General features: G+C 75.5%; 86 protein-coding genes and 1 pseudogene. 59 read left to right on the top strand and 28 right to left on the bottom strand.

Features of this window, described 5'->3' with window-relative positions:
- Positions 1-158 precede the first annotated feature (158 nt).
- On the top strand, positions 159-1,277 hold the full coding sequence (locus KDL28_RS34465) for a glycosyltransferase (RefSeq protein WP_252445436.1): 1,119 nt from the start codon (positions 159-161) through the stop codon (positions 1,275-1,277).
- Positions 1,274-2,740: a phytoene desaturase family protein gene (locus KDL28_RS34460; protein WP_252445434.1), complete on the top strand. Its 1,467-nt coding sequence runs from the start codon at positions 1,274-1,276 to the stop codon at positions 2,738-2,740. The genes KDL28_RS34465 and KDL28_RS34460 overlap by 4 nt, the downstream gene beginning before the upstream one ends.
- Here the strand turns inward: KDL28_RS34460 and KDL28_RS34455 are convergent.
- Both KDL28_RS34455 and KDL28_RS34450 read right to left on the bottom strand, forming a co-directional pair.
- A complete protein-coding gene (locus KDL28_RS34455) occupies positions 2,647-3,405 on the bottom strand; it encodes a CDP-alcohol phosphatidyltransferase family protein (RefSeq protein ID WP_252445433.1) in 759 nt (252 codons plus the stop codon). The two genes, KDL28_RS34460 and KDL28_RS34455, sit on opposite strands and share 94 nt — an antisense overlap.
- 50 nt (positions 3,406-3,455) lie before the next feature.
- A complete protein-coding gene (locus KDL28_RS34450; RefSeq protein WP_252445431.1) occupies positions 3,456-3,965 on the bottom strand; it encodes an Lrp/AsnC family transcriptional regulator in 510 nt (169 codons plus the stop codon).
- A gap of 90 nt (positions 3,966-4,055) precedes the next feature.
- Here KDL28_RS34450 and KDL28_RS34445 point away from each other — a divergent pair, with 90 nt between their 5' ends.
- Positions 4,056-5,258, top strand: coding sequence for an MFS transporter (locus tag KDL28_RS34445; protein WP_252445430.1), 1,203 nt, complete (start codon positions 4,056-4,058; stop codon positions 5,256-5,258).
- A 39-nt stretch (positions 5,259-5,297) separates the two neighbouring features.
- Here KDL28_RS34445 and KDL28_RS34440 read toward each other — a convergent pair whose 3' ends face one another.
- The gene (locus tag KDL28_RS34440) at positions 5,298-5,762 is read right to left on the bottom strand and encodes a PTS sugar transporter subunit IIA (RefSeq protein ID WP_252445428.1); all 465 of its coding nucleotides are present in this window, start codon (positions 5,760-5,762) and stop codon (positions 5,298-5,300) included.
- Positions 5,759-5,989 carry a PTS sugar transporter subunit IIB gene (locus KDL28_RS34435; RefSeq protein ID WP_252445426.1) on the bottom strand — a complete coding sequence of 77 codons (231 nt, stop codon included), beginning with the start codon at positions 5,987-5,989 and terminating at the stop codon, positions 5,759-5,761. Before KDL28_RS34435 ends, KDL28_RS34440 begins: the two co-directional genes overlap by 4 nt.
- 236 nt (positions 5,990-6,225) lie before the next feature.
- On the opposite strand from KDL28_RS34435, the gene KDL28_RS34430 reads away from it, so the two are divergent.
- From KDL28_RS34430 to KDL28_RS34405, 6 genes are all read left to right on the top strand, one after another.
- Entirely contained in the window at positions 6,226-7,599 is a 1,374-nt protein-coding gene (locus tag KDL28_RS34430; protein WP_252445424.1) for a PTS transporter subunit EIIC, read from the top strand.
- Between the two features lie 48 nt (positions 7,600-7,647).
- The gene (locus KDL28_RS34425) at positions 7,648-7,905 is read left to right on the top strand and encodes an HPr family phosphocarrier protein (RefSeq protein ID WP_252445422.1); all 258 of its coding nucleotides are present in this window, start codon (positions 7,648-7,650) and stop codon (positions 7,903-7,905) included.
- Entirely contained in the window at positions 7,902-9,605 is a 1,704-nt protein-coding gene (locus KDL28_RS34420) for a putative PEP-binding protein (RefSeq protein WP_252445420.1), read from the top strand. The genes KDL28_RS34425 and KDL28_RS34420 overlap by 4 nt, the downstream gene beginning before the upstream one ends.
- On the top strand, positions 9,602-10,786 hold the full coding sequence (locus KDL28_RS34415; RefSeq protein ID WP_252445418.1) for an N-acetylglucosamine-6-phosphate deacetylase: 1,185 nt from the start codon (positions 9,602-9,604) through the stop codon (positions 10,784-10,786). The genes KDL28_RS34420 and KDL28_RS34415 overlap by 4 nt, the downstream gene beginning before the upstream one ends.
- A 1-nt stretch (position 10,787) precedes the next feature.
- The gene (locus tag KDL28_RS34410) at positions 10,788-11,561 is read left to right on the top strand and encodes a glucosamine-6-phosphate deaminase (RefSeq protein ID WP_252445416.1); all 774 of its coding nucleotides are present in this window, start codon (positions 10,788-10,790) and stop codon (positions 11,559-11,561) included.
- Positions 11,562-11,663: 102 nt separating this feature from the next.
- The gene (locus tag KDL28_RS34405; RefSeq protein ID WP_252445414.1) at positions 11,664-12,407 is read left to right on the top strand and encodes a GntR family transcriptional regulator; all 744 of its coding nucleotides are present in this window, start codon (positions 11,664-11,666) and stop codon (positions 12,405-12,407) included.
- Positions 12,408-12,462: 55 nt separating this feature from the next.
- Here KDL28_RS34405 and KDL28_RS34400 read toward each other — a convergent pair whose 3' ends face one another.
- Both KDL28_RS34400 and KDL28_RS34395 read right to left on the bottom strand, forming a co-directional pair.
- On the bottom strand, positions 12,463-13,488 hold the full coding sequence (locus KDL28_RS34400; protein ID WP_252445412.1) for a LacI family DNA-binding transcriptional regulator: 1,026 nt from the start codon (positions 13,486-13,488) through the stop codon (positions 12,463-12,465).
- A 149-nt stretch (positions 13,489-13,637) separates the two neighbouring features.
- Entirely contained in the window at positions 13,638-15,134 is a 1,497-nt protein-coding gene (locus KDL28_RS34395) for a glycoside hydrolase family 16 protein (protein WP_252445410.1), read from the bottom strand.
- A gap of 242 nt (positions 15,135-15,376) precedes the next feature.
- On the opposite strand from KDL28_RS34395, the gene KDL28_RS34390 reads away from it, so the two are divergent.
- From KDL28_RS34390 to KDL28_RS34350, 9 genes are all read left to right on the top strand, one after another.
- The gene (locus tag KDL28_RS34390) at positions 15,377-17,734 is read left to right on the top strand and encodes a hypothetical protein (RefSeq protein WP_252445408.1); all 2,358 of its coding nucleotides are present in this window, start codon (positions 15,377-15,379) and stop codon (positions 17,732-17,734) included.
- Entirely contained in the window at positions 17,731-18,927 is a 1,197-nt protein-coding gene (locus tag KDL28_RS34385; protein WP_252445406.1) for a hypothetical protein, read from the top strand. Before KDL28_RS34390 ends, KDL28_RS34385 begins: the two co-directional genes overlap by 4 nt.
- A gap of 42 nt (positions 18,928-18,969) precedes the next feature.
- Complete coding sequence (locus tag KDL28_RS34380) at positions 18,970-19,848, top strand: hypothetical protein (RefSeq protein WP_252445404.1); 879 nt, start codon at positions 18,970-18,972, stop codon at positions 19,846-19,848.
- A gap of 20 nt (positions 19,849-19,868) precedes the next feature.
- The gene (locus KDL28_RS34375) at positions 19,869-20,339 is read left to right on the top strand and encodes a hypothetical protein (RefSeq protein ID WP_252445402.1); all 471 of its coding nucleotides are present in this window, start codon (positions 19,869-19,871) and stop codon (positions 20,337-20,339) included.
- Between the two features lie 79 nt (positions 20,340-20,418).
- Entirely contained in the window at positions 20,419-21,132 is a 714-nt protein-coding gene (locus KDL28_RS41835; protein ID WP_252445400.1) for a YsnF/AvaK domain-containing protein, read from the top strand.
- A gap of 4 nt (positions 21,133-21,136) precedes the next feature.
- Positions 21,137-21,640, top strand: a complete 504-nt coding sequence (locus KDL28_RS34365; protein ID WP_252445399.1) for an MSMEG_6728 family protein — start codon at positions 21,137-21,139, stop codon at positions 21,638-21,640.
- Positions 21,637-22,017: a nuclear transport factor 2 family protein gene (locus KDL28_RS34360; protein ID WP_252445397.1), complete on the top strand. Its 381-nt coding sequence runs from the start codon at positions 21,637-21,639 to the stop codon at positions 22,015-22,017. The genes KDL28_RS34365 and KDL28_RS34360 overlap by 4 nt, the downstream gene beginning before the upstream one ends.
- Before the next feature lie 134 nt (positions 22,018-22,151).
- Positions 22,152-23,444 carry a D-arabinono-1,4-lactone oxidase gene (locus KDL28_RS34355; protein ID WP_252445395.1) on the top strand — a complete coding sequence of 431 codons (1,293 nt, stop codon included), beginning with the start codon at positions 22,152-22,154 and terminating at the stop codon, positions 23,442-23,444.
- Positions 23,441-24,469, top strand: coding sequence for an alanine racemase (locus tag KDL28_RS34350; RefSeq protein ID WP_252445393.1), 1,029 nt, complete (start codon positions 23,441-23,443; stop codon positions 24,467-24,469). The genes KDL28_RS34355 and KDL28_RS34350 overlap by 4 nt, the downstream gene beginning before the upstream one ends.
- A 112-nt stretch (positions 24,470-24,581) precedes the next feature.
- Here the strand turns inward: KDL28_RS34350 and KDL28_RS34345 are convergent, their stop codons facing one another.
- Positions 24,582-25,343 (bottom strand): SDR family oxidoreductase, encoded by a 762-nt coding sequence (locus tag KDL28_RS34345; RefSeq protein WP_252445391.1) that lies wholly within the window; start codon positions 25,341-25,343, stop codon positions 24,582-24,584.
- A gap of 301 nt (positions 25,344-25,644) precedes the next feature.
- On the opposite strand from KDL28_RS34345, the gene KDL28_RS34340 reads away from it, so the two are divergent.
- Positions 25,645-26,301, top strand: coding sequence for a TetR family transcriptional regulator (locus KDL28_RS34340; RefSeq protein ID WP_252445389.1), 657 nt, complete (start codon positions 25,645-25,647; stop codon positions 26,299-26,301).
- Complete coding sequence (locus tag KDL28_RS34335; protein WP_252445388.1) at positions 26,298-28,238, top strand: acyl-CoA dehydrogenase family protein; 1,941 nt, start codon at positions 26,298-26,300, stop codon at positions 28,236-28,238. Before KDL28_RS34340 ends, KDL28_RS34335 begins: the two co-directional genes overlap by 4 nt.
- A 39-nt stretch (positions 28,239-28,277) precedes the next feature.
- Here the strand turns inward: KDL28_RS34335 and KDL28_RS34330 are convergent, their stop codons facing one another.
- The 3 genes from KDL28_RS34330 to KDL28_RS34320 form a co-directional block, all read right to left on the bottom strand.
- Positions 28,278-28,640, bottom strand: coding sequence for a nuclear transport factor 2 family protein (locus tag KDL28_RS34330; protein ID WP_252445386.1), 363 nt, complete (start codon positions 28,638-28,640; stop codon positions 28,278-28,280).
- A 42-nt stretch (positions 28,641-28,682) separates the two neighbouring features.
- Entirely contained in the window at positions 28,683-29,390 is a 708-nt protein-coding gene (locus KDL28_RS34325) for a TetR/AcrR family transcriptional regulator (RefSeq protein ID WP_252445385.1), read from the bottom strand.
- A gap of 83 nt (positions 29,391-29,473) precedes the next feature.
- Positions 29,474-29,953: a MarR family winged helix-turn-helix transcriptional regulator gene (locus KDL28_RS34320; protein WP_252445383.1), complete on the bottom strand. Its 480-nt coding sequence runs from the start codon at positions 29,951-29,953 to the stop codon at positions 29,474-29,476.
- A gap of 71 nt (positions 29,954-30,024) precedes the next feature.
- On the opposite strand from KDL28_RS34320, the gene KDL28_RS34315 reads away from it, so the two are divergent.
- The 3 genes from KDL28_RS34315 to KDL28_RS34305 are packed head-to-tail and all read left to right on the top strand — an operon-like array spanning position 30,025 to position 31,603.
- Positions 30,025-30,168: a hypothetical protein gene (locus tag KDL28_RS34315; protein ID WP_252445381.1), complete on the top strand. Its 144-nt coding sequence runs from the start codon at positions 30,025-30,027 to the stop codon at positions 30,166-30,168.
- Positions 30,165-30,335, top strand: a complete 171-nt coding sequence (locus tag KDL28_RS34310; protein WP_252445379.1) for a hypothetical protein — start codon at positions 30,165-30,167, stop codon at positions 30,333-30,335. The genes KDL28_RS34315 and KDL28_RS34310 overlap by 4 nt, the downstream gene beginning before the upstream one ends.
- Positions 30,332-31,603 (top strand): FAD-dependent oxidoreductase, encoded by a 1,272-nt coding sequence (locus tag KDL28_RS34305; RefSeq protein ID WP_252445377.1) that lies wholly within the window; start codon positions 30,332-30,334, stop codon positions 31,601-31,603. Before KDL28_RS34310 ends, KDL28_RS34305 begins: the two co-directional genes overlap by 4 nt.
- Here KDL28_RS34305 and KDL28_RS34300 read toward each other — a convergent pair.
- The 4 genes from KDL28_RS34300 to KDL28_RS34285 all read right to left on the bottom strand — a co-directional run bounded on the left by KDL28_RS34300 (position 31,600) and on the right by KDL28_RS34285 (position 35,687).
- A complete protein-coding gene (locus KDL28_RS34300; protein ID WP_252445376.1) occupies positions 31,600-33,153 on the bottom strand; it encodes a putative bifunctional diguanylate cyclase/phosphodiesterase in 1,554 nt (517 codons plus the stop codon). The genes KDL28_RS34305 and KDL28_RS34300 overlap by 4 nt on opposite strands.
- Positions 33,134-33,517 carry a DUF7793 family protein gene (locus tag KDL28_RS34295; RefSeq protein WP_252445374.1) on the bottom strand — a complete coding sequence of 128 codons (384 nt, stop codon included), beginning with the start codon at positions 33,515-33,517 and terminating at the stop codon, positions 33,134-33,136. Before KDL28_RS34295 ends, KDL28_RS34300 begins: the two co-directional genes overlap by 20 nt.
- 132 nt (positions 33,518-33,649) lie before the next feature.
- Entirely contained in the window at positions 33,650-34,873 is a 1,224-nt protein-coding gene (locus KDL28_RS34290) for a lycopene cyclase family protein (protein ID WP_252445372.1), read from the bottom strand.
- Between the two features lie 34 nt (positions 34,874-34,907).
- On the bottom strand, positions 34,908-35,687 hold the full coding sequence (locus KDL28_RS34285; protein WP_252445370.1) for an SDR family oxidoreductase: 780 nt from the start codon (positions 35,685-35,687) through the stop codon (positions 34,908-34,910).
- A gap of 127 nt (positions 35,688-35,814) precedes the next feature.
- Between KDL28_RS34285 and KDL28_RS34280 the strand changes: the two genes are divergently transcribed.
- The 3 genes from KDL28_RS34280 to KDL28_RS34270 all read left to right on the top strand — a co-directional run bounded on the left by KDL28_RS34280 (position 35,815) and on the right by KDL28_RS34270 (position 40,293).
- On the top strand, positions 35,815-37,446 hold the full coding sequence (locus KDL28_RS34280) for an ABC-F family ATP-binding cassette domain-containing protein (RefSeq protein ID WP_252445368.1): 1,632 nt from the start codon (positions 35,815-35,817) through the stop codon (positions 37,444-37,446).
- A gap of 318 nt (positions 37,447-37,764) precedes the next feature.
- On the top strand, positions 37,765-37,974 hold the full coding sequence (locus KDL28_RS34275; RefSeq protein ID WP_028932228.1) for a helix-turn-helix domain-containing protein: 210 nt from the start codon (positions 37,765-37,767) through the stop codon (positions 37,972-37,974).
- Positions 37,975-38,400: 426 nt separating this feature from the next.
- Positions 38,401-40,293 (top strand): ABC transporter ATP-binding protein, encoded by a 1,893-nt coding sequence (locus tag KDL28_RS34270; protein WP_252445367.1) that lies wholly within the window; start codon positions 38,401-38,403, stop codon positions 40,291-40,293.
- Positions 40,294-40,302: 9 nt separating this feature from the next.
- Here the strand turns inward: KDL28_RS34270 and KDL28_RS34265 are convergent, their stop codons facing one another.
- A complete protein-coding gene (locus tag KDL28_RS34265; protein ID WP_252445365.1) occupies positions 40,303-40,926 on the bottom strand; it encodes a TetR/AcrR family transcriptional regulator in 624 nt (207 codons plus the stop codon).
- A 98-nt stretch (positions 40,927-41,024) separates the two neighbouring features.
- On the opposite strand from KDL28_RS34265, the gene egtA reads away from it, so the two are divergent.
- The 9 genes from egtA to KDL28_RS34220 all read left to right on the top strand — a co-directional run bounded on the left by egtA (position 41,025) and on the right by KDL28_RS34220 (position 50,200).
- Positions 41,025-42,329, top strand: coding sequence for an ergothioneine biosynthesis glutamate--cysteine ligase EgtA (egtA, locus tag KDL28_RS34260; protein ID WP_252445364.1), 1,305 nt, complete (start codon positions 41,025-41,027; stop codon positions 42,327-42,329).
- A 43-nt stretch (positions 42,330-42,372) separates the two neighbouring features.
- A complete protein-coding gene (gene egtB / locus KDL28_RS34255; RefSeq protein WP_372497160.1) occupies positions 42,373-43,728 on the top strand; it encodes an ergothioneine biosynthesis protein EgtB in 1,356 nt (451 codons plus the stop codon).
- Between the two features lie 3 nt (positions 43,729-43,731).
- Positions 43,732-44,523 carry an ergothioneine biosynthesis protein EgtC gene (gene egtC / locus KDL28_RS34250; RefSeq protein ID WP_252445362.1) on the top strand — a complete coding sequence of 264 codons (792 nt, stop codon included), beginning with the start codon at positions 43,732-43,734 and terminating at the stop codon, positions 44,521-44,523.
- The gene (gene egtD / locus KDL28_RS34245) at positions 44,520-45,524 is read left to right on the top strand and encodes an L-histidine N(alpha)-methyltransferase (RefSeq protein ID WP_252445361.1); all 1,005 of its coding nucleotides are present in this window, start codon (positions 44,520-44,522) and stop codon (positions 45,522-45,524) included. The genes egtC and egtD overlap by 4 nt, the downstream gene beginning before the upstream one ends.
- Positions 45,525-45,575: 51 nt before the next feature.
- Positions 45,576-46,091 carry a nitroreductase family protein gene (locus KDL28_RS34240; protein ID WP_252445359.1) on the top strand — a complete coding sequence of 172 codons (516 nt, stop codon included), beginning with the start codon at positions 45,576-45,578 and terminating at the stop codon, positions 46,089-46,091.
- Positions 46,078-46,542 carry a cupin domain-containing protein gene (locus KDL28_RS34235; protein ID WP_252445358.1) on the top strand — a complete coding sequence of 155 codons (465 nt, stop codon included), beginning with the start codon at positions 46,078-46,080 and terminating at the stop codon, positions 46,540-46,542. The genes KDL28_RS34240 and KDL28_RS34235 overlap by 14 nt, the downstream gene beginning before the upstream one ends.
- A 316-nt stretch (positions 46,543-46,858) precedes the next feature.
- Positions 46,859-48,250 carry an ABC transporter substrate-binding protein gene (locus KDL28_RS34230; RefSeq protein ID WP_252445356.1) on the top strand — a complete coding sequence of 464 codons (1,392 nt, stop codon included), beginning with the start codon at positions 46,859-46,861 and terminating at the stop codon, positions 48,248-48,250.
- Positions 48,247-49,278, top strand: a complete 1,032-nt coding sequence (locus tag KDL28_RS34225) for a carbohydrate ABC transporter permease (protein ID WP_252445354.1) — start codon at positions 48,247-48,249, stop codon at positions 49,276-49,278. The genes KDL28_RS34230 and KDL28_RS34225 overlap by 4 nt, the downstream gene beginning before the upstream one ends.
- 1 nt (position 49,279) lies before the next feature.
- Positions 49,280-50,200: a carbohydrate ABC transporter permease gene (locus KDL28_RS34220; protein ID WP_252445352.1), complete on the top strand. Its 921-nt coding sequence runs from the start codon at positions 49,280-49,282 to the stop codon at positions 50,198-50,200.
- 33 nt (positions 50,201-50,233) lie between these two features.
- Here the strand turns inward: KDL28_RS34220 and KDL28_RS34215 are convergent, their stop codons facing one another.
- Positions 50,234-50,977 carry a sulfite exporter TauE/SafE family protein gene (locus KDL28_RS34215; protein WP_252445350.1) on the bottom strand — a complete coding sequence of 248 codons (744 nt, stop codon included), beginning with the start codon at positions 50,975-50,977 and terminating at the stop codon, positions 50,234-50,236.
- Positions 50,978-51,137: 160 nt separating this feature from the next.
- Positions 51,138-51,740 (bottom strand): TetR/AcrR family transcriptional regulator, encoded by a 603-nt coding sequence (locus tag KDL28_RS34210; RefSeq protein ID WP_252445348.1) that lies wholly within the window; start codon positions 51,738-51,740, stop codon positions 51,138-51,140.
- A gap of 70 nt (positions 51,741-51,810) precedes the next feature.
- Here KDL28_RS34210 and KDL28_RS34205 point away from each other — a divergent pair, with 70 nt between their 5' ends.
- The 4 genes from KDL28_RS34205 to KDL28_RS34190 all read left to right on the top strand — a co-directional run bounded on the left by KDL28_RS34205 (position 51,811) and on the right by KDL28_RS34190 (position 55,192).
- Positions 51,811-52,647: a class I SAM-dependent methyltransferase gene (locus KDL28_RS34205; protein WP_252445346.1), complete on the top strand. Its 837-nt coding sequence runs from the start codon at positions 51,811-51,813 to the stop codon at positions 52,645-52,647.
- A gap of 52 nt (positions 52,648-52,699) precedes the next feature.
- Positions 52,700-53,092, top strand: coding sequence for a DUF2237 family protein (locus KDL28_RS34200; protein WP_252445344.1), 393 nt, complete (start codon positions 52,700-52,702; stop codon positions 53,090-53,092).
- 214 nt (positions 53,093-53,306) lie between these two features.
- Positions 53,307-53,984 (top strand): hypothetical protein, encoded by a 678-nt coding sequence (locus tag KDL28_RS34195; RefSeq protein ID WP_252445342.1) that lies wholly within the window; start codon positions 53,307-53,309, stop codon positions 53,982-53,984.
- A 50-nt stretch (positions 53,985-54,034) separates the two neighbouring features.
- On the top strand, positions 54,035-55,192 hold the full coding sequence (locus tag KDL28_RS34190) for a TIR domain-containing protein (RefSeq protein ID WP_252445340.1): 1,158 nt from the start codon (positions 54,035-54,037) through the stop codon (positions 55,190-55,192).
- Between the two features lie 66 nt (positions 55,193-55,258).
- Here the strand turns inward: KDL28_RS34190 and KDL28_RS34185 are convergent, their stop codons facing one another.
- Together KDL28_RS34185 and KDL28_RS34180 are read right to left on the bottom strand one after the other, a co-directional pair.
- The gene (locus KDL28_RS34185) at positions 55,259-58,129 is read right to left on the bottom strand and encodes an aconitate hydratase (protein WP_252445338.1); all 2,871 of its coding nucleotides are present in this window, start codon (positions 58,127-58,129) and stop codon (positions 55,259-55,261) included.
- Positions 58,130-58,374: 245 nt separating this feature from the next.
- Positions 58,375-59,808, bottom strand: a complete 1,434-nt coding sequence (locus KDL28_RS34180; RefSeq protein ID WP_252445337.1) for a flagellar basal body protein FliL — start codon at positions 59,806-59,808, stop codon at positions 58,375-58,377.
- A gap of 319 nt (positions 59,809-60,127) precedes the next feature.
- Here KDL28_RS34180 and KDL28_RS34175 point away from each other — a divergent pair, with 319 nt between their 5' ends.
- The 7 genes from KDL28_RS34175 to KDL28_RS34145 all read left to right on the top strand — a co-directional run bounded on the left by KDL28_RS34175 (position 60,128) and on the right by KDL28_RS34145 (position 67,296).
- Positions 60,128-61,414 carry an NlpC/P60 family protein gene (locus KDL28_RS34175; protein ID WP_252445335.1) on the top strand — a complete coding sequence of 429 codons (1,287 nt, stop codon included), beginning with the start codon at positions 60,128-60,130 and terminating at the stop codon, positions 61,412-61,414.
- Between the two features lie 202 nt (positions 61,415-61,616).
- Positions 61,617-62,672 (top strand): AAA family ATPase, encoded by a 1,056-nt coding sequence (locus KDL28_RS34170; protein ID WP_372497158.1) that lies wholly within the window; start codon positions 61,617-61,619, stop codon positions 62,670-62,672.
- Positions 62,669-63,643 (top strand): DUF58 domain-containing protein, encoded by a 975-nt coding sequence (locus tag KDL28_RS34165; protein WP_372497157.1) that lies wholly within the window; start codon positions 62,669-62,671, stop codon positions 63,641-63,643. The genes KDL28_RS34170 and KDL28_RS34165 overlap by 4 nt, the downstream gene beginning before the upstream one ends.
- 2 nt (positions 63,644-63,645) lie before the next feature.
- Positions 63,646-64,632, top strand: coding sequence for a VWA domain-containing protein (locus KDL28_RS34160; RefSeq protein WP_252445333.1), 987 nt, complete (start codon positions 63,646-63,648; stop codon positions 64,630-64,632).
- 74 nt (positions 64,633-64,706) lie between these two features.
- Complete coding sequence (gene fabG, locus KDL28_RS34155) at positions 64,707-65,417, top strand: 3-oxoacyl-ACP reductase FabG (RefSeq protein ID WP_252445331.1); 711 nt, start codon at positions 64,707-64,709, stop codon at positions 65,415-65,417.
- 57 nt (positions 65,418-65,474) lie between these two features.
- The gene (gene fabI, locus KDL28_RS34150) at positions 65,475-66,251 is read left to right on the top strand and encodes an enoyl-ACP reductase FabI (protein WP_252445329.1); all 777 of its coding nucleotides are present in this window, start codon (positions 65,475-65,477) and stop codon (positions 66,249-66,251) included.
- A 7-nt stretch (positions 66,252-66,258) separates the two neighbouring features.
- On the top strand, positions 66,259-67,296 hold the full coding sequence (locus KDL28_RS34145) for a ferrochelatase (RefSeq protein WP_252445327.1): 1,038 nt from the start codon (positions 66,259-66,261) through the stop codon (positions 67,294-67,296).
- A gap of 5 nt (positions 67,297-67,301) precedes the next feature.
- On the opposite strand, the gene KDL28_RS34140 is transcribed toward KDL28_RS34145, so the two are convergent.
- Positions 67,302-68,495 carry a tyrosine-type recombinase/integrase gene (locus KDL28_RS34140; protein WP_252445325.1) on the bottom strand — a complete coding sequence of 398 codons (1,194 nt, stop codon included), beginning with the start codon at positions 68,493-68,495 and terminating at the stop codon, positions 67,302-67,304.
- Positions 68,496-68,696: 201 nt separating this feature from the next.
- Here KDL28_RS34140 and KDL28_RS34135 point away from each other — a divergent pair, with 201 nt between their 5' ends.
- Positions 68,697-68,957 carry an isoamylase early set domain-containing protein gene (locus tag KDL28_RS34135; RefSeq protein WP_372497155.1) on the top strand — a complete coding sequence of 87 codons (261 nt, stop codon included), beginning with the start codon at positions 68,697-68,699 and terminating at the stop codon, positions 68,955-68,957.
- Between the two features lie 17 nt (positions 68,958-68,974).
- Here KDL28_RS34135 and KDL28_RS34130 read toward each other — a convergent pair whose 3' ends face one another.
- The 5 genes from KDL28_RS34130 to KDL28_RS34115 all read right to left on the bottom strand — a co-directional run bounded on the left by KDL28_RS34130 (position 68,975) and on the right by KDL28_RS34115 (position 72,282).
- On the bottom strand, positions 68,975-70,048 hold the full coding sequence (locus KDL28_RS34130; protein ID WP_252445321.1) for an Atu2307/SP_0267 family LLM class monooxygenase: 1,074 nt from the start codon (positions 70,046-70,048) through the stop codon (positions 68,975-68,977).
- Between the two features lie 32 nt (positions 70,049-70,080).
- Positions 70,081-70,410 carry a tetratricopeptide repeat protein gene (locus tag KDL28_RS34125; RefSeq protein ID WP_252445320.1) on the bottom strand — a complete coding sequence of 110 codons (330 nt, stop codon included), beginning with the start codon at positions 70,408-70,410 and terminating at the stop codon, positions 70,081-70,083.
- 110 nt (positions 70,411-70,520) lie between these two features.
- Complete coding sequence (locus tag KDL28_RS42305; RefSeq protein WP_372497161.1) at positions 70,521-70,706, bottom strand: SbtR family transcriptional regulator; 186 nt, start codon at positions 70,704-70,706, stop codon at positions 70,521-70,523.
- Positions 70,707-71,177: 471 nt separating this feature from the next.
- On the bottom strand, positions 71,178-71,636 hold the full coding sequence (locus KDL28_RS34120) for a hypothetical protein (RefSeq protein ID WP_252445318.1): 459 nt from the start codon (positions 71,634-71,636) through the stop codon (positions 71,178-71,180).
- A gap of 28 nt (positions 71,637-71,664) precedes the next feature.
- Entirely contained in the window at positions 71,665-72,282 is a 618-nt protein-coding gene (locus KDL28_RS34115; protein WP_252445316.1) for a TetR/AcrR family transcriptional regulator, read from the bottom strand.
- A gap of 400 nt (positions 72,283-72,682) precedes the next feature.
- Between KDL28_RS34115 and KDL28_RS34110 the strand changes: the two genes are divergently transcribed.
- Positions 72,683-73,756, top strand: a complete 1,074-nt coding sequence (locus KDL28_RS34110; protein ID WP_252445314.1) for a coiled-coil domain-containing protein — start codon at positions 72,683-72,685, stop codon at positions 73,754-73,756.
- 57 nt (positions 73,757-73,813) lie between these two features.
- Complete coding sequence (locus tag KDL28_RS34105) at positions 73,814-74,551, top strand: GOLPH3/VPS74 family protein (protein WP_252445312.1); 738 nt, start codon at positions 73,814-73,816, stop codon at positions 74,549-74,551.
- A gap of 16 nt (positions 74,552-74,567) precedes the next feature.
- Here the strand turns inward: KDL28_RS34105 and KDL28_RS34100 are convergent, their stop codons facing one another.
- A complete protein-coding gene (locus tag KDL28_RS34100) occupies positions 74,568-75,365 on the bottom strand; it encodes an Rv1486c family protein (protein ID WP_252445310.1) in 798 nt (265 codons plus the stop codon).
- Positions 75,366-75,551: 186 nt separating this feature from the next.
- Between KDL28_RS34100 and KDL28_RS34095 the strand changes: the two genes are divergently transcribed.
- The 3 genes from KDL28_RS34095 to KDL28_RS34085 all read left to right on the top strand — a co-directional run bounded on the left by KDL28_RS34095 (position 75,552) and on the right by KDL28_RS34085 (position 78,177).
- The gene (locus tag KDL28_RS34095) at positions 75,552-76,370 is read left to right on the top strand and encodes a DUF3097 domain-containing protein (RefSeq protein ID WP_252445308.1); all 819 of its coding nucleotides are present in this window, start codon (positions 75,552-75,554) and stop codon (positions 76,368-76,370) included.
- 34 nt (positions 76,371-76,404) lie between these two features.
- Positions 76,405-76,839, top strand: coding sequence for an NfeD family protein (locus tag KDL28_RS34090; protein ID WP_252445306.1), 435 nt, complete (start codon positions 76,405-76,407; stop codon positions 76,837-76,839).
- Positions 76,840-76,923: 84 nt separating this feature from the next.
- A complete protein-coding gene (locus KDL28_RS34085; protein WP_252445304.1) occupies positions 76,924-78,177 on the top strand; it encodes an SPFH domain-containing protein in 1,254 nt (417 codons plus the stop codon).
- 15 nt (positions 78,178-78,192) lie between these two features.
- On the opposite strand, the gene KDL28_RS34080 is transcribed toward KDL28_RS34085, so the two are convergent.
- Positions 78,193-79,143, bottom strand: a complete 951-nt coding sequence (locus KDL28_RS34080; protein WP_252445303.1) for a 5'-3' exonuclease — start codon at positions 79,141-79,143, stop codon at positions 78,193-78,195.
- 67 nt (positions 79,144-79,210) lie between these two features.
- Between KDL28_RS34080 and KDL28_RS34075 the strand changes: the two genes are divergently transcribed.
- Entirely contained in the window at positions 79,211-80,356 is a 1,146-nt protein-coding gene (locus KDL28_RS34075) for a M24 family metallopeptidase (protein WP_252445301.1), read from the top strand.
- A 30-nt stretch (positions 80,357-80,386) separates the two neighbouring features.
- Here KDL28_RS34075 and KDL28_RS34070 read toward each other — a convergent pair whose 3' ends face one another.
- Entirely contained in the window at positions 80,387-81,445 is a 1,059-nt protein-coding gene (locus KDL28_RS34070; protein WP_252445299.1) for a GDSL-type esterase/lipase family protein, read from the bottom strand.
- Between the two features lie 353 nt (positions 81,446-81,798).
- Between KDL28_RS34070 and KDL28_RS34065 the strand changes: the two genes are divergently transcribed.
- The 6 genes and pseudogenes from KDL28_RS34065 (at position 81,799) to KDL28_RS34040 (ending at position 87,696) form a co-directional block, all read left to right on the top strand.
- The gene (locus tag KDL28_RS34065; protein ID WP_252445297.1) at positions 81,799-82,002 is read left to right on the top strand and encodes a PspC domain-containing protein; all 204 of its coding nucleotides are present in this window, start codon (positions 81,799-81,801) and stop codon (positions 82,000-82,002) included.
- A gap of 155 nt (positions 82,003-82,157) precedes the next feature.
- Positions 82,158-83,564: an amidohydrolase gene (locus tag KDL28_RS34060; RefSeq protein ID WP_308216103.1), complete on the top strand. Its 1,407-nt coding sequence runs from the start codon at positions 82,158-82,160 to the stop codon at positions 83,562-83,564.
- A gap of 173 nt (positions 83,565-83,737) precedes the next feature.
- On the top strand, positions 83,738-84,574 hold the full coding sequence (locus tag KDL28_RS34055) for a PIG-L deacetylase family protein (protein WP_252445295.1): 837 nt from the start codon (positions 83,738-83,740) through the stop codon (positions 84,572-84,574).
- Positions 84,575-84,642: 68 nt separating this feature from the next.
- On the top strand, positions 84,643-86,310 hold the full coding sequence (lnt, locus tag KDL28_RS34050; protein WP_252445293.1) for an apolipoprotein N-acyltransferase: 1,668 nt from the start codon (positions 84,643-84,645) through the stop codon (positions 86,308-86,310).
- Positions 86,303-87,019, top strand: a pseudogene (locus tag KDL28_RS34045) (polyprenol monophosphomannose synthase); the annotation flags it as partial. The gene lnt and the pseudogene KDL28_RS34045, both read left to right, overlap by 8 nt.
- Positions 87,020-87,183: 164 nt before the next feature.
- A complete protein-coding gene (locus KDL28_RS34040) occupies positions 87,184-87,696 on the top strand; it encodes a phosphoribosyltransferase (protein WP_252445291.1) in 513 nt (170 codons plus the stop codon).
- The last annotated feature ends 31 nt before the right edge of the window (positions 87,697-87,727 follow it).

Here is an 87,727-nt window from a genome sequence, read left to right as displayed (position 1 = left end):
CGCAGTGCCCACCGCAGTGCCCACCGCAGTGCCCACCGCAGTGCCCACCGCAGTGCCCACCGCAGTGCCCACCGCAGTGCCCACCGCAGTGCCCACCGCGGGCGCCGCCCGGGCCGTCGACGCGCGTCGGCGGCCCGCCGGCCCTAGGGTCGTCACCGATGTCCGCACGCTCCCCGCGGGCCGGCGCCGCGGCGGTGCGGGCCGGTGCCCTGCTCGCCCTGGCCGGCACCGCCCACCAGCTGGTCAACCAGCGCGCCCTGCGGGTGCCGCCCGCCCAGCCGCCGCCGGTGGCCGGACCGGTGTCGGTGCTGGTCCCGGCGCGCGACGAGGCCGCCCGCATCGCCCCGACCATCCACTCGCTGCTCGCCCAGACCGGGGTCGGCGAGCTGGAGGTGCTGGTGCTGGACGACGGCTCCACCGACGGCACCGCCGACGTCGTGCGGGCGGTGGCGGCGGGCGACCCGCGGCTGCGGGTGCTCGTCGGCAACCCGCCGCCGCCGGGCGCGCTCGGCAAGCCGCACGCCTGCGCCCAGCTGGCCGCCGCCGCCCGCGGCCGCGTGCTGGTGTTCGTCGACGCCGACGTCGTGCTGGCCCCGCACGCCGTCGCCGCGGCGATCGTCGTGCTGCGCGGGGCCGGGCTCGACCTGCTCTGCCCGTGGCCGCGCCAGCTCGCCGACGGCCCCGGCCCGCGGCTCGTGCAGCCGCTGCTGGCCTGGTCGTGGTTGGTGACGCTGCCGCTGCGCGTGGCCGAGCGCTCCCCTCGCCCGTCGATGGTGGCCGCGAACGGCCAGTTCCTGGTGGTCGACGCGGCCGCGCTCGCCGCCGCGGGCGGTCCGATGGCCGCCGCGGGCGCCGTGCTGGACGACATCGCGCTGGCCCGGGCGGTGAAGCGGGCCGGGGGCCGGGTCGGGGTGGCCGACGGCACCGCGCTGGCGACCTGCCGGATGTACGAGGGGTGGGCCGACCTCAGCGCCGGGTACCGCAAGTCGCTGTGGTCGGCGTTCGGGCCGCCGGCGTCGTCGGTGGCGGTGGCCGGGCTGCTGGCGCTGACCTACGTCGTGCCGGCGGTCGCCGCGGCCCGCGGCTCCCGCGCCGGGCTCGTCGGCTACGCGGCGGCGGTCGCCGGCCGGGCGATGGCCGCCCGCCGGGCCCGGGTGCCCGCCTGGCCCGACGCGCTGGCCCACCCGGTCTCGGTGGCGGCGCTGCTGTGGCTGTGGGCGCGCTCCTGGATCGGCCACCGGCGGGGCACCCTGACCTGGAAGGGCAGGCGGCTGTGAGGGTGGTCGTGGTCGGCGCGGGCGTCGGCGGGCTCGCCGCGGCGGCCCGGCTCGCGGCGCTGGGCCACGACGTCGCCGTGCACGAGCGGGCCGCCACCCACGGCGGCAAGCTGGGGCGGTACCGCCGCGACGGGTTCGCCTTCGACACCGGCCCCTCGCTGCTCACCCTGCCGCACGTCTTCGACGACCTGTTCGCCGCCACCGGCGGGCCCGCCGACCTGGTGCTCGACCCCGTCGACCCGGCCTGCCGCTACCGCTTCGCCGACGGGACCGTCCTCGACCTGCCGCACGACCCGGCGGCGGTGCCCGCCGCGCTCGACGCCGCGCTCGGGCCCGGGGCGGGCGCGGCCTGGTCGGCGCTGCACGCCCGTTCGGGACGGCTGTGGCAGCTGGTCGGCGAGCCCGTGCTGCGCCGCCCGCTGACCGCGCCCGACCTGCTGCGCTTCTCCCGGCGCCTGGGCGACCTGCGGACCGTCGCGCCGTGGCGCACCCTGCGCGGGCTCGGCACCGCGATGCTGCCCGACCCCCGGCTGCGCGCCTGGCTCGACCGCTACGCCACCTACTCCGGCTCCGACCCGCGGCGCACGCCGTCGGTGCTGTCGGTCACGGCGTACGTCGAGCAGCACTTCGGGGCCTGGTACGTGCGCGGGGGCCTGCGCGGGCTGGCCGACGCGCTGCTGGGGCGCTGCCGCGAGCTGGGGGTGGCCGTGCACCTGGGCTCGGAGGTCCTCGGCATCGAGGTCCGCGACGGGCGGGTGGCCGGGGTGCGGCTGGGCGACGGGCCGGTACCGGCCGACGTCGTCGTGAGCGACGCCGACGCGGCCGTGCTCTACGAGCGGCTGCTGCCCGCGGGCGTGGCCGGGCGGGCCCGCCGCTCGCTGCGCCGCGCACCCCGGTCGTTGGCCGGGTTCGTGCTGCTGCTGGCCCTGCAGGGCCGCGAACCGGGACCGGCGCACCGGGTGTTCTTCCCCGCCGACTACGACGCCGAGTTCGACGCCGTGCTGGGCGGGCGCCCGACGCCGGTGGCCGACCCGACGGTCTACGTGCACGCCCCCGACGACCCGGCCCTGCGCCCCGACGACCGCGGGGAGGGCTGGTTCGTGCTGGTGAACGCCCCACCGCACGACCCGGTCCGCGGCGTCGACTGGGATGCGCCGGGCCTGGCCGAGCGCTACGCCGACCGGGTCCTGGCCGTGCTGGCCGCCCGCGGCTGCGACGTCCGCGACCGGGTGCGCTGGCGGGAGGTGCGCACGCCGGCCGACCTGGAGCGCGACACCGCCTCGCCGGGCGGCTCGATCTACGGCACGGCCTCGCACGGCGCCGCGGCGGCGCTGCTGCGCCCGGCGAACCGCTCCCCGGTGCCGGGGCTCTACCTGGTGGGCGGCTCGGCGCACCCCGGCGGGGGGTTGCCGCTGGTGGCGCTGTCGGCCGAGATCGTGTCCGGGCTGGTCGGCCCGGCCTGACCCGGGAACGCCGCCGGCACGTGGCGCACCACGCCGACCGCGAGGTGCACCAGCCCCACCGCTCCCACCACCACCCAGGCGACCGCGCAGACGGTGGCCCAGTCCCACCCGGTCAGCGGGGTGCCCGCGGGCAGCGCGCCGGCGCCGAGCGCGGCCACCGCGACCAGGATGATCCGGGTCGGGCGCTCGGCCACGGTCACCGCGCCCGCCCCGGGCATCCCCGCCGCCTGCGCGCGGGCCCGGACGTACTCGTGCAGCAGCACCAGGGCGGCCGCGGCCGCGCACCACGGCGGCGGGGCGCCGAGCACCGCGAGGACGGCGGCGAGCAGCAGGTCGCCGACCCGGTCGGCGGTCGCGTCGAGCACCGCACCGAGCGGCCGCGCGCGACCGGAGCGCAGCGCGACCGCGCCGTCCAGACCGTCCAGCACACCGGCGAGCACCACCAGCAGCACGCTCAGCAGCGCCCAGCGCCCGCCCGCCACCGCGGCGGCGAGCGCGCCGGCGGTGCTGAGCAGGCCGGCGGCGGTCAGCGCGTCGGGCGGGATCCGGGCCACCGGGCCGACCGCCGCCAACCGCTGCACCCCGCGCAGCCACACCCTCGCCGGGCCGGACACCTCGACCCCGCCGTGCAGGTCGGACCAGCCGCGCACACCGCCGGGCTCCACCGGGGCAGCCTGGCACCCGCCCGGGCGGGGCGCGCGGCGGGTGCGCCGCCTCACCGCGACCCGCCCCAGCCGGCCGACGGCGTGATCGGCCTGGACTCGGCCACCGGCTCCACGGGCCTGCCGTCGTACTGGGTGGACAGCACGATGTGGGTGCGCATCTCGCCGTGCTCGCCGAGCCGCTCGACCAGGCCCTCCAGGTGGCGCAGCGACGCGGCCCTGGCCTTGAGCAGCGTGCAGTGCTCCCCGGACAGCTTGTGGATCTCCACGAGCTCCGGGAACTCCTCGGCGGTGGTCGTGCGCAGCAGGCAGCGGCCCAGCGAGCAGCGCATCTGGACGAACGCCAGCAGCGGCTGCCCGGCCCGGGCCGGGTCGACCCGCGCCGCGTAGCCGGTGATCACCCCGGACTGCTCCAACCGCCGGACGCGCTCGGCCACCGCGGGCGGAGAGAGGTGGATGCGGCGGGCCAGCTCCTTGAACGACAGCCTGCCGTCGGCCTGCAGCTCGCCGAGCAGCCGCCAGTCGGTCGCGTCGAGCACCGGATCCGGACGAACGGTTGACATGGCGATTCGCCTTTCGGGCGTCAACTCCCTGACGAGAAGACCCTGTCACAGACCCTTCGGCGAGGCGAGCCGCCTTCCTAGCGTGGTGGCATGCCCAGCACCGGCCCCTCGCGGCCCGCACCGACCCGCCCGATCCGCCGCGCGCTGTGGGGCGCCGGGGCCCTCGGCGGCCTCGCGCAGTCGCTGGCCGGAGCGGCCAGCGGCCTGCTCGCCCCGGCCGCGGGCTGGCCCGACGCCGTGGCGGGCCTGCCGATGACCGCGCAGGTCACCGGGGCCGCCGCGGCGGGGCTGGCGCTCTCGCGGCTGACCGCCCGCCACGGCAGGCGGGCCGGGCTCGCGACCGGCGCCGCGGGGGGCGCGCTGGGCTGCGCGGTCATCGCGGTCGCACCGGGCGTGCTGGTGGTCGTGCTGGTCGGCAACGCGCTCATCGGCGCGGGGGCGACGGCGGTGAGCCTGGGCCGGTACGCCGCGGCGGACCTCGTCGCGGAGCGCGCCCGGCCGGCGGCGATGGCCGCGGTCCTGCTGGCCGTCACCGTCGGCGCGGTGACCGGACCCAACCTGCTCGGGCCGGCCGCGCTGCTGGCCGCCGCGGCGGGGACCGGGTGGGCGACGGGGTCGTTCGCGATGGCGGCGGCGGCGTTCGCGGCGGCCGCGGCCGTGCTGCTCGGGGGTCTGCGCGGGCTGCCGCGACCGGTCGCGGCGGAGCCCGGGGCGCGTCCGGAGCGCGCGCTGCCCGTCGGCGCGGCCGGGATCGCCACCCTCGCGCTGGCGAACCTGGTGATGGTCGCGGTGATGACGATGACCCCCCTGCACCTGCACCACGGCGGGGCCGGGCTGTGGGCGATCGGTGCGGTGGTCAGCGCCCACATCGCCGCCATGTACGCGCCTGCGCCGCTCAGCGCCCGGCTCACCGCGCGGGCGGGCCCGCGCCGGGCCGCGGCGCTCGCGACCGCCGTGCTGGTCGCGGCGTGCGCGGTCGCGGCGGGCGGGCAGGCCCCGCTCGTGGTCGGTGCGGCGATGGTGCTGCTGGGCGCGGGCTGGAACCTCGCGCTGGTCGCGGGCAGCGCCCTGCTCACCGCGGGCGTGCCGGTCGCCGGGCGGCCGCGGCGCGAGGGGCTGGGCGAGGCCGCGATGGGGGTCGCCGCCGCGACCGGTGGCGCGGCGTCGGGCCCGCTGCTGGCCGGCGGCGGCTACCCGGTGCTGGCCGCGGCAGGCGCGGCCGCGGCCCTGCTGGTGCTGCCGGTGCTGGCCCGGTCGCCCCGACCCACCCGGGCGCCCGCGGTCCGGCCGTGAACGGCCTCCGGGCCGGAGGCCCCGGGCCGAGTACCGGTGTCAGCCCTCCCAGGCGTAGAGCGGCTCGCCCGCGTCGACGTCCTGGCCGGTGCGCAGGCCGGGGACGCTGTCCGGGGCCGAGTCGAGCACCACGACCGGCGTCACCGCCGACAGCCCGCGCCCGCGCACCGCCGTCGGGTCGAAGGTGACGACCGGGTCGCCCGCGGCCACCACCGCGCCCTCGTCGACGTGGCGCTCGAAGCCCTCGCCGGCCAGCTTCACCGTGTCGATCCCGACGTGCACCAGCACGGCGGCGCCCGACTCGTGCTGGACGATGAAGGCGTGCGGGTGGGCCTTGACCACCGTGCCCGCGACCGGCGCGCACACCGCGGTGCGCCCGGCGCCCGCGGCGGGCTCGACGGCGGCGCCCGCCCCGACCAGCTGCTCGGCGAACACCGGGTCGGGCACGTCGGCCAGCCCGACCAGCGTGCCCGCCAGCGGCGCCAGCACCTGCACCGGGCTCACAACAGGTCCTGCACGTCGTCGGCCAGGGTGTCGGCCTCCGGCCCGACGACGACCTGCACGATCGTGCCGGCCATCACCACGCCGTGCGCGCCGCTGGCGCGCAGCGCGCGCTCGTCGACCAGGGACGGGTCGCGGACCTCGGTCCGCAGCCGGGTGATGCACCCCTCGACCTCGACGATGTTGTCCGCCCCGCCGAGCCCGCTGACGATCTCCTCCGCGCTGGCCATGTGGCCCCTCCTCGCATCCGTGCCGCTGACCCGGCGTCCGCGGTCGCGCCAGCCTGCCCGACGGCCCGCGGCGGTGACGCGCGGGCTCGGGAGCCGGATTTGACCCGGACTTCACAACTCGTGGTTGACGTATCGCCGTCGGCGGTCCACTCTCTCCGCCAACTGGTAATTACCGGACCGTACCGGTGCGCCGGTAACGAGACAACACACGAACTCACGAGTGAGCAGGGGTCGCCATGAGCACGAGCGTCGCCGCACCCGCGCCGCCGAAGGGCCGCTTCGGCCTGGCCGGACTGCAACGGCTGGGCCGCAGCCTGATGCTGCCGATCGCCGCGCTACCCGCGGCGGGCCTGCTGCTGCGCCTGGGGCAGGACGACCTGCTCGGTGCGGTACCCGGCCTGGAGAACGTCGCCTCGGTGATCGGCGCGGCGGGCGGGGCGCTGTTCGACAACCTGCCGCTGATCTTCGCGGTCGGCATCGCGATCGGCTGGGCCAAGCGCTCCGACGGCTCCACCGCGCTGGCCGCCGTCGTCGGCTACCTCGTGCTCGACGGGGTGTTCACGGCGATGAGCCCGCTGGTGCTCGACGGCGTCGTGGACTCGAAGGGCGAACCCGCCGAGATCAACTTCGGGGTGCTCGGCGGCATCGTGATCGGCCTGCTCGCCGCGGTGCTCTGGCAGCGGTTCTACCGCACGAAGCTGCCGACCTACCTGGCCTTCTTCGGCGGCAGGCGGTGCGTGCCGATCATCGTGGCCCTGGTCGCGATGGTGGTCGGCGTGCTGATGGCGCTGATCTACCCGGTGTTCAACAACGGGCTCACCGCGCTCGGCGAGGCCGTCGACGCCAACACCGTGATCGGCGGCGGCATCTTCGGCGTGGCCAACCGGCTGCTCATCCCGCTGGGCCTGCACCACATCCTGAACTCGGTCGTCTGGTTCATCGTCGGCGACTACAACGGCGTGCACGGCGACCTCAACCGGTTCTTCGCGGGCGACCCCACCGCGGGCACCTTCATGACCGGCTTCTTCCCGATCATGATGTTCGCCCTGCCCGCCGCGGCCATCGCGATCTGGCACGAGGCCAAGCCCGCCCAGCGCAAGGTCGTCGGCGGCATCATGCTGTCCACCGCCCTGACCGCGTTCGTCACCGGTATCACCGAGCCGCTGGAGTTCTCGTTCCTGTTCGTGGCCTGGCCGCTGTACGTGGTGCACGCGCTGCTCACCGGCTCCTCGCTGGCGATCAGCAACGCGCTGGGCATCCACGACGGGTTCACCTTCTCCGCGGGCGCCATCGACTACGTGCTCAACTTCGGCCAGGCCACCCAGCCGCTGCTGCTCCTCGTGCTGGGCGCGATCTACGCGGTCATCTACTACGTGCTGTTCCGGTTCGTCATCCGCCGCTGGAACCTGCGCACCCCGGGCCGCGAGGACGAGCCGGTCGAGGACGACGCCGTGACCGCCGCGGCCGCCCCGAAGCCCGCCACCGCCACCCAGACGGCCACCGCCATGTCCACCGACACGGGCGCGGACACCAGGACCGCCGAGTCCGCGGGCGAGGGCTCCGCCGAGCCGGGCCACCGTCGGCCCACCGACCCGCCGACCACCGGCTGACCCCCGGCCCGACCCGTCCCGACCCCCGCACCGAAAGCGAGCGCCACCGTGCCCAGCCGTACCGTCGTCGTCGCCTCCGAGGTCGGGCTGCACGCCCGCCCCGCGGCCACCTTCACCCGCGCCGCCGCGGCCAGCGGCATCCCCGTGCGGCTGCAGGTCGCCGGCGGTGAGCCGGTGGACGCGGCCAGCATGCTGGCCGTGATGACGCTGGGCGTCGGGCACGGCCAGGAGGTCGTGCTCAGCGCGGAGGGCGAGCGCAGCGAGGAGGTCCTCGACTCGCTGGCCGCCCTGCTGGGGAAGCCGTGACGAGCACGGTCTCGCCCGCCGGGGTGCTGACCGGGCGCGGGGTCAGCCCCGGCGTGGTCAGCGCCCCGGTGGTGCGGCTCGGGCCGCCCGTGTCGACCTCACCGGACGACCCGGTGGGCGCCGACCCGGCGGTCGAGCGCGAGCGGGTCGCCGCGGCGCTGGCCGAGGTGGCCGACGACCTGGCCGGGCGGGCCGAGCGGGCCGGCGGCGTGGCCGCGGACGTGCTGTTCGCGACCTCGGCCATGGCCGCCGACCCGGCGCTGCTGGGCGCGGCGGGCGCCGAGCTCGACCGCGGCGCGCCCACCGGCCACGCGGTCACCCTGGCGGTGCGCGGGTTCTGCGAGCGGCTGCGCGCGCACGGGGGCTACCTCGCCGAGCGCGCCGCCGACCTGCGCGACGTCGGCGAGCGGGTGGTGGCGGTGCTGTCGGGGCAGCCGATGCCCGGCGTCCCGGCGCCCGGGCACCCGGTGGTGCTGGTGGCCACCGACCTGTCCCCGGCCGACACCGCCGGTCTGGCCGGCGGCGACGTGGTCGGCCTGCTGACCGAGCAGGGCGGCCCGACCAGCCACACCGCGATCCTGGCCCGCGCGCTCGGGCTGCCCGCCGTCGTCGGTTGCGCCGGCGCCGGCGCCCTCGCGCCCGGCACCCCCGTCCGGCTCGACGGGACCACCGGCACCGTCGAGATCGACCCGCCCGAGCCCGGAGACCGGGGTCATGAGGTCGACGACGGCGCGGGACAGAGCTCCCCGTCGCTGGAGCCGGGGCCGGGGCGCACCGCGGACGGGCACCCGGTGCCCCTGCTGACCAACGTGGGCAGCGGCCCCGACGCGCTGGCCGCGGCGGCCACCGACAGCGAGGGCGTCGGCCTGCTGCGCACCGAGCTGCTCTTCCTCGACCGCGCCGTGCGTCCCTCGGTGGACGAGCAGGCCCGCATCTACGCCGCCGTGCTGGCCGCGTTCGGCGAGCGGCCGGTCGTGGTCCGCACCCTGGACGCCGGCTCGGACAAGCCGCTGGCCTTCCTCCCGCTGGGCCCGGAGGACAACCCCGCGCTGGGGGTGCGCGGGCTGCGCACGTCGGGGGCCAACCCGGGGGTGCTCGACGAGCAGCTCGCCGCGCTGGCCATGGCCGCGGCCGGCACGGGGCGCACCCCGAGCGTGATGGCCCCCATGGTCAGCACCGCGCAGGAGGCGGCCGCGTTCGCCGAGGCCGCGCACCGCCACGGCCTGACCCGGGTCGGGGTGATGGTCGAGGTGCCCTCGGCCGCGCTGCGCGCCGCCGAGCTGTTCGAGGTGGTCGACTTCGTCAGCATCGGCACCAACGACCTCGGCCAGTACGTGATGGCCGCCGACCGCGCCTGCGGGCCGCTGGGCCACCTGCTCGACCCGTGGCAGCCCGCGCTGCTCGACCTCGTCGCGATGGTCGGCGCGGCCGGGGCCGCGGCGGGCAAGCCGGTCGGGGTGTGCGGCGAGGCCGCGGCCGACCCGCTGCTGGCCACCGTGCTGGTCGGGCTGGGGGCGACGAGCCTGTCCACCGCGGCGGGCGCGCGGGCGCACGTCCGCGCGGCACTGGCCGCGGTCGGCATGCCGGTGTGTCGCGAGCGCGCCGCGGCGGCACGGTCCGCGCGCGGCCCCGATGAGGCCAGGGCGGCCGCGGCGGCGGTCGGGCCGGACGCCGTCGGGCGGCGGGAGGGAGCCGGATGACAGCGGGGCAGCACCTGCTGCGCGGGACGCTGGTCAGCGCGGGCCGGCTGATCGACGACGGGCTGGTCGCCGTGCGCGGCGACCGGATCGAGTTCGCCGGTCCCACGGCCGGGTGGAGCGGGCCGCGGCCGCCGGAGCCGGCGGGCACGCTGCTGCCCGGGCTGGTCGACGTGCACTGCCACGGGGGCGCCGGGCACGGCTTCCCCGACTCCGACCGCGCCGGGGTGCGCGCCGCCGCGGAGCACCACCTCCGCCACGGCACCACCTCGCTGGTGGGCAGCCTGGTCTCGGCGCGGGCCGAGGTCCTGCGGGAGCGGGTGCGGCTGCTCGCGCCGCTGGTCGTGGCGGGCGAGCTGGCCGGGATCCACCTGGAGGGCCCGTTCCTGTCCGCGGCGCGCTGCGGCGCCCAGGACCCCCGGATGATCGTCCCGGGCGACCCGGACCTGCTGCGCGAGCTCATCGAGGCGGGCGGCGGGACCGTCCGGTCGATGACCCTGGCCCCGGAGACCGCGCGCTACGCCGAGCTGGTCAAGACCATGGCCGAGCACGACGTGCTGCCCAGTCTGGGCCACACCGACGCCGGGGCGGGGCTCACCCGCGAGGCGATCGGCGAGGTCGGCGGCGGGCCGCTGAGCGCCACCCACCTGTTCAACGGCATGCCCCCGATGCACCACCGCGCGCCCGGCCCGGTGGCCGCCTGCCTGGCCGCCGCGGCCCGCGGGGAGATGGTGCTGGAGCTGGTCGCCGACGGCGTGCACCTGGACGACGAGACCGTGGCGGCGGTGTTCGACCTGGTCGGGCCGCGGCGGATCGCGCTGGTCACCGACGCGATGGCGGCCGCGGGGCAGGCCGACGGACGCTACCGGCTGGGCTCGCTGCTCACCGACGTCGTGCAGGGCGTCGCCCGGCTGGCCGGCGACCCGCCCGGCGCCATCGCCGGGGGCACCTCCCGGCTCATCGACGTGGTGCGCCGCGTGGTCCGCCACAGCGGTGTCGGGCTGGCCGACGCCGTCACCGCGGCCAGCGCCACCCCGGCCCGGCTGCTCGGGCTGGCCGACGTGGGCGACCTGGTCGCCGGCCGCCGCGCCGACCTGGTGCTCACCGACGACGACCTGACGCCCGTGGCCGTGATGCGGGCCGGCCACTGGGTGCACTCCGAGCCCGGACGGGAGGCGGTCTGACGTGCGCGTGCTCATCCTGGACGACGCGCGGGAGCGCGGGAGCGCGGTGGCCGACATCGTGGCGAAGGCGATCGGCGACGGCGGCGGGCGCACGGTGCTCGGGCTGGCCACCGGCTCCTCGCCGCTGCCTGCCTACCGCGAGCTCATCCGCCGCCACCGCGTCGAGGGCCTGTCCTTCGCGCGGGTCAGCGCCTACCTGCTCGACGAGTACATCGGTCTGCCCGACGGCCACCCGCAGGCCTACCGCGAGGTGATCCGCCGCGAGTTCACCGGGCAGCTCGACATCGACCCCGCCGCCGTGCACGGCCCCGACGGCGTGCACCCCGAGCCGGCCAAGGCCGCCGTCGACTACGAGCGCGCCCTGCGCACCGGTGGCCCGGTCGCCGTGCAGCTGCTCGGGATCGGCAGCAACGGCCACCTCGGGTTCAACGAGCCCGGCTCGTCGCTGCGCTCCACGACGCGGGTCGTCGCGCTCACCGAGCGGACCCGCCAGGACAACGCCCGTTTCTTCCGGTCGCTGGCCGCCGTGCCGCGGCGGGTGATCACCCAGGGGCTGGGCACCATCGGCCGGGCCGAGCACCTGGTGCTGATGGCGGCCGGGGCGGGCAAGGCCGCGGCGGTGGCGGCGGCGCTGGAGGGCCCGCTCTCGGCGTCCTGCCCGGGCTCGGTGCTGCAGTGGCACCCGCGGGTCACCGTCGTGCTGGACGAGGCCGCCGCGGCCGAGCTGCGCCACGGCGACCACTACCGCTACGCCGCGGCCTGCGACCTGGGCTGACGACACGGCCATTCGGCGGTGCGGGTCGCGGCCGGATGGGAAGATGGCCGGGACGGCGCGGGAGGGGCAGCGCGACCGGGGGGCATCGGGAGGGGACCAAGGGTGGCGCAGAATCGGCACATCGTCGACGGGATGGTGCCCAAGCACGAGCAGCTGCGCACCATCCTGATCGACCTGGCCCGCTCGCTGACCCCGGGCGACGTGCTGCCCAGCGAGCGCCAGCTCTGCCTGGACCACGGGGTCAGCCGGATCACGGTGCGCCGGACCATCGGCCAGCTGGAGGCCGAGGGCCTGCTCGTGCGGGTGCGCGGCAAGGGCACGTTCGTCGCCGCGCGCACCGCCCGCTCCCGGCTGCACCTGGCCTCGTTCACCGACGAGATGCGCCGGATGGGGATGGAGCCCTCGACCGTGGTGCTGAGCGCGGAGCGGGAGGTCCCGCCCCCGCGCACGGCGGCCGCGCTCGGCCTGGACGAGCGCGCCGAGGCCTACCACCTGCGCCGGCTGCGGCTGGCCGACAAGCTGCAGATCTCGGTGGACGAGGGCTGGTACCCGGCGGAGCTGTTCCCCGGGCTGGACAAGCTCGACCTGACGCAGTCGGTCTACCGGGCGATGGCCGACCAGTACGGGCACACGATCGATCGGGCCGAGCAGACCGTCGGCTCGGCCGAGGCCAGCGCGGAGATGGCCACGCTGCTCGGCCTGGCCCCGCGCCGCCCGGTGCTGGTCGCCGACCGGATCTCCTACAGCGGCGACGTGGCCGTGGAGCACGCGCTGACGACCTACCGCGGCGATCGCTACGAGCTGCAGATGTCGCTGGTGGCCTCGCCGGACCAGCGCGGCTGGTGACCGCTCGGCTCGCGCCGCGCGTCCTCGGCGGTGGTCGCGAGCGGGTGCCGGTAAATCAGCTGGAGTCGCGGCGCACCAGCTCGACCGGCAGCAGCACCGGGTCGCCGGGGGCGGCGCCGCCGATCTGGCGCAGCAGCAGCTCGGTCATCGTGTCGGCCTGCTCGCTGACCGGCTGGTGCACGCTGCTCAGCGCCGGCTCGGTCAGCGAGGCCAGCTCGACGTCGTCGTAGCCGACCACGGCGACGTCCTCTGGCACCCGCCGGCCCGCGGCGCGCAGCACCCGCAGCGCGCCCACCGCCATCAGGTCGTTGGCCGCGAACACGGCGTCCAGGTCGGGGGCGCGCTCGAGCAGCTCGGTCATCGCCCGCTCGCCCGACACCCGGGTGAAGTCGCCGAAGGCGATCGGGCCGATGGGCAGCCCGGCGTGGGCCAGCCCGCGGTGGTACCCGGTGAGCCGGTCGGCGGCCGCGGTCATGTCGGGCGGCCCGGCGATGGAGGCGATCCGCCGCCGCCCGGTGCCCACCAGGTGCTCGGCGGCCAGGCGCCCGCCGCCCACGTTGTCGCAGTCGACGTAGGCCAGGCCCGGCACCGGGCGCTCCGGGCGGCCGCCGACCACGGTCGGCACCCGCGCCTCGACGAGGATCCGCGGCAGGGGGTCGTCGGCGTGCATGGACGCCAGCAGCACGCCGTCGACGTGGCCGCCGCGGACGTAGTCGGCCAGGGTGCCGTGCTCGGGGTCGTCGCGGGCGTTGACCAGCACCAGCTGCACGCCGGTTCCGACCAGTGAGCGGCTGGTGGCGATGATCATGGCGGCCAGGTAGGGGTCGGCGAGCACCGTGGCGTCGGCCTCGCGCAGCACGAGGGCGACCGAGTCGGTGCGCCGCTTGGCCAGGCTGCGCGCCGTGCGGTTGGGGACGTAGCCGAGCCGGGTGATGGTGGCGTCGACCAGCTCGCGGACGTCGGCGGAGACCTTCGCGGAGTTGTTGACCACCCGGGAGACGGTGGCCCGCGACACCCCGGCCGCGGCGGCCACGGTGTCCAGGGTCGGCGACCGGAACGCGGCGCGCTCGTCGGTGCTCATGGCCCTACCCTGCCGGTCGGGAACGCCGGGGCGGTAGTCGGTCGCTGCGGCGAACGGGTGAGATGATCAATGGAAGCGCTTACACACCGGACGGGCGGGCCCGCGCCCCGCGGACCCGCCCCTCCGGGTGCGCTGCGTAGTCGGCCGGGTCAGCGGCCGAAGGTGAACCAGTTGAGGTTGACGAAGTCGGCGGGCTGCCCGCTGGTGAACGTCAGGTACACGTCGTGCACGCCCGTCACGTTCGCGATGTCGGCCGGGACCGTCCGCCACGACTGCCAGCCGCCGGTGCCGGCGATGGCGAAGCTGCCGATCGGGGCGGCGATCCGGCTGTCCAGCCGGACCTCGACCAGGCCGCTCACCCCGCCGCCCGCCCCGGAGGCCACCCGGGCGAGGAACTGCCGCGCGGGCGTGGCGCCGAAGTCGATCCCGGAGTAGCGCGCCCAGTCGCCGTTGCCCAGCGCGGCCAGGTTGGACCCGCCGCCGGTGTCGGTGGTGGCCTCGGTCGTCGTGCCGCCCTGCTCGGTGAACGCCTCGGCCTGCAGCGTGCCGTAGGCGTCCGTGCCGGTGCCCGGATCGGGGTCGGGGTCGGGTTCGGGGTCGGGGTCGGGTTCACCCCCGGAGCCCGCTGCGGTCCACACGGCCACGTAGTCGACGACCATCGGCACGCCGGGGGTGGTGGCCGCGGTGGGCGTCGAGCCGGCCAGCGCGTTCGGGAACGCGCCGCCCATGGCCAGGTTGAGCAGCAGGAAGTAGCCGTGGCCGGTCATGTTCGACCAGGTCGTGGCGTCCAGCTGGGACTGCGACACGCTGTGGTACTGCTGCCCGTCGACGTACCAGCGCAGCTGGTTGGGGCTGACCGAGGTGTCCCACTCGAAGCGGTAGGTGTGGAAGCCTGCCTGGCAGGGGCTGCCCGGGCAGGCCCGGCTGGCGCCGATGCCGGTGCTCTCGTTGCAGGCGCCGCCGGGGTTGGTGCCGCAGTGCAGCACGCCCCACACGGAGTTCACGCCGTTGACGTTCTCCATGATGTCGAACTCGCCGATGGCCGGCCAGTTCTGGTAGTCGCCCCGGTACGGCGCGCCGAGCGCCCAGAACGCCGGCCAGTACCCGAGCGCGGCGTCGCCGGTGACGTCCGGCATCCGGATGCGGCTCTCCATGGCCACGATGCCGCCGGCGGGCGGGCGGAAGTCGGTGCGCCGGGTCTCGATGCGCGCGGAGGTCCAGGCGCCGCCGGAGTCGCGCAGCGGGGTGATCCGCAGGTTGCCCGCGCCGTCCTGGGAGAGGTTGGCCGGGTCGGCGGTGTAGCGCTGGATCTCCCCGGTGCCCCAGTTCGCGGGCCCGCCCGGGTAGCTCGTGCCGGTGTCGATGATCCAGTCGGTCGACGAGGGCAGCGACCCGGCGCCACCGGTGAAGTCGTCGCCGAAGGCCAGCGTCCAGCCGGCCGGTGTGGCGGGGATGGCGGTCGGCGCCCACGGCGCCGCCGGCGCTGTGGGCGGTGTCGACGCTGTGGGCGCTGCCGCGGCCGTGGGGGCGAGCGCGACGGCGACCAGCAGCGCGGCGCCGGCCGCGGCGAGCGCGACGGGTAACCGCGGTCGTCGGGTCGGCGCTGCGGCGCCGGGCTCGGCGGTGGGACGGGAAGTGGGGGGCACGGGACCTCCTTGTCACCCTGTGTGTGGAGCGTCTCAATGAGAGCGCTTTCATCGGATCCTGCGCTACCGCCGTCCGCCCTAACGTCGTTCTGCCGCCGGCGCGCCGGCGGGGGTGCGGTAACGGTTCGGCACCGGTGACCCGCCGCCGGGGCCCTCGGTTGCGACCGCCGGTCGGGCACCGCGACGATGGACGCACCGGGTTCACCCGTGTGCCCCGGGTCGGATCGAGGAGGTCCTGCTGAGTGCCTGACGCCCCTACCGCACTGGAACCCGTCCCGCCGGACGGCGATCTCCCCGCGCGGATCAGCGCCATCCTGGACCGCCGGCACGCGCTGGTGGCCCCGGTGCGCGCCGAGCTGGAGTGGTGGCAGCGGGTCGACGCCCAGCTGACCGCGCTCGCCGCGGCCGTCGCCGTGCTGCGCGACCACCCGTCCACCTCCGCCGAGCTGCGCGCCGAGCTGGCCGCGTTCGGCCTGGACGGGCGGGTCGACGACGCCCGCAGCGGCGTCGCCGAGGCCACCCGGCTGCTGCGGGTGCTCAGCGCCCGGTTCGCCCGCGGCACGATCACCGTCGGGGTGAGCGGCAAGGCCCGGGTCGGCAAGAGCACCCTGCTGCAGTCGATCTCCGGGTTGGACGACGAGCAGATCCCGACCGGCAAGGGGCTGCCGGTCACCGCCGTGCGCAGCCGCATCCGGCACAGCGAGACCGCCGAGCGCGCCACGCTGAGCCTGCACACGTTCGAGACCTTCGCCGCCGACGTGCTCGCCCCGCACCACGCCCAGCTGGGCCTGCCGGGGCTGCCCACGTCGCTGGAGGAGTTCGCGCGGTGGCGCTACCCCGCGCCGTCGGCGCCGGGGGAGCAGTCCGGCGACCCCGCCGCGCCGCCCAGCCACGCCACGCTGCTCAAGCGGCTGCGCGACATGCAGGCCGCGCTGCCCTCGTACGCGGGCGACCTCGTCGGCGGCGAGCGCGAGCTGCACCTCGACGAGCTGCGCCCCTACGTCGCCTACCCGACCAACGCCGAGCTCGGCGACGCGTCCGGGGTGTCGCGGCGCTACCTGGCGGTGCGCGACCTGCGGATCGAGACGCGGTTCCCGCACAACCGGGTGCAGCGCCTTGCCGTGGTCGACCTGCCCGGCCTCGGCGAGGTCGCCGTCGGCGCCGACGCCCACCACGTCGAGGGCCTGCAGAACGAGGTCGACGTCGTGCTGCTGGTCAAGCGGGCGATGGGCGACGAGGCGTACTGGGGCGAGGCCGACGCCCGCGCACTGGACCTGCTCGACATCGCCCGCGGGTTCGTGGCCAAGCGCGACTTCGTCGTGCTCGTGCTCAACCAGGGCGGCGTCGAGGAGGCCATGGCCACCACGCTGCGCGACGACGTCACGCGCGAGGTCAACATGGGCGAGCCCGACCGGTTCTTCCAGGTCGTGGAGACCGACGCCGCCGACCCCGCCGACGTGCACCGGCGGGTGCTGGCCCCGGTGCTCGACCACCTCGCCGCCCGGCTGCCGGCGATGGACGCCGAGGTCCTGGCGGCCACCCGGGCCCAGACCCAGGCCGTCGTCGACCGGATCGACGTGCTGGTCGGCGACCTGAGCCGGGCGCTGGCCACGGTCCGCGCGGCCACCGGCAGCGCCGCGGAGGACCTCGACCGCCGGGCCCGCCGGCTGCGCCAGGACGTCGCCGCCGGCCTGCAGGAGCTGGTGGCGCGGCTGCGCGAGCAGGCCCGCGACGCCGCGGAGGACCCGGAGTACGTGGCCACCGTCGAACGGGCCTACCTCGCGACCCGCGAGTGGATCACCGGTGGGCTCGGTGTCGGCGAGGAGGCCTGGCGCGACGAGGGCCTGCGCCGGATGCGGGTCGACAGCTTCAGCGGCGGCTACGCCGGCGAGGAGCTCAACCGGGTCCGCGTGGAGATCAGCGACAGCTTCGAGCGGATCGACGGGTTCTTCACCGAGCGCGTCGAGAAGCTGTGGACCGACGTCGCCCGGGTGCTCGGGACGGAGCTGGGCACCCTGCTCGGCGACCCGGAGACCGACGTCGGAGAGGGCGGCACCGGCACCGGGCACGACGCGCTGGACCGGTTCGCCGACCTGCTCGACGCCGCGCAGCCACCGTGCCCGCGGCTGCGCCGGGCGGTGCGCACCCTGCGCGGCATCCGCCTGGACTACCGCTCCCAGCTGCACCCGCGGGTGCGCTCCGAGCTCGACGGGCTGGCCCTGGAGCTGCCCGACCCGCAGACCGGCCAGCTGCGCACCCAGATCACGGTGGCGGCCACCGCGGCCGGCGCCGAGGAGCTGTACCGGTTCGTGCTGCGGATGGCCGAGCAGGCCGCCTACCTGACCCAGAAGGCGCTGCTGCGCGAGGCGGTCACGCCGGCGCTGGTGCTGCACGCCGCGGCCGAGCAGTTCGAGGACACCGTCATCCGCTCCGGGGAGTCCGAGGTGGAGTTCCGCCGGCTCGCCGACGCCTACAAGAACGACATCTGGCCGGGGGTGTACCGGGAGATGGACGCCGCCAACGCCCGGTTCACCGCGGTGACCCGGGCGCGCGACCTGCTGGTCGCGACTCTGGGCGCGCGCAAGGAGGACATGCCGTGATCCCGACGAACCAGGCGCCCGCCGCCGCCGCGAGCGCCGCCGCGGCAGGCGAGGACGGCAGGCTGGTCTACCGGATCGGGATGGTCGGGCCCTCCCGGGTCGGCAAGACGTCCCTGATCACCGCCCTGCTGCACGACGGCCAACGGCTGCTGGAGGGCACCCCGATCTCGATGAAGGCGGTCGGCACCGCCACCCAGAAGCGGCTGAGCCAGCACCGCCGCGAACTGGACGGCTCGCTGCTGGCCGGCGAGTTCGACGCCGGCGCGCTGGGCGGCTCGCAGGACCAGTTCACCTTCCACCTCCTGCTCGACACCGGCATCCCGGGCACCGGCATCGAGCTGCAGCTGCTGGACTACCCGGGCGGCTGGCTCGACCCGCACACCCGCCCGGCGGGCGTGGACGCCCAGTGGGAGGAGTGCGAGCGCTTCCTGGAGCAGTGCTCGGTGCTGGTCGTGCCGGTCGACGCCGCGGTGCTGATGGAGGCCACGACGGCGAGCCACCTGCGGGCCGTGCCGACCGTGCTGGGCACCCCGCAGGTCACCGACGTCGTGCGCAGCTGGCTGAAGCGGCGCAACGAGCGGCCCGACGAGCCCGCCCTGCTGCTGCTGTGCCCGGTCAAGTGCGAGTCCTACTTCGACGACAACGGCGGGCGCCGCGACCAGTCCGCGACGCTGCTGCAGTGGGTGCGCAAGGTGTACCGCCAGGTCATCGAGCTGGTCCCGAACGAGGCGCCCGACGTGCGCAGCATGCGCGTGGTCTACGCGCCGGTGGACACGATCGGCTGCGTGGAGATCCTGCGGGCCGACTGGCTGCCCGAGCCCGACGAGCCCGGCGCGCTGACCTTCGTCGCGCACTACGGGGTGCGCCCGCCGGGGGAGCGCTCGGTCAAGGGCACCGAGGACATCATGATCGCGCTGTGCCGCCAGCTGGTGTCGGGCCGGCAGAAGGTCGAGGAGCGCGAGGCCGGGCTGCGCCGCGAGCAGGCCGACACCGCGCAGACCTTCGCCGAGCGCGACGAGGGCTTCTTCCGCAACATCTGGTACCTGGTCAGCGGGGAGCGCAGGCTGCGGGCCGACGCCGCGCGCAGCAGCCGCGAGGAGGCCATCCAGGCCGCCGAGCGGGCCAGGGCGCTGACCGGGATCGTCGAGTCGCTGGCCCGGCGCGCGCACAGCGACCGGGTCCACCAGTGGTGACAGGAGGGCGGTGAGCCCGGTGACGGCAGTGGTGACGGCGCCGTGGTGACCGCCGTCCACGTCCAGACGCGGGGCCGACAGCGCCACCGCGACTACGACTTCCTCGGCGCGGGCCCCGCGCGTCCGTGGTGGCGCGCCTACGCCGGGCACACCGCGTTCGAGCGGCCCACGGTGCTGGTCGAGTCCGACGGCGCCGGCTACCGGGCCTACCTCAGCGGCATCCCGTCGGCCCGCCGCGACGCGGTCGGCACGGTGATCCGCTACACGCTGGTCGTCGATGAGAGCGGCGGTGGGGCGCCCGCGGTGGAGCCGGCGGGCGTGGTCGCGCTCGTGCGGTGCTGGGTCGCCGAGCAGGGCGGCGCCTCCCGCTCCCGGCCCGTCCCCGGCGGGTTGTCGCGGGCGCTGGACAGCGCCTTCCCCGAGGACGAGGTCGAGCGCATGCTGGCCGCGCCCGAGCCGGTGCCGCCGGTCGACGTGCGGCAGCGGGTGGTGGCCGCGGTGCGCGCGCTGCCCGGGCCGGAGCCGTCCGGTGCGGGCGCCCCGGAGGTACCCGAGCGCGACTGGCTCGGCGACGCGGGCTCGCCGCGCTCGCGGGCCGCGTTCGTCGCCCGGGTGGGCGAGCTCGTCGTGGACCGCCGTCCGGGCCGGGCGCTGCTGCTCAACCTCGTCGGCTCGGCCGCCGACCTGACCGCGCTGCTCGACGAGGCCAGCCCGCTGGTCGTGCTGGCGCCCGACATCGCGGTGGCCGGCCCGACCCGGCTCGGCCGCGAGCGGGGTCCGGTGGGGGCGGGAAAAGCGCGGCCGGCCGCGACGGTGCCGCGGACGAGCCGCTCGACGGCGCGGTTGTGGGCGGTGCTGGCCCCGCTGGTGCTGGGGCTGGCCGCGGTGATCGCGCTGCTGCTGCCGTTGCTGTCGAGGTAGCCGACGAGGCCGCTGCCGAGGTGGCCGATGGGACCCCGGCCGGGGCGGGGGTGGCCGGGCCGGAGGCGGAGGCGGAGCCGGACCCGCAGGTGACGGTGGTGCTGCGGGTCGACCGGGACGGCTCGCCCGCGCGCAGCCTCCCGCTGCTGGGGCACTGGCGGCGCACGGCGGAGGGTCCGCTGCAGTTCACCGTGGACGGCGACCTGCTCGACGGCCAGGTCCACCTGCCCACGGCGGGCTCGATCCTGGTGTGGCCGCGCAAGGCGTTCGGCGGGATCGTCGGGCTGCACCGCATCTCCCTGGACGTCTCGGTCGGGCCCACGCGGATCCGGGTCGACGGCGCGGTGGGCCCGCCCCCGTACTGGCGCGGCATCGCGCTGCCCGGCACGGCCGACACCGCCCGCCGCTCGCACGACGTGCTGGTCTCGGTCGACGTGCTGCACCTGCTGGGGATGTGGCTGGACCTCAACGCCGCCCCGACCGAGGGCTGAGTCGCGCGGAGCGGGGTACCCGGGCGGTGAAGGCGGTGTCCGGTCGACGGAGCCGTCGACGACGGAAGGGGCAGCCCAGGTGACCAACCCCAGTGCCGATCCGCGGTCGTGGGTCGGATGCGCGGTGTCCGGGGCGGCCGGCGAACCGCTGGGCCGCGTGAGCACGGTCTACACCGAACCCACGAGCGGTGCGGCCACGTGGGCGGCGGTCGACGTGGGCGGGGGGGCGACCGCGCTCGTCCCGCTCGACCGGGTCTCCGTCGACGGCGCGGGTATCCGCGTGCCCTACGACGCCGAGCAGCTGCGCACGGCCCCGGCCTACGACCCGGCCGTCGACCTCTCCCACGACGACGTCGCCCGCCTCGGCCACCACTACGCGCAGCGCGCCCCGCGACCGCCCGCGCCGCCCGAGGAGGGCCCGGGCTGGATGGTCCGCCACGAGGAGCGGCTGCGGGTCCTCACCGACACCGTCGTGACCGGCCGCGTGCGGGTGCGCAAGCACCTGGTCACCGAGGAGCGGACCTTCACCGTGGAGGTCACCCGCGAGGAGATCACCGTCGAGCACGAGGAGGTCCCGCCGGGCGAGCGGGTGGCGCTGCCCGCCGGGGAGCAGGCGCCGGTCGGCGAGCAGGTGCTCGAGCTCGTGCGGCACGAGGAGCGGGTCGTGGTCACCAAGGAGGTCGTGCCGGTGGAGCGCGTGCGGGTGGTGCGCAGCGTCGTCACCGAGCCCCAGGAGGTGCGCGGCGTGGTCCGGCGCGAGGTCCTCGACGTGGCGCAGGACCACCGGGGCTGAGGCGGTGCAGACGTTCCTGCCCCACCCGGACTTCGCGGCCAGCGCGGCCGCGCTCGACCCGAAGCGGCTGGGCAAGCAGCGGGTCGAGACCCTGCAGGTGGTGCGCGCCACGACGGTGCCCGGCTACGGCTGGCAGAGCCACCCCGCGGTGCTGATGTGGCGCGGGCACCTCGAGGCGCTGGGCCGCTACGGCCTGGACGTCGTGGCGGAGTGGGTCGCGCGCGGCTTCGGCGACACGTGCGGGGCGAGCATCCGCTACGAGCTGAGCGGGGCGGGGATCCGCACCGTCCGCACGCAGGCCGAGCTGGCCGAGGTCGGCGCGCTGCCGGCGTGGCTGGGCGACGAGGCGCTGCACCGCAGCCACCGCTCGGCGCTGCTGCGCAAGGACCCGGGCTGGTACGGCGCGCGGTTCCCCGGCGTCCCCGACGACCTGCCCTACGTGTGGCCGGTGCGCTCGGCGAAGGCGGTCGAGGCCGAGCGGCGCCGGGCCGCCCGGTCGTCATCGTGACCGCGTCGGAGACCGACATCGCGGCAGTGCTGTCGGCGGCCCGGGCGCGCGCCGAGGCGTTGGCCGAGCGCGACACCTCGGCGCTGGAGGCGCTGCTGCACCCCCGGTTCCGCTGGACCTCCCACCGCGGGGCGGTGCAGCACCGCGACGCCTACGTGCGGTCGAACACCGCGGCCGCGGTGCGCTGGTACGGGCAGGGCCTGGAGGATCCCGACGTCGTCGTGGTGGGCGACACGGCCGTGCTGACCGGCACCGTCGTGGACGACCTCGACCCGGGCGACGGGCGGCGGACCCTGCGGATGCCGGTGACGCAGACCTGGGTGCGGCTGCGGGGGCGGTGGGTGTGCCTGGCCGGGCACGCGGGGCCGGTCGGGTAGCCCCGGCTCCGGTACCAGGTGTGGGACGACTGTCCCAGACGATTGACACAGAAGGGCCCGGGCCGCACGATCATCTGCGTCCCACCGGCCGGAGATCCACGCCGTCCGCCCGGAACACCGCGCAGGAGGTCCGAGTGAGCTGGCAGAACTGGGCCGGCAACCAGCGCACCGATCCCGTCCGGACGGTCCGCGCCCGCGACACCGCCGACGTCGTCGACGCCGTGCGCACCGCCGCCGCCGAGGGCCTGCGGGTCAAGGCGCTGGGCTCGGGGCACTCGTTCACCGGGGTCGGCGTGCCCGACGGGGTGGCGGTGCTGCTCCCGTCCGATCCGGTCGGCCTGCGGATCGACCCGGCCGCCCGGCGGGCCACCGTGCCGGCCGGGATGACCCTGCGGGTGCTCAACGCGCTGCTGTGGCGCCACGGGCTGGCGCTGCCGAACCTGGGCGACATCGACGCGCAGACCGTGGCCGGCGCGATCTCGACCGGCACGCACGGCACCGGGGCGGCGTTCCCGGGGTTGGCGGCGCAGGTCGTGGGGTGCCGGATCGTGCTGGCCGACGGCTCGGCGGTGGACTGCTCGGCCGAGGTCGAGCCGGAGCTGTTCGGGGTGGCCCGGCTGGGGCTGGGCGCGTTCGGCGTGCTGGTCGAGGTGACGCTGCAGGCCGTGCCGGCGTTCATGCTGCACGCCAGGGAGGCCGCGCAGCCGCTGGACCGGGTGCTCGCCGGGCTCGACGAGCTGGTCGCGACCAACGAGCACTTCGAGTTCTACTGGTTCCCGCACACCGACGTGGCCGCGACCAAGGCCAACAACCGCACGTCCGCCGAGGGCGGGCCGGCCCGCGGCCGGGTGGCCGAGTGGGTCGGCGACGACCTGCTGGGCAACGCCGGGTTCGAGGTGGTCTGCCGGGTCGGGCGGGTGCTGCCGCGCGCGGTGCCCCGGCTCAACCGGGTGGTGGCCGGGCAGTTCGCCGCGGGGGAGTACGTCGACCGGTCCTACCGGGTGTTCACCAGCCCGCGGCGGGTGCGGTTCCTGGAGATGGAGTACGCCGTCCCGCGCGAGGCGCTGCCCGAGGCCTTCGCCGGGGTGCGGGCCGCGGTCGAGCGGCACGCCAGGGCGGTGAGCTTCCCGGTCGAGGTGCGGGTCGCCGCGGCCGACGACGTCCCGCTGTCCACCGCGACCGGTCGCGAGTCGGCCTACCTCGCGGTGCACGTCCACCGCGGGCAGCCGCACGAGGCCTACTTCAGCGCGGTCGAGTCGGTGATGGTCGCGCTGGGCGGGCGCCCGCACTGGGGCAAGCTGCACACCCGCACCGCCGAGCACCTGCGCACCGCCTACCCGGCCTTCGACGACGTCGCCGCGCTGCGCGAGAAGCTGGACCCGCAGCGCCGGTTCGGCAACGCCTACCTGGAGAGGGTGCTGGGATGACCGCTGGGACGCTCCGGCACGTCGCCGACCTGGCCACCCCGGCCCTGCTGGTCGACCTGGACGCCTTCGAGGCCAACCTGGCCGACATGGCCGCGGCGCTGCCCGGCCCGCGGCTGCGCCCGCACGTCAAGGCGCACAAGACGACCGCGCTCGCGGCCCGCCAGGCCGCGCTCGGCCATCGCGGCTTCACCTGCGCGACCGTCCGCGAGGTCGAGGGCATGGTGGCCGCCGGGCTGGGCGAGGACCTGCTGCTGGCCAACGAGGTGCTCGACGCGAGCAGGCTCGGGCCGCTGGTCGAGGCGGGCGCGCGGATCACCGTCGCGGTCGACTCCGAGCAGACCCTCGCCGCGGCGGTGGCCGGGGGAGTGCGCGAGGTGCTGGTCGACGTCAACGTGGGGCTGCCCCGCTGCGGGATCGCCCCCGAGCGGGCCGGGTGGCTGGCCGAGCGCGCCCGCGCCTCGGGCGTCGAAGTGCGCGGCGTCATGGGCTACGAGGGCCACCTGATGATGGTCCCGGACCCGGCCGACCGGGCCCGCCGGACCGAGGAGTGCATGGCCCTGCTGCTGGCCGCGCACGCCGACGTCGGCGGCGATGTCGTCTCCGGCGGCGGCACCGGCACCTACGCGATGAACACCTGGGTCACCGAGGTCCAGGCCGGCTCCTACGCGCTGATGGACACCGCTTACACCGCCGCCGGGCTGCCCTTCCGCCAGGCGCTGACCGTGCTCGGCACCGTCGTGTCGGCCACCGCCCCGGCCGGCGACGCGCCGGGCTGGGCGGTCGCCGACGTCGGGCTGAAGGCGCTGGGCATGGACCACGGCAACCCCGCGGTCCCCGGGGCGAGCGTCTGGTTCTGCTCCGACGAGCACCTGACCTTCGGCGGCGGGTCGCCGCCGTCGGTCGGCGACCGCGTGCACGTGCTGCCGGCGCACGTCGACCCCACGATCGCGCTGCACGAGCGGATGCACCTGGTCCGCGGCGACGAGGTGCTCGACACCTGGGAGGTCGACCTGCGCGGCTGGTGAGGTCACTGGATGGGGCAGCGACGCTCCCACCGGGGTCCGCGCACCAGGTGACCCGGCTGATGGGCGACCGGGGCACCCCGCGCGAGGCCTGACCCGGTCCGGCGCGGCCCGCTCAGCGGCCGAGCCAGCCCCCGTCGACGGGCACCAGCGCGCCGTGCACGTAGTCCGACGCGGCCGAGGCCAGGAAGACGGCGACGCCGGCGAGGTCCTCGGGACGGCCCCAGCGCCCGGCCGGGATGCGGTCGAGGATCGCCGCGTGGCGCTGCGGGTCGTCCTGCAGGGCCTGGGTGTTGTCGGTGGTGATGTAGCCGGGCACGATCGCGTTGACGTTGACCCCGCGCCCGGCCCACTCGTTGGCCAGGGCGCGGGTCAGCCCGGCGACGCCCGATTTCGCCGCCGCGTAGCCGGGGATGGTGACCCCGCCCTGGAAGCTCAGCACCGACGCGGTGAAGATGATCTTCCCGGAGCCCCGCTCCAGCATCCGTCGCCCGACTTCGCGAGCCAGCACGAACTGGCTCGCCAGGTCGACCGCCAGCACGTGGTCGAAGTCGGCGTCGGAGTGCTCGGCGGCGGGGGCGCGCCGCACGGTGCCGGCGTTGTTGACCAGGATGTCGACGGGGGTGTCGGCCAGCTCCGCGGCGAAGGCCGTGACGGCCGCGCGGTCGGCGAGGTCGAGCCGGTGGCCGCGGAAGGACCGGCCCGCGGCCCGCACCCGGCGCTCGACCTCGCTGCCGTCGCGCTCCTGGCCCGCGCTGGCCGCGATGACGTCGGCCCCGGCCCGGGCCAGCGCCTCGGCGATCGCCAGCCCGATGCCGCGACGCGCGCCGGTGACCACGGCGACGCGGCCGGTCAGGTCGAACAGGTCGAGGGTCACCGGTGCCGCTCCCGTGCTCGCCGGGCCGGGTCCGGCGCCGCGGCCGGCCCGGAGGCCGATCTCGCGCAATCTACCCGGGGCGGGCACGATGCCGGCATGACCGCAGTCGCCATCGTCGTCCTGGTCCTGATCGTCGTCGTCGGGCTGCTGATCGGCTACGGCTGGATCACCGACCGGGGGGTGGTCGCACCCGCGTCCGACACCGAGGAGTGAGCCGGTCGACACGGGGAGCGGCGCCTGTCCGACCAGACAAGTTACCCGTCAGTAGCCGATACCCGGAGTACGCGGTACCGTCGGTCCCATGACCACGCGGGACCGCCGGAGCACTCGTTGGGACGCCCATCGCAGTGCGCGCCGCGCCGAGCTCGTCGAGGCCGCGCTGGCCGCCGTCCGCGAGCACGGCGCCGGCGCGGGCATGGACGACGTCGCGGCCGGTGCGGGCACCAGCAAGACCGTCGTCTACCGGCACTTCGCCGACCGCGCCGACCTCTACACCGCGGTCTGCGCGCGCGTGGCCGAGTCCGTCGTGCGGCACGTCCGCGCGGCCATGGACGCGGCGGACCCGGCGGGCGGCTCGCGGGCGATGGCCACCGCCGCGATCGCGGAGTACCTGCGCCTGGTCGAGGCCGACCCCGAGGTCTACCGCTACGTCGTGCACCGGCCGCTGCTCGAGCGCGACCTGGTGCGCGGGGGCGGCGACCCGGTGGGCGACCTCGTCTCGCGCATCGGCGCCGAGGCCGCCGTCGTCATCGCGGCCCACCTGGCCGCCCACGGCCGCGACACCACCGCCGCGGCGCCCTGGGGGCACGGCCTGGTCGGGCTGGTGCACGCCGCCACCGACAACTGGCTCGCCCACCCCGCCGCCATGTCCCGCGACCAGCTCGCCGCCCACCTCACCGACCTCGCCTGGGCCGGTCTGTCCGGCGTGCTCCCCCGACCGAAGGAGGTCACCGCATGACCACCCCCGAGATCGACCCGCTCGCGATCCGCCGCGTCCTGGACGGGCGCTGGTCCGCCGTCCGCGACGAGGTCCGCGCGCAGCTGGGCCAGCAGCGCCTGCTGCCCGACCCCGACCTGACCACCGAGCAGCACCGCGACCGCGTCGCCCACGGCATGCGCCTGATCGCCGAGAGTGGACGCCCCCGGACCGGCTTCGACGCCGCCCGCGGCGGGCGCGGCGACGTCGGCGCCGTGGTGACCGGGTTCCAGATGCTCGGCTACGGCGACCTGTCGCTGCTGGTCAAGGCGGGCGTGCAGTGGGGGCTGTTCGGCGGCGCGGTGCAGGCGCTGGGCACCGAGCGCCACCACGCCCGGCACCTGGAGCGGATCATCACCGGCGAGCTGCCGGGCTGCTTCGCCATGACCGAGACCGGGCACGGCTCCGACGTGCAGCACCTGCGCACCACCGCCACCTACGACCCGGACACCCGCGAGTTCGTCGTGCACACCCCCGACGCCGCCGCCCGCAAGGACTACATCGGCAACGCCGCCCGCGACGGCCGGGTGGCCGTCGTGTTCGCCCAGCTGGTCACCCGGGGTGAGAGCCACGGCGTGCACGCCCTGCTCGTGCCCATCCGCGACGCGTCCGGCGCCGCGCTGCCCGGCGTCACCATCTCCGACTGCGGGCGCAAGGCCGGGCTCAACGGCGTCGACAACGGACGGCTCGTGTTCGACTCCGTGCGGGTGCCGCGGGAGAACCTGCTCGACCGCTACGGCGACGTCGCCGAGGACGGCACCTACTCCAGCCCGATCGACAACCCGACCCGCCGCTTCTTCACGATGCTCGGCACCCTCGTGCGCGGGCGGATCAGCGTGGCCGGCGGCGCCGGCGCGGCCACCCAGAAGGCGCTGGCGATCGCCGTGCGCTACGGCGACCTGCGCCGCCAGTTCACCGACCCGACCAGCGGCGAGGAGGTCGTGCTGCTGGACTACCTCGTCCACCAGCGCAAGCTGCTGCCCGCCCTGGCCACCACCTACGCGATGCAGTTCGCCCAGGAGGACCTGGTCGGGCGGATGCACGCCCTGCAGGCGCCCGGCGGCGAGCGGGACGAGGCCGGGCAGCGCGAGCTGGAGACCCGCGCCGCCGGGATCAAGGCGATCGCCACCTGGCACGCCACGGCGACCATCCAGACCTGCCGGGAGGCCTGCGGCGGGGCCGGCTACCTGGCGGAGAACCAGCTGCCCCAGCTCAAGGCCGACACCGACGTGTTCACCACGTTCGAGGGCGACAACACCGTCCTGCTGCAGCTGGTGGCCAAGACGCTGCTCTCGGACCACGCCCACCGCGTCGGTCGCCTCGACCCGCTGCGCAAGGCCGGGTTCGCCGCCGGGCTGGCCGCCGACACCGTCGCCGAGCGGACCGGGCTGCGCACCCTGCTCAGCCGCGGCGACCTGCGCGAGCGCGCCCACCAGCGGCGGCTGTTCCGGGCCCGCGAGGAGCACCTGCTCGCCGGCGCGGCCCGGCGGATGCGCCGGGCGCTGGCCCCGGGCGCCGACCGGTTCGCGGTGTTCAACGGCGCGCAGGACCACCTGCTGCAGGCGGCGCGGGCCCACGTCGACCGGGTCGTGCTCGACGCCTCCGCCGAGGCCGTCGAGCGCGTCGAGGACCCCGCGGTGCGCGAGCTGCTCGACCGCCTCTGCTCGCTGCACGCGCTGTCGCGGCTGGAGGCCGAGCGGGCGTGGTACGTCGAGCACGGCTACCTGACGGCCGCCCGGACGAAGGTCCTCGTCGCCGCGGTCAACGCGCTGTGCGCCGAGGTGCGCCCGCACGCCCGGGCCCTGGTCGACGGCTTCGGCATCCCCGAGCCGTGGCTTGCCGCGCCGATGCTGGGGGTGGACGCCGAGGCCCAGCGCCGCGGCGACGCCCGCGCCGACGACCTGGCCGCCGTCGGCTGAGATCCGCTCGACCCGTGTCGATCCGCCCCGGCCGCGGGCTCACGGCGCGATGACCAGGTGGCTGATCAGGCCGTCGCGCAGGGTGAAGCGGTAGGTCAGGTCGACCGTGCCGCCCGGGAAGTCGCCCTCGACGTGCTGGACGACCGCGTAGTGGGTGTCGTCGCCGCGGCGGAACGAGGTCGGCGTGCTCGTGTAGGTCCACTCCGTCGAGGACCGGCCCACCCAGGCCCGGATCGCCTCCGTCCCGGTGTGGGTGCGGCCGTCGTCGACGACCACGGCGTCGGGGGTGAAGCTCGGCACGGCGGTGTCGGCGTCGCGGGCGTTGTGGGCCTCGAGGTAGCGGTCGACGGCGGTGGGCAGGTCGGTGCGCGGGATCTCGCGCTCGGTGGCGTTCGCGGACATGCTCGGCAATGTAGCAGCGTTATAGTCAAAGGTGTAGTGCCGCTATACGGCGGCGAGGCGGTCGAGCCAGTCGCGCAGCAGCGCCGTCTCGTGGCGGCCCAGTTCGGTCGGGGCCTGCGGCAGGGCCGCGGCGAGCGCCGTCGCGGCCGCCGCGACGTCCGTCGGCGTCGGGGGGACCGGCTGCGCGGTCCTGGCGACCGAGGCGAGCACGGCGTCGCGCACCCGGGCCGACATCGCCCAGTCGACCTCGTCGGCGCCGGTCGTGATGAGGGCGAGCGTGACGCCGCTGCTCGCCGCCAGGATGTCGGCCGCGGCCGCGGTGGCCGGGACCGTGAGCCGTCCGGCCCGCGCGGCGGGCTCCAGGGTCCGCAGGATCATCGCCTCCACCTCGCCCACCACGCCGCAGCGCCGCCCGCGCTGCACGCGGCCGTAGATGTGGGCGTAGAAGGCGGGGTGCTCGACGCCGAACCGGACGTGGGCGTCCCAGCCGTCGCGGACCGCCGCGATCGGGTCGTCGGGCCCGGGCCGGGCGGCCCGGGCGGCGAGGAACTCCCGGAACCCGTGGCTGACCACGGCGTCGAGCAGCGCCTGCTTGCTGCCGAAGTGATGGTAGAGCGAGGGCGCCTGCACCCCGGCCAGCTCGCAGATGGCCCGCGTCGGGACGTCGGGGTCGGCCGCGTCGTCCAGCAGCTCGGCGCAGGCCAGCAGGAGCCGGTCGCGCACCGGCGCGCTCGCCCGCGGAAGGGTCATGGCACCAACCTACGTGCCGCCGTGTAGCGCTGCTACAGACTCCCCGCCGTGCTCAGCGCGCGGGCGGCGGGGGCGGTTCGTGCTCAGCGCGCGGGCGGCGGGGGCGGTTCGGCGGCGAACGCGGCCAGGGCCTCGGTCGCGCGGTTCAGGAACCGGGCGATGGAGCGCTGCTCGTCGGGGGTGAACTCGGCGATGACGGCGCCGAGCGCGCCGAGCATCGGGGCCAGCGCGGCGCCCGCCTCGGTGCGGGCGCTGTCGGTGAGCGCGAGCACGACGCGGCGGCCGTCGGTGGGGTGGCGGACGCGGCGCACGTGGCCCGCCGACTGGAGGCGGTCGACCAGCGCGGTCGCCGAGGCGGAGCGGATCCGCAGCAGGTGGCCCAGGTCGACCGGGCCGAGCTCGGTGTGGTCGACCAGGTGCTGCAGCGCGATGACGTCGCTGACGCCCAGGCCCAGCCGGCGCGCCAGGGTGTCTTCCACGTCGTGGGTCTGCGCCAGCAGCACGCGCAGCGCGTTCGCGACGTCCGGGCGATCCGGGTCGTCCGGGGCTTCCGGCAGGGCCATGGCGCCACCCTAATCCGGAAAAGTAGCTAGACTGTCTAGCGAGCATGCCGGTCGGTGAGGGAGGTCCCGGGATGACCAGTGGTGGCGCGGACGCGGCCGGCTTCCGGGAGATGAACCGGGCGATGGTGCAGCGGCTGCGCGGCGCGCCGCCGACGCCCACCCGCGCGGCGGCATCGAGGCGGGACCCCGCGGCGACGTCGAGGAGATCGGGGTGACCCGCGTCCAGGGCCGCCCCGCGCGGCGGGTGGTGGCCGCGTACGCCGCGGCCGCGAGCGGCCCGCCGCGGGCCGCCTTCCCGTTCGGCGACGACGCCCCCATCGAGGAGGTCGAAGCGGTGCTCGACGGGATGGCCGTCTTCGAGGTCGTCGAGGAGCCGGCGTGAGCGGCGAGCCGGTGGCCGTGGTCGGCGGCGGACCCGGCGGTGCGCTGCTGGCGTACCTGCTGGCCAGGGCGGGCGTCGCGGTGACGCTGTTCGAGTCCCGGTCGGACTTCGAGCGCGAGTACCGCGGCGACTCGCTGCACCCGTACACCATGGAGCTGCTCGACCGGCTGGGCCTGGCCGACGAGGTGCTGGAGCTGCCGCACCGCAAGGCCGCCGCCTTCCGCTTCCACACCCCGCACGGCGTCATCACCGCGGCCGGCTACGCCCGGCTGCCCACCCGCTTCAACTACGTGGCGATCATGCCGCAGGCGCTGCTGATCGACCTCCTGGTGCGCAGGGCGGGGGAGTACCCGGGCTTCCGGCTGCGGACGAGCACCAAGGTCATCGGCCTGCTGACCGGGCCCGACGGCCGCGTGCGGGGTGTGCGGTACCGCGACGGCGGCGCCGGGGGAGGCGGCGAGGGCGAGCTGGCGACCTCGCTGGTCGTCGGGGCCGACGGGCGCCACTCGACGGTGCGCAGGCTCGCTGACATCCCGATCACCAGCCTGGGCGCCACCACCGACCTGATCTGGTTCCGGCTGCCGCGCCGCCCGCAGGACCCACCCGACGCCGACCTCGACCTCTACTGCGGACCGGGCCGCTACGTCGGGATGCTCGGCTCCGACGACCACTGGCGGATCGGGCTGGGCATCCCCAGGGGCGGCTACGCCGCGGCGCGCCAGGCCGGGGTCGGGGTCGTGCAGGACTTCCTGCGCACGCACGTGCCGTGGCTGGCCGACCGGGCCGGCCTGCTCACCGACTTCACCCAGACCAGCCTGCTCTCGGTGGACATCGCGGCGGTCGCGCGCTGGCACCGCCCCGGGCTGCTGCTGATCGGCGACGCCGCGCACGTGATCTCCCCGGTCGGGGGCAACGGCATCCTGATGGCGGTCCAGGACGCCGTCAGTACGGCGAACGTCCTGGTCCCCGTGCTGCGCCGCGGTGAGCCCGCCGACGCCGACCTCGCCCGCGTCGAGGCCCAACGCGTGCCCGCGATCGCGGAGGTGCAGGCCGCCCAGGTCCGCACCGAGCGCTCGCTCGCCCGCGCCCGCGAGCGCAACCGGCTCGCCGCGCCGCCGCGGTTCCTGCGCCCGATCCTCGCGCTGCCGGTGGTGCAGCGGCGCTCGGCGCGGTCCAACGCCTACGGCCCGCGTGCCCCGGAGCTCGACCTCGCCGTCCTCGACGCGTCCGCTCCGGGCGCCGGGCAGCCTGCCGCGCGCCGGGGCTAGCGGCCGGCGCGCGCCGCGTGGGCGCGGGCGCGCAGGTGGTCGGACATGGTCCGGGTGCGGACCGGGCGCCCCCACAGGAAGCCCTGGCCGTAGCGGCAGCCCAGCGCGTGCAGGCGGGCCGCCTGGGCCGGGGTCTCCACGCCCTCGGCCACGGCGGTCAGCCCGAACGCCTCGACCAGCCCGAGGATCGCCGCGGCGACCCGGAGCTGCTGCGGGTCGGTGTCCAGGTCGGTGATCAGCGAGCGGTCGATCTTGATGGTGTCGACGGACTGGCGGCGCATGTAGCCGATCGAGGAGTAGCCCGAGCCGAAGTCGTCGATGGCCACGCCGACCCCGGCGGCGCGCAGCTTCTCCAGCGCCAGCGCGGTCTGCGCGTCCTCGCCTAGCAGCTGGGTCTCGGTGACCTCCAGCACCAGGTCGCCCGGCGCCGCGCGGTGGCGGCCCAGCCGTTCCAGGACGTCGTCGGCGAACGCGGGGGAGCGCAGCTCCAGCGGCGAGATGTTGACGTGCATGCCGAAGTCGCTGCCGCCCAGCACCGTCGAGCGCCACTTCGCCACCTGGGCGATCGCGGTCTCCAGCACCCACCCGTCCAGCGGCACCACGAGCCCGGTGTCCTCGGCGACGGAGATGAACTGGTCGGGGGTCAGCAGCCCGCGCACGGGGTGCTGCCAGCGCACCAGCGCCTCGACCCCGGCGATCCGGCCGCTGCCCAGCTCGACGATCGACTGGTAGCGCATCTGCAGCTGGCCGTCGGTGATCGCCGCGCGCAGCTCATCGGCCAGCCGGACCCGGCGCAGCGCGGTCGCGTGCATCGTGGACTCGAAGAACTCGATCCCGCCGCGGCCGCGCCCCTTGGCCACGTACATCGCGGTGTCGGCGTCGCGCAGCAGGGTCTCCGCGGACAGGTTCGGCTCGGCCAGCCGGATGCCGATGCTGGTGCCGACCCAGCACTGCTGCGCCCCGGCCTGCACCGGGCGCTGCAGCGCCTGCTGGATCCGGGTGGCCACGTCCACGACCTGGTCCACCGTGGCGTGCGAGATCACCACGGCGAACTCGTCGCCGCCCAGGCGGGCCACGGTGTCGATGTCGCGGACGACGCTGCGCAGCCGCCGCGCGACCTCGACCAGCAGCAGGTCGCCCACGCTGTGGCCGAAGCTGTCGTTGACGACCTTGAACCCGTCGAGGTCGAGCACCAGCACGGCGGGCGGCCCGCCCCGTCGCTCGGCGCGGGCCACGGCGCGGTCGAGGCGCGCGGACAGCAGCGTCCGGTTGGCCAGTCCGGTCAGCTGGTCGTAGAGGGCGAGGCGTTCGAGCTGGCGGTGGGCGTCGGCGACCTGGCGGGTCCGCTCGGCGACCCGCAGCTCCATGTCCTCGGTGAGGACCTGCAGCTCCTCGGCCAGCATGCCGAGCCCGACGGCGATCGCGTCGACCCGGTCGCCCGCCGGTGAGGCCTCGATGCGGGCGTCGAGGTCGCCCGAGGCCAGCCGGACGACCAGCTCGACCAACTGGTCCAGGCGCGCGTCGGCGTCGTCAGGTCCGGGTGTCGTCACCGCTCAACCAGGCCAGCGCCGCGGACTCGGAGGTGAAGTAGCGGGTCGGGATCGACATGACGATCACGCTGAGGGTGAAGTTGGCGATCACGCGGTCGACCGGCGACTCCCCGAGCAGCGCGACCTTCGACGCCGAGTACTCCTCGGCGAAGGCCTGGCGGCCCTCGCGGGTCAGGCTCGCGGTGCCCCTCATGTCGACCAGCAGGGGGCGCTTGATCCCGTCGTTGAGCTCGTCGAGGCGCTTGATCGCGCCGCGGGCCAGCTCGCCGGTGATCCGGGTGCCGCGACGCCAGTCGCACCGGACGTAGCCGCCCTGCTCGAGGTGCAGCGTCACCGTCTCCTCGCGCTCCGCGTCCTCCCGCACGCGCAGGACACTAGTCGTGGTGCGTCCGAACGGCGGCTTGCGCGCGCAAATGTCAGCACATCGGATCCGCCGAACGCCTAGGTCGGCGCGGTGGTGGCCGGCCCGCACAGGAGCGACCGCCGCCGCCCCCGGTCAGTGGGACAAGCTGGTCGGCGTCGGAGGCGACGGCGGGCGCAGCGGCGCGGCCGGGGGCAGCAGCGCGGGCACCACCAGCTGCGCGCGCAGCCGCCAGTCGGCCCGGGCGAACAGGGCGGTCATCGTCGCCGCGGTGGCGCGCAGGTCGTCGCGGGCGGTGAGGTAGTTCCAGCGGTGGTGCTCGGGCAGCGCGAAGAAGCGCTCGAAGAAGACCGGCACGTCCGCGGGGGGCATCCGCAGCAGCGCCTCCAGCCCGATCCGGCGGAACCGGTGCACCGCGCGCGCCCCGGCCGGCCACACCACCTCGCGCGCGGCGGCCAGGGCCTCGCCGGGACGCCCGGGCAGGTGCGCGGCCAGGGCGGCGGCCACCCGGGGGGCCAGGGTGAGCGCGGTGGCCACGCTGAACCCGCTGGCCGGGTGGACCAGCGGCGCCGCGGCGCCGAAGCCGAGCACGCCGGCGCCGCGGTGGCGCGGGACGTCCACCGGGAACCGCACCCGCTCCACCCCGGCGTCGGCCGCGACCACCACCCCGTGGCGGGCCAACCGGGCGGCCAGCCGCTCGCGCAGCTCGGGCAGCCCGAGGCCGGGCCGGCGGGCCAGCGAGGTCTCCTCCAGCAGCACCCGCGACCCGTCCAGCGGCACCCCGTAGAGGAAGCTCGGCCAGCCCGGGCGGCCGTGGTCGGGCCGCCAGTCCATGAACAGCGCCTCGCCCGGCCGCACCAGCGGCGCGGCCGCCCCGCTCGGCACGACCACGCCGTAGGCGGTCTGGTCGGCGGTCACCGCCCGGGCCGCCGGTCGTCCCAGCGGCTGGGCGGCGCCCCCGGCGTCGACGACCACCCCGGCGCGCAGCTCGGAGCCGTCGGCGAGGAGCACGCGGCCCGGCGCCGGTGACCCGACGGCCCGACCGCGGCGCACCTCGACCCCGCCGCGGCCCATCCCGGCGTCGAGGTGGGCCCGCAGCGCGGGCACGTCGAGCACCGCGTACTCCCAGCCCAGCGCGTGCGCGCTGAGCGCGACCGCCCGCCCGCGGACCCGCACGGCGACCGCCTCGGCCGGCAGGTCGGCGGGGAGCTCGCCCGCCCACGTCCCGTAGGTGGCCCGCCACGGCGCCGCGGGGGCCCGGTCGAGCAGCACCGTGCGCAGCCCGGCGCGACCGCAGGCCGCGGCCAGCGCCCGGCCCGCCGGTCCGCCGCCGACGACCGCGACGTCGGGCGGGGTCATCGCACCGTCCGCCCCGCGCGCGGGCCGGCCGGGCTCAGCCGCCACCCCCGCCGCCGGTGGCCAGCACCCCGCCGTCGATGCGGACGGTCTCCCCGGTGATCCAGGACGCCGCGTCCGAGACCAGGAAGCCGACCAGCGAGGCGATGTCCTCCGGGGTGCCCAGCCGCTTCATCGGGTAGGCCGCGGCGACCTTGTCCTCCCCGCGCTCGTAGAGGGCGGTGGCGAACTTGGTCTTGACCACCGACGGGGCGACGGCGTTGACCCGGATGCCCGGCCCGAGCTGGGCGGCGAGCTCCTCGGTGAGCCGGATCAGCGCGGCCTTGGACGCGCCGTACGCGGCGATCATCCCCGTCGAGCGCAGCCCGGCGGTGGAGGCCACGTTGATGATCGAGCCGCCGTGCTCGCCCATCCAGGCCCGGTGCGCCAGCTGCACGAACCCCAGCGCGGCGACCACGTTGACGTCGAAGATCTTGCGCACGGCGCCGAGGTCGGCCTCCACCAGCGGCCCGTAGCTGGGGTTGATGCCGGTGTTGTTGACCAGGATCGACAGGTTCCCGAACGCCTGCACCGTCTTGTCGACGGCCTCGGCGCGCGACTCGTCCGAGCCGGCGTTGCCCGCCACCGCCAGCACGCGTGCGGAGTCGCCGCCCGCGTCGTCGGACACGAGCTTGTCGGCGGCGGCCGCCAGCTCGTCCGGCTTGCGCGCGGTGATCGTCACCGACGCGCCCCTGGACAGCAGTTCGGCTGCGATGGCCAGGCCGATTCCGCGGCTCGCTCCGGTCACCAGGGCCGCCCTGCCCGTGAGATCAGTCATGGCTGGGACCCTACGGTCCGGAACGCGGTTGCAGGGTCGGTACTCTGGTCGTGTGATCCGGATCGGGTAGGCCGCCCTCGCGGACGCCACCACACGCCGAACCGGAACCCCTCTGGAGAGCCTCCTCGTGATCACCGCCACCGACCTGGAACTGCGCGCCGGGTCCCGGATCCTGCTGTCCGGGGCCAACCTGCGCGTGCAGCCGGGCGACCGGATCGGCCTGGTCGGGCGCAACGGCGCGGGCAAGACCACCTCGATGCGCGTGCTCGCGGGTGAGGGCGAGCCCTACGCGGGCTCGGTGTCGGCCAACAGCGCCGTCGGCTACCTCCCGCAGGACCCGCGCGAGGGCGACCTCACCGTCGCCGCGAAGGACCGCGTGCTCTCCGCACGCGGCCTCGACGAGATGCTGCGCAAGATGGAGAAGGCCCAGTCGGCGATGGCCGAGCTGGTCGACGGCCCGCAGAACGAGCGCGCGGTGCGCGAGTACGGGCGCATCGAGGAGCGGTTCTCCGCGCTGGGCGGCTACGCCGCCGAGAGCGAGGCGGCCCGCATCTGCGCCCACCTCGGCCTGCCCGAGCGGGTGCTCGAGCAGCAGATCTCCACCCTGTCCGGCGGCCAGCGCCGCCGGGTCGAGCTGGCCCGCATCCTGTTCGCCGCCTCCGACGGCGGCGGGGGCGGCGCCCGGAGCGCCACCACGCTGCTGCTCGACGAGCCGACCAACCACCTCGACGCCGACTCGATCACCTGGCTGCGTTCGTTCCTGTCCGCGCACGACGGCGGCCTCGTGGTGATCAGCCACGACACCGACCTGCTCGCCGCGGTGGTCAACAAGGTCTGGTTCCTCGACGCCAACCGCGGCGAGGTCGACGTCTACAACATGGACTGGAAGCGCTACCTCGACGCGCGGGCCACCGACGAGAAGCGCCGCCGCCGCGAGCGGGCCAACGCCGAGAAGAAGGCCGCGGTGCTGCACACCCAGGCGGCCAAGATGGGCGCCAAGGCCACCAAGGCCGTCGCGGCCAAGAACATGGCCCGCCGGGCCGACCAGCTGCTGGCCGGGCTCGACCCGGAGCGCCAGCAGGACCGGGTCGCCAAGATCCGCTTCCCGGCGCCGGCCCCGTGCGGGCGCACCCCGCTCACCGCGGAGGGGCTGACCAAGGCGTTCGGCTCGCTGGAGGTCTTCACCGGCGTCGACCTCGCGGTCGACCGCGGGGCGAAGGTGGTCGTGCTCGGCCTCAACGGCGCCGGCAAGACGACCCTGCTGCGGCTGCTGGCCGGCACCGAGGCCGCCGACTCCGGTCGGGTGATCCCCGGGCACGGCCTGCGCACCGGCTACTACGCCCAGGAGCACGACACCCTCGACCTGGACGCGACGGTCTGGGAGAACATCCGCCACGCCTCGCCCGACACCCCCGAGCAGCAGCTGCGCACCCTGCTGGGCTCGTTCATGTTCTCCGGCGACCAGCTCTCCCAGCAGGCGGGCACGCTCTCCGGCGGGGAGAAGACGCGCCTGGCTCTGGCCGGGCTGGTCTCCAGCGCGGCGAACGTGCTGCTGCTCGACGAGCCCACCAACAACCTCGACCCGGCCAGCCGCGAGCAGGTGCTCGACGCGCTGCGCCGTTTCGACGGGGCGGTCGTGCTGGTGACCCACGATTCCGGGGCGGTGGAGGCACTGGATCCGGACAAGGTCATCGTGCTGCCCGACGGCACCGAGGACTTCTGGTCCGCCGACTATCTCGAACTCGTCCAGTTGGCCTGATCGGGCGGTTTGTTCGACGCCCTGATCCACCCGAACGGCTACTGAAGATCCCGGTGTGACCGGGATCGCACCACCGGCTGTCCGATCTCGGCCGTTCTCGATCCACTTCTGGGGTGACCAGCAGGTCGCGTCGGGGTGACGGGCTGGTTATGGGCTCCTCAACGATCACCCGCCTGCGTGATCCGTTCGGCGGAACCGCTCACCGATCATCGAATGGATCTCCTGGTCCGCCCCTGTCACCCTGGAGATCATTGCCGGGCACCGGGGGCGACATCTCAGCGGATGGCCCGCTGAGGGGGTTAGAGGAGGTCTGGGGCTGTGGCCGATCTGAAGAAGGGTGCCCGAATCACGGGCACCCAGCGCGACAAGCTCGCAACGGATCTGAAGAAGAAGTACGAGAAGGGCGCCAGCATCCGCGCGCTCGCCGAGCAGACCGGCCGGTCGTACGGATTCGTGCACCGGGTGCTCAGCGAGACCGGGGTCACCCTGCGCGGGCGCGGCGGCGCCACGCGCACCAAGAAGAAGTAGCAGCCCGACCGCAGTGGTCGGGGGCCCCGCACGGGGTCGGTCGGGGCTGAGCCATCAGCGGGCCCGCAGGGGTGGCCCCACCGGCGCGACGGTCGCGCCGGTGCAACCCGATCCGGGCGCGACGCCAGTCGCGCCGCACCCCCGACGACCAACGGCCGGCGGTCGCGTCGGCCGTCCGGGCTGTTCCATCGAACGGCCTACACCCGAGCAGACGCAGACATCCGGCCGTTCAGCGTAGGTCCGGCTGGCCGGACCACTGGCGGTAGACACCCGTCGGGCTCTGCATCCCCGCCGCGGCGCGATCCACCGTGCCCGCGCCGCCGCGTCGACCGCGTGCGAGGGTCGACCGGTCGGGGACGGGACTTTCCGCCGTGCCCCTGACGTTGCGCCTAGCTGCAACGCTGTAATCGGGCACGAAGGAGTGGGATGGACGGCGCCTGGGGGATGATGCGCGGGGTGGCGCGCGCGGCCGACGCACCCACCTCGATCCGCCGCGGCACGCTGCCGCGCATCTGGCGCTTCGCGCGCCGCTACCGGCGGCTGCTGATCGGCTTCCTGTCGCTGACGGTCGTCAGCGCGACAGTCGGCGTGCTCACCCCGGTGCTGGCCGGGCGCGTGGTCAACGCCATCATCGCCGGCGGCCCGGACGCGGCGAGCACCGTGGTCACGCTGGCCGGCGCGGTCGCCGGGCTGGCGGTCCTGGAGGCGCTGGTCGGGCTGGGCACCCGGTGGTTCTCCGCGCGCATCGGCGAGGGGCTCATCGTCGACCTGCGCAGCGCGGTCTTCGAGCACGTCCAGCGCATGCCGGTGGCGTTCTTCACCCGCACCCGCACCGGGGCACTGGTCAGCCGGCTCAACAACGACGTCATCGGCGCCCAGAGCGCGGTCACCGGCACGCTGGCCTCGGTGCTGAGCAACGTCATCCAGCTCGCGCTGGCCGTCACGGTCATGATGACCATGGCCTGGCAGGTCACCCTGCTCGCGCTGGTGCTGCTGCCGATCTTCGTCATCCCGGCCCGCCGGATGGGCCGCACCATCGCCGACCTGCGCCGCGAGAACGCCGACCTGAACGCCTCCATGGGCAACCAGATGACCGAGCGCTTCTCGGCCGCCGGCGCCACCCTGGTCAAGCTGTTCGGCCGACCGGCCGAGGAGGCCGTCGACTTCCGCGGGCGCGCCGAGCGCATCCGCGACATCGGCATCCGCACCGCCATGGTCTCGCGCGTCTTCGTGACCTCGCTGTCGCTGGTCTCGGCGCTGGCCCAGGCGCTGATCTACGGCCTGGGCGGCTACCTCGCGGTCACCGGGCAGATCGACGCGGGCACCGTGGTCACCCTGGCCCTGCTGCTCACCCGGCTCTACTCGCCGATGACCGCGCTGGCCAACGCCCGCGTCGACGTGATGACCGCGCTGGTCTCGTTCGAGCGGGTCTTCGAGGTGCTCGACCTGCAGCCGATGATCGCCGAGCGGCCCGACGCCCGCGACCTGCCTCCGGGCCCGGTCTCCGTGCGGCTGCGCGACGTGCGCTTCGGCTACCCGGGAGCCGACAAGGTCTCGCTGGCCTCGCTGGAGGAGGTCGCCGTGCTCGACCACCGCACCGGCGAGGAGGTGCTGCACGGGGTCGACCTGGAGATCGGCGCCGGGCAGATGGTGGCGCTCGTCGGCTCATCGGGAGCGGGCAAGTCGACCATCGCCTCGCTGGTGCCGCGGCTCTACGACGTCGACGGCGGCGCGGTCGAGCTGGCCGGGGTCGACGTGCGCGAGCTGACCTTCGCCGCGGTGCGCGGGGCCGTGGGGGTGGTCACCCAGGACGGCCACCTGTTCCACGACACGATCCGGGCCAACCTCGCCTACGCCGCCCCGGACGCCACCGACGCCGAGATCGTCGACGCGATGCGCCGGGCCCGGCTCGGCGACGTGCTCGACGCCCTGCCCGACGGGCTGGACACCGTCGTCGGCGAGCGCGGCTACCGGCTCTCCGGCGGCGAGCGCCAGCGCCTCACCATCGCCCGGCTGCTGCTGGCCAAGCCGCGGGTGGTGATCCTCGACGAGGCCACCGCCCACCTGGACTCCGAGTCCGAGGCCGCCGTGCAGGAGGCGCTGGGCGAGGCCCTGCAGGGGCGGACGGCGATCGTCATCGCGCACCGGCTGTCCACGGTCCGCGACGCCGACCTGATCGCGGTGATCGAGCACGGCCGGATCGTCGAGCGCGGCACCCACGACGGGCTGCTCGCGGTGGGCGGGCGCTACGCGGCGCTGCACCGCACCCAGTTCGCCGGCGACGGCACCGTGACCCGGCTGGTCGCCCACCCCGCCTGAGTCCCGCGATCACGCCGTCCGGCCGGGGCGCGCGGACAGCACGCCGTCGCCCTCGCGGGTGCCCTGCGGCACCCGGACCGACCCCTCCACCAGGTCCAGCACCGAGCCCAGCTCGCCGACCGGCAGGTCCATCGCCAGGTGCGACACCAGGCCCTCCAGCACCAGCTCCAGGAACCGGGCCAGCACGGCCTCGTCGACGTCGGCGCGGACCGTGCCGGCCGCGGCCTGGCGGCGCAGCCGCTGGCGGGTGGCGGCGGTGAGCGCGTCGGCGCTGCGGCGCCAGTGCTCGCGGAAGCCGGGGTCGGTGCGCCCGCGCCGGGCGATCTCCAGGAACGTGCCCGCCCAGCCGGCCTGCAGCTCCTCGGGGGCCGCGAGCAGCTCGCGCATCACCTGGACCAGGCCCTGCTCGGCGACGATGTCGGCCATGCGCTCGGTGTCCTGCTCGGCGACGGCGAGGAACAGCGCCTCCTTGTCGCGGAAGTGGTGGAAGATCGCCCCGCGGGACAGCCCGACCGCCTGCTCCAGGCGGCGCACCGTGGCGCCCTCGTAGCCGTGGCGGGCGAAGCAGGCGCGCGCGCCGTCCAGGATCCGGGCGCGGCGCGCGGCGAGCTGCTCGACGCTGACCCGGGGCACCCGGCGAGGATAGCGCTCACCGGACGGCCGTACTGCTGGCGAAACCCCGCGCGGGATTCACCTGCATCCGTGGGGCATCAGGCGTAGCGTCGTTCCGCGTGGGTACTGAGCTGGGCTTGGCGCTTCCCGACGGATCGGCGGACGCGCAGGTGCGGGACGACCCGCCCGACGCCGGTCCCACCGTCCTGCACGACTGCGCCGACGCCGAGGCGTACGTGGCGTCGGTGTGCTTCAAGCACGGGCCTCCGCGCCTGGTCGGCGTGGAGCTGGAGTGGCTGCTGCACCGGCCACGCTCGCCCCTCGCGCCGACGGACGCCGCCGCGCTGGCCGGCGCGCTCGGCCCGCACACCCCGACCACGATGGACCCCGCTTCCCCCGCCGCTCCCCTCCCCGAAGGCTCCGAGGTCACCGTGGAGCCCGGCGGCCAGCTCGAGCTCGCCAGCCGGCCCTACCCCGACCTCGCCCGGCTGACCGCCGCGGTCACCGCCGACGCAGGGCACCTGCACGACATGATCGCCGCGGCCGGGCTCAGCCCGATCGACCGCGCCGCCGACCCCGTCCGCCCGCCGCTGCGGATCCTGGACGTGCCCCGGTACCGGGCCATGGAGCAGGCCTTCGACCGGCTCGGCCCCTCCGGGCGCAGCGGGATGTGCGCCACCGCCGCCGTGCAGGTCTGCCTCGACTCCGGCGAGTCCACCGCGGTGGCCGACCGGTGGGCCGCCCTGCACGCGGTGGGACCGGCGCTGCTGGCCGCGTTCGCCAACTCGCCCGACCTGCACGGGCGGCGCACCGGCTGGAAGTCGGCCCGCTGGGCCAGCTGGCTGCGCGCCGACCCGCCGCGCACCGCCCCGCCGGCGGTCGCCGACGCCGTCGCAGGCGACCCGGCCGCGTCGTGGGCCCGGCGGGTGCTGCACAGCCCGGTGCTCTGCGTGCGCGACGGCTCCGACGGCTGGCTCGTGCCGCACGGCGTCACCTTCGCCGACTGGATCCGCGGCGCCATCCCGGCCCGCCGGCCCACCCTCGACGACCTCGACTACCACGTCTCCACGCTGTTCCCGCCGGTCCGCCCGCGCGGCCACCTCGAGGTGCGCTACATCGACGCCCAGCCGGGCAGGCGCTGGGCGCTGCCGGTGGCGGTGCTGGCCGGGCTGCTGTCCGACCCCGCCGTCACCGACCGGGCCCGCGAGGCGTGCGAGCCCGTGGCGGGCCGCTGGGTCTCCGGCGCCCGCCACGGGCTGGCCGACCGCGTGCTGGCCACGGCGGCCGCCGCGGTGTTCGAGCTGGCCCGCGGGGCCCAGGCCGCGCTGAACGCGCCGGACTGGGTGGTCGCCGACCTCGACGACATGATCGAACGACAGGTGCTGCGCGGGCGGTGCCCCGCCGACGACCCGGAGCCGTCATGAGCGCGCCCGGCACACCCACCCGACACCCGCAGGGGAGTACACCGTGACCGAGACCGTGGCGGCCACCGCACCCGCCGTCGTCGAGCTCACCACCGAGCAGCTGCGCACCCGCGTCGCCGAGCTGCTCGCCGCGTCCCGGGCCCGGTCGAGGGCCCTGACCGACGCCGTCGACGAGGCCGACCTGGTGGCACAGCACTCGCCGCTGATGTCGCCGCTGGTCTGGGACCTGGCCCACATCGGCAGCCAGGAGGAGCTGTGGCTGGTGCGCGACGTCGGCGGCCGCGAACCGCTGCGCCCGGAGATCGACGGGCTCTACGACGCCTTCCAGCACTCCCGGGCCAGCCGCGTCGCGCTGCCGCTGCTCACCCCGCACGAGACCCGCGCCTACGTCGCCGAGGTGCGCGACAAGGCGCTCGACGCCCTGCACACCAGCCCGCTGGCCGGGGGGCGCAGGCTCACCGAGCACGGCTTCGCCTTCGGCATGATCGTCCAGCACGAGCAGCAGCACGACGAGACGATGCTGGCCACCCACCAGCTGCGCGCGGGCGCCGCCGTCCTGCACGCGCCCGCGCCGCCGCCCGGTCGCCCGCTGCCGGCGCGCGAGGTCCTCGTCCCCGCCGGCGCCTTCAGCATGGGCACCTCCACCGAGGCGTGGGCGCTGGACAACGAACGCCCCGGCCACGTCGTCGACCTGCCGGCGTTCTGGATCGACACCGCACCGGTCACCAACGGCCGGTACGCCGAGTTCGTCGCGGCCGGGGGCTACGACGACCCGCGCTGGTGGACCGACGCCGGCTGGCGCCACCGCACCGAGGCCGGCCTGACCGCCCCCGGGTTCTGGCGGCGCGACGGCGCGGGGCAGTGGTACCGCCGCCGCTTCGGGGTGGTCGAGCCCGTGCCCGCCGACGAACCGGTGGTGCACGTGTCCTGCCACGAGGCCGACGCCTACGCCGCGTGGGCGGGCAAGCGCCTGCCCACCGAGGCCGAGTGGGAGAAGGCCGCCCGCTTCGACCCGGCCACCGGGCGCTCGCGGCGCTTCCCCTGGGGCGACGCCGACCCGACCCCCGCGCACGCCAACCTGGGCCAGCGCCACCTGGGCCCGGCCCCGGTCGGCGCCTACCCGGCGGGCGCCTCGGCGCTGGGGGTGCACCAGCTCATCGGCGACGTCTGGGAGTGGACGGCGTCGGGCTGGCACCCCTACCCGGGCTTCGAGGTCTTCCCCTACCCGGAGTACTCGCAGGTCTTCTTCGGCGGCGACTACCGCGTGCTGCGCGGCGGCTCCTTCGGCACCGACCCCGCCGCGATCCGGGCCACCTTCCGCAACTGGGACCACCCGGTGCGCCGGCAGATCTTCAGCGGGTTCCGGCTGGCCCGCGACGCCCGATCGGGGGACCACTAGCGCGTGTGCCGCCACCTGGCCTACGTCGGTCCGTCGGTCACCCTCTCCTCGCTGCTGATCGAGCCGGCGCACGGGCTGCTCGTGCAGTCCTACGCCCCTTCCGACATGCGCGGCGGCGGCACCGTCAACGCCGACGGCTTCGGCGCGGGCTGGTATCCCGGGCCAGGGGACGAGGCCGTGCGCTACCGCAGCGCGTCGCCGATCTGGGCGGACGCCTCGTTCGCCGCGGTGGCCGGGGCCACCCGTTCGACCGCGGTGCTCGCCGCGGTGCGCTCGGCGACCGTCGGGATGGCGGTCACCGCGCCCGCCGCGGCCCCCTTCGCCGAGGGGCGCTGGTTGTTCAGCCACAACGGGGTGGTCCGCGGCTGGCCCGACTCGATGGCCGGCCCGGCCGGCGAGCTGCCGGTGACCGACCTGCTCACCCTCGACGCCCCGACCGACGCCGCCCTGCTCTGGGCGCTGGTGCGCGACCGGCTGCGCCGCGGCGCCGACCCCGCCGCCGCGCTGGGCGAGGTGGTCGTCGCGGTGGCCGCCGCCGCTCCGGGATCGCGGCTGAACCTGCTGCTCACCGACGGCACCGGGATCTGGGCGACGGCCTGGGACCACGCCCTGTCCGTGCGCACCACCGACGACGCCGCGCTCGTCGCGTCCGAGCCCCTCGACGACCCCGACTCCTGGACCCCGGTGCCCGACCGGCACCTCGTGGTGGCCCATCCGGGCCGCTGCCGCACGACCCCGCTGCCCGCGCCCGACCGGCCGGCGCCCGCGGGCCCATCGACGACCGGAGCCCCATGACCCTCCTGCTGGACGTCCACCTGACCGATCGCGACGCCGACGCCGCGCTGCGCGCCGACGCCCTGGCCGGTCTCACCGCCACGCCCAAGCACCTGCCGCCCAAGTGGTTCTACGACGCGCGGGGCAGCGAGCTGTTCGAGCGGATCACCGAGCAGCCCGAGTACTACCCGACGCGCACCGAGCGGGCCCTGCTCGACCGCTCCGCGCCCGAGATCGCCGCGGTGTCGGGCGCCGACGTGCTGGTCGAGCTGGGATCGGGCTCCTCGGCCAAGACCCGGCTGCTGCTCGACGCGTTCACCTCCTCCGCCCACCCGGGCGGCGGGCTGCGCTGGTACGTGCCCCAGGACGTCAGCGAGTCCGCGCTGCGCCAGGCGATGGACACCCTCGGCCCCGAGTACCCCGGGCTGCGGCTGCGCGGCGTCGTCGGCGACTTCACCCGCCACCTCGACCGCCTGCCCGGCGGCAGGCACACGCCCCTGGCCGACGGGCACCGGCGGATGGTGGCCTTCCTCGGCGGCACCATCGGCAACCTGCTGCCCGCCGAGCGCGACCGCTTCCTCACCGGGCTGCGCGCCGTGCTGGAGCCGGGGGAGCAGCTGCTGCTGGGGACCGGCCTGGTCGTCGACCCCGCCCTGCTGGTGCCCGCCTACGACGACGGCGCCGGGGTGACCGCCGAGTTCAACCGCAACGTGCTGCGGGTGCTCAACCGCGAGCTGGGCGCCGACTTCGACGTCGACGCCTTCGCCCACGTGGCGCTGTGGGACCCCGAGCAGGAGTGGATCGAGATGCGGCTGCGCGCGGAGCGGGCGATGACCGTGCACCTGGACGGGTTGGACCTGACCGTCGAGTTCGCCGCGGGGGAGGAGCTGCGCACCGAGGTCTCGGCCAAGTTCCGCCCCGAGCGGCTCGGGGCGCTGCTCGCCGGCGCCGGGTTCGCGCTGACCCGGATGTGGACCGACCCGGACGGCCGCCACGCCCTGTCGCTGGCGACCGCGGCCTGAGCCGGTGCGCGGGCGTCGATCAGCGGCCGGTCGCGGCGTAGCGTCCCCGGTATGCAGACCTGGGACGCGATCCGGGCGCGGCGCAACGTCCGCACCTTCACCGACCAGTCGCTGGATCCGGCCGACCTCGATCGGATCCTGGAGGCCGGGTGGCGCGCCCCGTCGGCGAAGAACCGCCAGGCCTGGGACTTCGTCCTGGTCACCGACCGCGACCGGCTCGCCGAGCTGGCGACCGTCTGGCAGGGGGCCAGGTTCATCCCCGGCAGCCGGGCCACGATCGTGCTGACGGTGCCCGACCCCGAGGAGGAGCGGTTCCCGGCCATCGACCGCTTCGACCTCGGCCAGGTCACGATGGCGATGATGATCGCCGCCACCGACCTGGGCATCGGCAGCGGCCACGCCTCGGTGCGCGACCAGGACGCGCTGCGCCGGATCATCGGCATGCCCCACGGGCACTCCGGGGTCGCCCTGATCGGCCTGGGGCACCCCGCCGACCGCCCACTGGGCCCGCCGGTCGCGCTGGCCCGCCGCCCCTTCGACGAGGTGGTGCACCGTGGCACCTGGTGACCGGCGCTGGCGCACCGACGGCGTGCGGGTCGTGCCCGGCGACGCCCTGGACGCGAACACCCCGCAGACCCCCGGCATGCACCGCGCCGCCGCCGTCGACGGCGACCGGGTGGGAGCGCGCAAGCTCTGGGCGGGCACGGTGACCATCCACCCCGGCGCCCGCACGGGCGCGCACCACCACGGCGAGCTGGAGAGCGTGATCTACGTGGTGCGCGGCCGGGCTCGGATGCGGTGGGGCGAGCGGCTGGAGTTCACCGCCGAGGCCGGCCCGGGCGGGTTCATCTTCGTCCCGCCGTGGGTGCCGCACCAGGAGATCAACGCACTCGACGACGAGCCGCTGGAGTGCGTGCTGACGCGCAGCGGGCAGCAGCCGGTGGTGGTCAACCTCGACATCGAGGGGGTGCCCGATCCGGAGCACGTGGCGTGGGTCGACCCGGGTCACCCGGCATGACCTGATCGACCCGGGGTGAGCGCGAGGCGCACCGCCCGCCCGACCACCGGCCTGCCCTGCGCGGCCGGCAGCCGCCACGAGCCCTGCGGCGAGCCGTTCACCCCGACGGTGTGCGGCTCGGCGTGCGGCCGGCCCGTCGACCCCGCCGCCGTCCGCGCGCAGCCGGGCCCCGGTGCCGCCGCCCGGCCGGGCACCCGGTGCTCGCCGAGCGGTTCGCGCGGGCCGCCGCACCCGCTCCCAGCTGCGCGGACGTTCAGGGCGAGCACTCGGGCTGACGTCGCTCTACTCTCCGGTCACCACGAACGGGGGAGGGTCGATGAGGACACGTGCCCGCACCACGACGGTGCTGTCCGCGATGCTGCTGCTGGCCGCCACGGCCTGCGGATCCGGGGAGGAGCCCGCCGAGGAGGGTGGGGGCAGCCTCACCGTGTGGACGCTGGAGAACCTGCCCGACCGGCTGGCCGCCCAGCAGTCCCTGGCCCAGCGGTTCAGCGAGCAGACCGGCATCGCGGTCGAGCTGGTCGGCATCGACGAGGACCAGTTCAGCCAGCTCATCACGTCCTCGGCGGCCGGCGGCGACCTGCCCGACGTCGTCGGGGCGCTCTCGCTGACCGGAGTCCGCTCCCTGGCCGCCGACGAGCTGCTCGACCCCGACACCGCGGGCCGGGTCGTCGAGGAGCTCGGCGCGGACACCTTCTCCCCGCGCGCCCTGGAGCTCACCCGCGACGGCGACACCCAGCTCGCCGTGCCCAGCGACGGCTGGGCCCAGCTGCTGCTCTACCGCAAGGACCTGTTCGCCGCGGCCGGGCTGCCCGAGCCGAAGACCTTCGCCGACGTGACCGCGGCCGCGCAGCGGCTCAACACCGATGGCGTCGCCGGCTTCCTCGGCGGCACCGCCGCGGGCAGCGCCTTCACCCAGCAGACCTTCGAGCACCTCGCGCTGGCCGACGGCTGCGAGATGGTGGACGACGGCGGCGAGGTCACCCTCGACAGCCCGCAGTGCGTCGACGCGCTGAGCTTCTACAACGACCTGATCCGCAACTCCTCGGTGCCCGGCGCCCAGGACGAGGACACCACCCGCGCGGCCTACTTCGCCGGCCAGGGCGCGATGCTGGTGTGGTCGTCGTTCATCCTCGACGAGCTGGCCGGGCTGCGCGCCGACGCCGCCCCGAGCTGCCCGGAGTGCGCCGCGGACCCGCGGTTCCTGGTCGACAACACCGGCGTGGTCACCGCGCTCACCGGTCCGCAGGGCACCGAACCCGCGCAGTACGGCGAGGTCGTGTCCTGGGCGGTGCTGGCCGACGCCGACACCGACCCGGCCGGGCAGTTCGTCCGGTTCATGATGTCGGACGGCTACCAGGACTGGCTGGGCTTCGCCCCGGAGGGCAAGTTCCCCACCCGCACCGGCACCGCGGACTCGCCGAACCAGTACGTCGACGCCTGGCGCGCGCTGCCCGCCGGGGTGGACACCAAGGCGCCGCTGTCGCAGTTCTACCCGGCCGAGGTGCTCGACACCCTCGGCACCAGCGTCGACACCTTCCGCCGGTGGGGCATCACCCAGGGCCAGGGCGACCTGATCGGGGCGACGCTGGGCGAGCTCCCCCTGCCGCAGGCCATCGCCGCGATGACATCGGGCGCGACCGACCCCGCCGCGGCGGCGGCGCAGGCCGACGCCGACGTCACCGAGATCCAGGACTCGCTGCGATGACCACCGGGGCCGGCACGCCGCCCCGGGAGACCCAGCCGACCGACCCGTCCGGTCCCGAGCCGAAGACCCCGGTCCGGGACCGGTCGGGCGGCAAGCAGCTCACCCGGGCCCAGCGCGACGCCCGGGCGGGGCGGCTGCTGCTCAGCCCGACGCTGCTGGTCGTGCTGGTCGTCGTGGTGGTGCCGATCGTCTGGTCGATCCTGCTGGCCTTCCAGGACCTGCGGCTGATCGACCTGCGCAGGCGCGGGCTGTTCGGCGAGTTCTCCCTGGAGAACATCGCCGACGTGTTCACCTCCTCGGGGTTCTGGGAGGGCCTGCGCACGACGCTGCTCTTCTCGGTGGTCGGCACGATCGGGTCGATCGGCATCGGGCTGGCCGCGGCGCTGGCGCTGCGCAAGCCGTTCCGCGGGCGGACCTTCGTCCGGGCGTCCATGCTGCTGCCCTACGTGGCGCCGGTGGTGGCGGTGGCCTTCGTCTGGCAGACCATGCTCAGCCCCCAGTTCGGCATCGTGAACCACGTCGGGCGGGAGTGGTTGGGCTGGGACGACCCGATCGCGTTCCTCAGCCAGCGCTCCGCGGACGTGTCGCTGTTCGGGCTGCAGGTCAGCGTGCCGGTGGCGCTGCTGACGGTGATGGCGTTCGAGGCGTGGCGGTACTTCCCGTTCGCGTTCCTGTTCCTCACCGCCCGGCTGCAGGCCGTGCCCGGTGAGCTGGAGGAGGCCGCCACGGTGGACGGCGCCACCCCGACCCAGCGGTTCCGCCACGTGCTGCTGCCGCAGCTGCTGCCGGTCATCGCGCTGCTGTCGGTGCTGCGGTTCATCTTCACCTTCAACGAGTTCGACGACATCTTCCTGCTCACCGGGGGCGCCGCGGGCACGGAGGTGGTCAGCGTGCGGGTCTACAACCTGCTCACCGACCGCGGCGACATCGGCGGCGCGGCCGCGCAGGCGCTGGTCCTGGCGCTGGTCCTGGTCGTGTTCCTGATCGTCTACTTCAAGTTCTTCGCCAAGCGCGTCGAGGAGGTCTGAGGTGACCCAGGAGACGCTCGTCGAGCCGACCGGGAGCAGCACCGCGCCGGCGCCTCGGCGCTGGAACCGCGACCTCGTGGAGACCCGCGTCCTCGGCGTGCTGCGCTGGGTGGTGATCGTCGTGCTGGTGCTCGCCACCGTGTTCCCCTTCTACTACATGGTGGTGCTGTCGCTGCGCAGCCTCGACGAGGTGCTGCAGCGCCCGGGGCTGCTCTGGCCCGCCGAGCTCGACTTCACCACCTACGTCGAGGTGCTGGCCTCCGCGGCCTCCGGGGGCCAGGGCTTCCTGGTCTTCCTGCGCAACAGCGCGGTCATCGCGCTGCTGACGGTGGCGGTCACGCTGGTGGTGGCCATCCCGGGCTCCTACGCGATCAGCCGGTTGCACTTCCGCGGCCGCCGCCAGGTCAGCGCGCTGTTCCTGGCCGTCTACCTGTTCCCGGCGATCCTGCTGGCCGTGCCGCTGTTCGTGTTCTTCTCCGCGATCGGGCTGCGCGGCTCGATCGTCGGGCTGCTCGTGGTCTACGTCGCGCAGACCGTGCCGATCTCGATCTACATGCTGCGCAACTACTTCGAGACGGTCCCGGTGTCGCTGGAGGAGGCCGCGGCGATGGACGGGGCCACCCGCCGGCAGATCATCCTCAAGGTGAGCCTGCCGCTGGCCATGCCGGCCGTGGTGTCCAACGCGCTCTACGTCTTCATGATCGCCTGGAACGAGTTCCTGTTCGCGCTGCTGTTCCTGGCCGAGGACCGCGAGCGCTGGACGGTGTCGCTCGGGCTGAGCCAGCTCGCCGGCAGCATCGAGATCCCGACGACCGTGCTGATGGCGGGCTCGGTGCTGCTCACCATCCCGATCGTGATCATCTTCTTCTTCACCGAGCGGCTGCTCGTGGAGGGGTTGACCGCGGGGGCCGAGAAGGGCTGAGAGACGGCCTGGGCGGGGGAGCGGGCCCGGCGCTCACCCGATCGCCACCTGGACCAGCAGCACGCCCGCGCCGAGCGCCGACACCCCGACGACCGCGGGCCGCACCCAGCCCCGGTCGACGAACCGCCGGGCCGGGCCGGAGGCGAGGAAGCCGACCACCATGGCGGGCAGCAGCACGGCCGCGGCGGTGAGGTGGTCGACGCCGACCTGGCCGCCGGCGACCAGGGCGCCGATCGACAGCGCCGACCCGGCGGTGAAGTAGGCGCCGAGCGTGGCGCGCACCCGGACGCCGGACCGGTCCTGGTAGAGCAGGGCGACCGGCGGTCCGCCGATGGAGGCGGCGGTGCCGCCCGCGCCGGAGACCAGCCCGGCGACCAGCAGGGCGGGCACCGTCGGCCGGGGGCGCCAGGTGACCACCGACAGCGCGGCGCAGACCAGCACGACCCCCGCGACGACGGCCAGGAACACCCGCGTCGGCAGCAGCGCCACCGCGAGCACCCCCAGCGCGGTGCCCGGCAGCCTGCCGAGCAGCGCCCAGCCCACGCCGGTCCAGTCGGCCCCGCGCGGCTCGCGGGCCACGGTGAGCACGGCGTGCACCGCGGTCACCAGCAGCAGGGGGACCGGCACGAGCGCGGGGTCGATGATCGCCAGCAGCGGGGCGGCCACCAGGGCCAGCCCGAAGCCGACCGCCCCTTGGACGAGCGCGCCGAGCGCGACGACGAGCCCGGCGAGCAGCAGCACCCCGCCAACGTCGCACGTCTCGGGCGGGAACACCATTGTGACAACGATCCGTTGACACCGGCGTGCGGTCAGCGATCCGGCGACGTCGCGCCTGATGCCTCCCCTCCTGTGACAACGAATCATTGACGCTGTCTTGACGTCAGCGAAACGGCGACCTGCGGGCGCCGCGTCGCCGACCGGGGCCGGGGGAGTGGCGTCAGAGCAGCCGGCGCTGGACGACGTCGGCGACGACCGCGGACACCACCAGGTCGATCTCCCCGGCCGGGGGCCGGGTGCGCGCACGGCCGGCGCACAGCAGGTGCGCGCCGCCGACGAGGGCCAGCGCGAGCGGGTCGATCTCGGCGTCGGCGGCGATGCGGCCCAGCTCGCGCTCCGCGGCGAGGTAGCCGGCGATCGCCGCGGTCATCTCGGTCAGGACGGGCGGGGTGCGCGGGACGGCGGCGCCGCGCAGGCGCTCCCGCAGCTCGTCGCGGAAGATGACGAGCCCGGCGACCGCCACGGTGACCGGGTCGAACAGCTCCGCCAGGGCGCCGGCGAGGTTCCCGGCGACGGTGCCCGTCCCGGCGGCGGCGCGCAGCTCGCCCGCTCGGGCGTCGATCCGGGCGATGCGGTCGCGGGCGAGCTCGGCGAGGAAGTCGTCGAAGTCGGCGAAGTGCCGGTGCAGCACGCCCTTGGCCACGTCGGCCTCGGTGGTGACGGCGCGGCTGGTCAGCGCGCCGGGGCCGGCCCGCAGCAGGACGCGCTCGGCGGCGTCGAGCAGCTGCTGGCGCGCGTCGCGGATGTGCACCCCGGTAGGCACGGCGCGGTTCCCCTTCGTCGGCGAGGGACCCCGGTTGCCGGAATGGGCGATTGCCCACTAAGGTGGGCACATGCCCACTCGAGCCGGAGGCCCCGTCGATCCTCCCTCCTCGCCGCCGCACCGACAGCGCCAGGTCGCCGAGTCGTTCGGCGTGGACGCCGAGCGCTACGACCGCGCCCGCCCGCGCTACCCCGAGGCGCTGATCGAGCGGATCCTCACCCGCAGCCCCGGCCCGGACGTCCTCGACGTCGGGTGCGGGACCGGCATCGAGGCCCGCCAGTTCCGCGCGGCGGGCGCCACTGTGCTGGGCGTCGACCCGGACGGGCGGATGGCCGAGTTCGCCCGGCGCACCGGCGTCGCGGTCGAGGTGGCCACCTTCGAGGACTGGGAGCCGGCCGGCCGCTCGTTCGACGCCGTCGTCGCCGGCCAGGCCTGGCACTGGGTCGACCCGGTCGCCGGCGCGGCGAAGGCGGCGCGGGTGCTGCGCCCGGACGGGCGGCTGGCCGTCTTCGGCCACGCCTTCGACGCCCCGCCCACGGTGACCGCGGCGTTCGTCGAGGCCTTCGCGCGGGTGGCTCCCGACTCGCCCTTCACCGTGCCGTCGGCGGGCGGGGCGGGGCGCAGCGCGCTTGAGGTCTACCAGGCCGGGTTCCTCGCCGCCGCGGACGGGATGCGGCGGGCCGGTGGCTTCGACGAGCCCGAGCAGTGGCGCTTCGACTGGGAGCAGTCCTACACCCGGGACCAGTGGCTGGACCACCTGCCCACCACCGGGGCGCTGACCCGGCTGCCGGCCGGGGCGCTGGCGCGGGTGCTCGACGCCGTCGGGGCCGCCGTCGACCGGATCGGTGGCGGCTTCACGATGCCGTACACGACGTTGGCCGCGACCGCCGTGCGGTCCTCCCGCTGACCCTCCGGCCCGCCTGCGGCGCCGCGTCCCCGACCCGTGGCAGGCTGGGGCGATGGCGGAGGAGCTCAACGTGCTCGGCGGCCCGCTGGAGCCGTGCGGAACCGACCCGATGACCGGCTTCTACCGCGACGGGTGCTGCAGCACCGGCCCGGAGGACCGCGGCAGCCACACCGTGTGCGCCGTCGTGACCGCCGAGTTCCTCGAGCACCAGCGCGGCGTGGGCAACGACCTGACGAGCCCGCGCCCCGAGTACGGCTTCCCGGGCCTGCGCCCCGGCGACCGCTGGTGCGTGGTCGCCGTGCGCTGGCTGCAGGCCGCCCGCGCGGGCACGGCGGCGCCGGTGGTGCTCGCCTCGACCAACCGCCGGGCCACCGAGGTCGTCCCGCTCGAGCTGCTGCGGGCGCACGCCGTCGACGTGCCGGCCGACCCGGGATCGCTGACCTGATCCGCCGGTCGTCCGCGACCGCGCCGTTCGCGCGCGGGGCCGCCGCCCGAACGGGACGAGGCGGCCTCCTCCTCGGAATGGAGTACGGGCTGTAACGGATCGTCGACCCGCCGTGAGATCCCCCGTGACGGTGTACGCGGAACTGGGGAGGTCGACGGTGTCGGAGCGTCATGCGCAGCGGGGGGAGAGCCGACGTCCCGCGTGGAGCAGCGCGGTGGCGATCGCTCTGCTCGCCCTCCTGGCCGCGTGCGGGACGACCGAGGCGGCGGCGCCGTCGGTCCCGGCCGCACCCGCGCCGCCGGCCCCGGAGCCGGGGGTGGTGTTCGCGGAGGACTTCGACGGCGATCGCCTCGACGAGACGCGGTGGGCCGCTCCCGACCGGGCCGACCTGATCCACCAGCGCGACGGCGGCCTGAACCTGGTCGTCACGGCGCAGGACACCGCCGACGGCGTGGAGGCGGCGTTGAACCCGAGGTTCACCGGCTCGTTCCGGGAGCTGAGGTTCACCGTGGCGGTGCCCGATTTCGGCGAATCCGGGCCCGGCGGCCCGGCGGTCGTGGTGCGCCAGGCCAGCGGGCGCAACCACGAGCTCGCGTTCGGGCCCAGCGGCGGCGAGCTGCAGGCGGTCGCCCTCGTGTGCGGGCGCCCGGAGTGCGCGGCCTATGACGACTTCGCCGAGCCCACCACGAGCGCGGGTTTCGCGCGGGGGGAGGTCGTGCCGGCGCGGATCGTCCAGGACGGCCCGGTGGTGCGGTTCTTCCTGCGCGACCAGCTCATCGGGGAATCGGCGGCCGACGACGACTCCCCGCTGACCGCGTTCGACATCGAGCTCTACGGCGCCGACGGCGAGGCCTGGCACGTCGTGCTCGACGCGCTGCGGCTGACCGCCTGACGCCGTCGATGCGTCCCGGTCGGTGGTCGGCCGGTACCGGGCCCGCCGTCGTGATCTCCTACCGGCGCTCCGGCGGCGGGGGGTGGGCGGGCAGGCTGCACGCCGACCTCGCCCGGCGGTTCGGCGACCGCAAGGTCTTCCTGGACCTGGACTCCATCGCGCCGGGCACCGACTTCACCGCCGAGATCGAGCGTGCGGTGCGCGCCGCCGACGCGCTCGTGCTGGTCGTCAACCCCGAGTGGTCGTCGGTGGTCGGGCGCCGCGGCGGCCGCCGGCTCGACGAGCCCGACGACCCGGTCCGGCGCGAGGTCGAGACCGCGCTGCGCCACCGGGTGCCGGTCCTGCCCGTCCTGGTCGACAGCGCGGTGATGCCGGACCGCGACGACCTGCCCGGTCCGCTGGCGCCCATCGCCGACATCAACGCCGTGCAGCTGACCGATCGGCACTGGTCGTCGGACCTGCGGGCGCTCGGCGACGCGATCGAGGCGGTGCGCGAGCAGCCGGGGCCGGGCCGGCGCTGGATCCGGCCGGCCCTGGCGGTGGTCGCGGTGCTGGTGGGCGGGATCATCGCGGCCGACCTGCCGCGCGGGACCGGCCCGACCCCGACCCCGACCGTGAGCGACGGCGTCGGTCGGGTGGTGTTCGAGGAGGACTTCGACACCGACGCGCTCGACCTGCGGCGCTGGAACCCCGCGTCCCGCCCCGACCTGATGCGCCCGCGCGACGGCGTGCTCGACCTGGTGCTCGACGGGGCCGGCCCACCGGAAGGCGTGGTCGGCACGCTGCTCCCGCGCGGCGTCGGCCCGTTCGACGAGGTCTCCTTCGTGGCGAGCGTGCTCGGCTTCGACCGGGCAGGCAAGGGCGGCGCGGGGGTGACGGTCGTGGAGTCCACCGGTCGGACCCACCGGCTGGTCTTCGGGCCGAGCCCACCGGCCGACGTCACCGCGATGGCGCTGGTGTGCGACCGGGCACGGTGCTCGGGCTACGACGACTACGTGCCCCCGGCCGTCTTCGTGCCCATGGCGCTGGGGGAGCCGGTGCCGATGCGGCTGACCCGGGAGGGTTCGGAGCTGACCGTGCGGGTGCGGGACGAGGTGATCGGACGGATCCCGGTGGCGGCGCCGCTGGCCGGGTTCAGCATCGACCTCGACGGCGAGGGGACGGAGTCCTGGCACATCACCGTCGACTCCGTCCGGGTCCGGGACTGACCCCGGCCCGACGGAGCGGTGGGCACCCGCTTCGGTGTCCACCGCCCCGGTGGTCGTGACCCGCCGTCAGCTGCGCAGCATGCCCCGCAGGACGTACTGCATGATCCCGCCGTTGCGGTAGTAGTCGGCCTCGCCGGGGGTGTCGATCCGGACCGTGGCCTCGAACTCGACCTTCTCGTCGCTCTGCTTCGTCGCCGTCACCCGCACGGTGCGCGGGGTGGAGCCGTCGTTGAGCGCGGTGACCCCGGAGATGTCGAAGGTCTCCGAGCCGTCCAGGCCCAGCGAGGACGCCGACTCGCCCTGCGGGAACTGCAGCGGCAGCACGCCCATCCCGATCAGGTTGGAGCGGTGGATGCGCTCGAAGGACTCCACGATCACGGCCTTCACCCCGAGCAGCGCGGTGCCCTTGGCCGCCCAGTCGCGCGAGGAGCCCGAGCCGTACTCCTTGCCGCCCAGCACCACCAGGGGCGTGCCCTGCGCAGCGTAGTTCTGCGCGGCGTCGTAGATGAACGCCTGCGGCGCGCCCTCCTGGGTGAAGTCGCGCGTGTAGCCCCCGGAGACGCCCTTCCCGCCGTTCTCCTGGCTGAGCAGTTGGTTGCGCAGCCGGATGTTGGCGAACGTGCCGCGGATCATCACCTCGTGGTTGCCGCGCCGCGACCCGTAGGAGTTGAAGTCCTTCTTCTCCACGCCGTGCTCGATCAGGTACTGCCCGGCCGGGGTGTCGGCCTTGATCGAGCCGGCGGGGGAGATGTGGTCGGTGGTGACCGAGTCGCCCAGCATGGCCAGCACCCGGGCCCCCGAGATGTCCACGACCGGCGACGGCTCGGGCTGCATGCCCTCGAAGTACGGGGGCTTGCGCACGTAGGTGGACTCGGGGTCCCACTCGAAGGTCCGCCCCTCCGGCGTGGGCAGTGACTTCCAGCGCTCGTCGCCGGCGAAGACGTCGGCGTAGTCCTTGGTGAACATCTCCTGGGTGATCGTGTTGTCGATCGTGGCCTGGACGTCGGCCGCGGAGGGCCACAGGTCGCGCAGGAAGACGTCGGCGCCGTCGGAGTCCTGGCCCAGCGGCTGGGTCTCGAAGTCGAAGTCCATCGTGCCGGCCAGCGCGTAGGCGATCACCAGCGGCGGCGAGGCCAGGTAGTTCATCTTGATGTCGGGGTTGATGCGGCCCTCGAAGTTGCGGTTGCCCGACAGCACCGACACGACCGCCAGGTCGGCCTCGTTGACCGCGGCCGAGATCTCCTCGGGCAGCGGGCCGGAGTTGCCGATGCAGGTGGTGCAGCCGTAGCCGACCAGGTGGTAGCCCAGCTTCTCCAGGTAGGGCCAGAGCCCGGCCTTCTCGTAGTAGTCGGTGACGACCTGCGAGCCCGGCGCCATGGAGGTCTTGACCCACGGCTTGACGGCCAGGCCCTTGTCCACGGCGTTCTTGGCCAGCAGCGCGGCGCCCAGCATCACCGACGGGTTCGACGTGTTGGTGCAGGAGGTGATCGAGGCGATCACCACGGCGCCGTGGTCGAGGTCGAAGGTGGTGCCGTTGGCCATGGTCACCGACGTCGGCTTGCTGACCCGGCCGTGCGCGCCCGTCGCGGCCGAGACGGCCACCCGCGGCTTGCCGCCGTCGCCGTTGCCGTGCGCGGAGGGGCTGGCGGGGTCGCTGGCCGGGAAGCTCTCCTCGCCCGCCTCGTCGACCGACGAGCCGGAGGAGGCGGCGTCGTCCGGGTCGGTGGCGTCGGGGGTGCCGGCGTACTCGCCGATCACCGAGCGGAACGCCTCCTTGGACTCGGTGAGCGAGATGCGGTCCTGCGGGCGCTTGGGCCCGGCGATGGACGGCACGACGGTCGACAGGTCGAGCTCGACGGTCTCGGAGTAGACGGCCTCGCGGGTCGGGTCGTGCCAGAGGCCCTGCTCCTTGGCGTAGGCCTCGACCAGCGCGATCTGCTCCTTCGCGCGACCGGTGAGGGTCAGGTAGCGCAGCGTCTCCTCGTCGATCGGGAAGATCGCCGCGGTGGAGCCGAACTCCGGGCTCATGTTGCCGATGGTGGCCCGGTTGGCCAGCGGCACCGCGCCCACGCCCTCGCCGTAGAACTCGACGAACTTCCCGACCACGCCCTCGCGGCGCAGGATCTCGGTGATGGTCAGCACGACGTCGGTGGCGGTGGCCCCGGCGGGGATCTCCCCGCTCAGCTTGAAGCCCACGACCTTGGGGATCAGCATCGAGACCGGCTGGCCGAGCATCGCGGCCTCGGCCTCGATGCCGCCGACGCCCCAGCCCAGCACGCCCAGGCCGTTGACCATCGTGGTGTGCGAGTCGGTGCCGACGAGCGTGTCGGGGTAGGCCTGCCCGCCGCGGGTCATCACGACGCGGGCCAGGTGCTCGATGTTGACCTGGTGCACGATGCCGGTGCCCGGCGGGACGACCTTGAACTCGTCGAAGGCGCCCTGGCCCCAGCGCAGGAACTGGTAGCGCTCCCTGTTGCGGCTGTACTCGAACTCGACGTTGCGCTCGAACGCGTCCGGGGTGCCGAACACGTCGGTGATCACCGAGTGGTCGATGACCAGCTCGGCCGGGGCCAGCGGGTTGACCCGGGCCGGGTCGCCGCCCAGCTCGGTGACGGCCTCGCGCATGGTCGCCAGGTCGACCACGCACGGCACGCCGGTGAAGTCCTGCATGATCACCCGGGCCGGGGTGAACTGGATCTCGGTGTCGGGCTCGGCGGCCGGGTCCCAGCCGGCCAGCGCGCGCACGTGCTCGGCGGTGACGTTGGCGCCGTCCTCGGTGCGCAGGAGGTTCTCCAGCAGCACCTTCAGGCTGAACGGCAGCCGGTCGGCGCCGTCCACGGCGGAGATCCGGTAGATCTCGTGCTCGGCCCCGCCAGCCTGCAGGACGCCCTTGGCGCCGAAGCTGTCCGGGTTGGTGGCTGGGCTGGTCGTGGCCACTGTCGAGTCCTCCTGCGGTGGTGGGCGCCGGGTGGGTCTCCGTGCTGGTGCGTCGCGGATGGTCCGTCGCTGGTGATCGGCGTTCGACTTCCGCGGAGTCTGGCGCACCCCGTTCCGGCTGCGCCGCCGACCCCGCTACCCCAAACAGTACGCTTGTCCTGTTATTTCGTCGAACCGGGGTGCGACGCGCGAGGACCCCGCCCACCTGGGACGGGGTCCTCGTCGGTCGTGCGCCCTGCGCGCGGCTAGTTCGCCGAGTCCAGCAGGGCGGTGATGTCCTGGGGCTCGAGCACGCCCAGCGCGCTGCCGAACAGGCTGATCATGGTCTGGCCGGGGGAGAAGTAGTGCTTCCCGTCGACCTCGTTGGTCACGACCTGCACGTCGAAGAGGGCCTGGGCGATCCGCGGCGCCAGCCGCTCCAGCGTCGGGTCGCCCGCGTCGCCGATCGAGTCGAGCAGGTCGGCCGAGCACAGCCGCTGCGGCGCGCCGCCGTCCTCGGTGGCCACCAGGCAGTCGCCGTCGCGCTCGATGGTGCCGCGCGAGCCGTCGGCCTCGATCACGGCCCGCTTGAGCTGCACCGCGGTGTGGCCGCGGACGGTGGTCTCGGTGGTCTCCAGCTCCAGCAGCTTCGCCCCGCTCGGCTCACCGGCCCCGGCGCTCTCGATGATCACCTCACCGGCGTCGTGCATGACCTGCAGCTCGGCCGGGTCCATGAGCTCGATCAGCCGGCGCATGTCCTGGTCGAGGATCGCCTGCACGGTCTCCTGGACCGCGGCCTGGGCGCTGTCGGTGCCCACCGCGGGCACCGGCTGGGCCGGCCACTGCGCGCCGGACTCGCGAAGGCCGTAGTCGGCCGCGGTGTAGAAGAGGCTGACGTACCACTCGCCGCCGACCCGGACGCTGGCCAGGCGCAGCGGCTCGCCGGTCTGGGCGATGATGTCGCTGACGTTGACCGTGGTGGGTGCGTTGGTGGTGGGGACCATCCCGTTCGGGAACGCCCGCTGCGCGAACTCCTCGGTGAACGGCAGGTCGCCGAAGCCCTGCTGGGACACGATCTGCCCGCCGGTCACCTTGTTGATCACGAGGTCGTCGCGGACCTGCTCGGCCGCGGCCTCGTCGATCTGCAGGTCCTTGAACTCCACGGTGCCCAGGCCCAGCTCGGCGTTGGGCTTGAGGATGTTCAGCCGGACCAGCTCGTCGACCAGGACGTCGCCGGCGTCGGCGGCGAGCTGGGCCTCGCCGGGGTGCAGCCGGCTGGCCGCGTCGATGAGGTTCTGCGAGTTCAGGTCCTGGGCCAGCAGCTGGACCGCGGCGGCCGGGGTGTCGGCGCCCCCGCGCCCGCTGAGCCAGGTCACCACGCCGAAGGCGCCGCCGGCCAGCGCGAGCACGGCCACGATCGCGATGACGATCGGACCGCGCCGCCGCGGCGGGGCGCTGTAGCCGGGGGGCGGGGGCTGTGCGCCGCCCCATCCGGGCGGCGGCCCGCCGGGCAGGGTCGCCGTCGGCTGGCCCGCGTAGCCCTGCTGGCCCGGGTAGGGCTGGCCGTAGCCGGGCTGCTGGCCGTACCCGGGCTGTTGCCCGTAGCCGGGCTGCTGCCCGTACCCCGGCTGTTGCCCGTAGCCGGGCTGCTGCTGCGGGTAGCCCTGGCCGTAGCCGCCGCCCTGGTAGGGCGGGGGCACCTGCTGACCGTGTCCCGGACCCCCTGTCCGGGCCACCCGTCCGGCGGTCCGCCTCGCCCGTTGTCACTCACCGCTGTGCTCCTCGTCGTCGCGTCCCCCGATCGGGGCCCGGCAGTGATGCTGTCGGTCCACGGCCCCGGAATGCACCGTGTAACTACGGAATCGTCGTCAGATCGCCACCAGAACTAACCCGATCGGAGCACGTCGTGCATCCGTTCTGGTGTGCCTCCCCGGACGCGCCCGGTCCGAATGGCAGCATCCGCCGCGCTCGTGACGGTCAGTGGCCCGGCCGATCGGTCGGTGGGATGGGAGAAGGCGGATGCGGCGTGCGGTGGTCGCGCTCCTGGTCCTGATCGCCCTGCTCAGCGGGGTCGGTACCGCCGTGGCGCAGCCGACGCCACCGCCCAACCCCGGCGACGACGAGCTGGAGCGCAGCGCGCAGGAGGTCACCCGCCGTGCCGGCGAGGTCGGTCGGCTGACCTCGGAGCTGGCCGACCTGGACATCCGCACCGACGACCTGGCCGCCGAGCTGGCCCTGAGCCGGGAGAGTGCGGAGGCGGCGCTGGAGTTGCTCAACGCCGCGCAGGAGGCCGCGGCCGAGGCCGGTCGGCAGGCCGACGCGGCGCGGATCGCGACCCAGGCGGCGTCGGCGGCCATCGAGTCGGCCCGCGACCGCCTCGACGAGTTCGTGGTGGCCACCTACCAGCAGGGCCTCGACAACGGCCCGCTCGGCCTGCTGACCGCGGCCACCGGCCCGGAGGACCTGGTCGCGCGGGCCGAGTTCAACGACGCGATCGCCCGCTCCCAGCTGGCCGCGCAGGACGGCCTGGAGCGCGCCCGGGTGGAGAAGGCCAACGCCGACGCGGGCGCCCGGGCGGCCCTGCAGGCGGCGCGGGACCGCGAGGCCGAGGCGGCGCAGGCGGAGGCCGACGCCGAGGCCGCGTTCGCCGCCGCGGATCAGGCCGCCCGCGAGCACGCCGCGCGGTTGGCCGAGCTGGACGCCCGGCGCGTCGAGCTGCAGCGCCGCCTGGACGCCGCGGAGGCGGGCGACGCCGGGTTGCGCGCCCAGCGCACCCGCTACAACGAGTGGCGGGCGCGGGTGGCGGCCGAGCAGGCCGCGGCCGACCGGGCCGCCCGTGAGGAGGCCAACAGCCGGGTGCTCGCCCTGGGCGACGGACCGCCGGTGCGCGGCAGCGCCGCCGTGCGCCGGGTCATCGACCGGGCGATGTCGCAGCTGGGCGTGCAGTACGTGTGGGGCGGGGGCAACGGCCGGGGCCCGAGCACCGGCATCCCGGACCGGTTCGGCTCCCCGCTCAACCGCATCGGCTTCGACTGCTCGGGGCTGATGCTCTACGCGTTCAACGGCGCCGGGGTGCGCCTGCCCCGGGTGAGCCGCAACCAGTACAACGCGGGCCGCAAGGTCCCGATCTCCGACCTGCGACCCGGTGACATGGTCTTCTACAAGCGCGGCGGCGCCCCGATCCACCACGTGGCCATGTACGTCGGCGACGGAAAGATGATCGAGGCCCCCTACACCGGGGCGTCCGTGCGTGTGACCAAGCTGCGCACCCGCGGCCTGCTCCCGATGGCCACCCGCGTCCTCTGACCGTCCCGGCCCACCCCGTCGAGAACGACCCTGGCGTCATTTCGGACCGGTCCAAACGACGACGAGTTCGTTCTCGACGGGTCCCCCATTGTGTCAACGATCGATTGACGCCATCGTTCGGTCAGCCAAAGGCTGACCGAACCGAACCGCCCGGACCGGGGGACTCACCGGCGCCTCACGGCCGGCGCGGTGGGATGGGGCGGTGAACGTGCAGGAGTCGGCATCGAACCCGCCGCAGCACAACCCGGCCCACGACGCGGACCGGCTGGAGCGCGTGGTGTTCGAGATCAAGCGGGTGATCGTCGGCCAGGACCGGTTGGTCGAGCGGATGCTCGTCGGGCTGCTGGCCAAGGGGCACCTGCTGCTCGAGGGCGTGCCCGGCGTGGCCAAGACGCTGGCCGTGGAGACGGTGGCCAAGGTCGTCGGCGGCAGCTTCGCCCGCCTGCAGTTCACCCCCGACCTGGTCCCCGCCGACATCCTGGGCACCCGGATCTACCGGCAGGGCCGCGAGGAGTTCGACGTCGAGCTGGGCCCGATCGTGGCCAACTTCGTGCTCGCCGACGAGATCAACCGGGCGCCGGCGAAGGTGCAGTCGGCGATGCTCGAGGTGATGGCCGAGCGGCACCTGTCGATCGGCGGGCGCACCTATCCGATGCCCGACCCGTTCCTGGTGCTGGCCACCCAGAACCCCATCGAGAACGAGGGCGTCTACCCGCTGCCCGAGGCCCAGCGCGACCGCTTCCTGTTCAAGATCGTGGTCGAGTACCCGGGTCTCGAGGAGGAGCGCGAGATCGTGTACCGGATGGGGTCGGAGCCGCCGGTGGCCCAGCAGGTGATCGATCCCGAGGAGCTGCGCAGGTTGCAGCGCTCGGCGTCCTCGGTGTTCGTGCACCACGCCCTGGTCGACTACGTGGTGCGGCTGGTGGTGGCCACGCGCACCCCCGCGGAGCACGGCCTGTCCGACATCGCCGGGTGGGTGGCCTACGGGGCCTCGCCGCGCGCGACGCTCGGGATCGTCGCGGCGTCGCGCTCGCTGGCGCTGGTCCGCGGGCGCGACTACGTGCTGCCCCAGGACATCCTCGACGTCGCCCCGGACGTGCTGCGCCACCGGCTGGTGCTGTCCTACGACGCGGTGGCCGACCAGGTGCCGATGGACCACATCATCTCGCGGGTGCTGGCCACGGTGCCGCTGCCGCAGGTCACCGCCCGCCCGACCGGGGCGTCGGGAGCGAGCCCGTCGCAGTACTCGCCGGCGTGAGCGCGGCACCGGCCCCGGACGCCCGGTCCGCGCCGGTGGCGGTCGGGCGCAGGCGCGGTGCGGCGCCGCCGTCGCTGCGCGGAGCGGAGATCGAGACGGCGCTGCGCACCCTGGAGCTGACGGTCCGCGGCCGGCTCGACGGGCTGCTGCAGGGCAACCACCTTGGCCTCGTGCCGGGGCCGGGCAGCGAGCCCGGGGAGGCGCGCCCGTACCAGGCGGGCGACGACGTGCGCCGGATGGACTGGGCGGTGACCGCGCGCACGACCGAGGCGCACGTGCGGGAGACGGTGGCCGACCGCGAGCTGGAGACGTGGGTGGTGCTGGACCTGTCGCCGAGCCTGGACTTCGGCACGGCGGGCTGCGAGAAGCGCGACCTGGCGGTGGCCGCGCTGGCCGCGGTGGCCCACCTGACCCGCGGCGGGGGCAACCGGATCGGCGCGGTCGTGGCGACCGGTGCGCACACGGTGCGGATCCCGGCCCGCGGTGGCGTGGCGCACGCGCGGGGGCTGCTGCGCCGGGTGGTGGAGACGCCGCGGGCGCCCACCGGCAACCGCGGCGACCTGGCCGCGGCGATCGAGAAGCTGCGCCGCCCGCCGCGGCGGCGGGGGCTGGCCGTGGTGATCTCGGACTTCCTCGGCGAGCCGGACTGGGAGCGCCCGCTGCGGGCGCTGTCGGCGCGCCACGAGCTGCTGGCCGTGGAGGTGCTCGACCCGCGGGAGCTGGAGCTGCCGGAGGTGGGCACGGTGGTGCTGGCCGATCCGGAGACCGGGCGCCAGCGCGAGGTGGTCACCACGCCGCTGCTGTGCCGGGAGTTCGCGGCGGCCGCGGCCGAGCACCGCGAACGGGTCGCCGCGACGCTGCGCCGCTGCGGGGCGGCGCAGCTGACCCTGCGCACCGACTCCGACTGGGTGGCCGACATCGTGCGGTTCGCGCTGGCCCGCAAGCGCGCCTGGTCGGGGGGAGGGCGGTAGGGGTGGTGTTCGCGCAGCCGTGGTGGCTGGTGCTGCTCGTGGTGGTGGCCGCGCTCGTCGTGGGCTACGTGGTGCTGCTGCGCAGGCGCCGCCGCGACGTCATCCGGTTCACCAACCTGGAGCTGCTGGACAAGGTCGCGCCGAACCGGCCCGGCTGGTGGCGGCACCTGCCCGCGGTCGGGTTGATCGCCGCGCTGGCGGTGCTGACGGTGGCGCTGGCCGGGCCGATGGCCGAGGCGAGGGTGCCGCGCAACCGGGCGACCGTGATGCTGGTGATCGACGTGTCGCTGTCGATGCAGGCCACCGACGTCGAGCCGAGCCGGTTGGCCGCCGCGCAGGCCGCGGCCAAGGCGTTCGCCGACCAGCTGACCCCGGGGATCAACCTGGGGCTGGTGTCGTTCGCGGGCACCGCTGCGGTGCTGGTGTCGCCGACGGCCGACCGGGAGCCGGTGAAGCGGGCGGTCGACGGGTTGAAGCTGTCGGAGTCCACGGCGACCGGGGAGGCGGTGTTCGCCGCGATCCAGTCGGTGGAGACGTTCTCGCAGGCCATCGCGGGCACCGAGGACGGTCCCCCGCCGGCGCGGATCGTGCTGATGAGCGACGGCAAGCAGACCGTCCCGGGTGGGGTGACCCCGGAGGAGGAGCCGCGGGGGTCGTTCACGGCGGCGCGGCGGGCCGAGGAGGTCGGGATCCCGGTCTCCACGATCTCGTTCGGCACCGAGTACGGCTCGATCGAGATCAACCCGGGCGAGCGCACCCCGGTGGCGGTGGACGACGCGTCGATGCAGCGGATCGCCGAGCTGTCGGGCGGGCAGTTCTTCACCGCGGCCACCGAGGAGGAGCTGCGCCAGGTCTACGCGGAGCTGGGCGAGCAGATCGGTTACGAGACCCGGCGGGTCGACGTGAGCAGGCCGTGGCTGGCCGGTGGGGCGATGCTGCTGGTGGTGGGGATCGGCGCGGGGTTGGCGCTGGGGCGGCGGTTGCCCTAGCGCGTCGGCGGAGTCCGGCTCGGCTGCGCGGTGCCCGGGCGGTGGGCCCGGGGTGGAGGTCATAGGGTGGGCGCGTGGGACGCAGCGTGCTGGTGACCGGTGGCAACCGCGGTATCGGGCTCGCGATCGCGACGGCGTTCGCGGCGCAGGGCGACCAGGTGGCGGTGACGCACCGCTCCCCGGTGGACGACCTGCCCGGCGAGCTGCTGCCGGTGCAGTGCGACGTCACCGACTCGGCCGCGGTGGACGCGGCGTTCGGCACGGTCGAGGAGAAGCACGGTCCGGTGCAGGTGCTGGTGTCCAACGCCGGCATCACCGACGACGGGCTGCTCATGCGGATGAGCGAGGAGTCGTTCACCTCGGTGGTGGACACCAACCTGACCGCGGCCTACCGGGTGGCCAAGCGGGCCTCGCGCGGCATGCTCAAGGCCAGGGGCGGGCGGATGGTGTTCGTGTCCTCCGTGGTCGGGCTGCTCGGCTCGGCGGGCCAGGTGAACTACGCCTCGGCGAAGGCCGGGCTGGTCGGGTTGGCCCGGTCGGTGGCCAGGGAGCTGGGGTCGCGGGGCATCACCGCGAACGTGGTGGCGCCCGGGTTCGTCGACACCGACATGACGCGCAAGCTCAGCGAGGCCCGCCGCACCGAGATCCTCGGCCAGGTGCCGCTGGGCCGCTACGCCAGCCCGGAGGAGATCGCGGCCGCGGTCACCTGGCTCGCCTCCGACGGCGCCGGGTACATCACCGGGGCGGTCATCCCGGTCGACGGCGGCCTCGGCATGGGGCACTGAGGCACGGGGCACCGGCTCCCGCTCTCCCACACCTTCCCCGGACACGAAAGGCCATCCATGGGACTGCTCGACGGCAAGCGCCTGCTCATCACCGGCGTGATCACCGACGCCTCGCTGGGCTTCCACGCCGCGAAGATCGCCCAGGAGCAGGGCGCGCAGGTCGTGCTCACCGGGTACGGCCGGATGCGGCTGGTGGAGCGGATCGCGCAGCGGCTGCCCGAGCCGGCGCCGGTCGTCGAGCTGGACGTGACCTCGCAGGAGCAGCTCGACAGCCTGGTCGAGCGGGTCAGCCCGCACCTGGGCGAGGACCCGAAGCTCGACGGCGTGCTGCACTCGATCGCCGGGGCGCCGCCCTCGTGCCTGGGTGAGGGGGCGTTCCTGGGCGCGCCGTGGGACGACGTGGCGGTGGCCCTGCACATCGGCGCCTACTCCTACAAGGCGCTGGCCGTCGCGCTGCTGCCGCTGCTGGGTCCGGGCAGCTCGGTCGTCGGGATGGACTTCGACAACCGGCAGGCCTGGCCGGCCTACGACTGGATGGGCGTGGCGAAGTCGTCGCTGGAGTCGGTGAACCGCTACCTGGCCCGCGACCTGGGTCCCCAGGGCATCCGGGTCAACCTGGTGGCGGCCGGCCCGGTGCGCACGATGGCGGCCAAGTCGATCCCGGGGTTCGCGAAGTTCGAGGACGTGTGGGACGAGCGCTCGCCGCTGGGTTGGGACGTCAACGACCCGGTGCCGGTGGCGAAGACGGTGTGCGCGCTGCTGTCGGACTGGTTGCCGGCGACCACCGGTTCGATGGTGTGGGCCGACGGCGGTTTCCACGCCGTGGGTGTCTAATCGGGGCGTGGAGCACTCCTCGTTCGACGCGCTGCTCGTCCTGTCCTTCGGTGGCCCGGAGGCCCCCGACGAGGTCCGCCCGTTCCTGGAGAACGTGGTCCGCGGCCGCGGGGTGCCCCCGCAGCGGTTGGACGCGGTGGAGGAGCACTACCAGCACTTCGGCGGGGTCAGCCCGATCAACGCCCGCAACCGCGAGCTGATCGCGGCGGTCGGTGAGCGCGTCGACCTGCCGATCTACTTCGGCAACCGCAACTGGCACCCGATGGTCGAGGCGACCGTCGAGGAGATGGCCCGCGACGGGGTGCGCCGGGCGCTGGTCTTCTCGACCAGCGCCTACGGCGGTTACTCGGCGTGCCGGCAGTACCACGAGGACATCGCCCGCGCCCGCAAGGCCGTCGGCGACGGGGCGCCGCGGCTGGTGAAGCTGCGCCACTTCTTCGACCACCCGCTGTTCGTGCGGGCCAACGCCGATGCGGTGCGCGCGGCGATGGCCGGGCTGCCCGCGCAGCCGCGGTTGGTGTTCACCGCGCACTCGGTGCCCGAGGCCGCCGACGCCACCGGCGGGCCGCCCGCGGAGGGTGGGCACCTCTACTCGAGGCAGGTGCGCGAGGCGGCCCAGCTGGTGGCCGTCGAGCTCGGGGAGAGCGACTTCGACGTCGTGTGGCAGTCGCGCTCGGGTCCGCCGCAGGTGCCGTGGCTGGCTCCGGACATCGTCGACCACCTCGAGGACCTGCACGCTCGTGGGGTGGGCGCGGTGGTGGTCTCGCCGATCGGGTTCGTCTCCGACCACCTCGAGGTGATCTGGGACCTCGACACCGAGGCCGCGGAGAAGGCCGCCGAGCTCGGCATGGGTTTCGCCCGCGCGGCCACGGCCGGGGCCGACCCGCGGTTCGCCGACCTGGTCGCGGAGCTGATCGCCGAGCACATGCACGGGTTCGCGCCGCTGCGGCTCGGTGAGGTGCCCGGGTTCGGGTGCACCGCCGACGGTGCCTTCTGCGCGGTCGACTGCTGCACCCCGCCCCGCAGGCCCACCCGGCCCGAGTAGGCGCGCTACCGCGGTGGGGCGGGATCGGTGAGGGCGTCGGCGACGAGGTCGGCGGCCGTGCTGGTGCGGCTGCGGCGGGCCCGGTCGTAGTGCTGGGTGGTGGCGATGGACGCGTGCCCGACGTCGGCCTGCACGTGCTGGATGGGGGCGCCGCGCTCCAGGGCGATGGTGACGTAGGCGTGGCGCAGCGCGTGCGGGTGCACCCGGTCGGCCACGCCGTCGAGGGCGGGCCCGGCGGCGGTCGCGATGCGACGCAGCAGGGAGTACAGGTCGGCGCGGGCGCAGCGGCCGCCGGTGCGGGTGGCGATCATCGGTGAGCGCGGGCCCGCGGCGCGGCCGCGGGGCACCGGGACGGCGTCGCCGCCGAGGTGGTCGCGCTCGGTCAGGTAGGCGCGCAGCGCCCGGCGGACCGGTTCGGTCAGGTAGACCTCGCGGTGCAGCCCGCCCTTGCCCAGCACGCGCAGCACCTCCTCGCCGCCGCTGCGGTAGAGGTCGGCCCGGTCGAGCCCGACGACCTCGGAGATCCGCAGGCCCAGGGTGAGCAGCGCGACGACGGCGACGGCGCGGTGGCGGTAGAGCGCCGCGTGGCCGCCGCGCCCGTGGTCGAGCCCGGCCGCGGCGTCCAGCAGGGCCCGCAGGTGCTCGGCGGTGAGCCGGACGGTGGGCGAGGCGTCGCGGGCGCCGGTGGACAGCCCGAGCCGGGAGCGGTTGACCGCCGCGGGGTTGGCCGCGACCACCCCGACCTCGACCAGGTGGCCGTAGAGGGCGGCGACGGTGGAGAGCATCCGCTGGCGGGTCCGGCGCCGGGCCCCGGCGGCGTCCAGGGCGTGCAGCCAGCCCGTGACGTGGGCGGTGGTCGCGGCGCGCGGGTCGAGGGCGTGGCGGGCGCACCAGCGCAGCCAGGCCAGGTCGTGCAGCGGGCCGGGGGCGGCGGCCGGGGGGCGGGCTCGACCGGGCGTCGGCGCGCGCGGCGGGTCGACCCACTCGACGGGCAGCCCGAGCGCGTAGGCGTAGGTCCGCCGGGTGCCGGGGTTGGCGTACTGGGACAGCCAGTCGAGCAGCTGCGCGCGCAGCGCCTCGGGGTCGTCGACGCCGGGCCAGGCTGCCCCGGCGTCGGGCCGGGCATCGGGAACGGCCGGGACGGCGGGTGGTGCGGCGAGGGCCTCCAGGACGGCGAGCCGATCGCCCGCATCGCTCACCCCGGGCCCCCTCCGCCGTCCGCACCCACCACATCGGACTCTACCGGGACGGCGCCCTCGTTCGGGCCCGCCGCACGTTCACCTGGCCGGACGTGTGTCGCTGGTTCCGGGCGGCGCGCGTCGTCCCTAGGGTTCGCCGGGATCAGCGCCTCAGGAGGATCGATGCTCAGCCGCGCACCACTGTTCGGTGGCAAGAACCGCGTGACCTTCAGTCTGCCCGCCCGCGAGCCGGCGGGGGTGGTGAGCGTGGTGGGCGACTTCAACTCGTGGGAGCCCGGGCGCCACGAGCTGGTGCGCCGCCGCAACGGGACGCGCAGCGTGTCGGTGGTCCTCCCGCCCGGTGAGCACCGCTTCCGCTACCTCGCCTCCGACGGCGTGTGGCTCGACGACGAGACCGCGGACGAGGTGGGCCCGGACGGGAGCTGGGTGCGGGTGCAGGCGCGCCCCCGCGCCACCGACTAGGGACCCGGCCTCGGCCCTCAGGCCGCGGCCGAGACCGCGTGCACGCGGGGGACGACCTCGGTGCCGAGCAGCTCGATGCTCCGCAGCATCGTCGGGTGGGACATGATGCTGCTGGTCATCTGCACGGTGAACCGGGAGACGCCGCCCAGCGCGGTGGAGATGTCGGCGATCTTCGCGGCCACGGTCTGCGGGCTGCCGATGACGAAGGGGCCGCCGGGTCCGCGCTGGGCGTCGTAGCCGGCACGGGTCACCGGGGCGAAGCCGCGCTCGGCGCCGACGCGGGTGAACAGCTCCGCGTGCCCGGGGTAGAAGTCGTCGGCGGCCCGCTGGTCGGTCTCGCCGACGAAGCCCACGGCGTGCACCCCGACGGCGAGCTTCTCGGCGGGGTGCCCGGCCCGGCGTCCGGCCTCGCGGTACAGGTCGACCAGCGGCCGGAAGCGGCGCGGGTCGCCGCCGATGATCGCCACCATCAGCGGCAGCCCGAGCACCCCGGCCCGGACGAACGACGCCGGGGTGCCGCCCACGCCCACCCAGATGGGCAGCTCCCGCTGCACCGGGCGCGGGAACACCCCCTGCCCGGTCAGGGGGGCGCGGTGGCGGCCCGACCAGTGCGGGTGGGCGTCCTCGCGCAGGTGCAGCAGCAGCTCCAGCTTCTCCTCGAACAGCTCGTCGTAGTCGGCGAGGTCCAGGCCGAACAGCCCGAACGCCTCGGTGAACGAGCCCCGCCCGACCACCAGCTCGGCGCGGCCGCCGGAGATGAGGTCGAGCGTCGCGTAGCTCTCGAAGACGCGCACGGGGTCGTCGGCGCTGAGCACCGTGACCGCGCTGCGCAGCCGGATCCGCTCGGTCAGCGCCGCGGCGGCGGCGAGCACCGTGACGGGTGCGGAGTCCAGGAAGCCCTCCCGGTGGTGCTCGCCGATGCCGAAGGTGTGCACGCCGGCCCGGTCGGCCTGCACGACCTCGGCCAGCACGTGCTGCATCTGCTCGGCGGGCGGGACGGCCCGCCCGTCGGCGGGGTCGGTCACGGCGGCGACGAAGTTGTCGATGCCGATCTCCATGCCGGTCCGGGTGCCGGGTGTCGTGCCGGTCATCGCGGGCTCCTTCGGGGGTGGTCGGGTGGTGGTCAGGCCCGCAGGCCCATGGCGGCGGCGAGCCGCAGCGGTGCGGCGGCCTCGCCGTGGCGGCTCAGGCGCTGCAGGGTGCGCCCGAGCAGGAGGTGGGCGTAGGCGTTGGCGGGGTCGGCGTCCAGCACGGCGCGGGTCTCGGTCTCGGCGCGCCCGAGCTGGGCGGAGTGGTAGTAGGCGCGGGCCAGCAGCAGGCGCACGGCGAGGTCGTCGGGCACCTCGGTGGCGAGCTCGGCCAGCAGGGTGGCCGCGGCGTGGAAGTCCTTGGTGTCGAACAGGCCGTGGGCCTGGGCGAACCGGGCCGCGACCGGCAGTCGGAGCATGCTCATCTGGCGTCTCCCGGGCCACTTACTTCAAGGTTCAACATCTCTGGCGCTCGGTGAGCGCTCCCGGGGCGCGTGGTATTCCCCCACCTGTCCTGCCTCGCTCCGCGAGGCGCCTACCTGCGGCGCAGCCCGCTCACGAGGAGGGCGAGCAGGCGCTCGGCGCGGGCCGAGCGCTGCGGGGAGTCCTGGGCGGCCCAGGCGATGGCGCCGACGAGCTTGAGCACGTCGGCGTCGTCGGCGTCGTCGGTGATCGCCCCCGATCGGCGCGCCCGCTCCAGCAGCGCCGCCCCCGTCTCGATCCGGCCACGATCGTCGTCGAGCAGGAGGGAGTCACTCCCGCCTCACCTCAACGGCCTGAGTCGCGCCCCTGGTAGCTCAGGGTGCGCCTTCCTGGTCGGGGTCGCTGTAGTACTCGCCGAAATCGGGCGGATATGCCCTGAACGGCAGCGATGTGCTTCTTGGCCCGCGAGTTGGGCTACGGGTTCTTGTGCCAGGGAGCGTCTGGGTCGGCGAGGGTGTCGAGCAGGAGTTGGCACCAACGGCAGTCCTTCACGACCTACTCCGGGGGCGACCCGGCGGAGTGCTTCACCGAGTCGGCCTTGTTCGCAGGCCGGGATCGAGTTCATATGTCCGTTGCCGCTGAAGGTCGTCCCTGTCCGCCCGACATCGGAGCAGTGCGGCCAGACAGACTTCAGCGGCAACGGACGCATGAGGCCTGTGTCGGTGGAACCTGGTCGCGCGCGAGATCGGTTGATCGGTTGCGGTGGCGTTCACGGGGTCGCGGTTGCTGAAGGCTTTGGGGCGGTTGGTTTGGTGAACCACCCGGCGTAGGTGAGCAGCAGGCCCGTCACGGCCAGCATGCCGAAGAAGATGCGGGCCAGGATCACTCCGGTCGGCGAGAGCATGGTGGCTTCGGCGCCCGACGCGACCGTCGCGGGGGCGACGATCAAGAGAAATCCCCGCAGGGCGACGAACCAACCGAACAGTGACACGGTGACCGCGAGTGGTCCGCGCCAACTGCGGTGGCCGCCGATGATGACCAGCCCGGCACCGAGCATGAGGGCGCCGAGCAGCAACACCAGGATGGGCTGGGCGAACAGGTCGTCGACGATGTCCAGCCCTTCGGGCAGGCGGATCGCGTAGATGGTGGTGAAGGTCGCGACATAGGGGCCGATGACGCGGGCGAAGGCCCGAGTGCGCTCCTGCGCTTCGACGGTGGCGGTTGACACGGTGCTCCTTGCCTTCGGGTGCGCGGGGTTACTGGCTGCCCTCGACGGGTTGTCGCCGATCTGCGTCGGGCCGGTAGCCGATCTGGTGAAGCACGGCGCGCAGGAACCGCTCGACCTCACCGGCCGTGCTGGTGTCCGGCCGGACGGCCAGGTGTTGCCAAACCGCACCGGTGAGCACGTCCAGCAGGATGTCCGGGTCGCTGTCGACGGGCAGTCGTCCGCGGTCGCGGGCGCGTTCGAGCACGTCCCGGCGGGCTTGGTCGCGGTGCCTGCCGAACTGGTCGTGGTAGGCGCGGGCGAGTTCCGGGTTGTCCTCGATCGCCCCGTAGAGGCGGCGCAGGAGGCGGCGTTGTCGTGGGTCGGTGAGGACGAGAACCCACCCGGCCACCAACTGCTCGACGTCGCGGATCTCCGGGCTCTGCGGAGGATTGCCGTAGGCCGCCTCGACCGTGGCGATCAGGAGCCGGGTCTTGTCCGGGAACCGCCGGTAGACGGTGGCCCGGGTGACCCCGGCCCGCCGGGCGACCTGCTCGATGCTGGTCGCCTCCGCGCCACGCTCGATCAACAGCTCCAGCGCGGCGCCCAGGATCGCCGCATCGGCTTCCTTGCTCCGCGGCCGGCCAGGAGCACGGTCATCGGTCCCCATGCCCACTACAATACAGTGCAGATCTGTATCGAAACAAGCGGCGACCGGTGTGAACCGCAGCGTGCATCGGCATCCACTGCGGCGGGCCGCCAAGCAGGCCGGCCGCCGTCCGGTACACGGCCCGGGTCGGACTTGGAGGTGCGGGCGAGTTCTGCCGACGCGATGGCGTCGAAGCGCGGGCCCGGCCGGAGCACGTGTACCCCCGCAGCCGCTCCAGCTCCTCCTCGGCGAACACCTGAGTCGCCACCGCGACTCCTCCGCCCAGCGCGCGGCGACGATCCGCGCGCCTGGTCTCCGGCCGTCGACCAACGAAACATCCGTTTCGTTGGTCGGAAGTTCAGTTCGCTCAACTGGAACCGGTTAATTGGTTCGCTAACTGCGAACTGCTAGGGTCCGCCACATGATCGACGACGCCGTGCGCTGCGGGTACAGCCGATGCCGCGCCGAGCTCCCCGCCCCGGGCCCGCAGGGCGGGCGCCGCCGCACGTTCTGCCGCGACACCCGTTGGCCGGGCGGGCGGACCTGCGCCCAGATGGCCCGCGCCGAGCGCGACGCCCTCGACGCCCTCGGCCTGGACTCCGGGCGCTCCGCGTTCGGCCTGGACGCCGACCGGCTCCGCGAGCACCTCGACGCGGTCCGCGAGCCGGTGACGGTGCTGGCCGCGGCGCTGGAGCAGGTGACGGCCCGGCTGGCCGAGATCGAGTCGCAGGCGCTGGTCGCGGTGGAGACCGCGAACCGGGCGGCCGCGCAGGCCCAGGCCGAGCAGGCCGCGGCGATGGAGGCCGCGGAGCAGGCCACCGCGAAGGCCGTGGCCGCGGCCCGGGCGGCCGACGCGCGGGCCGAGCGCGCGGAGCGGGAGCGGACGCAGGCGGTGGACCGGGCCACGGCGGCGGCCCGCCAGGCGATGGAGGCCACCGAGGCGTTGGGGGCGGCGCGCCAGCAGGCCGAGCAGGCCGTCGCCGACCGCGACGCCGAGCGCACCCGCGCCCGGGAGGTCCTCGCCCGCGCCGACGCCGCCACGGCCGCGGCGACCGCGGCGGCCCAGGAGGCGCTCGTGCGGGCGGGGGAGGCGGTGGTCGAGCGCGACGCCACCGTACGACGCGCCGGTGAACTGGCCGCGGAGCGCGACGGCGCCCGCACCGAGCTCGTCGCCGCCCGCGCCGACGCCGCGGCTGTGCGCGGCGAGCGCGACGAGGCCAGGGCCCGGGCCGAGCGCGCGGAGGTGGCGCTGGGCGAGCTGCGGGCCGAGCGGGAGACCGCGGGCCGGGAGCTGGGTGCGGCCCGCGACCGCGTCGAGTCGCAGGCCCAGCTGCTCCGCCGCGCCGAGGCCGACCTCGACCGCGCGCGGACCGAGCTCGCCGAGGCCCGCGCCGCGCAGGACACCGCCGGGGGTGGGGCGGTGATCGGCCTCGACGAGCTCCGCGCCCTGATCACCGCCGCGGTCGGGGGCACCCCGGGGCCGGTGCGCGACTGAGCGCCCCCGCGCCGACTCCACGCGGCCGGGCGGCGCGGGGGCCGCTACGGTCCCGGCGTGGAGCTACTGATCTGCGAGGAGATGCTGCTGCTCGCGCTGGACGGGGAGAAGGGCGGCACGACCTGGTTGTCCGGCTGGACCGCGCTCACCGGCGGCGTGCTCGTCGACGCCATCGCCGCCGGCGCCGTGACGGTCGAGGACGAGACCCTGCGCCCGGGCGAGGAGCCCGCCCACCCGCTGCTGCGCCGGGTGCGCGAGGCCGTGGCCGCCGAGGGGCAGCCGCGCACGGTGGGCGACTGGGTGCAGCGCCTGCCGATCGTGCTCGACCCGCTGGTGGAGGCGGTGGCCGCGCGGCTGGTCGAGGACGGCGTGCTCGGCGAGGAGCACGGCACGATCCTGGGCCTGATCCCCACCACCCGCTTCCCCGAGGTCGACCCCACCGCGGAGCAGGTGCTGCGCACCCGGCTGCGCTCGGTCCTGGTGCAGGGCGCCGAGCCGAGCCCGCACGACCTGCTGCTGATCGCGCTCGTCGAGCCGGCCGGGCTGCTGGCCACCGCCACCGGTGAGGACGAGCGGGCGGTGCGCCGCGCGGCCCGCAAGCGCGGCGCGGAGCTGGCCGAGCGGGCCACGACCGACCCCGACGGCGGTGCGGCGGTGGCCGCGGTGAGCTCGGTGACCAGCGGCGCGGCCCTCGCGGCGATGATGGGCGCGGTGGTCGCCACGACGGCGGCGCACACCTCCACGACCACGACGTCGACGTCGACGTCGACGTCGACGTCGCCCACCGAGGACTGACCCGGGCGGGACGCGGTCAGACCAGCGGGCTGGCCACCAGCACGCGGACCGCCTCGGCCACCGCGGCGCGGCGGGCCACCCGCACCGCGGTCTCGATCGGGCGCAGCGCGGCGCGGCGAGCGCTGGCCGCCGAGGCCGACAGCGCCCCGCCGGGCTCGTCGACCGCGGCCGCGCCGAGGATCGCCTCGACCTCGTCGGCGTGCTGGAGCACCCGCAGGGACTGCGCCGGCATGCCGACCGGCCACAGCGACGCCGGCCGGGCGCGCAGCGCGGCGGCGATCTCCTCGCGCACGCCGGGCCGGTGGCGTGCCACCCCCAGCGAGGTCAGGATCGACGCCGAGCGGCGCACCTCCTCGCGCAGGTCGCGCTCGGTCTGGGCCAGCGGCACGAACTCCGGGGGCGGTCCGTGCTCGGGCAGCGGGTGGACCGTCCAGCGGATCACGCCCTCGGCGATGCGGGTCGGCACCAGGCCCAGCCCGGCCTCGCCGAACACCACGCCCTCGCCCACCGCGGTGGCGTGGCGGCTGAACGGGCCAGGGCCGGGCAGCCCGCGCACGTCGCCCGGGGCGGGCAGCACCAGCCGACCGGGCGAGCGCGGGGTGGTCCGGCGCAGCGCGGCGAGCAGGAACGCCACCGACGACACCGGGGTACCGGGCGCGGACAGACCGGTGGCGCTCGCCGTCGCCGGGTCGGCGGCCTGGACGTCGTGCGCCTCCGCCCAGGGGCTCAACGCGTCCAGGACGTCGTCCGGGGCGACGGCGCCGGCGAGCCACGCGGACGCCCAGACGGTGAAGGTCGCGGAAGGGCAGGCCACGTGGCCAGGCTAACCAGTGCCGGCCCCGCACGGCAGGGCCACCGAGCCGATGTCGTCGGGTACTCCGTGTAGACCCGGGTCGGGGCGCCCACCGGTCGTCGGGCGGGGGCCGAGCGGTCGCCCGGGTCGCCGGAGGGCGGCGTGTCGGAGCCGGCGCGGGTGAGCGCGCGCGGTAGAAACCCGGGCATGGCACCGGCCGAGTTCGCCGACTACCGCGGCGTGTTCCGCGCCGACGGCACCCGCAACCGGGTGCGCCGCCGGGTGCCCGAGGTCCCCGCCGAGGTCGGGCTGGTGGTGGAGGACCCGGGCAGCGGCTTCTGCGGCGCCGTCGTGGCCGCCGACGTGCGCCAGGTCACCCTGGAGGACCGCCACGGCCGTCGCCGGGTGTTCCCGCTGCGCCCGGCGGCGTTCCTGTTCGAGGGCGCCCCGGCCACGCTGGTGCCGGTCGCGGCGAAGCCGGCCGGGCCGGTGCGCTCGGCGTCGGGGTCGGTGAAGGTCACCGACCACACCGCCCGCGTCGCCCGCGCGGCGCGGATCTGGGTCGAGGGCCTGCACGACGCCGAGCTCGTCGAGCGCGTCTGGGGCCACGACCTGCGGGTGGAGGGCGTGGTCGTGGAGCCCATGCACGGCATGGACGACCTGTCCGGCGCCGTCGCCGGGTTCGGGCCCGCCCCGCAGCGGCGCCTGGGCGTGCTGGTCGACCACCTGGTCGAGGGCAGCAAGGAGACCCGCGCCGCGGCCGCCGTCGCCGGGCCGCACGTGCTGGTCACCGGCCACCCCTACGTCGACGTGTGGGAGGCGGTGAAGCCCTCGGTCGTCGGGATCCGGGCGTGGCCGCGGGTGCCGCGGGGCACCGACTGGAAGGCCGGCGTCTGCGCGGCGCTGGGCTGGGGCGAGCCCGCCGACGGGGCTCGGCGGGTGCTCGGGGCGGTGCGCAGCTTCCGCGATCTGGAGACGCCCCTGATCGGGGCGGTCGAGCGACTCATCGACTTCGTGACCGAATGAGCGCGCACCGGTCCCGCGGTGGCAGGATCGGGGTATGACTCCCGCGGTGATCTGGCTGGTCCTGGGCCTGGTCCTGATCGCGGCCGAGGTGCTCTCCGGCGAGTTCGTGCTGGTGATGCTCGGCGGTGCCGCACTGGCCGCGGCCGGGGTCTCGTTCTTCGTCGCCGGGGTGCTGCCCGGCGCGGTGGTCTTCGCCGTGGCCGCGGGGCTGCTGGTGTTCGCGGCGCGCCCGGCGCTGCGCCGCCGCCTCGACCACGGCATCGAGCACTCCACCATGCACGCCAAGGCCCTGGTCGGGGCGAGCGCGGTGGTGGTGTCGCGGGTCGACGGGCACGGCGGGCGCATCAAGCTGCGCGGCGAGCTGTGGTCGGCGCGCTCGTGCGACGGCCACGAGGTGATCGAGGAAGGGGCGACGGTGACGGTGATGGACATCGCCGGGGCCACCGCCCTGGTCGTCGGCCGGGACTAGCCCCGACCGACGGGACGCGCCGGAACCGGCGGCGTCCCACCGCGACCGCGGGGGGCGGTCGCGAGGCAGGCGAGGAGGACGTTCGTGGAACCGAACACGGTATTTCTGGTCATCGCGGCCCTCGTGGTGGTCCTGGTGGTGATATCCCTGGTCAAGGCCGTGCAGATCATCCCGCAGGCCACCGCCGCGGTGATCGAGCGGCTGGGCAGGTTCAAGGGGACCGCCGCCCCGGGACTGGTGTTCATCGTCCCGTTCATCGACAAGGTGCGCGAGCGGATCGACCTGCGCGAGCAGGTCGTCTCCTTCCCGCCGCAGCCGGTGATCACCCAGGACAACCTGACGGTCAACATCGACACCGTCGTCTACTACCAGGTGATCGACCCCAAGGCGGCGGTCTACGAGATCAACGACTACATCTACGGCGTCGAGCAGATCACCATCACCACGCTGCGCAACGTGGTCGGCGGGATGAGCCTGGAGGAGACGCTGACCTCCCGCGACGCCATCAACACCGTGCTGCGCGGATCGCTGGACGAGGCCACCGACCGCTGGGGCATCCGGGTGGCCCGGGTGGAGATCAAGGCCATCGACCCGCCCGCGTCGATCCAGGAGTCGATGGAGCGCCAGATGAAGGCCGACCGCGAGAAGCGGGCGATGATCCTGACCGCGGAAGGCCAGCGGGAGTCGGCGATCCGCAGCGCGGAGGGTGTGAAGCAGAGCCAGGTCCTGACCGCCGAGGGCGCCAAGCAGGCCGCGATCCTGGGCGCCGAGGCCGACCGGCAGTCCAGCATCCTGCGCGCCCAGGGCGAGCGGGCCGCGAAGTACCTGCAGGCCCAGGGTGAGGCCAAGGCCATCGAGAAGGTGTTCGCGGCGATCAAGGCCGGCAAGCCCACCCCGGAGATGTTGGCCTACCAGTACCTGCAGACGCTGCCGGAGATGGCCCAGGGCGACGCCAACAAGGTCTGGCTGGTGCCCTCGGACTTCGGCAAGGCGCTGGAGGGCTTCACCCGCATGCTGGGCGCGCCCGGCGAGGACGGGGTGTTCCGCTTCCAGCCCTCCGCCGACGACGGGCGGCCCAGCGCCCCGGCCCAGGACGACGAGGAGGTCCGCGACTGGTTCGACACCAGGACCGACCCGGAGCTGGCCAAGGTCGTCGCCGACGCCGAGGCCCAGGCGCGCCAGGAGGTGCCGCCGCTGGGCGCACCCCCGCAGGCCTCCGCGCTGGGCGCGCACGCCCGCCCCGACCTGCCCTCCCGCCCGGCCGACCCGGAGCTGACCGCCGGTGCCGCGCCCCGCCCCCCGGCCGACCCCGCCCACCCGAACGGCCGGTCGGGCTGAGCGCCGGCTGACCGGCTAGCCGGGAGCGGCTGCCTTGGCCATGGCCTTGCGCAGCCGCTCCACGCAGCTGTCCAGGCCCCAGCGCGCGGCCAGCGCGTCGAGGGCGTCGTCGTCGACCGGCGCCGCGGGCAGGGTGTCGGCGCGGTCGAGCTCGACCGGGGCGTCCAGCGCCACCCGCACCACCGGCTCCACGACCGCCAGGTAGGGCGCGGCGGCGGCGAGCTTGGCGCGCACCGGCGCGGCCATGCGGGTGTCGGTGCGGTCGATGACCGCCGCGCGCAGCTCGGCCCACGAGTCGAACCGGCCCACCAGCGTCGCCGCGGTCTTGGCGCCCACCCCGGGCACGCCGGGCAGGCCGTCGGAGGGGTCGCCGCGCAGCATCGCCATCTCCGCGTACGCCTCGCCGGCCCGCGCGAGCGGCACCCCGTACTTCGCCGCGACCTCGGCCGGGCCGAGCAGCTCGGCCTTGTTCAGCCCGCGCCCGATGTAGAGCAGGCGCACCTCGACCGGCTCGTCGCGCACGATCTGCATGAGGTCGCGGTCGCCGCTGACGGCCAGCACCGGGTCGGTGCGCTCCGCGGCGGCGAGGGTGCCGATCACGTCGTCGGCCTCGTGGCCCTGCGCGCCGCCGGTCGCGATGCCCGCCGCGGCCAGCACCTCCAGCAGCACCGGCACCTGCGGGGCGAGCAGGTCGGGCACCTCCTCGGGCAGCCCGGCCGGGGCGGTGTCGGGCTCTCCGGGCACCCGGTGCGCCTTGTAGGACGGCAGCGCCGCCACCCGGAACGCCGGGCGCCAGTCCAGGTCCAGGCAGGCCACCAGCCGCGCCGGGCGCCGCTCGGTGATCAGCCGCGACACCATGTCGGTGAACCCGCGGATCGCGTTGACCGGGGTGCCGTCCGGCGCCGTGATCGTCTCCGGCACGCCGTAGAACGCGCGGAAGTACATGCTCGCGGCGTCGAGGAGCATGAGGGGCTTGGTCGACCGAGCCGGGCCAGCATTCACCGCGCCAGCTTGCCCGAATACCCTTGCCGCCATGACATCGGCGCCCCCGCGTTCCCCGGCCGTGCCGACCGAGCTGCTCGCCGACCGCCTGCGGCGGGCCGGCGAGGTGGCCGCCGGGCACGACGTCGACCTGCTGCTCATCACCCCCGGGACCGACCTGCGCTACCTGCTGGGCATCGGCGGGGAGTCGCACGAGCGGCTCACCTGCCTGGTGCTGCCGGCCACCGGGCACCGGGCCCCGCCCGCGCTGGTGGTGCCCAAGCTCGAGGCGCCCGGACTGGCCGGTGTCCCGCTCGAGGAGCTGGGCATCGAGGTCGTCACCTGGACCGACGGCGAGGACCCGCACCTGCTGGTCAGCGACCTGGCCGGCGGTCCGACCCGGCTCGCGGTCGCCGACGCCATGCCCGCCGCGCACGTGCTGGGCCTGCGCGACGCCCTGCCCGAGGCCGCGCAGACGCTGGCCGGGCCGGTGCTGCGCGAGCTGCGCATGCGCAAGGACGCCGCCGAGGTCGCCGAGCTGCGCGCCGCCGCGGCGGCGATCGACCGCGTGCACGCCCGCATGGGCGAGTTCCTCAAGCCCGGGCGCACCGAGGCCCAGGTCGGGGCGGACATCTCCGCGGCGATCCTGGAGGAGGGCCACACGTTGGCCGCGTTCGTCATCGTCGGCTCCGGGCCCAACGGCGCCAGCCCGCACCACGACGTGTCCGACCGCGAGATCGGCTCCGGCGACGTCGTCGTCATCGACATCGGCGGTCCGCTGCCCAGCGGCTACTACTCCGACAGCACCCGCACCTACGCGGTGGGCGCCGAGCCCGCCGCGGCGGTCCGCGAGGCCTACGCCGTGCTGCAGGACGCCCAGCGGCGCTCCGTCGCCGCCGTGCGCCCGGGCGCGAGCGCGGAGTCGATCGACGCCGCGGCCCGCGAGCCGATCGTCGCGGCGGGGCTGGGCGAGCGGTTCATCCACCGCACCGGTCACGGCATCGGCCTGGACGTGCACGAGGACCCCTACATCGTCGCGGGCAACGCGATCGCGCTGGAGCCGGGCATGGCGTTCAGCGTCGAGCCGGGGGTGTACTTCGCCGGCGAGTGGGGCGCGCGCATCGAGGACATCGTGGTGGTCACCGAGGACGGCTGCGAGAGCCTGAACAACCGCCCCCACGACCTCGTGGTGCTCTAGCGGGTCGACCGAGCGGGAGCGACCGCCCGGTCACGCGGCGGGGGTCTGCACGGTGCGCTGCACCTGCAGCCCCCCGTCGACCGGGACGCAGGCCGCGGAGGCCAGGGACGAGCGCACGAACTCGCCCACGCAGCCGCCGAACGCGGCCTGCCCGGCCGCCGAGGGGTGGAACGACTCGGCGGCCACGTGGTAGGCGGCGGCGTCCAGACCGCCGTAGGCGAACGCGTGCGGGTCGACGGTGAGCCGGCGCTGCCACTCCTGGGCGGGGTCGGGCCGCGAGCAGGCCTCGCGGCCCTCGGTGGCCCGGGTCATGTCCAGGAAGCGCGCCCCGGTGCGCTCGGCCACCCCGGCCAGCGCGGCCGACAGCCGCGGGAACAGCGTGGTGCGGCCCCACCCCGCGTCGGCCCGGCTGTAGGGGCAGCCGATCAGCCCGGGCACCCCGACCATGTGCTCGGTGCTCGCCGCGGCGTAGGAGGACAGCACGAGCTGGTAGCGGTCGGGCCGGTAGCCGGCGCGCTCCATGGCCCGGCGCACGTCCTGCACGGCGCCCTGCACCTTCACCGCGGTGGCCGCCATCCGCTCGTCGAGCAGCGGGCCCACGCTCTGGCGGCAGGGCGGGGTGGTGACGTCGAGGAACGCGCGGATGCAGGCGATGGCGGTGGCGACCAGCGCGGCGTCGTCGTTGCTGCCCAGCTGCACGAGCACCGTGGTGACCCGGTAGCGGGTGGCCACCTCGACCAGCCGCTCGGCCTGCGAGCCCTCGGCGCTGTCGGTGCCCGGGCCGAACGCGACGTCGGCGGAGTCGGCCCCGGAGCAGGCCAGGTTGACCGAGCGCTCGGCCAGGCCGGTGCGGTGCACGTAGGCGTGCGCGGAGCGGTGGCACCAGTTGCCGCCCTCGCCGCGCGTGCCCTCCTCGTAGTCGCCCGCGCCCTCCCCGGAGGCGACGCTGTCGCCCAGGACCACGACGGCCGTCGGGCGCGGGTCCGCGGCGGCGGACGGCGCGCCGAGCAGGGCGGCGCCGAGCAGCGCGCAGGCGGCCAGCGCCGCGACGGTCACGGCGGGGCCGGGGCGGCGGGGAGTCCGGGTCACGGACAGGACGCTAGGGCGGTCGCACCCGCCCTGGCCAGTGCGTTCACCGCCGCCTGTGGACAACCCGACGCCTTCGCCCGACCGGGGGATGTGGGCATGACGCAGCGTGGACACGATCCCACCGCCGGCCCAGCCGGTCGGGCCGGTTCGGGTCGGCGCGGCGGGGGTGGCGGCCTCGACCCCGGCCGGGCGGGCCGAACACCGGGGTCGCGCTCAGGGTCATCACCGAGTGCCGGGCAGCGCCACGACGGCACAGTTGTTGTCAGGAACATCGCAGAAACGCGAGTTCCGGGTAACCGACCGACCACTCGGGAACCCGACACGGGAAGACACCCGAGAGAAGGAGTCACGACGTGACGACGCCCGCCACCCGCAGGACGATGACCCGACCGCGAAACGGCAGGATGATCGCCGGCGTCTGCGCGGGCCTGGCCCAGCGCTTCGGCTGGAGCGTGTTCATGGTCCGGCTGCTGTTCGTGCTGTCGATCGTGCTGCCCGGCTCCCAGGTGATCGCGTACCTGGTGCTGTGGCTGTTCATGCCCAACCGCGACCACTGATCATCAGGTAGACCGCGGGGGGCCCCCCCACCGGGCGGGGGGGCGCGGGGGCCCCCCCCCCCGCCGCCGCGTCGTTCCCGGAGGCCGTCGAGACCGACGGCGAGCGCATCACCTGGACCGGCTCGGCCGCGCAGTCCCTCGAACGCCCCGGTGCGGTGCTCGACCTCGCCGGGGCGACGATCACCCCGGCGTTCGTGGACGCCCACGTGCACGCCACCGCCACCGGCCTGCTCGTCGACGGCCTGGACCTGACCGGGTGCCCGTCGCCGCGCGCCCTGCTCGACGCCGTAGCCGCCCGCGCCGCGGCCCGCCCCGGCGCGCTGGTGTGGGGCCACGGCTGGCAGGAGCTGGACTGGCCGGGGCCCGCGCCCGACCGCGCCGCTCTCGACCGCGCCGCCGCCGGCGCACCGGTCTACCTCAGCCGCGTCGACGTGCACTCCGCACTGGTGTCCAGCGCGCTGCTGGAGCGGGCCCCGGCCGCCGTCGGGGCCCGCGGCTGGTCGAGCGGCCCGCTGAGCACCCAGGCCCACCACCACGCCCGCCGCGCCGCGCTGGCCGCCGTGGACGCCCGCACCCGCGAGGCCGCCCAGCGCGCCTTCCTCGCCGACACCGCGACCCGCGGCGTCGGCGTCGTGCACGAGTGCGCCGGGCCCGACATCTCCTCGGTCGCCGACCTCGCCGCGCTGCTGGCGCTGGCCGGCGAGCTCGGCCCGGACGTCGTCGGCTACTGGGGGCAGGCGGTGCGCACCGCCGACGAGGCCCGCGAGCTGCTGGCCGCCACCGGCGCCCGCGGGCTGGCCGGCGACCTGTTCGTCGACGGCTCCCTCGGCTCGCGCACGGCCGCCCTGCGCGCCCCCTACGCCGACGAGCCCACCCACGCCGGGCACCGCTACCTCGACCCCGACGCGATCGCCGCGCACGTCGCGGCCTGCACCCTGGCCGGGGTGCAGGCCGGCTTCCACGTGATCGGCGACGCCGCCGCCGACGCCGCGCTGGCCGGGCTGGGCGACGCCGCCCGCCGCACCACCGCGCGTGCGCACCCCGCCCACCGCATCGAGCACCTGGAGATGCTCGACCCCGCCCAGGCCGCAGAGCTCGCGGCGCTCGGCGTCGTGGCCAGCGTGCAACCGCTGTTCGACGCCTGCTGGGGCGGCCCGACCGGCATGTACGCCGAGCGGCTCGGACCCGACCGCGCCGCCGGGATGAACCCCTACGCGCGCCTGCACGCCGCCGGCGTGGTGCTCGCCCTGGGCTCGGACGCCCCGGTGACCCCGGTCGGCCCGTGGGAGGCCGTGCGGGCCGCCGTGGCGCACCGCACCCCCAGCTCCGGGCTCACCGCGGCGCAGGCCCTGACCGCGCACACCGTCGGCGGGCACCGCGCCGCGGGCGACCGCACGCCCACCGCCGGGCGCCTGGTCGCGGGCGCGCCCGCCTCCTACGCCGTCTGGGACGGCACCGACCCGCTGGGCGGAGCGCCCGGCACCCCCCGGTGCCTGCGCACCGTGCAGCGCGGCCGGCTCCTGCACGACACCCTGAGCGACACACCGGGGTCGGCCGGGTGATCGCCACAGCGGGTGTGGCACCATACGCGCCGTGACGGACCGGACGGCCACCGCGAGCGCAGCCCCCTCGGGCGTGCTCCGGTGTCCGGGCTGCTGTCGCTGCTGTCGCAGCTGACCGCACCCCGCTCCCGTCCGCCCCGGCCGCTCCGGCCCCGCACGTCTGCGACGTCCCCGTGATCCCTGCGCCGATCCCCGCGTCCGCGTCCGACATCCCCGTGCCCGACCTGCGCGGCCGCACCGTCCTGGCCCTGCACGCCCACCCCGACGACGAGTCGATCTTCACCGGCATCACGCTGCGCCGCCTCGCCGACGCCGGCGCCCGCACCGTCCTGGTGATGGCCACCGCCGGTGAGCTCGGCGAGTCGCGGGTGCCCCTGCGCCCGGGGGAGACGGTGGCCCAGCGCCGGGTGGCCGAGCTCGAACGCTCCGCCGAACTCCTCGGGGTGTCGCGGCTGGTGCTGCTCGGGCGGCGCGACTCCGGCGCGCCCGGCGGCCCGGCCGGCACCCACCACCGCGCTCTCGCCCTCGGCGACCCCCTGCAGCTGGCCCGCCGCGTCGCCGAGATCGCCGACGCCGAGGGCGCCTGCGCGCTGCTGCACGACGACGAGCACGGCGTCTACGGCCACCCCGACCACCGCGCCGCGTTCCGCATCGGCGCCGCGGCCACCGACCTGCTCGGCATCACCGGCTACGGCGTCACCGTCGACCGCGAGTACCTGCACCTCAGTGAAGGCGGCCCGCACCTGGTGCACGGCGCGGCCCAGTGGGCCGCGGTGCCCTACGGGCGGGCCACCTGCGAGATCGCGCTCGCCGTCACCGGCGACGCCGGGCACCTGGCGTGCAAGCGCGCCGCGATCACCGCGCACGCCAGCCAGCTCGACGAGGCCGACGTCCCGCTGGAGGGCTTCGCCGACACCTACGGCTACGAGTGGTTCCGCCGCCACGGCGGCCCCGCCGGCCCCGGCGTCCTGGACGCGCTGGGCAACGCCCACCTGTTCGCCATCGCCTGAACGGGCCGACGATCGCATCCGAGCCGCCGTCACGGTGGGTTGACACCGGACACGTACGCTCCTTAGCCGTGGCCGCACCCGCCCTCGACCCGAGCGCCGACCCCGCCGCCGAAGCGGGTCCCGCCCCCGGGCGGGCGGGCGGGCAGGCGGGGCGGCTGCGCCGGCTGCTGACCAGCCGCCACCCGGGCCCCGGCGCCACCCCGGTCTGGCGGTGCGCGCGGGTCGCCGCGGCCGCGGGCGGCGGCGTGCTGCTCTACCTCAGCTTTCCGCCCTACACCACCTGGTGGCTGGCGCTGCCGGCGTTCGCGCTGCTCGGGCCGGTGCTGTGGGGCCGCGGCGCGCGCAGCGGCTTCGGCTACGGCTTCCTGTTCGGGATGGGGTTCCTGCTCCCGCTGCTGAGCTGGACCTCCATCTACGTCGGCCCGGTCCCGTGGGTGGCGCTCACCGTCGCCGAGTCGGCGTTCATCGGCCTGGCCGCGGCCGGCATGTCCGTGGTCTCGCGCCTGCCGGGCGCTCCACTGTGGACGGCGGCGGTGTGGGTGGCGGGGGAGGCCCTGCGCGGGCGGGTGCCCTTCGGCGGGCTGCCGTGGGGCCGGGTCGGCTTCGGCCAGCCCGACGGGCCGCTGCTGCCCATCGCCGCGATCGGCGGCGAACCGCTGCTGTCCTACGCCGCCGTGCTGGCCGGGCTGGCCGCGGGCGAGCTGGTGCGCAGGCTGGTCGTGCACCGCTCACCGGTGAAGGGCAACCCGGCGATGCCCGCACTGGCCGTGGCCGCCGCACTGGCCGCCGGTCCGCTGGCCGGGCTGGTCCCACCCACCCCGGGGACCCCGCAGCGCACCATCACCGTCGCGGCCATCCAGGGCAACGTGCCCCGCCTGGGGCTCGACTTCAACGCCCAGCGCCGCGCCGTGCTCGACAACCACGTCAAGGTCACCCGGCAGCTGGCCGACGAGGTCGCCGCGGGCACCCGCCCGCAGCCCGACATCGTGATCTGGCCGGAGAACTCCAGCGACATCAACCCGCTGCGCAACCCCGACGCCGCGGCCGCCATCGACAGCGCCGCCCGGGCCGTCGGCGCGCCCGTCCTGGTCGGCACCGTGCTCAGCAACCCCGACGCCACCACCACCAACTCCTCGCTGGTCTGGGAGGCCGGGACCGGCCCGGTGGCGCGCAACGACAAGCGCCGCGTGCAGCCCTTCGGCGAGTACATCCCGTGGCGCGGCTTCTTCCGGCTCTTCTCCTCCTACGTCGACCGCGGCGGCAACTTCGTCGACGGCACCGGCTCGGGCGCGGTCGACATGGCCGGGGTGCGCGTCGGCGACGTGATCTGCTGGGAGGTCGCCTTCGACGACCTCGTCGCCGACAGCATCGACGCCGGCGCCACGCTGCTCGCGGTGCCCAGCAACAACGCCACCTTCGGCCTGTCCGACATGACCTACCAGCAGCTGGCCATGTCCCGGGTGCGCGCGGTCGAGCACGACCGCCCCGTCGTCGTCGCCACCACCAGCGGGGTCAGCGCGATGATCGCCCCCGACGGCACCGTCACCCAGCGCACCGGCCAGTTCGAGCCGGGGATCCTGGTCGATCAGCCGACGCTGAAGGACACCACTACGCTGGCCACCCGGTGGCGATCCGCACCCGAGTGGGTGCTGGTCGCGTTGTCAGTGGGGGCCGTCGTCGTCGGGGTCGTTGTCCGGCGACGAGGCAGGCGCGGCAGGAAGGACGAGCATGGCTGAGCCCACGGGGGCGGTACTGGTGGTCATCCCGACCTACAACGAGCGGGACAACCTCCGACCGCTGCTGGCTCGGCTCCACCGGACCGTGCCGGGCGCCTCCGTCCTGGTCGTGGACGACGCCAGCCCGGACGGCACCGGGGACCTGGCCGAGGAGCTGGCCGCAGCGGACCCGCGGATCGAGGTGCTGCACCGCACCGCCAAGTCCGGGCTGGGCACCGCGTACCTGGCCGCGTTCGCGTGGGCGATGGAGCGCGACTACCCGGTCATCGTGCAGATGGACGCCGACGGGTCGCACCCGCCCGAGGCGCTGCCGTCCATGTTGGAGGCCCTCGCCGACGCCGACGTGGTGATGGGCTCGCGCTACGTGCCCGGCGGCGAGGTCCGCAACTGGCCCGTGCACCGCGAGTGGCTCTCCCGCGGCGCGAGCCTGTACTCCCGGCTCGCGCTGGGTATCCCCACCCGCGACGTCACCGCAGGCTACCGGGCGTTCCGCCGCCAGGTGCTGGCCGAGCTCGACCTGGACTCGGTCGCCTCGCAGGGCTACTGCTTCCAGATCGACATGACCTGGCGGGCGCTGCAGGGCGGGTTCCGCGTCGTCGAGGTGCCGATCACGTTCACCGAGCGCGAGCGCGGCAAGTCCAAGATGAGCGGCGCGATCGTCGGCGAGGCCCTCTGGCAGGTCGGGCGGTGGGGGATCCGGCGGATGCTGGGCCGCCCCGGCCCGACCACCCGCACCGCCCCCGCGTCCGACACCGACGAACCCGACGCGGCCTCGCAGAGCGCGCCGAAGGCCGTCCCGACCGCCGCGTCGTCCGCGCCCGCCCCGCAGGTGCCCGTGGACGACGACGCCGTCTCCGACGGCCCCGTGCGCGCGTGAGCGCCGCCGAGAGCGCCCCCGAGCGCGAGACCCTCACCTGGGAGCTGTTCGGCACCGCCAGCCGCGAACTGGCCGAGATGGTCGCCGACGACGGCTACCGCGCCGACATCGTGCTGGCCATCGCCCGCGGCGGGCTGTTCGTGGCCGGTGCCCTGGGCTACGCGCTGGACGTGAAGAACCTGCACGTCGCCAACGTCGAGTTCTACACCGGCGTCGACGAACGGCTCCCCGTGCCGATCATGCTGCCGCCGGTGCCCAACGCGCTGGACCTGTCCGGGGCCAAGGTCCTCGTCGCCGACGACGTCGCCGACACCGGGGCGACGCTCAAGCTGGTCCGCGACTTCTGCGCCGGCGTCGTCGCCGACGTGCGCTGCGCGGTGGTCTACGAGAAGCCGCACAGCACCGTCGAGTGCGAGTACGTGTGGCGCCGCACCGACCGCTGGATCAACTTCCCGTGGTCGACCGAACCCCCGGTCGTGCAGCGCGAGGGCCAGGTCCTCGACGCCTAGCGTCGAGCGAACGGCGCGGTCGCCCCACCCC

It is taken from the genome of Pseudonocardia humida (genome assembly GCF_023898865.1).
Taxonomy (GTDB): Bacteria; Actinomycetota; Actinomycetes; order Mycobacteriales; family Pseudonocardiaceae; genus Pseudonocardia; species Pseudonocardia humida.
This window is presented reverse-complemented; position numbering and strand designations above follow the sequence as displayed.

Coding starts and splice junctions, on each gene's coding strand:
- KDL28_RS34340 (WP_252445389.1), top strand. CDS start 25,645: ATGACCACGCGGGACCGCCGGAGCACTCGTTGGGACGCCCATCGCAGT.
- egtD (WP_252445361.1), top strand. CDS start 44,520: ATGACCCTCCTGCTGGACGTCCACCTGACCGATCGCGACGCCGACGCC.
- KDL28_RS34200 (WP_252445344.1), top strand. CDS start 52,700: ATGGCGGAGGAGCTCAACGTGCTCGGCGGCCCGCTGGAGCCGTGCGGA.
- KDL28_RS34110 (WP_252445314.1), top strand. CDS start 72,683: ATGATCGACGACGCCGTGCGCTGCGGGTACAGCCGATGCCGCGCCGAG.
- fabI (WP_252445329.1), top strand. CDS start 65,475: ATGGGACTGCTCGACGGCAAGCGCCTGCTCATCACCGGCGTGATCACC.
- KDL28_RS34125 (WP_252445320.1), bottom strand. CDS start 70,410: ATGAGCATGCTCCGACTGCCGGTCGCGGCCCGGTTCGCCCAGGCCCAC.
- KDL28_RS34285 (WP_252445370.1), bottom strand. CDS start 35,687: ATGACTGATCTCACGGGCAGGGCGGCCCTGGTGACCGGAGCGAGCCGC.
- KDL28_RS34315 (WP_252445381.1), top strand. CDS start 30,025: ATGACCAGTGGTGGCGCGGACGCGGCCGGCTTCCGGGAGATGAACCGG.
- KDL28_RS34205 (WP_252445346.1), top strand. CDS start 51,811: ATGCCCACTCGAGCCGGAGGCCCCGTCGATCCTCCCTCCTCGCCGCCG.
- KDL28_RS34090 (WP_252445306.1), top strand. CDS start 76,405: ATGACTCCCGCGGTGATCTGGCTGGTCCTGGGCCTGGTCCTGATCGCG.
- KDL28_RS34290 (WP_252445372.1), bottom strand. CDS start 34,873: ATGACCCCGCCCGACGTCGCGGTCGTCGGCGGCGGACCGGCGGGCCGG.
- KDL28_RS34445 (WP_252445430.1), top strand. CDS start 4,056: ATGCCCAGCACCGGCCCCTCGCGGCCCGCACCGACCCGCCCGATCCGC.
- KDL28_RS34400 (WP_252445412.1), bottom strand. CDS start 13,488: ATGAGCACCGACGAGCGCGCCGCGTTCCGGTCGCCGACCCTGGACACC.
- KDL28_RS34415 (WP_252445418.1), top strand. CDS start 9,602: ATGACAGCGGGGCAGCACCTGCTGCGCGGGACGCTGGTCAGCGCGGGC.
- KDL28_RS34430 (WP_252445424.1), top strand. CDS start 6,226: ATGAGCACGAGCGTCGCCGCACCCGCGCCGCCGAAGGGCCGCTTCGGC.
- KDL28_RS34075 (WP_252445301.1), top strand. CDS start 79,211: ATGACATCGGCGCCCCCGCGTTCCCCGGCCGTGCCGACCGAGCTGCTC.
- KDL28_RS34350 (WP_252445393.1), top strand. CDS start 23,441: ATGACCGCTGGGACGCTCCGGCACGTCGCCGACCTGGCCACCCCGGCC.
- KDL28_RS34335 (WP_252445388.1), top strand. CDS start 26,298: ATGACCACCCCCGAGATCGACCCGCTCGCGATCCGCCGCGTCCTGGAC.
- KDL28_RS34435 (WP_252445426.1), bottom strand. CDS start 5,989: ATGGCCAGCGCGGAGGAGATCGTCAGCGGGCTCGGCGGGGCGGACAAC.
- KDL28_RS34465 (WP_252445436.1), top strand. CDS start 159: ATGTCCGCACGCTCCCCGCGGGCCGGCGCCGCGGCGGTGCGGGCCGGT.
- KDL28_RS34080 (WP_252445303.1), bottom strand. CDS start 79,143: ATGCTCCTCGACGCCGCGAGCATGTACTTCCGCGCGTTCTACGGCGTG.
- KDL28_RS34115 (WP_252445316.1), bottom strand. CDS start 72,282: ATGGGGACCGATGACCGTGCTCCTGGCCGGCCGCGGAGCAAGGAAGCC.
- KDL28_RS34270 (WP_252445367.1), top strand. CDS start 38,401: ATGGACGGCGCCTGGGGGATGATGCGCGGGGTGGCGCGCGCGGCCGAC.
- KDL28_RS34215 (WP_252445350.1), bottom strand. CDS start 50,977: ATGGTGTTCCCGCCCGAGACGTGCGACGTTGGCGGGGTGCTGCTGCTC.
- KDL28_RS34230 (WP_252445356.1), top strand. CDS start 46,859: ATGAGGACACGTGCCCGCACCACGACGGTGCTGTCCGCGATGCTGCTG.
- KDL28_RS34320 (WP_252445383.1), bottom strand. CDS start 29,953: ATGGCCCTGCCGGAAGCCCCGGACGACCCGGATCGCCCGGACGTCGCG.
- KDL28_RS34175 (WP_252445335.1), top strand. CDS start 60,128: ATGCGGCGTGCGGTGGTCGCGCTCCTGGTCCTGATCGCCCTGCTCAGC.
- KDL28_RS34330 (WP_252445386.1), bottom strand. CDS start 28,640: ATGTCCGCGAACGCCACCGAGCGCGAGATCCCGCGCACCGACCTGCCC.
- KDL28_RS34450 (WP_252445431.1), bottom strand. CDS start 3,965: ATGTCAACCGTTCGTCCGGATCCGGTGCTCGACGCGACCGACTGGCGG.
- KDL28_RS34130 (WP_252445321.1), bottom strand. CDS start 70,048: ATGACCGGCACGACACCCGGCACCCGGACCGGCATGGAGATCGGCATC.
- KDL28_RS34325 (WP_252445385.1), bottom strand. CDS start 29,390: ATGACCCTTCCGCGGGCGAGCGCGCCGGTGCGCGACCGGCTCCTGCTG.
- KDL28_RS34095 (WP_252445308.1), top strand. CDS start 75,552: ATGGCACCGGCCGAGTTCGCCGACTACCGCGGCGTGTTCCGCGCCGAC.
- KDL28_RS34225 (WP_252445354.1), top strand. CDS start 48,247: ATGACCACCGGGGCCGGCACGCCGCCCCGGGAGACCCAGCCGACCGAC.
- KDL28_RS34240 (WP_252445359.1), top strand. CDS start 45,576: ATGCAGACCTGGGACGCGATCCGGGCGCGGCGCAACGTCCGCACCTTC.